Origin of the sequence: Marisediminitalea lipolytica (genome assembly GCF_001758465.1) — a bacterium.
Classification (GTDB): Bacteria; Pseudomonadota; Gammaproteobacteria; order Enterobacterales; family Alteromonadaceae; genus Alteromonas; species Alteromonas lipolytica.
On record NZ_MJIC01000011.1, the window covers coordinates 1 to 114,081 of the forward strand.

Annotated in this window: 103 protein-coding genes, 3 rRNA genes and 2 pseudogenes; 42 read left to right on the plus strand and 66 right to left on the minus strand. The window is 46.8% G+C overall.

Annotated elements, in window-relative coordinates; genetic code table 11:
* Positions 1 to 52 precede the first annotated feature (52 nt).
* Both BFC17_RS09800 and BFC17_RS09805 read right to left on the minus strand, forming a co-directional pair.
* Positions 53 to 1,585: ribosomal RNA gene (locus BFC17_RS09800) — 16S ribosomal RNA — on the minus strand.
* Between the two features lie 75 nt (positions 1,586 to 1,660).
* On the minus strand, positions 1,661 to 2,020 hold the full coding sequence (locus BFC17_RS09805; RefSeq protein WP_070176308.1) for a hypothetical protein: 360 nt from the start codon (positions 2,018 to 2,020) through the stop codon (positions 1,661 to 1,663).
* Between the two features lie 152 nt (positions 2,021 to 2,172).
* Between BFC17_RS09805 and BFC17_RS09810 the strand changes: the two genes are divergently transcribed.
* Complete coding sequence (locus BFC17_RS09810) at positions 2,173 to 2,946, plus strand: hypothetical protein (protein WP_070176309.1); 774 nt, start codon at positions 2,173 to 2,175, stop codon at positions 2,944 to 2,946.
* Between the two features lie 16 nt (positions 2,947 to 2,962).
* Here the strand turns inward: BFC17_RS09810 and BFC17_RS09815 are convergent, their stop codons facing one another.
* The 5 genes from BFC17_RS09815 to rfbA form a co-directional block, all read right to left on the minus strand.
* Positions 2,963 to 4,705, minus strand: coding sequence for a glycosyltransferase family 2 protein (locus BFC17_RS09815; protein WP_229681110.1), 1,743 nt, complete (start codon positions 4,703 to 4,705; stop codon positions 2,963 to 2,965).
* 131 nt (positions 4,706 to 4,836) lie between these two features.
* The gene (rfbB, locus tag BFC17_RS09820; protein WP_070176310.1) at positions 4,837 to 5,922 is read right to left on the minus strand and encodes a dTDP-glucose 4,6-dehydratase; all 1,086 of its coding nucleotides are present in this window, start codon (positions 5,920 to 5,922) and stop codon (positions 4,837 to 4,839) included.
* Positions 5,923 to 5,944: 22 nt separating this feature from the next.
* On the minus strand, positions 5,945 to 6,799 hold the full coding sequence (gene rfbD / locus BFC17_RS09825; protein ID WP_070176311.1) for a dTDP-4-dehydrorhamnose reductase: 855 nt from the start codon (positions 6,797 to 6,799) through the stop codon (positions 5,945 to 5,947).
* A gap of 23 nt (positions 6,800 to 6,822) precedes the next feature.
* Entirely contained in the window at positions 6,823 to 7,368 is a 546-nt protein-coding gene (gene rfbC, locus BFC17_RS09830; protein WP_070176406.1) for a dTDP-4-dehydrorhamnose 3,5-epimerase, read from the minus strand.
* A 376-nt stretch (positions 7,369 to 7,744) separates the two neighbouring features.
* Positions 7,745 to 8,623 (minus strand): glucose-1-phosphate thymidylyltransferase RfbA, encoded by an 879-nt coding sequence (gene rfbA / locus BFC17_RS09835; RefSeq protein WP_070176312.1) that lies wholly within the window; start codon positions 8,621 to 8,623, stop codon positions 7,745 to 7,747.
* 191 nt (positions 8,624 to 8,814) lie between these two features.
* Here rfbA and BFC17_RS09840 point away from each other — a divergent pair, with 191 nt between their 5' ends.
* The 11 genes and pseudogenes from BFC17_RS09840 to BFC17_RS09895 form a co-directional block, all read left to right on the plus strand.
* Positions 8,815 to 11,523 carry a glycoside hydrolase family 99-like domain-containing protein gene (locus BFC17_RS09840; RefSeq protein WP_070176313.1) on the plus strand — a complete coding sequence of 903 codons (2,709 nt, stop codon included), beginning with the start codon at positions 8,815 to 8,817 and terminating at the stop codon, positions 11,521 to 11,523.
* On the plus strand, positions 11,523 to 12,632 hold the full coding sequence (locus tag BFC17_RS09845) for a glycosyltransferase (RefSeq protein ID WP_070176314.1): 1,110 nt from the start codon (positions 11,523 to 11,525) through the stop codon (positions 12,630 to 12,632). The genes BFC17_RS09840 and BFC17_RS09845 overlap by 1 nt, the downstream gene beginning before the upstream one ends.
* Entirely contained in the window at positions 12,629 to 13,612 is a 984-nt protein-coding gene (locus tag BFC17_RS09850; RefSeq protein ID WP_070176315.1) for a hypothetical protein, read from the plus strand. The genes BFC17_RS09845 and BFC17_RS09850 overlap by 4 nt, the downstream gene beginning before the upstream one ends.
* A complete protein-coding gene (locus BFC17_RS09855; protein WP_070176316.1) occupies positions 13,612 to 14,889 on the plus strand; it encodes a methyltransferase domain-containing protein in 1,278 nt (425 codons plus the stop codon). The genes BFC17_RS09850 and BFC17_RS09855 overlap by 1 nt, the downstream gene beginning before the upstream one ends.
* The gene (locus BFC17_RS09860; RefSeq protein WP_070176317.1) at positions 14,886 to 16,166 is read left to right on the plus strand and encodes a hypothetical protein; all 1,281 of its coding nucleotides are present in this window, start codon (positions 14,886 to 14,888) and stop codon (positions 16,164 to 16,166) included. The genes BFC17_RS09855 and BFC17_RS09860 overlap by 4 nt, the downstream gene beginning before the upstream one ends.
* Entirely contained in the window at positions 16,166 to 17,287 is a 1,122-nt protein-coding gene (locus BFC17_RS09865) for a hypothetical protein (protein ID WP_070176318.1), read from the plus strand. The genes BFC17_RS09860 and BFC17_RS09865 overlap by 1 nt, the downstream gene beginning before the upstream one ends.
* Complete coding sequence (locus tag BFC17_RS09870; RefSeq protein WP_070176319.1) at positions 17,280 to 18,161, plus strand: WcbI family polysaccharide biosynthesis putative acetyltransferase; 882 nt, start codon at positions 17,280 to 17,282, stop codon at positions 18,159 to 18,161. Before BFC17_RS09865 ends, BFC17_RS09870 begins: the two co-directional genes overlap by 8 nt.
* Positions 18,162 to 18,190: 29 nt before the next feature.
* Positions 18,191 to 19,786 (plus strand): aldolase catalytic domain-containing protein, encoded by a 1,596-nt coding sequence (locus tag BFC17_RS09875; RefSeq protein WP_070176320.1) that lies wholly within the window; start codon positions 18,191 to 18,193, stop codon positions 19,784 to 19,786.
* Between the two features lies 1 nt (position 19,787).
* Positions 19,788 to 20,537 carry a 3-deoxy-manno-octulosonate cytidylyltransferase gene (locus BFC17_RS09880; RefSeq protein ID WP_070176321.1) on the plus strand — a complete coding sequence of 250 codons (750 nt, stop codon included), beginning with the start codon at positions 19,788 to 19,790 and terminating at the stop codon, positions 20,535 to 20,537.
* Positions 20,534 to 21,190: an HAD family hydrolase gene (locus tag BFC17_RS09885; RefSeq protein WP_070176322.1), complete on the plus strand. Its 657-nt coding sequence runs from the start codon at positions 20,534 to 20,536 to the stop codon at positions 21,188 to 21,190. Before BFC17_RS09880 ends, BFC17_RS09885 begins: the two co-directional genes overlap by 4 nt.
* Before the next feature lie 86 nt (positions 21,191 to 21,276).
* Positions 21,277 to 22,106 (plus strand): annotated as a pseudogene (locus tag BFC17_RS09895) (IS3 family transposase); the annotation flags it as partial.
* A 15-nt stretch (positions 22,107 to 22,121) separates the two neighbouring features.
* Here BFC17_RS09895 and BFC17_RS09900 read toward each other — a convergent pair.
* Positions 22,122 to 23,230 (minus strand): IS3 family transposase gene (locus tag BFC17_RS09900; protein ID WP_139142053.1). Its coding sequence is split into 2 segments (ribosomal slippage): positions 22,122 to 22,978 and positions 22,978 to 23,230, totalling 1,110 coding nucleotides; the frame shifts between segments, so codons are not numbered across the junction.
* Between the two features lie 69 nt (positions 23,231 to 23,299).
* Between BFC17_RS09900 and BFC17_RS09910 the strand changes: the two are divergent.
* Positions 23,300 to 23,557 (plus strand): annotated as a pseudogene (locus BFC17_RS09910) (integrase core domain-containing protein); the annotation flags it as partial.
* A gap of 7 nt (positions 23,558 to 23,564) precedes the next feature.
* Here BFC17_RS09910 and BFC17_RS09915 read toward each other — a convergent pair.
* From BFC17_RS09915 to BFC17_RS10025, 23 genes are all read right to left on the minus strand, one after another.
* Positions 23,565 to 24,515, minus strand: coding sequence for an acyltransferase (locus BFC17_RS09915; RefSeq protein ID WP_070176327.1), 951 nt, complete (start codon positions 24,513 to 24,515; stop codon positions 23,565 to 23,567).
* Between the two features lie 3 nt (positions 24,516 to 24,518).
* Complete coding sequence (locus BFC17_RS09920; RefSeq protein WP_070176328.1) at positions 24,519 to 25,616, minus strand: hypothetical protein; 1,098 nt, start codon at positions 25,614 to 25,616, stop codon at positions 24,519 to 24,521.
* Between the two features lie 15 nt (positions 25,617 to 25,631).
* Positions 25,632 to 26,867 (minus strand): glycosyltransferase family 2 protein, encoded by a 1,236-nt coding sequence (locus tag BFC17_RS09925; RefSeq protein WP_083271678.1) that lies wholly within the window; start codon positions 26,865 to 26,867, stop codon positions 25,632 to 25,634.
* A 17-nt stretch (positions 26,868 to 26,884) separates the two neighbouring features.
* Positions 26,885 to 28,816, minus strand: a complete 1,932-nt coding sequence (locus tag BFC17_RS09930) for a rhamnan synthesis F family protein (protein ID WP_070176330.1) — start codon at positions 28,814 to 28,816, stop codon at positions 26,885 to 26,887.
* 2 nt (positions 28,817 to 28,818) lie between these two features.
* Positions 28,819 to 29,859 carry a hypothetical protein gene (locus BFC17_RS09935; protein ID WP_070176331.1) on the minus strand — a complete coding sequence of 347 codons (1,041 nt, stop codon included), beginning with the start codon at positions 29,857 to 29,859 and terminating at the stop codon, positions 28,819 to 28,821.
* A gap of 245 nt (positions 29,860 to 30,104) precedes the next feature.
* Positions 30,105 to 30,506, minus strand: coding sequence for a 50S ribosomal protein L17 (gene rplQ, locus BFC17_RS09940; RefSeq protein ID WP_070176332.1), 402 nt, complete (start codon positions 30,504 to 30,506; stop codon positions 30,105 to 30,107).
* Between the two features lie 40 nt (positions 30,507 to 30,546).
* Positions 30,547 to 31,536, minus strand: a complete 990-nt coding sequence (locus BFC17_RS09945; RefSeq protein WP_070176333.1) for a DNA-directed RNA polymerase subunit alpha — start codon at positions 31,534 to 31,536, stop codon at positions 30,547 to 30,549.
* Positions 31,537 to 31,555: 19 nt separating this feature from the next.
* On the minus strand, positions 31,556 to 32,176 hold the full coding sequence (rpsD, locus tag BFC17_RS09950; protein ID WP_070176334.1) for a 30S ribosomal protein S4: 621 nt from the start codon (positions 32,174 to 32,176) through the stop codon (positions 31,556 to 31,558).
* Positions 32,177 to 32,200: 24 nt separating this feature from the next.
* Positions 32,201 to 32,593: a 30S ribosomal protein S11 gene (rpsK, locus tag BFC17_RS09955; RefSeq protein ID WP_012519215.1), complete on the minus strand. Its 393-nt coding sequence runs from the start codon at positions 32,591 to 32,593 to the stop codon at positions 32,201 to 32,203.
* Positions 32,594 to 32,609: 16 nt separating this feature from the next.
* Complete coding sequence (gene rpsM / locus BFC17_RS09960; RefSeq protein WP_070176335.1) at positions 32,610 to 32,966, minus strand: 30S ribosomal protein S13; 357 nt, start codon at positions 32,964 to 32,966, stop codon at positions 32,610 to 32,612.
* Positions 32,967 to 33,130: 164 nt separating this feature from the next.
* Positions 33,131 to 33,247: a 50S ribosomal protein L36 gene (rpmJ, locus tag BFC17_RS09965; protein ID WP_070176336.1), complete on the minus strand. Its 117-nt coding sequence runs from the start codon at positions 33,245 to 33,247 to the stop codon at positions 33,131 to 33,133.
* 25 nt (positions 33,248 to 33,272) lie between these two features.
* Entirely contained in the window at positions 33,273 to 34,592 is a 1,320-nt protein-coding gene (gene secY, locus BFC17_RS09970; protein WP_070176337.1) for a preprotein translocase subunit SecY, read from the minus strand.
* Positions 34,593 to 34,597: 5 nt separating this feature from the next.
* Complete coding sequence (gene rplO / locus BFC17_RS09975; RefSeq protein ID WP_070176338.1) at positions 34,598 to 35,032, minus strand: 50S ribosomal protein L15; 435 nt, start codon at positions 35,030 to 35,032, stop codon at positions 34,598 to 34,600.
* A 3-nt stretch (positions 35,033 to 35,035) separates the two neighbouring features.
* A complete protein-coding gene (gene rpmD / locus BFC17_RS09980; RefSeq protein ID WP_014950907.1) occupies positions 35,036 to 35,215 on the minus strand; it encodes a 50S ribosomal protein L30 in 180 nt (59 codons plus the stop codon).
* A gap of 6 nt (positions 35,216 to 35,221) precedes the next feature.
* Positions 35,222 to 35,722, minus strand: a complete 501-nt coding sequence (gene rpsE / locus BFC17_RS09985; RefSeq protein ID WP_070176339.1) for a 30S ribosomal protein S5 — start codon at positions 35,720 to 35,722, stop codon at positions 35,222 to 35,224.
* A gap of 9 nt (positions 35,723 to 35,731) precedes the next feature.
* The gene (gene rplR, locus BFC17_RS09990; RefSeq protein WP_070176407.1) at positions 35,732 to 36,085 is read right to left on the minus strand and encodes a 50S ribosomal protein L18; all 354 of its coding nucleotides are present in this window, start codon (positions 36,083 to 36,085) and stop codon (positions 35,732 to 35,734) included.
* Between the two features lie 12 nt (positions 36,086 to 36,097).
* Positions 36,098 to 36,631, minus strand: coding sequence for a 50S ribosomal protein L6 (gene rplF, locus BFC17_RS09995; RefSeq protein ID WP_070176340.1), 534 nt, complete (start codon positions 36,629 to 36,631; stop codon positions 36,098 to 36,100).
* Between the two features lie 13 nt (positions 36,632 to 36,644).
* Entirely contained in the window at positions 36,645 to 37,037 is a 393-nt protein-coding gene (gene rpsH / locus BFC17_RS10000) for a 30S ribosomal protein S8 (RefSeq protein WP_070176341.1), read from the minus strand.
* Positions 37,038 to 37,049: 12 nt separating this feature from the next.
* Positions 37,050 to 37,355 carry a 30S ribosomal protein S14 gene (rpsN, locus tag BFC17_RS10005; protein ID WP_070176342.1) on the minus strand — a complete coding sequence of 102 codons (306 nt, stop codon included), beginning with the start codon at positions 37,353 to 37,355 and terminating at the stop codon, positions 37,050 to 37,052.
* Positions 37,356 to 37,366: 11 nt separating this feature from the next.
* A complete protein-coding gene (rplE, locus tag BFC17_RS10010) occupies positions 37,367 to 37,906 on the minus strand; it encodes a 50S ribosomal protein L5 (RefSeq protein ID WP_070176343.1) in 540 nt (179 codons plus the stop codon).
* A gap of 16 nt (positions 37,907 to 37,922) precedes the next feature.
* On the minus strand, positions 37,923 to 38,237 hold the full coding sequence (rplX, locus tag BFC17_RS10015) for a 50S ribosomal protein L24 (RefSeq protein ID WP_070176344.1): 315 nt from the start codon (positions 38,235 to 38,237) through the stop codon (positions 37,923 to 37,925).
* Between the two features lie 12 nt (positions 38,238 to 38,249).
* Positions 38,250 to 38,618 (minus strand): 50S ribosomal protein L14, encoded by a 369-nt coding sequence (rplN, locus tag BFC17_RS10020; protein WP_070176345.1) that lies wholly within the window; start codon positions 38,616 to 38,618, stop codon positions 38,250 to 38,252.
* A 615-nt stretch (positions 38,619 to 39,233) separates the two neighbouring features.
* Entirely contained in the window at positions 39,234 to 41,699 is a 2,466-nt protein-coding gene (locus tag BFC17_RS10025) for a TonB-dependent receptor (protein ID WP_070176346.1), read from the minus strand.
* Between the two features lie 333 nt (positions 41,700 to 42,032).
* Between BFC17_RS10025 and BFC17_RS10030 the strand changes: the two genes are divergently transcribed.
* Entirely contained in the window at positions 42,033 to 42,581 is a 549-nt protein-coding gene (locus tag BFC17_RS10030) for a DsrE family protein (RefSeq protein ID WP_229681112.1), read from the plus strand.
* Positions 42,582 to 42,600: 19 nt separating this feature from the next.
* On the opposite strand, the gene epmA is transcribed toward BFC17_RS10030, so the two are convergent.
* Both epmA and efp read right to left on the minus strand, forming a co-directional pair.
* Positions 42,601 to 43,578 (minus strand): elongation factor P--(R)-beta-lysine ligase, encoded by a 978-nt coding sequence (gene epmA / locus BFC17_RS10035; RefSeq protein WP_070176347.1) that lies wholly within the window; start codon positions 43,576 to 43,578, stop codon positions 42,601 to 42,603.
* 50 nt (positions 43,579 to 43,628) lie between these two features.
* Complete coding sequence (gene efp, locus BFC17_RS10040) at positions 43,629 to 44,198, minus strand: elongation factor P (RefSeq protein ID WP_070176348.1); 570 nt, start codon at positions 44,196 to 44,198, stop codon at positions 43,629 to 43,631.
* A 35-nt stretch (positions 44,199 to 44,233) separates the two neighbouring features.
* Between efp and epmB the strand changes: the two genes are divergently transcribed.
* The gene (gene epmB / locus BFC17_RS10045) at positions 44,234 to 45,265 is read left to right on the plus strand and encodes an EF-P beta-lysylation protein EpmB (protein ID WP_070176349.1); all 1,032 of its coding nucleotides are present in this window, start codon (positions 44,234 to 44,236) and stop codon (positions 45,263 to 45,265) included.
* Between the two features lie 33 nt (positions 45,266 to 45,298).
* Here the strand turns inward: epmB and BFC17_RS10050 are convergent, their stop codons facing one another.
* Positions 45,299 to 45,490: a hypothetical protein gene (locus BFC17_RS10050; RefSeq protein ID WP_070176350.1), complete on the minus strand. Its 192-nt coding sequence runs from the start codon at positions 45,488 to 45,490 to the stop codon at positions 45,299 to 45,301.
* Positions 45,491 to 45,611: 121 nt separating this feature from the next.
* Here BFC17_RS10050 and BFC17_RS10055 point away from each other — a divergent pair, with 121 nt between their 5' ends.
* Entirely contained in the window at positions 45,612 to 45,923 is a 312-nt protein-coding gene (locus tag BFC17_RS10055; protein WP_070176351.1) for a hypothetical protein, read from the plus strand.
* Between the two features lie 9 nt (positions 45,924 to 45,932).
* Here the strand turns inward: BFC17_RS10055 and BFC17_RS10060 are convergent, their stop codons facing one another.
* The 7 genes from BFC17_RS10060 to nudF form a co-directional block, all read right to left on the minus strand.
* Positions 45,933 to 47,201: a YfiM family lipoprotein gene (locus BFC17_RS10060; RefSeq protein WP_070176352.1), complete on the minus strand. Its 1,269-nt coding sequence runs from the start codon at positions 47,199 to 47,201 to the stop codon at positions 45,933 to 45,935.
* A 23-nt stretch (positions 47,202 to 47,224) separates the two neighbouring features.
* Complete coding sequence (locus tag BFC17_RS10065; protein ID WP_070176353.1) at positions 47,225 to 47,896, minus strand: HAD family hydrolase; 672 nt, start codon at positions 47,894 to 47,896, stop codon at positions 47,225 to 47,227.
* Complete coding sequence (parE, locus tag BFC17_RS10070; RefSeq protein WP_070176354.1) at positions 47,896 to 49,788, minus strand: DNA topoisomerase IV subunit B; 1,893 nt, start codon at positions 49,786 to 49,788, stop codon at positions 47,896 to 47,898. Before parE ends, BFC17_RS10065 begins: the two co-directional genes overlap by 1 nt.
* A 135-nt stretch (positions 49,789 to 49,923) precedes the next feature.
* Entirely contained in the window at positions 49,924 to 50,508 is a 585-nt protein-coding gene (locus BFC17_RS10075; RefSeq protein ID WP_070176355.1) for a YqiA/YcfP family alpha/beta fold hydrolase, read from the minus strand.
* 13 nt (positions 50,509 to 50,521) lie between these two features.
* Entirely contained in the window at positions 50,522 to 51,262 is a 741-nt protein-coding gene (locus BFC17_RS10080; protein ID WP_070176356.1) for a metallophosphoesterase family protein, read from the minus strand.
* Positions 51,263 to 51,700 carry a DUF1249 domain-containing protein gene (locus BFC17_RS10085; RefSeq protein ID WP_070176357.1) on the minus strand — a complete coding sequence of 146 codons (438 nt, stop codon included), beginning with the start codon at positions 51,698 to 51,700 and terminating at the stop codon, positions 51,263 to 51,265.
* On the minus strand, positions 51,681 to 52,322 hold the full coding sequence (gene nudF, locus BFC17_RS10090) for an ADP-ribose diphosphatase (protein WP_070176358.1): 642 nt from the start codon (positions 52,320 to 52,322) through the stop codon (positions 51,681 to 51,683). Before nudF ends, BFC17_RS10085 begins: the two co-directional genes overlap by 20 nt.
* A gap of 321 nt (positions 52,323 to 52,643) precedes the next feature.
* Here nudF and tolC point away from each other — a divergent pair, with 321 nt between their 5' ends.
* A complete protein-coding gene (gene tolC, locus BFC17_RS10095; protein ID WP_070176359.1) occupies positions 52,644 to 54,020 on the plus strand; it encodes an outer membrane channel protein TolC in 1,377 nt (458 codons plus the stop codon).
* Between the two features lie 59 nt (positions 54,021 to 54,079).
* Here the strand turns inward: tolC and BFC17_RS22540 are convergent, their stop codons facing one another.
* Positions 54,080 to 54,250: a hypothetical protein gene (locus tag BFC17_RS22540; RefSeq protein ID WP_175439560.1), complete on the minus strand. Its 171-nt coding sequence runs from the start codon at positions 54,248 to 54,250 to the stop codon at positions 54,080 to 54,082.
* Between the two features lie 77 nt (positions 54,251 to 54,327).
* Between BFC17_RS22540 and BFC17_RS10100 the strand changes: the two genes are divergently transcribed.
* Positions 54,328 to 55,140, plus strand: a complete 813-nt coding sequence (locus tag BFC17_RS10100) for an ion transporter (RefSeq protein WP_070176360.1) — start codon at positions 54,328 to 54,330, stop codon at positions 55,138 to 55,140.
* 10 nt (positions 55,141 to 55,150) lie between these two features.
* Here the strand turns inward: BFC17_RS10100 and BFC17_RS10105 are convergent, their stop codons facing one another.
* Positions 55,151 to 56,455: a DUF418 domain-containing protein gene (locus BFC17_RS10105; RefSeq protein WP_070176361.1), complete on the minus strand. Its 1,305-nt coding sequence runs from the start codon at positions 56,453 to 56,455 to the stop codon at positions 55,151 to 55,153.
* Positions 56,456 to 56,702: 247 nt separating this feature from the next.
* The gene (prsT, locus tag BFC17_RS10110; protein WP_070176362.1) at positions 56,703 to 59,477 is read right to left on the minus strand and encodes an XrtA/PEP-CTERM system TPR-repeat protein PrsT; all 2,775 of its coding nucleotides are present in this window, start codon (positions 59,475 to 59,477) and stop codon (positions 56,703 to 56,705) included.
* A gap of 162 nt (positions 59,478 to 59,639) precedes the next feature.
* On the opposite strand from prsT, the gene BFC17_RS10115 reads away from it, so the two are divergent.
* The 3 genes from BFC17_RS10115 (at position 59,640) to BFC17_RS10125 (ending at position 63,911) form a co-directional block, all read left to right on the plus strand.
* The gene (locus tag BFC17_RS10115; RefSeq protein WP_070176363.1) at positions 59,640 to 61,394 is read left to right on the plus strand and encodes a DEAD/DEAH box helicase; all 1,755 of its coding nucleotides are present in this window, start codon (positions 59,640 to 59,642) and stop codon (positions 61,392 to 61,394) included.
* A 90-nt stretch (positions 61,395 to 61,484) separates the two neighbouring features.
* Positions 61,485 to 62,882 carry a siroheme synthase CysG gene (cysG, locus tag BFC17_RS10120; RefSeq protein WP_070176364.1) on the plus strand — a complete coding sequence of 466 codons (1,398 nt, stop codon included), beginning with the start codon at positions 61,485 to 61,487 and terminating at the stop codon, positions 62,880 to 62,882.
* A 63-nt stretch (positions 62,883 to 62,945) separates the two neighbouring features.
* Complete coding sequence (locus BFC17_RS10125; RefSeq protein WP_070176365.1) at positions 62,946 to 63,911, plus strand: hypothetical protein; 966 nt, start codon at positions 62,946 to 62,948, stop codon at positions 63,909 to 63,911.
* A 107-nt stretch (positions 63,912 to 64,018) separates the two neighbouring features.
* Here the strand turns inward: BFC17_RS10125 and BFC17_RS10130 are convergent, their stop codons facing one another.
* Complete coding sequence (locus BFC17_RS10130; RefSeq protein WP_070176366.1) at positions 64,019 to 65,416, minus strand: PhoH family protein; 1,398 nt, start codon at positions 65,414 to 65,416, stop codon at positions 64,019 to 64,021.
* Positions 65,417 to 65,710: 294 nt separating this feature from the next.
* On the opposite strand from BFC17_RS10130, the gene rapA reads away from it, so the two are divergent.
* From rapA to BFC17_RS10155, 5 genes are all read left to right on the plus strand, one after another.
* Positions 65,711 to 68,533: an RNA polymerase-associated protein RapA gene (rapA, locus tag BFC17_RS10135; protein WP_070176367.1), complete on the plus strand. Its 2,823-nt coding sequence runs from the start codon at positions 65,711 to 65,713 to the stop codon at positions 68,531 to 68,533.
* A 3-nt stretch (positions 68,534 to 68,536) separates the two neighbouring features.
* A complete protein-coding gene (gene rluA / locus BFC17_RS10140) occupies positions 68,537 to 69,247 on the plus strand; it encodes a bifunctional tRNA pseudouridine(32) synthase/23S rRNA pseudouridine(746) synthase RluA (protein ID WP_070176368.1) in 711 nt (236 codons plus the stop codon).
* 62 nt (positions 69,248 to 69,309) lie between these two features.
* Positions 69,310 to 70,152, plus strand: a complete 843-nt coding sequence (locus BFC17_RS10145; RefSeq protein WP_070176369.1) for a DUF3530 family protein — start codon at positions 69,310 to 69,312, stop codon at positions 70,150 to 70,152.
* Between the two features lie 244 nt (positions 70,153 to 70,396).
* Positions 70,397 to 70,720, plus strand: a complete 324-nt coding sequence (locus tag BFC17_RS10150; protein WP_070176370.1) for a hypothetical protein — start codon at positions 70,397 to 70,399, stop codon at positions 70,718 to 70,720.
* Between the two features lie 105 nt (positions 70,721 to 70,825).
* Entirely contained in the window at positions 70,826 to 72,175 is a 1,350-nt protein-coding gene (locus BFC17_RS10155; RefSeq protein ID WP_070176371.1) for an AmpG family muropeptide MFS transporter, read from the plus strand.
* A 12-nt stretch (positions 72,176 to 72,187) separates the two neighbouring features.
* Here BFC17_RS10155 and BFC17_RS10160 read toward each other — a convergent pair whose 3' ends face one another.
* The 7 genes from BFC17_RS10160 to rppH all read right to left on the minus strand — a co-directional run bounded on the left by BFC17_RS10160 (position 72,188) and on the right by rppH (position 79,599).
* A complete protein-coding gene (locus BFC17_RS10160) occupies positions 72,188 to 73,135 on the minus strand; it encodes a GGDEF domain-containing protein (protein ID WP_070176372.1) in 948 nt (315 codons plus the stop codon).
* A 22-nt stretch (positions 73,136 to 73,157) separates the two neighbouring features.
* Positions 73,158 to 74,171, minus strand: a complete 1,014-nt coding sequence (locus BFC17_RS10165; RefSeq protein ID WP_070176373.1) for a response regulator — start codon at positions 74,169 to 74,171, stop codon at positions 73,158 to 73,160.
* An 8-nt stretch (positions 74,172 to 74,179) separates the two neighbouring features.
* On the minus strand, positions 74,180 to 75,013 hold the full coding sequence (locus BFC17_RS10170) for a thymidylate synthase (RefSeq protein WP_070176374.1): 834 nt from the start codon (positions 75,011 to 75,013) through the stop codon (positions 74,180 to 74,182).
* Positions 75,014 to 75,020: 7 nt separating this feature from the next.
* The gene (gene lgt / locus BFC17_RS10175) at positions 75,021 to 75,845 is read right to left on the minus strand and encodes a prolipoprotein diacylglyceryl transferase (RefSeq protein WP_070176375.1); all 825 of its coding nucleotides are present in this window, start codon (positions 75,843 to 75,845) and stop codon (positions 75,021 to 75,023) included.
* A 3-nt stretch (positions 75,846 to 75,848) separates the two neighbouring features.
* Complete coding sequence (locus BFC17_RS10180; RefSeq protein WP_070176376.1) at positions 75,849 to 76,655, minus strand: sulfite exporter TauE/SafE family protein; 807 nt, start codon at positions 76,653 to 76,655, stop codon at positions 75,849 to 75,851.
* Positions 76,656 to 76,730: 75 nt separating this feature from the next.
* Positions 76,731 to 79,025, minus strand: coding sequence for a phosphoenolpyruvate--protein phosphotransferase (gene ptsP, locus BFC17_RS10185; protein WP_070176409.1), 2,295 nt, complete (start codon positions 79,023 to 79,025; stop codon positions 76,731 to 76,733).
* A 43-nt stretch (positions 79,026 to 79,068) separates the two neighbouring features.
* Complete coding sequence (rppH, locus tag BFC17_RS10190; RefSeq protein ID WP_070176377.1) at positions 79,069 to 79,599, minus strand: RNA pyrophosphohydrolase; 531 nt, start codon at positions 79,597 to 79,599, stop codon at positions 79,069 to 79,071.
* Between the two features lie 114 nt (positions 79,600 to 79,713).
* On the opposite strand from rppH, the gene mutH reads away from it, so the two are divergent.
* Both mutH and BFC17_RS10200 read left to right on the plus strand, forming a co-directional pair.
* Positions 79,714 to 80,391 carry a DNA mismatch repair endonuclease MutH gene (gene mutH, locus BFC17_RS10195; protein WP_070176378.1) on the plus strand — a complete coding sequence of 226 codons (678 nt, stop codon included), beginning with the start codon at positions 79,714 to 79,716 and terminating at the stop codon, positions 80,389 to 80,391.
* Positions 80,392 to 80,509: 118 nt separating this feature from the next.
* Positions 80,510 to 80,755 carry a YfhL family 4Fe-4S dicluster ferredoxin gene (locus BFC17_RS10200; protein WP_070176379.1) on the plus strand — a complete coding sequence of 82 codons (246 nt, stop codon included), beginning with the start codon at positions 80,510 to 80,512 and terminating at the stop codon, positions 80,753 to 80,755.
* A gap of 27 nt (positions 80,756 to 80,782) precedes the next feature.
* On the opposite strand, the gene BFC17_RS10205 is transcribed toward BFC17_RS10200, so the two are convergent.
* Together BFC17_RS10205 and BFC17_RS10210 are read right to left on the minus strand one after the other, a co-directional pair.
* Complete coding sequence (locus BFC17_RS10205; protein ID WP_175439561.1) at positions 80,783 to 81,868, minus strand: hypothetical protein; 1,086 nt, start codon at positions 81,866 to 81,868, stop codon at positions 80,783 to 80,785.
* Between the two features lie 22 nt (positions 81,869 to 81,890).
* Positions 81,891 to 83,396 (minus strand): CYTH domain-containing protein, encoded by a 1,506-nt coding sequence (locus BFC17_RS10210; protein WP_070176381.1) that lies wholly within the window; start codon positions 83,394 to 83,396, stop codon positions 81,891 to 81,893.
* Between the two features lie 188 nt (positions 83,397 to 83,584).
* Between BFC17_RS10210 and BFC17_RS10215 the strand changes: the two genes are divergently transcribed.
* Complete coding sequence (locus BFC17_RS10215; RefSeq protein WP_070176382.1) at positions 83,585 to 84,187, plus strand: TIGR04211 family SH3 domain-containing protein; 603 nt, start codon at positions 83,585 to 83,587, stop codon at positions 84,185 to 84,187.
* A 72-nt stretch (positions 84,188 to 84,259) separates the two neighbouring features.
* On the opposite strand, the gene putA is transcribed toward BFC17_RS10215, so the two are convergent.
* Positions 84,260 to 88,060: a bifunctional proline dehydrogenase/L-glutamate gamma-semialdehyde dehydrogenase PutA gene (gene putA / locus BFC17_RS10220; RefSeq protein WP_070176383.1), complete on the minus strand. Its 3,801-nt coding sequence runs from the start codon at positions 88,058 to 88,060 to the stop codon at positions 84,260 to 84,262.
* 323 nt (positions 88,061 to 88,383) lie between these two features.
* On the opposite strand from putA, the gene BFC17_RS10225 reads away from it, so the two are divergent.
* From BFC17_RS10225 to rpoS, 10 genes are all read left to right on the plus strand, one after another.
* Entirely contained in the window at positions 88,384 to 90,102 is a 1,719-nt protein-coding gene (locus BFC17_RS10225) for a TIGR03545 family protein (RefSeq protein WP_070176384.1), read from the plus strand.
* A gap of 49 nt (positions 90,103 to 90,151) precedes the next feature.
* Positions 90,152 to 90,442 (plus strand): cell division protein FtsB, encoded by a 291-nt coding sequence (gene ftsB, locus BFC17_RS10230; RefSeq protein WP_070176385.1) that lies wholly within the window; start codon positions 90,152 to 90,154, stop codon positions 90,440 to 90,442.
* A gap of 3 nt (positions 90,443 to 90,445) precedes the next feature.
* The gene (ispD, locus tag BFC17_RS10235) at positions 90,446 to 91,144 is read left to right on the plus strand and encodes a 2-C-methyl-D-erythritol 4-phosphate cytidylyltransferase (protein WP_070176386.1); all 699 of its coding nucleotides are present in this window, start codon (positions 90,446 to 90,448) and stop codon (positions 91,142 to 91,144) included.
* A gap of 8 nt (positions 91,145 to 91,152) precedes the next feature.
* Positions 91,153 to 91,623, plus strand: coding sequence for a 2-C-methyl-D-erythritol 2,4-cyclodiphosphate synthase (gene ispF / locus BFC17_RS10240; protein WP_070176387.1), 471 nt, complete (start codon positions 91,153 to 91,155; stop codon positions 91,621 to 91,623).
* A 4-nt stretch (positions 91,624 to 91,627) separates the two neighbouring features.
* Positions 91,628 to 92,686, plus strand: coding sequence for a tRNA pseudouridine(13) synthase TruD (gene truD, locus BFC17_RS10245; protein WP_070176388.1), 1,059 nt, complete (start codon positions 91,628 to 91,630; stop codon positions 92,684 to 92,686).
* 45 nt (positions 92,687 to 92,731) lie between these two features.
* Positions 92,732 to 93,475, plus strand: coding sequence for a 5'/3'-nucleotidase SurE (gene surE / locus BFC17_RS10250; RefSeq protein ID WP_070176389.1), 744 nt, complete (start codon positions 92,732 to 92,734; stop codon positions 93,473 to 93,475).
* 51 nt (positions 93,476 to 93,526) lie between these two features.
* Positions 93,527 to 94,162, plus strand: coding sequence for a protein-L-isoaspartate(D-aspartate) O-methyltransferase (locus tag BFC17_RS10255; RefSeq protein ID WP_070176390.1), 636 nt, complete (start codon positions 93,527 to 93,529; stop codon positions 94,160 to 94,162).
* Positions 94,159 to 94,737, plus strand: a complete 579-nt coding sequence (locus BFC17_RS10260) for a YqaA family protein (protein WP_070176391.1) — start codon at positions 94,159 to 94,161, stop codon at positions 94,735 to 94,737. Before BFC17_RS10255 ends, BFC17_RS10260 begins: the two co-directional genes overlap by 4 nt.
* Before the next feature lie 95 nt (positions 94,738 to 94,832).
* Positions 94,833 to 95,573: a peptidoglycan DD-metalloendopeptidase family protein gene (locus BFC17_RS10265; RefSeq protein WP_229681114.1), complete on the plus strand. Its 741-nt coding sequence runs from the start codon at positions 94,833 to 94,835 to the stop codon at positions 95,571 to 95,573.
* 72 nt (positions 95,574 to 95,645) lie between these two features.
* Complete coding sequence (gene rpoS, locus BFC17_RS10270; RefSeq protein ID WP_070176393.1) at positions 95,646 to 96,641, plus strand: RNA polymerase sigma factor RpoS; 996 nt, start codon at positions 95,646 to 95,648, stop codon at positions 96,639 to 96,641.
* A 78-nt stretch (positions 96,642 to 96,719) separates the two neighbouring features.
* On the opposite strand, the gene folA is transcribed toward rpoS, so the two are convergent.
* The 4 genes from folA to rplU all read right to left on the minus strand — a co-directional run bounded on the left by folA (position 96,720) and on the right by rplU (position 99,204).
* Positions 96,720 to 97,214: a type 3 dihydrofolate reductase gene (gene folA, locus BFC17_RS10275; protein ID WP_070176394.1), complete on the minus strand. Its 495-nt coding sequence runs from the start codon at positions 97,212 to 97,214 to the stop codon at positions 96,720 to 96,722.
* A gap of 35 nt (positions 97,215 to 97,249) precedes the next feature.
* Positions 97,250 to 98,413, minus strand: a complete 1,164-nt coding sequence (gene cgtA, locus BFC17_RS10280) for an Obg family GTPase CgtA (protein WP_070176395.1) — start codon at positions 98,411 to 98,413, stop codon at positions 97,250 to 97,252.
* A 206-nt stretch (positions 98,414 to 98,619) separates the two neighbouring features.
* On the minus strand, positions 98,620 to 98,877 hold the full coding sequence (rpmA, locus tag BFC17_RS10285) for a 50S ribosomal protein L27 (protein ID WP_070176396.1): 258 nt from the start codon (positions 98,875 to 98,877) through the stop codon (positions 98,620 to 98,622).
* 15 nt (positions 98,878 to 98,892) lie between these two features.
* Complete coding sequence (rplU, locus tag BFC17_RS10290) at positions 98,893 to 99,204, minus strand: 50S ribosomal protein L21 (RefSeq protein ID WP_070176397.1); 312 nt, start codon at positions 99,202 to 99,204, stop codon at positions 98,893 to 98,895.
* A 424-nt stretch (positions 99,205 to 99,628) separates the two neighbouring features.
* Between rplU and ispB the strand changes: the two genes are divergently transcribed.
* The gene (gene ispB, locus BFC17_RS10295; protein WP_070176398.1) at positions 99,629 to 100,600 is read left to right on the plus strand and encodes an octaprenyl diphosphate synthase; all 972 of its coding nucleotides are present in this window, start codon (positions 99,629 to 99,631) and stop codon (positions 100,598 to 100,600) included.
* Here the strand turns inward: ispB and BFC17_RS10300 are convergent.
* The 3 genes from BFC17_RS10300 to BFC17_RS10310 are packed head-to-tail and all read right to left on the minus strand — an operon-like array spanning position 100,597 to position 104,669.
* Positions 100,597 to 101,307 carry a ZIP family metal transporter gene (locus BFC17_RS10300; RefSeq protein WP_070176399.1) on the minus strand — a complete coding sequence of 237 codons (711 nt, stop codon included), beginning with the start codon at positions 101,305 to 101,307 and terminating at the stop codon, positions 100,597 to 100,599. The two genes, ispB and BFC17_RS10300, sit on opposite strands and share 4 nt — an antisense overlap.
* Before the next feature lie 28 nt (positions 101,308 to 101,335).
* On the minus strand, positions 101,336 to 102,658 hold the full coding sequence (gene pepQ, locus BFC17_RS10305; protein ID WP_070176400.1) for a Xaa-Pro dipeptidase: 1,323 nt from the start codon (positions 102,656 to 102,658) through the stop codon (positions 101,336 to 101,338).
* A 58-nt stretch (positions 102,659 to 102,716) separates the two neighbouring features.
* Positions 102,717 to 104,669, minus strand: a complete 1,953-nt coding sequence (locus BFC17_RS10310) for a transglycosylase SLT domain-containing protein (protein ID WP_083271679.1) — start codon at positions 104,667 to 104,669, stop codon at positions 102,717 to 102,719.
* Positions 104,670 to 105,073: 404 nt separating this feature from the next.
* Between BFC17_RS10310 and fadB the strand changes: the two genes are divergently transcribed.
* Both fadB and fadA read left to right on the plus strand, forming a co-directional pair.
* On the plus strand, positions 105,074 to 107,224 hold the full coding sequence (gene fadB, locus BFC17_RS10315; RefSeq protein ID WP_070176401.1) for a fatty acid oxidation complex subunit alpha FadB: 2,151 nt from the start codon (positions 105,074 to 105,076) through the stop codon (positions 107,222 to 107,224).
* Positions 107,225 to 107,244: 20 nt separating this feature from the next.
* Positions 107,245 to 108,408 carry an acetyl-CoA C-acyltransferase FadA gene (fadA, locus tag BFC17_RS10320; protein WP_070176402.1) on the plus strand — a complete coding sequence of 388 codons (1,164 nt, stop codon included), beginning with the start codon at positions 107,245 to 107,247 and terminating at the stop codon, positions 108,406 to 108,408.
* Positions 108,409 to 108,457: 49 nt separating this feature from the next.
* Here the strand turns inward: fadA and BFC17_RS10325 are convergent, their stop codons facing one another.
* The 4 genes from BFC17_RS10325 to BFC17_RS10340 form a co-directional block, all read right to left on the minus strand.
* On the minus strand, positions 108,458 to 109,012 hold the full coding sequence (locus tag BFC17_RS10325) for a D-glycero-alpha-D-manno-heptose-1,7-bisphosphate 7-phosphatase (RefSeq protein ID WP_070176403.1): 555 nt from the start codon (positions 109,010 to 109,012) through the stop codon (positions 108,458 to 108,460).
* 99 nt (positions 109,013 to 109,111) lie between these two features.
* Positions 109,112 to 109,675: a chorismate--pyruvate lyase family protein gene (locus BFC17_RS10330; RefSeq protein ID WP_070176404.1), complete on the minus strand. Its 564-nt coding sequence runs from the start codon at positions 109,673 to 109,675 to the stop codon at positions 109,112 to 109,114.
* 854 nt (positions 109,676 to 110,529) lie between these two features.
* Positions 110,530 to 110,645, minus strand: a 5S ribosomal RNA gene (gene rrf, locus BFC17_RS10335).
* 227 nt (positions 110,646 to 110,872) lie between these two features.
* Positions 110,873 to 113,741 (minus strand): 23S ribosomal RNA (locus BFC17_RS10340).
* Between the last annotated feature and the right edge of the window lie 340 nt (positions 113,742 to 114,081).

Genomic DNA, 114,081 nt, shown 5'->3' on the forward strand with positions numbered 1-114,081 from the left:
ATAACAAAACAATCTGTGTAGGCACTACATCAAGTCGTCCAACGACTTTACGTAAGGAGGTGATCCAACCCCAGGTTCCCCTAGGGTTACCTTGTTACGACTTCACCCCAGTCATGAAACACAAAGTGGTAATCGTCCTCCCGAAGGTTAGACTAACTACTTCTTTTGCATCCCACTCCCATGGTGTGACGGGCGGTGTGTACAAGGCCCGGGAACGTATTCACCGCAGTATGCTGACCTGCGATTACTAGCGATTCCGACTTCATGGAGTCGAGTTGCAGACTCCAATCCGGACTACGACAAGCTTTAAGGGGTCCGCTCCACATCACTGTCTCGCTTCCCTCTGTACTTGCCATTGTAGCACGTGTGTAGCCCTACACGTAAGGGCCATGATGACTTGACGTCGTCCCCACCTTCCTCCGGTTTGTCACCGGCAGTCTCCTTAGAGTGCCCAACTAAATGATGGCAACTAAGGACAAGGGTTGCGCTCGTTGCGGGACTTAACCCAACATCTCACGACACGAGCTGACGACAGCCATGCAGCACCTGTGTCAGAGTTCCCGAAGGCACCAATCCATCTCTGGAAAGTTCTCTGCATGTCAAGTGTAGGTAAGGTTCTTCGCGTTGCATCGAATTAAACCACATGCTCCACCGCTTGTGCGGGCCCCCGTCAATTCATTTGAGTTTTAACCTTGCGGCCGTACTCCCCAGGCGGTCTACTTAGCGCGTTAGCTTCGCTACGCACGAATTAAATTCACACACAGCTAGTAGACAGCGTTTACGGTGTGGACTACCAGGGTATCTAATCCTGTTCGCTACCCACACTTTCGCACATGAGCGTCAGTCTTTGGCCAGGGAGCCGCCTTCGCCACTGATGTTCCTCCAGATATCTACGCATTTCACCGCTACACCTGGAATTCCACTCCCCTCTCCAAGACTCTAGTCTGCCAGTTCTAAATGACCATCCCAGGTTGAGCCCGGGGCTTTCACATCTAGCTTAACAAACCGCCTGCGTGCGCTTTACGCCCAGTAATTCCGATTAACGCTCGCACCCTCCGTATTACCGCGGCTGCTGGCACGGAGTTAGCCGGTGCTTCTTCTGTTGTTAACGTCACAGCTGGCAGGTATTAACTACCAACCTTTCCTCACAACTGAAAGTGCTTTACAACCCGAAGGCCTTCTTCACACACGCGGCATGGCTGCATCAGGGTTTCCCCCATTGTGCAATATTCCCCACTGCTGCCTCCCGTAGGAGTCTGGGCCGTGTCTCAGTCCCAGTGTGGCTGATCTTCCTCTCAGAACAGCTAGAGATCGTCGCCTTGGTAAGCCTTTACCTTACCAACTAGCTAATCTCACTTGGGCCTCTCTTTGCGCGGGAGCCGAAGCCCCCTTTGGTCCGAAGACATCATGCGGTATTAGCAGTCGTTTCCAACTGTTATCCCCCTCGCAAAGGCAAGTTCCCAAGCATTACTCACCCGTCCGCCACTCGTCAGCGATGTGCAAGCACATCCTGCTACCGTTCGACTTGCATGTGTTAGGCCTGCCGCCAGCGTTCAATCTGAGCCATGATCAAACTCTTCAATTAAATATATCGAAATTTTGAATTGTCGTTGTTGACACTCTTAATGAGTGCCCACACAGATTGTCTTGTTATAAATTGTTAAAGAACAGTGCAAAGCGTTGATTTAACTAAGCTTTGCAGCTTCAGGCTTTTGTATTTAGCCCCGAAGCGGGATGCGCATATTACGCTTTTCATTTTCAGTGTCAACCACTTTTTGAAACTTAATTTCGAAGGGTTGAAACTTAAAACCACATCAACGTTGTCGTTCAGACCTCGTTGAAGTGAGGCGCGCATTTTACGCTGTTGGCTTTCAGTGTCAATGCTTTTTTTGAAGTTTTTCAAACGTAGCATCTGGCTGGAAGCAGCTTCACATAAGGCTTTCGCGTTATGCCGGTTGAGCCCGTTGGGCGCTCCCCGTTGAAGTGGGGCGCATTTTAGAGATTTATAATTAAAGGTCAATACCCATACCTAACATTTATTGTGTTTTTAGGTTTAAACGGATACTTTGTAATCAATATGACAATTTTGTTAGCTAAAATTGAACTAAATCACGTTCTGCTGTTCAAAAATTGGCTATATATAAATGTGCTACTCAATTAAAAGGTTTTAACATGAAGCGTAGTTGTAGTTATATCCTTAGTACGTTATTGCTGATTTCCAGTCATGCCGCACTAGCTATTACTGACAGTGAAATGCAGGAAAGCGAAAACAAAGTGCTCCAGGCATTTATTAAACGGCAGGTTAACCAAACGATGTCAGTGGGTCGTGCGGTTGGTTCGATTACCAGTAATTATCCTAACGAAGTAGAAACCATAGTGGCTACCGCTTTGGATATGTATCCGGAGCAGTATGAAGAAATTATTCATGCCGCCATTTCTTCCAAACCCAGCGCAACCTCTCAAATCGTAAAGATTGCAATTAATAAGGAAGTGACAACCTGCCCTAACATTGTTGAGCTCGCCATTGAGGCCGATCCCAGTTACGTTGACTTTGTTGTGGGTGCGGCGGCGCATACCAGTCCTGAACAGTTAAAAGATATCGTAAGAGTAGCCGTGCTTACCGAACCCGATTCTGCCGATACCATAGTGCAGACGCTAACCGCAGAACACCCTAATGAATTAGCGGATATTCTAACAAGTGCTATCCGTGCGGTACCACTGGTAGGAGAATATGTTGTTGATGCCTTATTAGCGCTTTTCCCAAGCGAAGCGGAAACTGTTGTGACCACCGCAGTCAGAGAGTCCGCTACACAGCGCGATCAGGTACTTAAAATTATTGAAACTGCTCACCAGGCCGGTGTTGAAGATGAAGCGTTAAAACGTTACGCCATTAATGGTGGGGCAAGTGAAGAAGAATACAGTGCGGCAATGAAGCAAAACGATTAATCGTTTTGCTTGCTCTTTACTGCGAATTCCACTCTTTTTGATCTTTGATTGAAAAGTTCTCTCTGCGCAAGGTCAGGTTTGGGTTATAAGCCGGATCATGCGCGATAACATCCGCCCAGTTTGTCTGCAGATAATCCAGTTCAGCATTAAACCGGGCCATTTTCTCTTTGCTGACATCCAATCCCCGGGATACTGATTCATGATGATATAGTTCTGCTTCAGCGCAATAGAGATTTCTTACGCCTGATTCTCTTACCCGCAGACAAAAATCCACATCATTAAAAGCAACAGTCAGATCTGTTTCGTTTAGCCCACCCACTAAGTCAAACAACGACTTCTTAATCAACAAGCAAGCTGCCGTTACCGCACTGTAGTTTTGTGTAGCTATCAGGCGGTTCATATATCCCGGATGATAACGCGGGAAGTACTTGTGCGCATGTCCTGCTCCGCCCCCGTACCCCAGCACCACTCCGGCATGCTGAATACGGTCGTCGCCATACATGAGTTTTGCCCCCACACAACCAATATCTTCACGCAGTGCATGCCCTACCATATACTCCAGCCAATCTGACGTAATCACTTCAATATCGTTGTTAACGAGGCCAATGACTTCGCCTTTAGCATGCTTTACTGCAAAGTTGTTTATTGCTGAGTAATTAAAAGGGTGTGGATATTTTAAAACTCGAATTTTGGGGTGCTTATCCAGTTCATCGAAATAGGCCAGTGATTCAGGCTCATCGGAATTATTGTCCACCAGCAAAATTTCGTAATTTTGGTATGTGCTTTTTTTAAGAATGGACTCAATACAGTCCTTAACTAACCCTTTAGCATTTTTGGTCGGAATGATAAGTGAAACCAGCGGCTGGCTATAAACTGGCCATTGCATAACATTGATCTGCTTATCGGCAATGGTGGTCGCTGCAGCTTGCTCCGTTTTAATAAACTCTGCAATTTCTTTCAACTGCTGACGCCTACGCTGCTTACTGTCCGGGTAATGAAGTAATGACAACGCAACGTGGCTGATATTGATCGTCCTGTTATTCATCCATATCTGCACTAAAGCACCGGCTATGGTTTTCGCTGATATCTGCGTGAGTGATTTTTTTGCTAACGCAGAAAACACTACGCCACTTTCTATATAAGCGGCGCTAAACTGATAATCCGGATTCCAGTCTGGCAACAACCGGGCATTTTCGAGCATGCCTGCCGCGGTTTTCTCATCAGAATCTACATATAAGATATCGTCGAATTTCTGCCGACAAATGCAAGCTAAAGCCTGAGGGTGAAGTTCGTCGCCGGCGTTTATCAACAGTAAAGGAGAATCATCTTGCTGTATTACGGGATCACTACTCCCATTTACGCCATGCAGTTTAGAAGAGAGTTCTGTCCAGGGCGATTGCAAGTCCTGGATTTCAGTGTAAACCCTGTCAATCAGGTCTACCTGACGCTGCAATGAATTGAGCGTTAGCTTAATAGCCTCCGCTCCCTGACCAATTATCACCACCGACACGGCTGAATGAATACGGCCATCTGCTTTTATCGTTTCATCAATGCTGGTTTGCTGAAGGGATAGGGTTTGGTAATACAGCGCCTGCAACTTTCTCTTGCTGGGGAAACCATAAAACAAGCCAGACTTTTGCAATGACCGACTATAAAAAGAGGTGAGCGCTGGATTTTTTTTGGCAAATTCTCGCAAAGGTTTAGGAAAAAGCCCGACTCCGGCTTTAATGGCTAACATTGAGTATTTTTTTAACGACATGCGCGAAGAATCTACATTCCATTATCAACTAACTTGCCGCAACAAATACCGGCAACAACTGCGGGGCAGTATCGCTTAAAAAGCAAAAAGGGGCAAATTGCCCCTTCCTGTTTATTATGAATTTTTACTGCTTATACTGTACCTAACCGCTCCCCCTGATAACTGCCATCTAACACGGCTTGCCACCAGGCGGTGTTGTTCAGGTACCATTCAACGGTTTTCTTAATACCACTCTCAAAGGTTTCCTGAGGGCTCCAGCCCAGCTCTTTTTTGATTTTGCTGGCATCAATGGCATAACGCATGTCATGGCCGGGGCGGTCTGCCACGCTGGTGATTAAATCACGGTAGCTGCCATCGGCTTTGGGTTTCACTTCATCGAGGATGTCACAGATGGTGTGTACTACTTCGATGTTTTGTTTTTCGTTATGGCCACCGATGTTATAGGTTTCCCCAATCTCACCCTGAGTGGCAACTACAACCAGTGCTCTGGCATGGTCTTCCACAAACAGCCAGTCACGAATTTGATTACCCTTACCGTACACTGGTAATGGCTTGCCCGCTAAAGCGTTGAGTATCATTAGCGGAATGAGTTTTTCCGGGAAGTGATACGGGCCATAGTTGTTAGAGCAGTTAGTCACTACCGTTGGCAGTTTAAAGGTACGTAACCAGGCGCGCACCAGGTGGTCTGACGCAGCCTTAGAGGCCGAATAGGGTGAGCTTGGCTCGTAGGAAGTCTCTTCAGTAAACAGCGGTAGTTCGCTACCGGCTTCTACTTCATCCGGGTGCGGTAAATCGCCGTACACTTCATCGGTTGAGATGTGGTGGAATTTAAAACCAGCCTTTTTCTCTTCGTCCAGCGCGGCGTAATAGGCGCGAGCCTGCTCCAGCAGCACATAGGTACCTACCACGTTAGTTTGAATAAATTCACCCGGGCCATCAATAGAGCGGTCGACGTGGCTCTCGGCCGCAAGGTGCATAATGATATCAGGCTGATAAGTGTCCAGAACCCGTTTTACTTCGGGTCCATCGCAGATATCCACTTGTTCAAAATGATATCGCTCACTTGAATCCACTTCTTTAAGCGACTCCAGGTTACCCGCATATGTGAGTTTATCCAGATTTACAACGGTATGCGCTGTATCGTTAATCAGGTGGCGAACCACGGCTGAGCCAATAAAGCCAGCTCCGCCGGTAACAATAATCGTTTTTGCTGTCATGTTCTTTTATTCTCTATTGCTATTACACCAGCTCATCCATCATGGCGCTGAGTTGTTCGCGCCAGTGATTGAGCGGAGAAGTAAAGGTCTCGCGCGTCAGGGTTTTATCCAGCACGCTATAATGGGGTCGCTTGGCCGGTGTGGGATACGCACTGCTGGGGATAGGATTAATTGGCACCGCTTGTGTTAGCAGTCTTTTTTCTAACCCTAACTGCTGAATGGCTACAGCAAAATCATACCAGCTGCATACGCCTTCATCTGACCAATGGTAAATACCGGCATGGTGTTGGGTGGCTGCTTCCACACAAGCACGTGCCAGCCCTTTTGCCCAGGTTGGGCTACCAATCTGGTCATCTATCACGCCCAGTTGTGGCTTTTCGGCCATCAGGCGAAGCATGGTTTTCACAAAGTTGTTGCCGTGACTGGCATAAACCCACGAGGTACGCAAAATCGCACTGGCTTCCGGGAGGATAGCCGTGACTTCCGCTTCGCCTGCGGCTTTGGTTTTACCGTACATGCCTTGCGGTTCGATGGCATCATCTACCGTATACGGCGAGCCCTTCTCGCCATTGAACACGTAATCGGTAGACACATGAACGAAGAAAGCATTGTTCGCTTTACAGTAGGTAGCCAGATTAGCCACGGCGGTTTGGTTAATTAAATATGCGTTGGCTTCATCGGATTCTGCTTTATCTACCGCAGTGTAGGCCGAGGCGTTAATTACGGCATCGGGTTTAAGTGTATCCAGCTTGGCGGCAATATCCTCTGCCAACGTAATGTCGATATCGTCACGGCCTAAACATACCGCGTCCGGTAACAGCCGGGCAATCTCCCACGCCAGCTGACCGCTTTTACCAATAACCACTAATTTAGTCATCTCTAATCCTTTAAAAACGCGTTTTAAAAGGTGGGCGCATCAACAAAGGCCGTACCCGCTTCATCTTTACCCGATAAAGATGGCGCTTCGCCATTTACCAACGGCCAGTCTATACCAATGGTCGGGTCATCATATTTCACAGAAATTTCGGATTCAGGATGATAGTAGTCGGTGCACTTGTACACAAACTCAGCCGATTCTGACGTAACGTAAAAACCGTGAGCGAAACCGGCTGGTACCCATAACTGACGTTTGTTCTCGGCAGAAAGATACACGCCGACCCACTTGCCAAATGTTTCAGAGTCTTTGCGCATATCAACCGCAACATCAAACACTTCGCCAGAAACAACACGGACTAATTTGCCCTGGGTTTGCTCAAGCTGATAATGCAAGCCACGTAAAATGCCCTGCTTGGATTTAGAGTGATTGTCTTGTACAAAATCTACGTTTGCACATTCTGCTTTAAACCAATCAGTACGAAAGGTTTCCATAAAAAAACCACGCTCATCACCAAAGACGCGTGGTTCGATAATTTTGACATCCGGGATGTCTGTTTTAACTACTTGCATTGTAAATTCTTTTCCTATCTTCATTCTGTCATTTCAGAAAGGGCATCGGCTTATCCTGGACTTTCTGACTATGCTTCGTCATCACAGAAAGTGCACACTATCCTGTCATCCCGGAAAAGACACAGCATTTATCCGGGATCTCCTAAATCATTCGTTGCCACTTCACCATGCTTTTATGGAGATCCCGGCTCAAGGCCGGGATGACAATAAAATCGGCTGGGATGAAAAAATATTGGTCTTCATGCCTTATTCACTCTTCCGTCATCCCGGAGAGTGCGCAGCGCTTATCCGGGATCTCACAGTCAATGCGCTGATGCTAATTAACCAAACCACTAAGGAAATTCAGGCTGAAGACCAGGATAACCCGCGAAGCGAGTTACTTAACTCTGTCACCAATTACTTTCAGCAGATAACTACCGTAACCACTTTTCACCAAAGGCGCTGCTAGTTTTTCTAACTGTTCTGCGTCTATATAGCCCATGCGGTAAGCCACTTCTTCAGGACAGCAAATTTTAAGACCCTGGCGCTTTTCTATAGCTGCAACGAAGTTTGCTGCATCGAGCAGGCTATCAAGTGTACCTGTATCTAACCAGGCAGATCCACGGCCCATCAATTCAACTTTTAAAGAGCCGTCTTGCAGATACATATTGTTCAGATCAGTAATTTCCAGTTCGCCACGATGGGACGGCTTGACTTCCTTGGCGAAATCAACGACCCGGTTATCGTAGTAATACAGTCCGGTTACAGCATAATTAGACTTGGCAACTTCCGGTTTTTCTTCGATAGACAACGCATTCCAATCATCGTCGAAATCAACCACACCATAACGTTCTGGATCATTTACATGATACCCGAATACTGTTGCGCCTTCAGTTTGTCCATAAGCATTTTTGAGAGACTGACGTAAATCATGGCCGTAGTAGATGTTATCCCCCAAGACTAGAGAACAGCTATTGTTACCAATGAAGTCTTCTCCAATCAAAAATGCCTGTGCCAAACCATCAGGTGAGGGCTGCACCGCGTATTGAAGATTTAATCCCCAAGCTGAACCATCACCAAGTAATTCGATAAAACGCGATTGCTCTTCAGGCGTGGTGATGATGAGGATATCTCTAATCCCTGACATCATAAGCGTTGACAATGGGTAATAAATCATCGGTTTGTCGTAAACCGGCATCAACTGTTTGCTTACGACCTTAGTAAGCGGATGTAGGCGAGTTCCAGAGCCCCCCGCCAGAATTATTCCTTTTCTCATAAAACCATTTAGTGAAGTTGCTAGCAATTAGAGGTTGATAATAACGTAAAAAAAAGAAAAAATGTAGCCGAATTATAGGGTGACAAAAGCCGCTATGAATTTGAAAGCTTGCGAAGAGCATAGCAAAAGCTCAATCAACTGAAATCTACCTAAGTAGCAGTAATTTTTAACAGCAAAATATTGGTAACGTAATGTCCTTAAAAACAATTATCGAAACGGCTCCAAGTTTTTTTCATTCTGAATTTTCACTCTACAACTTAGGTTGTGATTTGGACAATGATTGTATCGAAGATAAATATATTAGTTATTTTGCTGAGAACAGTATTAGTCCGCGAATTTCAGCTTATTTTGATCCGAATTATTATCAACAAAATAACCCCGATGTTCACGATGCTGGAATGGAGGCTCTCGAGCATTTTTTTCACTACGGGATTAAAGAAAAAAGGTCTCCGCACCCATTGATAGACTTATATTTCATATCAGATCAAATGCAGGCCGATATTTTAGATTTATCACAACTTAGTGATTACATTAACTCCAACTGTAGAACGTCACCGTACTTTGATAGTCAATTTTACCTTGACGCATACAGAGATATTGCAGCAACAGATATGACCGCTTTGTACCATTTTATTATTGCTGGCGGAGCAGAACAACGATTACCAAATTCCTATTTTAATTATGAAATATACAGACACGAAGCCAAACTAAATAATATAGATGGATTCTCTACATTTATAGATCATGTAGTTAGAGGCGACCACGAAAGAATAGAGTTCTCTAAGAATTTTGATTATGAATATTATTATGAAAACTACAGCAATCATCTTAATGGGGAATCGAGATTTTACAGACACTATGTCATTGCAGGTAAAAGCCTTAACTTCACCACAAAGCCAAAAGTAATTCTTACTGGTAAACAGTTAATAAGTTCTGAATCACTTTATTACGAGTTTAAAGAACGTCTGAATAAACGTAAATTAAGTCAAAGCTCTTCTTCAACTGCAAATACTATATTCGAATTTTCTAGTGAAAATGAAATGGAAGAATTTGTTGGTACATTAAAAGCTCTTCCTCCCGTCGAAAAACCAGACATTTCGATACTCATACCCGTTTATAAGGCTAAAAAAGAACTTATTGAATGTTTACACTCTATTTATCAGTCTACTCTCGATGAATTGACATTCGAAATTATTATTGCAGATGATTGTCCTCAAGACGACGAGATTCAGAATTTATTGGTAGAAATCCCTAGTATTAAATATATAAAAAACAATGAAAATTTAGGATTTCTTAGAAACGTTAATAACGCAATAGATTTTGTAGTAGCGGATGTAACTTTGCTCTTAAATAGCGATATTCAAGTTGAAGAGTTCTGTATAAAAAATCTCTATAACGAACTTTTATCTGACAAGAGCATTGGTGTTACTGGTCCCAAAATTCTATACCCAAGCGGACTACTCCAAGAAGCAGGAGGCGCTGTAAAATCAAATTTAGAAACTGAAATGTGTGGACATGGAGAGAATTCAGATGATCCACGCTTCAATTTCTCTAGAGATGTTGATTATATCTCTGGCGCTTGCTTAGCTTTCACTACTGAGGACTTTATTAGTACAGGAAAATTCGATGAAGGCTTGCAGCCAGCTTATTGCGAGGATCTTGACTATTGTTTAAGAGTAACGCAATCCGGTAAAAAAGTGCGGTATGTCAATACTGCCGTTGCATTCCATCATTTAAGCGTCAGTATGAATAGTAAATCGCCAATTTTTAAGATTATTCAAACAGCTAAGAATAAAAACTATTTACTGCACAAACACTATAAATATTTGCAATCAAAGAGGAAGAAAGTAATTGCTCTCTATTTGCCTCAATTTCATGAAACCAAAAGAAACAATTTGTGGTGGGGTAAAGGATTTACTGAGTGGACAGGAGCTAATAATGCCAAACCAAATTTTGCAGACCACTATCAACCACATGTCTCATCAGAACTTGGATTTTATAATTTAACCAGTCCTGATTCCCATCTGAAACAAGAAAAGATAGCTAAAGAAAATAATATAGCTGCTTTTTGCTTCTACTATTATAATTTTGGGAAAGGTAACGAAATATTACAAAGAGCATTAGAGACTTATTTATCATCTGGTTCCAAAATGCCGTTCATGCTTTGCTGGGCAAATGAAAATTGGACTAGAACCTGGGACGGAGAGGAAAAAAATGTACTTTTAAAACAGGAAGCAAACTCAGATTCAGAATTTCTCCAAGTATTGAAAGACATGGAAAGGTTTGTAAGTTCACCAAATAATTACACTATAAACGGTAAAAAAGCGATTTGTATATATCGTGCATCACAATTTGAAAACTTTGAACATAAAATCAAGCTATGGAGAGATTATTGGAAAGAAAAATATGATCAGGAATTACATATTATTCTTTTCGATAGCATGGAGAGAGTATCAAACGCTACGCCTCCGGAGAAGTTAGGTGCTGATGCAGCAGTCGAATTCCCTCCTCACGGTGTTACGAGTAGGACTACAAAACCATCTGAGGAAATTACTAATAAAGAGTTCAAAGGAACCTTAGTTGATTATCAAGATGCAGTAGAAGAATTATTGCTAAGAAAACATCCTGGTTACAAACGATACCCATCTACATTCCCATCTTGGGATAATACTCCGAGAAGACAAGACACTGCTACAATATTTACAGATTCGCACCCATCTGTATTCCAGGTCTACTTTGAGGAAAAAATGAAAGAGTCAGACCTCTATTCTGATGATGAAAAATTGATTTTTGTGAATGCTTGGAACGAATGGGGTGAAGGCACACATTTGGAGCCAGACATAAGATTTGGCAGAACATATTTACAAATAATAAATTCTTTAGTTGGGAGAAATAACTAATGAAAGTAGTACTAGTAGGTCATCCGTTTTCACCTATAGGAATGGGTGAACAATTAGTAAGCCTATCCTCAGCCTTATCAGCTTGTTATTTCCCTCACAAGATATTTGATGTTTTTCCATCATTACAAAACATGAATGAATCAGAGCGGGAATGGATTAAACCAATTTTAACAACAGACATAAATGACGCAGATATAAGAATATTCAATATCAATGGTGACGAAGTTGATGATGTAATAAATCAATTAAATAAAACTGGACTGAATTGGGAAAGCGCAACAAATGTAATAATGCCGGCATGGGAACTTTCAAATTACCCAATTGAATGGCAAGAAAAACTAAATATGTTCGATGAAATCTGGGCCATATCCAATTTTGTGAAAAAATGTATGAGTAAGTTTTTTGATGGGCCCGTTCGTCATATTGGTCAAGCTTGCGAAAGGAGAAAGGGTGCTATTTATAGCCGAAAATATTTTGGTTTAACTGATAGTGCACATATAATATTGGGATTTTTTGATGAATCATCTTATTTCACACGAAAAAACCCAAGAGCACTTGTACAAATACTCGATCGCCTAGAGGACGAGATACCTGAGGAAGATTATCAAATAGTAATAAAAACAAAAAACTTCAATAAAGAGAGTAGCTTTTCAGCTAAGTCGCATCCCAAATTGAAACAAATTTCTGGCAACCTCACCTACGATGAAATAACGTCTTTAATTACAGCCAGTGATACTTTTGTTAGTTTGCACCGTTCCGAAGGGCTTGGCAGGGGTGGAGCAGAGGCTGCACTTCTAGGCAAATCTTCAGTAATCACAGGTTATTCTGGGGTCGAAGACTATATAAACCACCCATCAGTTTTTCCAGTGAACTATAAACTTGTTGAATGCCAAGAAGGTGACTATCCTCACTGTATCGGCCAGTCTTGGGCTGAACCAGACATAGAACATGCAGTTAGAATTTTAATAGACCTTATTAAAAACTCACGTGAAATAGAATCAGACACGTATAATGGATCTGAAAACATAACAAACCTAGGTGTCGGCTTTAAAGCGATTTCCGCAATAACTAAAATTGCTGAAACTAGGAGTAGCGGGGAAATACTTTGAATTTGTATCTGCATATCGGTAATCACAAAACTGGCTCGACAGCAATTCAGTCTATATTAGAAAGCAATCTAGAAGTTCTAAGAGAAGCAGATTGTCTCTACCCAGAAACAGGTAGAGTAAAGGGAGCGCATCATGGTATTGTTAGGCATTTGAAAAAAGAAACCGAAAGTCATTTTAGTGATTTTATCGGTCACAAAGCTGATGAAGATGGATTTAATTCTTTAGTAAATAATTTGAAAGAAGAATGTGATGGATATAACAATATAATTATTTCAAGCGAAGAGTTTTTCAATTATAACAGCCTCGATATCGAACGGGTAAAGAAGTTTTTAAGTCTATTTAACAATACTACTGTAATTACATACCTTAGAAATCAACTAGCCCACATTGAAAGTTCGTACAAATTCTCTATCTCATGGATGCATGACAAAGAGTGTCGAAGTTTTAACGAGTATTATAAATACCAGACTAAAAGTAGTTATCATAGATATCTCCCAACAATAGAATTTTGGGAATTACTTGTAGACAAAGTGGAGTGTGTTTGCTTTGAAGAAAATACGAGTTTTCTGGTAGGGCCAATCTGCAAAAAATTAGGTATTGCGAATCCCAAAGAGGCTCTAAACCTTAATTCAGTAAGTCGGAACAAGTCGCCGAGCGTTCTTGAAGTAGTAATCCTACAAAAGTTAAAAGCTGCAAATACAGCTAGTGAAGAAATTTCAAACATAATGAAAAAAGTCAGAAGTCTGATATTTAGGGATTTAGACGCTCCTCTCATGAATGCGACATTTTTCACATTCGACCAATACATCTACTCTCGTGATCTATACAAGGAAAGTAATGAGATTATACAAAAAATGTATGGAATTAATCTAAACCGACACGTTCCTGATCCTAAAAAGCTGAGGTTTTACGATAGAATTAAAGAAGGTAAAGTCAATGACATTGAAGAGCTAATCTTATATTTAATGGAATTAAAATAGTGCATTGGCAAGCTTATACATTTGTAACAGCTGTAAAAGACGCTTTTCCGAATTATTTTTCATTTAGTAATGTCGTAGAGTTTGGTTCAGCAATAGTTAATTATTCCGTAAGAAATATTTTCGATAATAGCGAGCGATATTATGGTCTAGATCTGGCAGAACATCATGGTGTAGACATTATATACAATGGAGCTGATATATTTTTAGGCAAAGAATATGACGTTGCCATATCTTGTGAATGCTTTGAGCACAATCCTTTTTACGAAAAGACATTCGATAACATGCTCGCACATGTTAAGCCTGGCGGCCTCGTAATTTTTACATGTGCCTCAACCGGAAGGCCAGAGCATGGTATTTCTTTGCATAATCCAGAACAATCACCTGGGACTAGTACTATTGGGATGGAATACTATAAGAATCTAACTGAAAATGACTTTGACAAACGATTATTGGATAGTAGTTTTCGCGAATATCGTTTTTTCTACAATGATGACTCTCACGATCTATATTTTATCGGCTTAAGTAAATGCACTAATACCAGTGAAGATTATTTAAAAAATTTTCAGAAGATTAGTGACACAGTGGATATAGTACGCAGTTTAGGTATTGATATTTCTAGAATTTGGGAAAGAAAACCCGACAAAGAAACTACCGATAGAATAACTAGTGCTATAGCGTCACTTCCATCAGTGTGTATAACTGAGATTCTGCTGGAAAACTTGATACAACGTTTACTTAAAAATCTAGACGATACTCAACTACAATTTTATATAAATATATTTAGAAAGTTTATCGAAATAGATAGAACTAAAAATGTAAAAACATTCGAATCTTTATACTTATTGTATAAAACTAAACGACTATATTCAGACGCTCATGATGTGATCTCGTTGAGTTTTAGACTAAATAGGGACCAAATATCATTTTACTATACTTTTGAAAGTCTCACTAACCTCGATTTTGTATCTTCTGCAGAAAAGTTTCTTAATCAAAATATTTTACACCTATTTAAAAAATGTCCTGACTGGATGAAAAGTTCTATCATCCTACGTATTTGTAATAAAAGCCTTAATATTACGTTACCACCGCTTTATCTAAGTAAGCTTTTAGAAAATAATGAAAATGACATTTACACCATAGGAGTCGTAGCAAGATACTTCAATTATCTAAACCGAGTTGATGAGGCAAAATTGTTATATAGCAAATTAGACATTAGTTCTATCGATAAATCACTATCCTGGGTCCAGTCAGACATGAAAAAATTAGGTTTAATATGAGCGAGTTTGAGGTAATAGATTCAAATAATATTAGGCATTGCGAACTAAATTTAAATGATAATTTTGTAGGAACACTACTAGAGTTCAAGTCCAGGCTTAGCGCAACGAAAAACCTAAAGAAGATATATACTCGAATATTGAACGGAGTTTTTAATGGTGAAGGATTCAGATTGCCTGCACCTTGGGGGGGCGGTTATATTTGTTCTTATGACAGCTTCAAGTTTAAATGGTCGCGAAACGTAATTCTATTCCAAGTTGATGGTGACTATATCGCGATAGTTCAGAAATACTATTTTATAGACCAAATTTTCTTTTTTAATAAAAGAACACTATTAAAGTTAAACGAAACATTTGAAGATGATCAAAACTTCTGCAGTTCTCTATATGATGATATAGCTGACTTTATCGATAATAATGAAAGTTTGGGAAAAATTAAAAAGCCACTTCTCAGCCTTGAAACAAACAGGCCTTTTCACACTTATTATCCAATTTTAGGGTCTCTTTGTTTCATCAATAATTTTGTAAGTGATAAAGAAGTATTCTATTCTAAACAAGCTACTAGCTTTTTAGATTTTGAAAGTTTTTTTAGTTGGCTTAATCGTAGCGAAACTTTAGATGAAGTTCATTCAACATATCAAATCCGGACGGAATGCTGGTCATTTTCAAGTATGACTGATAAGGACTCTGAAATTGTAGAATACGCAAAAAACTACAAAATTAGGGACGAAACTATCGAGTCCACGTTAGATCAGTGCGATATACTGATATGGCTCGATCTTAATAGCGAAAAAAGAAGCTTACAAAATAGACTTTCATTATTCGAAAGGATATTAGAACATATTCGAGAAAGACAAAGCCAGTATCCAATAACCCTTTATTTAGATGGGCTCACTCAACCATTAGAGAGTAGGACTCCTAAAGTTTTTGATTCTGACAAAACTGAATTGGAAAAAGCTCTGACATATTTTAGTGAATTAGGAATTACAAATTTTATTGTTGGTTCCGGGCTGAACCCTTATGAAAAATTAAAAGTAGCAAGTAAAGCTAGTTTTTTTGCTTCAGATGCGGGTACTGCAAGTATTTACCCAGACAGGTTTTGTAAGATAGAAGGAATAATTTATAAACCAAACGGTTGGGCCGCTCCGGGTCACTTACATTTTAATTCTACAATAGTCCCAGAAAAATATATCAGAAATCTAGATAACACTCCCCCAGTTAATTGTAATTATCTAATTAACATCAATTTTTCAATAAATTTTTTCGAACGGGGTCAGTGATGAATATATGTATAGTCGGCGCGTCTAATTCCTTTCCAACAATGGCATTCCCTAAATATATTAGAGAAAATGACAATGTTAAATCGTACGGAAACTTTTCTGTCGGAGGCTCCAGTTCATTACTTGGGATAAGAGCCATTGAAAAAATCCCCAGCAATAAATATGATTTTGCTTTACTGGACTTTACTGTAAATGAAAATGTTTTTTATCGAAAAGGCAGTCTAAATAGAAATCATTTAAAAAGTACTTTGGATTCGCTTGTAATCGCTTTGAATGAAAAGTTTATAACTCCTGTTTTCTTGATATTTCCGACCACTACGGATAGTACAAGTGTAATAACAAACTTTTATCGAGAATATTGTATAGATAGAGGTCTTCTCTTTTTTGATATTTATAGGATTATTGACAGGTGGAAGCAAGTAACGGAGATAGAAGATGACTTTTTCTTCGAAAATGCTAATCATATTTCCCCAGAATTTAGCAAAGTTTCAGCTCAATTACTTATTGAGTCACTAGACTTAATTGATAATACCTCTAGTACTTACCATGATAGATTAGACATTAGTACTCATAAGGTTTCACTCTATAAAATTACAGAGTGTGTAGCTCATGATGCCCCGGTAGTTATAAATCAAATTTGTAATTCGGTCATTGAAGAGGACCTAATTAGCTGGGATGTAAGCTCAGAAATCGAATTAACAGTAAACAAAAATGATTGTATTATCGGTTATTCTTTTGACGCTGCAAAAAGCTCATGTTATTTGTCAATATCTGGAGATAACGAGTGCCTTATTGATCTCGGTACAGCCGTATACAAAGGAAATCGTGAAAATGTTTTTTTCATATTACCTGTTCCAGAATCCGTAAGATCGACGACAGGAAAATTTAAGCTCTCTTCAAGCTGTAACACTAATTCAAATATTAGCCCCATATACTCTCAGTGGAAGTTTGAGTACGATTCATTTCCGCCATTAAGCGGAGATATAAGTCTTGGGGATATTTACTGTGTATCTACAGACAAATGCATCCATACTAGTATAAGTCGTTACTTGAATAATGATTTGGCAGCTCAAGCTATTAACCATTTATCCACTATTAATAAAGATGGCTCCTATGAGTAAGATTAAAATTTCAATAATTGGCAATTGCCAGAATTTTGATATAGCAAACATTTTAAGCATATGTACGCAAAACAGAAATACAATTCATAACTTCAACCATAACTCTCTTTCTAAAAACTCAAAAGAAGTAGAAGATACACTTTCTTCAAGCGATTATATAATTACACAACACCTATCTGAAAGTTTTGGCGATTTTTCAACACAATCTTTGAAGAGCCGTTTCCATAGTAAATGTGTTGTAATACCCAACCTATTTTTCAGAGGTTACCACCCAGAACTAACTTATGCCGGCCAAGAGGGCCAAAGAGCTCAGTCCCCATTGGGTGATTATCATCACATTGGAATAGTCGCAGGTCATCAGTTAAATATAGCACCTAGCAATTTGATAAGATTATTAAAATCGAATGATTTTTATACTAAAACCGGCTTAGAATCAGTATATTTCCAAAGCTTAAATGAGTTACGGTCAAGAGAGTTAAATTGTGATGTAACTATTTCTGACTATATTGAAAAAAACTTTAGAAGTAGTGCATTGTTTTATACAGTCAACCACCCAACCATTTTGCTGCTGGCTGAGCTTGTCACACGAATATTGGTGTATATTGGTTTACCATTCGTTACCTTGCCACAACATGTAGTTAGGTCTCCAATGCTTCAAGGTCCTATATTCGCAATAAGTAAAGAGTATTCTTTGTTGAACAACATTACAGTCTCTCAGCCTTTCTTCATCAAAGCTGCAAATGCTGGTGGCGACTTTATGTCTCTTGAGAACTATATAGCTGCTAGTTACAATCTTTACAGTGGTTTGGCTTTAACACCAAGATTTAGAGAAGACTTCGACAAAGTTATTAGCTACTTTAGCGATAAAATCTAACACTTTTTACTAGGAACTAAAATTTTTTCATGCTTATTTTAGATTGTACACTTCGAGACGGTGGCTATTATAATAGCTGGAACTTCCCGGCTAATGTAGTAGCTGATTACTTGAATGCAATGTCTGCTGCAAAAGTTGACATTGTTGAACTAGGCCTTCGCTCCCTTAAAAACTCAGAGTTTAAAGGCGCATCAGCCTATACTACTGACGAATACATTTCTTCCTTGAATGTTCCAGAATCTCTCGATGTAGCGGTAATGGTTAACGCATCAGAACTAGTCGGAAAAACGCCATTAGATGAAACTCTGTCTATCCTGTTTCCAAATGACTCTAATTCCTCTCCTGTCAAAGTAGTAAGAATTGCATGTCACGTACATGAATTTGAATCAGCGCTCCCCGCCGCTACATTGTTAAAGGACAAAGGATTTAAAGTCGGCTTTAATTTAATGCAAGTTGCCGACCGTTCTCAGCATGAAGTTGAAAATTTGGCCAAAGCTGCGTCTGAATATGACATTGATGCACTTTATTTTGCAGATTCTATGGGAAGTATGGACCCAGCCCAATGTAAAACTATTATCACATGGCTACAGAAATATTGGGACGGCGCTATAGGTATTCACACTCATGACAATATGGGCAAAGCGCTACAAAACACCTTAACAGCTATAGATGCAGGTGTTACTTGGTTAGATGCGACTGTAACAGGTATGGGGCGAGGACCTGGAAACGCAAGAACAGAAGAGCTAGCAATTGAAGTATCCAGCCTAAAGGGCGAGCAAGTAAATCTGGTTCCTTTGTTGTCTCTTATAAAAAGCTACTTTCAGCCGCTTAAAAATGAGTGTGGATGGGGCTCAAACCCGTATTATTATCTTTCTGGAAAATATGGAATTCATCCCACTTTTGTCCAAGAAATGTTATCGGATCCACGTTTCGATGAAGAAGATATACTGGCGACTCTCGAACACTTAAGAATCGAAGGTGGCTCTAAATTTAGTCATGATACTTTGGACGCTACCCGTAACTTTTATGCAAACCCTCCCAAAGGCAGTTGGGAGCCAAAGACAGCCTTATCTGGAAAAGATGTGCTTATCTTGGGTGCAGGGCAAGGACTAACTGAACATAGCGCTGCCGTTCAGAGTTATATCGATAAATATAAGCCAGTAGTGATAGCAATGAACACTCAATCAGTTTTAACAGAAGATAAAATTGACCTAAGAATTGCTAGCCACCCAGTAAGATTATTAGCTGATTGTGAAAAGCATGCTAAGCTTCCTCAACCACTAATAGTGCCGCGTGATGCTTTACCAGCGGATGTTTTGGAATCTCTGGGTGACAAGCATTGTCTAAACTTCGGTTTACAGGTAAGCGGAAATGAATTTATAGTGAATCCCGCAGATGCAGTCTTACCTAATTCTTTAGTTATCAGTTATGCGCTGGCTGTAGCAGCTTCGGGGAACTGTAATCAAATTTACTTAGCTGGCTTTGATGGATTTGGCGCTTCTGACAATCGCACCCAAGAAATGCAGAAGGTGTTTAATTTATTTACAGAAAAAACTGGTCTGTCATTGATATCTATCACCAACAGTACTTATGACATCCCTTCGCTCTCGGTTTATGGGTTATAAGATGCAAAAGAATAATACTGCAGCCGTAGTCATTCCAGCAAGATACGAATCAACACGTTACCCTGGTAAACCGTTAGTGAAGTTACTAGGAAAACCTATGATCATCTGGGTAGCTGAATTATCAGCTAAAGCTGTAGGTCAGGAAAGCGTTTATATAGCTACTGATGACGATCGAATAAAAGAAGCTGTCGAATCCGAAGGCTATAATGTTGTTATGACTGGCCCCGCTCTAACTGGTACAGATCGCCTTGCAGAAGCTGCGGAAAGTATAGACGCAGACATTATTATTAATGTACAGGGAGATGAGCCTTTAGTTAACCCTGAGGATATTAAGAAGGTCATCAACGCCAAGCTACAGTCCCCTGATACAATCATAAATGGCTTCAGTTACCTCAATGAGAGTGAAGACCCGCATAATGTCAATATTCCCAAGGTTATAACTACCGAAGATAATAATTTGGTATATATGTCGCGCTTAGCAGTTCCCGGCTTTAAAGAATCAAAAAATGCTCCAAGTTCATATAAAAAGCAGGTTTGCATTTACGCTTTTAGTAAACCTGAACTTGAACAATATAGAAATTTCGGCAGGAAAAGTGCGCTTGAAAGTTGTGAAGATATCGAAATACTGCGCTTTCTCGAGTTTGGAACGCAAATTAAGATGGTTGAAACCAGACCCGGTAGCTATGCTGTAGATGCACCAGAGGATGTTGCGATTGTTGAAAATGAATTATCAAAACTGTTAGGCCAATGAAAGTAGATATCACTAAATATGACACCATCGCATTCGACTGCGATGGTGTTATCCTCGATTCAAATAAGGTGAAAACTGATGCCTTTTATCATGCGATGGAGCCTCTCAGCAAAGAGGCTGCCATTGCAATACGGGATTATCATGTCAAAAATGGCGGTATATCACGCTTCAAAAAGTTTGAATGGGCAATCAAACAATATTTGAATGATCTGGAATACCAACCCACCTATGAGAGGCTACTCGATAGTTATGCTAAAGAAGTTGAGAGCGGACTTTTAAATTGTCAAATTAATCCTGCTTTAGATGCTCTCAAAGAGTCGACTCAGCACGCCAACTGGCTCGTAGTTTCGGGAGGAGCACAAGTTGAATTAAGAGATGTTTTTGAGCGGAGAAATCTAACTCAGTTTTTCTCAGAGGGAATATATGGTAGCCCAGACAGTAAAGATGTAATATTTTCCCGAGAGCTGTCATTAGGCACAATCTCTGGAAAATCTCTATTTATTGGAGACAGTAAGTATGATTATATTTCGTCTAATCGAGCTGGATTAGATTTTGTATTTGTAAGTGAGTGGACTGAAGTGCAAGATTGGAGAGAGTTCTGCTGTGAAAATAACATTCCATCTGTAGATTCTTTATCTGAATTAATAATATAAGATTAACTTTACTTTGTAATCCCCCCGGAAAATCGGAGCAGTTATAAGTAGAAAATTCCATTACACTAAACCAAAGGAGTTTTCTAATGCGAAAATCACGATACAGCGACAGTCAGATCTTAGCGATCCTGAAACAGAACGAGAACGGTGTCAGCGTTCCTGACTTATGTCGAGAGCATGGCATGAGTTCAGCCCAGTTTTACAAATGGCGAGCTAAGTTTGGCGGTATGGATGCTTCGTTGATGAAGCGGCTGAAGGAGCTTGAAGAAGAGAACAAGCGTCTCAAAAAGATGTATGCGGAAGAGCGATTGGTCGCTGAGATCCGCAAGGAAGCCCTTGAGGGAAAGTTGTAAAGCCATCTCAGCGCAAAGAGATGGCCGTTAACGCGGTGGTTCAACACAGTGTCAGCATTCGTTTGGCTTGCCGCAGTCTGGGTATCAGCGAAAGCTGTTACCACTATTGCGCCAGATTGAGCGGTGAGAACGCACTTGTCGCTGATTGGTTATTGCGACTGACCTACGCCAACAAGCAGTGGGGATTTGGGTTGTGCTTCCTGTATTTGCGCAATGTGAAAGGGTTCCGTTGGAACCACAAGCGTGTTTACCGGATTTACCGTGAGCTGGAGCTTAACCTACGAATTAAGCCTAAACGCCGTATTAAGCGGGATAAACCTGAAGCGTTGAGTGTGCCTGTCGCTATTAACCAAGTGTGGTCGATGGACTTTATGTCCGATAGCCTGATTGATGGGCGGACGCTGCGTACATTTAACGTCATTGACGATTATAATCGCGAAGGCTTAGCGATAGATGTCGATTTATCGATGCCTAGCTTGAGAGTTATCCGTTCATTAGAACAAGTGATTGAGTGGCGTGGCAAGCCCGCTGCTATTCGCTGTGACAATGGTCCTGAATACCTATTGTCCACTTCCCCTTTAATGGGACAGTTCTAAATTAGAGTTTTCCAGTTTTGCTTGGTAAGCTGCCGGAGGCAGGTTACCCAGACTTTCATGTGTTCTTTCTTCGTTATAATCCAAGCGCCAGAACCAGGCCATTTCTCTTACCTGATTGAGATTTTCAAACAAGTAGGCATCCAGAAACTCTCTGCGGAATGAACCGTTAAAGCGTTCAACAAAACCATTTTGCTGAGGTTTATCTGGCTGGATATATACCAGTTCAATATTATGGGTCTCACACCAATCTGTCAGTGTCGCCGAAATTAGCTCAGGGCCATTATCCATGCGCAGTTGAATTGGTAATCCTCGCTCAGCTTTAAGCTGTTCTAACACGCGTACGACACGGCCAGCGGGCAAAGACGTATCGACTTCGATGGCAAGACACTCTCGCGTTCCTTCATCCACGACATTCAGCGTTCGGAACCGTTTACCGCAGTACAAGGTGTCATGCATAAAATCCAACGCCCATTGGTGGTTTGCCTGATCCAGCACTTCTAAAGGCTGTGCAACCCGTTTGGGTAGTACCCGTTTAGTTCTGCGTTTCAGGTTTAATCCCATCTGGCAATACACGCGGTACACGCGCTTATGGTTGAACGGGAATCCTTTAAAACGCATCCGACCAAAACACTTCCAGAATCCTGCCCTTGGCGATTTCTTTAGTTCTGCATTGATAGCATCAATGACAGCAGCATCGGCTTTGCGCCAGTCTCGCTCAGGACAATAGAAAGTAGAGCGGCTAATGCCTACAAACAGACAAGCTTTAGCGATACTCAGTCCAGCCCTGGCCAATATGCTGACGCAATCTCGTTTTTCTGCTGTCACCAACCCTTTTTTGCGACCAATTCCTTAATCGCATTATTTTCCAAACTGACGTCAGCGAACATCTTTTTAAGCTTGGCATTTTCTTCTTCAAGCTCTTTCAATCGTTTGACGTCAGACGCTTCCATGCCGCCGTACTTCGACTTCCAATTATAGTAGGTTGCACTGCTGATACCGTGTTGACGGCACACTTCCTCAACTTTTCTACCAGCATCAACTTCTTTTAATATTGCGATGATCTGAGATTCTGTATAGCGTGATTTTTTCATAGTCGTCTCCTGCATTAATCATTGCAGAAAACTCCAATTAAGTCTGTCTCAGTTTAGGGGAAGTGGACACTATCAGGTGAATTGGTCACTTGGGCAAATAAGCACAAGATCACAATAATCTATATTCAGCCTGGCAAGCCTACTCAAAATGCCTATGTTGAGCGGTTTAATCGGACGGTCAGGCATGAATGGTTAAACATGTATGTCTTTGACAGTGTTGAACAGGCACAGATGTTAGCGACAGAATGGCTATGGAAATACAACAACGAACGACCTAATATGGCTATCGGTGGTATTCCACCCAAACAACTATTGAAAGCAGCTTAAGGAATTTCTACGAATAACTGCTGTTTAAAATGGGGGGATTACAAAACCTCACAAGTGTCATCTCGCTACGCGTGGTGGATAAATGTAGAGCCATTCCCACTTGCACATCATTAACAGTGAAGCCTATGATTGATGCACGCTGAGCTAAAGTTGGATTTTCCGCGCTAAGGTAATTTTTTACATCAGGCCGTTCATGAAAATCCAAAATCTTTGTCTTGACATTATCAACGACTTTAAACAAACCTGTAACTTCGTAGACACTGGCTATCCAACCATTGATTACACGTTTATTTTCATCTAGTAACCCGGTTCGCGGGAGGTCAATGCAATAATCTAATTGGCTAGATTTTTTTGCGATATTTGTTACTTCAAGCTTCAAATCACCAGCTTTGATTCGTGATCGAATCAGCCGTGCCGGTGTACCGCCGATAATCGAAAAATCAGGAAATGACTTGGTAACCACAGCACCAGCGGCAACTACACTATTAGCCCCTACAGAAACGCCGTCTACAATTGAAACACCGGCCCCTATCCATGTACCTTCGCCAATATCAATTCCTTTTGAAGTGATAGGTTGGTCTTTTATAAATTTATCAACACGTTCAAATCCGTGGTTAAAGCCAAATATTTGTACAGAGCTCGCAATTCGAACAGCATTTCCAATTTTTACGTTACCAATAATATTGGTTAATGGATTCACAGAAACATCGTTACCCATTGTGATATTGCCACGTAGAGTTACCTGAGATGCTATGCGAACATTCCTCCCCAAACGTGCGCTGTCGGTAAAAAAATTGCAGTCTGGAGCAATGTAACAATTAGGTCCGAAAGTAGCATTGGCATTGCGTGCAAGCACCTCTTTGATAATTTTTTGTTGTGGGAGTTCGGCAACGTTGGCTTCCCATGTTGCTACCGACAGCTTTTTGGCTTTCCACTCTTCATCTGTAAGGTTATGCAATGGCTACTTCCCCATTTTCCTCATTAGCTTGCTCAGCCACGATTTTTTTTGCTCTGGCATTTTATTGGTTACTAGAAGCTGCTGAAGTAAATCAAAATACTCTACATCTGAATTCGCGAGCTTCTTACTACCAATATGGTTTACTAGTTCACTTAGTAGTGATTTGTCGGTAGCGAGCAAATACTCGCCAACTTTAACAAGATGTTCCGGGTAAAGCTCTTGGTGTATATAACTAGCTCTGCTTTTTGCTTTCACATAATTGATAAGACTTTCATAGTTCTCGATAGGCGCTAATGTCTGTAATGCCTTTATTTTTTTAAGGCTTTGCTCTTGGTAACACTGATATGTATTAGCCGGGAGCAAGCTGTAAGCCCGGGTGTTACTTTTAAACCCCTGTAAACATTGATCAATGCGATGATCGAGGTCGCCAAGGCAAAATTTGTTAACCCAACGCTTGAATTCGAGACATTCGAAACTGTAAGACGAGTTAATTTTTTCACTTTGAGGGCCATAGCCTGTTGGTGGCTCTAAGTCGAGACATGATAATAAATCAGTAATGATATCGGTATTGAAAACCGTTGAATCACCGTAGGCCCGAAGACTAAACGTACGGTCTGAATAAATAGATACAAAATCAATCAATTCGTCCAAGTAACTTTTGGGTAATTGATTACGATGCGGCAACGGCATAGTCTGGCCATTACGTTTTACCGACTGATTATATAAAGATTCAATTAGCTCAAGATCAGCGCGAACATAGGCAATTAATTGAATGTCATATTGGTCTTTGTACTTTAAAAATTCTGGTATCTGATAAAAGAAAAACTCTGAACTAAGTAAGAGGCTGCTGCAATCAGTTTCATTGAACTCAGTTAACAGCTGTTGGAATTTAGCATGATTAAATCGAGTTCTTGTTGTTTGTGATAAACGCTCTAAAAACAAAGCTCTGTGGCCAGAGCTTACACTATTAGAGTCAAGTTCATGTTGAGGGTAATACACACCTTGATTCTTCAACCATTGCGAATGTGTATTTAACCAAAACTGGATTACTGACGTGCCGGTTTTCGGCGGCCCAACATGAATAAATAATTTTTTGTTCATTTAAATGTGACGAAGCTATTTGCTGGCAACTAAAGCGTAGTTGAAAACCTGTAAATGTCTACGCATATCAAACTCAAAGAACTCACCATCAAAATCAACGAAAGTACACAATTTCCCGAGCACTTCTTCACTATCATGAGACGAGATATTGGATATTTGAACCCTTGCAACGAACCCTAATGGTTCTCCCCTTACATTCAGCATTTCATTCACATCTTCTCTTACCTGCCGAGAAACAATTTCAAACCGGCCCCTGGTTTTATTATCTAACATTAAATAAATGTTGCTCACCGGTTTTGCATGACGGATTATTCCCCAGCCTGAAATGATGAGCTGATCTTGCTCAGTCTTAATATTATCGATTGACCCATTAAACGTTTTCAATTGCTTTTTAAATCCGTCGCCTGCGTCGCTAAACCCAAGGTTAGATGCCGTAGCCGATACGTCCTCTGCATAAGGCCAACCTTGCCCTAACTCTTTTAATTTCGTGATGAGAGAGGCGGAGTATATATGATTTAAACAAATTTGATTTGCAATAAAACGCTCTTCATCCTCGGTAAAGTAACGAACCAAATGAAACCCTTTACCACGATAGCTGGCCAGTGTTTCCAACGAAAAGTCTGGCACCCTGCCACGCAGTTTTTCTTCGGCATGCAAACGGGCTATTCGATAAGGCTTATTATGAAAATGAATATGTACTAATCCGGTACGCTTCTCAGCATCTGATTCTTTCACCTTACCCCAATGAAATCCCTGGTCAAGTGACTTAATCGTACCGTGTCTGAAAAAACACTTACGATAGGGTTGCTTGTTGTACCAGTAAGGGCTCACCGAAGAGTTATAAAACTGACTATCTATTAACAAGGTACCTTGTGTATTTTCATACTTAAGTAACTCTAACTGCAATGCGCTTTTATCGCAGCTAACAACACCTTCGTTATCAAGTGTTGCTAAAAATTCATCACAATCGATAAGCATGTAGTAATCGAAATTTGATTCTTGATCTAATCTTTTAATGAAATCACAAAAAATATCACCGCGATTTTCATAATCGTCTTTAGTAGTGTACTTCACTATGATATTACAACCTTTGGCTTTTGCTTTAGAAAGTTGTTCTTTTGTAATCGAACTCTCACTACCATTGTCAAAGATAAAAAGATTTTCATGCCCAACGAGGTAACTGTGATAAGCAATCCATTTGCTTAAAAGCTCTTCCTCATTTTTCTGCATCATTAAAATTGCTATTTTCATATACGCTTAATCTAACGTTACTCACCAAAGAACGGATAACGTCCTAAATTGCTTATTTGCGGTCCCCACTTCAGAATATCGCTTTCTGATGGAGTATCCATATCCAGTGATGCAAGACAACCAAAGCCGGCTAACTTCCATTTATCTATAGGATGTAAAATGTGTATATTCTGAAGTCCAAAGTCGCCACATATTTGGGCGTCGGAGCGCACATTGTCCCCCACGTGAATGTAGTTTTTAGAGGTCCCGCTGATTAACTCTTTAACATAAGTCCACATCGTACCGGCATCTTTACGTTTACCTAAATCAGAACTAACAAATAACCGGTAAGGCACAGCTATACCTATTTTACGGAGCATTGTCTCTACCTGTCGCTTTGTATAGTAGATATCAGTGATAAACCAGATTTCCTTTTTATTTAACGAAAGCTGCTTAACCATTTCGACCATCTCATCTTTTGGTAGCGCCATTTCCAAATCGTAATAAAACTCTTTATTCATCCAATCTAAGGCACATTCTTCTGAAATCTGACATTCTTTCGCTAGTTGCTGGTATACCTCGGTTATCGACACATCGCCTTCAAACGACTTTGTTTGCCGACAAGTTAACTCAGCTTTATTACGCGCTTCAACAAACGCTTCTGGCGAACTGAATACACCAATATGAGATAGCTCTTTACCTAGCAGATACTTAGCGTAATCTGGCTCACAGTATTTTCTTCGTAATACAGTGTCGAACACATCAAACGAAATAATATCAAAGTTGGATAAATCCCCCAGTAAAGAGGACGCAGGCTTGTAATAGCTGGTAGAGATTGAGGTTTTATCCTGAGTAAACCTTCCAAGCGGCGCGTAATAATAAAACTGCTCATACCCTTGTTTTTCAACCAGGGGGCCCAAAATGCGCTCCAGCGCATGAAGTTTGGAACCGTCATTCGGTAATGGTTCAGCGGGGAAATCTTCATACTGATAAGTTTTGTTTAGCAGAGGCTCAAGCGCTGCAGGCCTTGCCCAAAACATTCCACCAACGGGATATGTTAAGAAATTATCGCTGATATCCAGTCCCCACTCCGCGATAAATTCCTTTGCAAACGGTTTATTACAGGTCCAGTGATTGACCCATGCTGGCATCATCCAAAATGACGTTGGGTAATATAATCCCAACTCTTTGTGTTCATCAAATAAGCGTAATACGGATGAAGTAACATGTTTATCTTTTAGTAAAAACTGATTTTGGTAATCAAACCATTGTGTTTGCTCTCGACCACTGTAAAGGGACTTTTTGGAATGCAAGTGGCACATTAAATCGTACGCTAGCAACTCTTTACTGAAGTGTACTAAAAATGGCCCAAAGTTACGCCCACGATTCTCGCAAACGGTTACTTTGACGTTGTTGACTTTATTAATTTTTTTGAAGGTAGCTGAGGCATCATTAGCAATATCCTGTGTTGCCGCAGTAACAAACACATCCACCTCAGTAGGGAATTTTTCCAGACAACTGGCAAACTTAGCTACAAAGTCTGCATAAAAGATATGCAGGACAATAGCTATTTTTTGCTGTCGCCAGGTCGCACTCTCTTTTGGAATTAAATTATCTCGTGGCGTCCATCTTGGCAACGCCCTAGACCAGGCTCGGCCTTCATTACGCCCATGATACATATAATGCAGTAACGGTGAGAGCCCTGCATGATAAACGTCTACGTTACACCGTAGATAGGTTTCCGTATCAAATTCTGGTGATGGATTCACATTAGCGTAAGGGGATTTTTTTATATAATCCTTAAACGCTAACCAGTTGCTGGGGAACGAGCCATAGTGTTCCTGGTACCACTCTGGGTTAAACAGGCCAGACTTGATAGCAAGCTTATACGCCTTTGCTAAAGATGGGTAAGCTAGCCCTTCTATTTTAGTTTGGAGTCCTCTAGCGAGATTTTTAAAATTTCTTTTCATAGTTATAAACCAAAAAACTGCATTGAGTTGACGTTACCAAAACCAGAAATCGCATCATCAAATTCGAATAGTGGCCAACTAGCGCTTGGCAGCAGGTTTCTTTTGGAGACGTATTGCTCATAGAGAAATTCAATCTCTTCTACTTTAAAGGTCACATTACTTTTATGAAAATGTGTAACAGCTTCCAGTGCCCCGTCAAAAACGAGTGATAATTTTTCAAAATGATGCTGCGTGAAGTTGCGCTTACCAAAAGAAAAAATGAAATCACCTTCTTTAAATGGCGACTCTAAAATGTCAATGAATTGGCCATCGGGCGATGTAAACAACGACTCCATAAACATCGAGCGATCCAGCATTGTATAACCACCGCCCATCTTCACTTTGTCTTTGAATGCAAAATTCATATTTGCCTTAAAGTGCCCAGCTGTAGTTTTACTACTATCCGTTGTAATGAAATAGAATCCATTGGTGTCGCTATTTAGCAGCAAACTAAGTAATTTCTGGATTGTTCCTGAATAGCCAACATCTAACAAAACGGCTTTATTGGCGGTTTCTTTTGTCAAATTGACTGATGCTAAATAGTCTAAATAAGCCTTTTTAGTCGGCTCCACTAAACTCTTAATTATCTCTAAGTTAGCTTTAATTAACTTTTCGAGCTTTGGCATGTCATCTGGTACAACGATTTCATTATCCAGCTCATCTTCAGGAATTATCTGATTTACTTGTTCCAGTGTAAATCCGAACCTAGCTATAAAAAAATCGCGAGTTGAGCCTTCATAACCGTGTCCGAGTGACAGTGGCCATGAAGCTTTATCTGAAAGCAAAATTCTGAATAGAAACGTACGGGATGCGTATAGATAGTGCGTTTCTAACTGAGGGGAGATAATTTCCAGCCCTTTCTGAAGGATATATCCTTCTCTTGCCAGACAATAGATTTTTTTAGTGTCTTCATCGAGTGAGGCGACCACTTTCGATAAATAACTATGCAGTAGCGGGCCACAAAAGTTATACCCGAATTCCTTTAAAGATACTGACTCTACCATGCCTTGTGGATTTACTCTTTTAGTTGCTTTTAGCGGAAACAGTGGTTTCTGCGGTAAACACGAATCCTAACATTTAGTATAGAGTTTGTCTTGAAACTCATGCCAATTTTTATCTCTCCTCTGCATGAAAAATTTCAAGAATGTAAGCCAGTGCATAACGAAGTTCGGAAACAAAAAACCCGCCATAAGGCGGGTTTTTTAGCGAACTACACTAGCGCAAGGCTAATCTAGCATCGAGTAATTGCTTACTCTTCAGTTGCTTCTACTGCTTCTTCTTCAGCTTCTACAACCGGGCGGTCAACTAACTCAACGTATGCCATAGGCGCGTTGTCGCCAGCACGGAAACCGCATTTTAAAATGCGAAGATAACCGCCTGGGCGAGTTTCGTAACGAGGACCAAGCTCGTTGAACAGTTTACCTACTACTTCTTTATCACCAGTGCGAGCCATAGCTAAACGGCGGTTTGCAACGCTGTCTTGCTTAGCCAGAGTGATAAGAGGCTCAATTACGCGACGTAATTCTTTCGCTTTTGGTAACGTCGTTTTGATCACTTCGTGCTTGACCAAAGAACCGGCCATGTTTTTGAACATAGCTTGACGATGGCTGCTGTTGCGATTCAACTGACGACCACTCTTACGATGGCGCATAGTTTTATCCTTCTAAAAAATCAGTTTCTTTTAAACCTGATTAATCTTTTTCAGCGATGCTCTCAGGTGGCCAGTTTTCCAGGCGCATGCCCAGAGAAAGTCCACGTGAAGCGAGAACATCTTTGATCTCAGTTAGCGATTTCTTACCTAAGTTAGGAGTTTTAAGTAACTCAACTTCGGTACGCTGAACCAGGTCACCAATATACTGGATAGCTTCTGCTTTCAGACAGTTAGCAGAACGTACTGTTAATTCCAGGTCATCAACCGGACGCAGCAGAATAGGATCGAACTCAGGTTTCTCTTCTTTCTGCACTGGCTCAGAGATATCACGCAGTTCAACAAACGCATCCAGCTGTTCAGCCAGGATGGTTGCGCTACGACGGATGGCTTCTTCAGGATCTAAAGTACCATTCGTTTCCATATCAATGATCAGTTTGTCCAGGTCGGTACGCTGTTCTACACGCGCAGATTCTACGGTGTAAGCAATACGCTCAACTGGGCTGTATGATGCATCTACTAATAAACGACCAATTGGACGATCATCTTCTTCAGAGGAACGACGAGTTGACGCTGGTACGTAACCACGACCCATTTCTACTTTAATGCGCATGCTGATTTCAGCTTCGCCGGTTAAAGTACAAATGACGTGCTCAGGGTTAACGATTTCTACGTCACCATCATGCTGGATATCACCAGCTACAACAGGGCCAGCGCCAGATTTCACCAGAGTCAGAGTCGCTTCGTTTTTGCCTTCTAAGCGAACCGCTAAACCTTTAAGGTTCAACAAGATTTCGATTACATCTTCTTGAACACCTTCTTTGGTGCTGTACTCGTGAAGGACGCCATCGATCTCAACTTCTGTTACTGCACATCCAGGCATGGACGACAGTAAGATGCGACGTAAGGCGTTACCTAAAGTGTGGCCAAAACCACGCTCCAGGGGTTCCAAAGTTACTTTGGCACGAGTAGGAGAAACGTTTTCGATCTCAACTAATCTCGGTTTAAGGAATTCAGTCACAGAACCCACAATGCTTCCTCTTTAGTTAGCTTTACTTAGAGTAAAGTTCGACGATCAACTGTTCGTTAATTTCGGCAGACAAGTCAGTTCTTTCAGGAACACGCTTGAACGTACCTTCCATTTTGTTGCTGTCTACTTCAATCCAGGTTGGCTTCTCACGCTGTTCAGCCAGTTCCAAAGCAGCCGCGATACGCGCTTGCTTTTTAGCTTTTTCACGAACAGAAACCACGTCTTCGGCAGTAACGTTAAACGATGGAATGTTTACCACTTTGCCATTAACTAAAATAGCTTTGTGGCTAACCAGCTGACGCGCTTCTGCACGAGTGCTGGCGAATCCCATACGATAAACTACGTTATCAAGACGCTGCTCAAGAAGTTGCAACAGGTTTTCACCAGTGTTGCCTTTCAGACGAGCCGCTTCTTTATAGTAGTTACGGAATTGCTTTTCTAAAATGCCGTACATACGACGGACTTTTTGCTTTTCACGCAGCTGCACACCGTAGTCAGACAGACGACCACGACGGGCACCGTGTTGACCAGGCGCAGTTTCGATTTTACATTTAGAATCGATTGCGCGAACGCCGCTCTTAAGGAACAGATCAGTTCCTTCACGACGGCTAAGCTTGAGTTTTGGACCCAAATATCTTGCCATGTTCTTTCTCCAACTGTCCGTCGATTAAACGCGACGTTTTTTCGGTGGACGACAACCGTTGTGAGGGATAGGCGTCACATCGGTAATGTTTGTGATCTTGTAACCTGTAGCGTTCAGGGCACGGATCGCAGACTCACGGCCTGGACCTGGACCTTTAACGAAAACTTCAAGGTTTTTCAGACCGTATTCTTGCGCGGCTACGCCGGCACGCTCAGCAGCTACCTGTGCAGCAAATGGGGTAGATTTACGTGAACCACGGAAACCTGAACCACCAGAAGTTGCCCATGCAAGTGCGTTGCCTGAACGATCTGTGATAGTCACAATTGTGTTATTGAAAGACGCATGGATATGAGCCATACCGTCTGCAACCTGACGTTTAGCGCGCTTACGCGTGCTACGAGCTGGTGCTTTTGCCATAACTTATACTCCCCGTTTACTTCTTAATTGGCTTACGAGGACCTTTACGGGTACGCGCATTAGTTTTAGTGCGCTGACCACGTAGAGGCAAGCTACGACGGTGGCGAATACCACGGAAGCAACCCAGGTCCATCAAACGTTTGATGCTCATAGAAACTTCACGACGTAAGTCACCTTCTACAGTGAATAACGCCACTTGTTCACGAAGCTTCTCGATTGTAGCTTCATCAAGCTCTTTGATTTTTGTATCTTCTGCAACACCAGCGCCTGCACAAATGCTTTTCGCACGTGTAGGACCAACGCCGAAGATTGCCTGAAGGGCGATCACAGCGTGCTTGTGCTCAGGAATGTTAATGCCAGCGATACGGGCCATTAACAGCACTCCTCTTAATTATAGTCGACGGCCTAAAAAGCCCGATAGGATACTTACCCGTCGAACAAATTGCAAATAAAAGGTGATTAATTCATCTGCGCCGAAAGCAGAACCTGATGTCAGGTTCTGCTTACAGTTATTAACAAATCATTCACCGCGTTAGATTAGCCTTGACGCTGCTTATGCTTAGGGTCAGAGCTGCAAATCACACGCACAACACCGTTGCGCTTAATGATTTTACAGTTACGGCAAATCGTTTTTACTGATGCACGAACTTTCATTACATCACTCCGTAGTAGGCTTATCTTAGCGGCCGTAGCCTTTAAGATTCGCTTTCTTCAGAACAGACTCATACTGACTTGACATCAAATGTGTCTGCACCTGTGCCATAAAGTCCATGATAACAACCACGATAATTAACAGTGACGTTCCACCGAAGTAGAAAGGCACGTTCCACGCGATCAACATGAACTCGGGCACTAAACAAATAAAGGTTATGTATAGAGCGCCAGCAAGTGTCAGGCGAGTCATTACCTTATCGATATAACGTGACGTTTGCTCACCCGGGCGGATGCCTGGGATGAATGCGCCGGATTTCTTCAGGTTGTCTGCTGTATCACGCGGGTTAAATACCAGCGCGGTATAGAAGAAGCAGAAGAAGATAATCGCAACTGCATATAACATCACGTACAACGGCTGACCAGGCGACAGTAGCAGTGCTACGTCCTGTAACCAGGCCATTGATTCATTTTGTCCGAACCAGCCCGCAATGGTACCAGGGAACAGAATGATACTGGAAGCAAAGATTGGTGGGATAACCCCGGCCATATTAACTTTCAGCGGTAAATGGGTGCTTTGTGCAGCATAAACCTTACGGCCTTGCTGACGTTTTGCATAGTTTACCACGATACGACGCTGGGCGCGTTCTACAAACACAACCAGGTACGTTAAGCCAACTACAATGGCGCCAATCAACAGCAGTAACAACATATTGATGTCACCCTGTCTTGCTTGTTCCGCAGTCTGACCTATCGCTGTTGGCAGACCGGCAACAATACCAGCAAATATCAAAATAGAGATACCGTTACCGATACCTCGTTCGGTAATTTGTTCACCTAACCACATCAGGAACATTGTCCCGGTGACTAAGCTTACTACCGCAGTAAAGTAAAATCCGAAGCCAGGATTAATCACCAAACCATTAATCAGGTTAGGCAGGCCGGTAGCAATACCGATAGACTGGAAGGTGGCCAGTACCAGCGTTAAATAACGCGTATACTGACTAATCTTACGTCTGCCTGCTTCACCTTCTTTTTTCAGCTCAACCATTGGCGGATGCACAACAGAGAGCAACTGCATAATAATTGATGCAGTAATGTAAGGCATAATCCCCAAAGCCAGAACTGATGCACGCTCAAGCGCACCACCGGAGAACATGTTGAACATTTCTACGATGGTACCTTTTTGTTGCTCGAACAACTGCGACAGCACTGCGGCATCGATACCAGGAATAGGCACGTATGACCCTAACCGGAATACTACAATTGCTCCGAGTACGAACAACAATCTTGCTTTAAGCTCACTCAAGCCGCTTTTCGCGCCCGAATCCAATCCTGGTTTCGCCATTTAGCTTATTCCTCTACTTTACCGCCAGCAGCTTCGATCGCTTCCTTGGCACCTTTAGTAACCTTCAACCCGCTAACAGTAACAGCGCGTGATACTTCACCGCTCTTCATTACTTTAACAAACAGAACGTCTTTCTTAATCAGACCAGCTGCTTTTAAAGTTTCTAAAGTTACTGTTTCACCTTCAACCTTAGCGATTTCAGTCAGTGTTACCTGATCGGTAACAAAGCTCTTACGAGACGTGAAACCAAACTTAGGCAGACGGCGCTGAATAGGCATCTGACCACCTTCGAAGCCTGGCTTGATAGAACCACCTGAACGGCTGGTTTGGCCTTTATGACCACGACCACCGGTTTTACCAAGACCAGAACCGATACCACGACCTACGCGCTTAGCGCTTGGCTTTGATCCTTCGGCAGGAGAAATTGTGTTTAAACGCATATCTTACTCCTCCACGATCTCAACCATGTAATATACACGGTTGATCATGCCACGAACGGCTGGGGTATCTTCGAGTTCACGAACATGGTTGATTTTACGCAGGCCTAAACCTTTAAGCGTCGCTTTGTGCTTTGGCAGACGGCCAATTGCACTTTTAGTTTGCTTTACTTTAATCGTTGCCATGTCTGATTACCCCAAAATTTCTTCTACAGACAATCCACGTTTAGCAGCGATACCGGCTGGCGAGTTCATCTCGGTCAGCGCGTTAACGGTTGCACGAACAACGTTGATTGGGTTAGTAGAGCCGTAACATTTTGAAAGTACGTTCTGCACACCAGCTACTTCAAGTACTGCACGCATTGCACCACCGGCGATGATACCGGTACCTTCTGATGCAGGCTGCATGTAAACTTTAGAGCCAGAGTGGCGACCTTTAATAGGGTGCTGCAGCGTGTGACCGTTCAGGTCTACACTAACCATGTTGCGACGGGCTTTTTCCATCGCTTTTTGGATAGCGGCTGGCACTTCACGTGCTTTACCGTAACCAAAACCAACACGGCCATTGCCGTCACCAACTACTGTCAATGCAGTGAAGCTGAAAATACGACCACCTTTAACCACTTTAGAAACGCGGTTAACAGCGATCAATTTTTCAAGCATTTCACCTGTTTGAACTTCTTGTTTAGCCATTATTAACTCCTAGAACTGAAGGCCAGCTTCGCGAGCTGCATCAGCTAATGCTTTAACGCGACCGTGGTATTGGAAACCGCTACGATCGAAAGCAACACTTTTGATGCCTTTTTCGATAGCGCGTTCTGCGATTACTTTACCTACTAGAGCCGCTGCTTCAGCGTTGCCAGTTGATTTCAGATCTTTAGCCAGATCTTTTTCAACCGTAGAAGCCGCCGCCAATACTTCAGCACCGCTAGGAGCGATTAACTGAGCATAGATGTGGCGAGGTGTACGGTTAATCACCAGGCGATGCGCGGCCAGTTCACGAATTTTAGCGCGTGCGCGAGTTGCGCGACGCAAGCGTGCTGCTTTCTTATCCATCGTATCACCCACCTACTTTTTCTTAGCTTCTTTACGACGTACATGCTCGTCTGCATAGCGAACACCTTTACCTTTGTAAGGCTCTGGTGGACGGTACGCGCGAATGTTCGCCGCAACCTGACCAACTACCTGCTTATCCGCGCCTTTAACGAGGATTTCAGTTTGGGTCGGAGTTTCAACTGTAATGCCGGCAGGCATTTCGTATGCTACAGGGTGTGAGAAACCCAGAGTCAGGTTCAGTTTGTTACCTTGTGCTTGTGCACGGTAACCAACACCTAACAGCTGCAGTTTTTTCTCAAAACCTTGAGATACACCGATAACCATGCTGTTTAACAGCGCGCGAGCGGTACCAGCCTGAGCCCATGCATCAGGGAAACCTTCACGAGGTAACGCCTTAACCTGGTTCTCTTCCTGTACTACTTCAACAGCGTCGTTAAATACGCGGTTCAATGTACCGTTTTTACCTTTGATTGTGACTTCTTGACCTGAGATTGAGATCTCTACGCCAGAGGCGAGGTCAACAGGGGCCTTTGCTACACGTGACATTTCAACTCCTCCGTTACGCTACATAACCGATGATCTCACCGCCCATGCCTGCTTTACGCGCAGCACGGTCAGTCATCACACCTTTAGAAGTTGACACGATAGCAACACCTAAACCACCCATTACTTTAGGCAGCTCATCTTTTTTCTTATAGATGCGCAGACCAGGACGGCTTACACGTTCAATAGTGTCGATTACTTGCTTGCCCTGGAAGTACTTAAGAGTCACTTCTAAAACAGGCTTAACGTCACCAGATACAGCGTACTCTGTTACATAACCTTCAGCTTTTAATACTTCAGCGATAGCAACGCGAAGCTTAGAAGAAGGCATAGCTACAGATACTTTCTGTGCCATCTGGCCGTTACGGATGCGGGTAAACATATCCGCGATAGGATCTTGCATGCTCATATCAGCTACTCCTTACCAGCTGGCTTTTTTCAAGCCAGGGACTTCACCGCGCATCGCTGCTTCACGCAACTTGATACGGCTCAGACCGAACTTACGTAGGAAACCATGTGGACGACCTGTTACACGGCAGCGGTTTTGCTGACGAGTCTTGGCGCTATCACGTGGCAGTTGTTGTAGCTTCAATACAGCATCCCAACGCTCTTCTTCAGAGGCGTTAACATCGCTGATAATCGCTTTAAGCGCAGCACGTTTTTCAGCATACTTAGCAACAAGCTTTGCACGCTTTACTTCACGAGCCTTCATTGATTCTTTTGCCATAACCCTACACCTTATTTTCTGAATGGGAAGTTGAACGCACTTAGTAATGCGCGCGCTTCTTCGTCAGTGCCAGCACTGGTAGTGATGGTGATATCCATACCACGAACTTTATCTACCTTATCGAAATCGATTTCAGGGAAGATGATTTGTTCGCGCACACCCATGCTGTAGTTACCACGTCCGTCGAACGACTTAGCGTTCAGACCACGGAAGTCACGGATACGTGGAATTGCAATCGAAATTAAGCGCTCTAAGAATTCCCACATGCGCTCGCCGCGCAGGGTTACTTTACAGCCAATCGGATAACCTTCACGGATTTTGAAACCCGCTACTGATTTACGTGCAACTGTAACAATCGGCTTTTGACCAGCGATTGCAGCCATATCGGCTGTCGCGTGCTCAAGAACTTTCTTGTCAGCAACTGCTTCACCTAAACCCATGTTCAGAGTGATTTTTTCAATCCGAGGGACTTGCATGACGCTTTTGTATCCGAACTGCTTCGCAAGTTCAGCTACTACTGTTTCTTTATAGAAATCATGCAGTTTCGCCATCGTACTCTCCAATAAATTAAACGAGTTCGCCGTTAGACTTAAAGAAACGAACTTTCTTACCGTCTTCCGTACGGAAACCAACGCGATCAGCTTTGCCCGTTGCCGGGTTAACTACCGCAACATTAGAAACGTCAATAGATGCTTCTTTCTCAACAATACCGCCAGCTTCGCCCAGTTGTGGGTTAGGCTTCTGGTGTTTCTTGACCAGATTTACACCTTCAACGACTACACGGCCTTCAGATGTCAGAACACGCACGACTTTGCCTTGCTTGCCTTTATCTTTACCCGCTAATACGACTACTTCATCATCACGACGAATTTTATTAGCCATTATCGTGACTCCTTATAGTACCTCTGGGGCCAGTGAGATGATCTTCATGAAGTTGTCACTTCTCAGCTCACGGGTTACCGGTCCAAAGATACGCGTACCAATTGGTTGCTTGTTTGCATTAAGCAAAACAGCTGCATTGCTATCGAAACGGATAGTAGAACCATCTGCACGACGAATGCCTTTTCTAGTACGCACCACCACTGCGTTCAGTACATCACCTTTTTTTACTTTACCGCGAGGAATTGCTTCCTTCACTGCAACTTTGATGATGTCACCGATACCTGCATAACGGCGATGCGAGCCACCAAGAACCTTAATACACTGAACCCTGCGAGCGCCGCTGTTGTCGGCAACGTCCAGGTTAGTTTGCATTTGGATCATGATTAATGCTCCGCTGTTAATTATGACTCTTATGAGTCTCCGATTGCGTTAAAAACGGCCTTTTTGGCCATTTTTAAACCATACCCCGCTAAAAAGGGCGCGAAATAATAACAGAAAAGAATCGTATAGTGTACCCGCAATTTGAATTATTTTTAGCTTACGGGAGATTAATTGCGGCAGGCTGTGAATTTATGTTGCCACTGGTGTGAAAGTCTTGTGAATACTGGCCGGGAGCGTCTTTGTTGTCCCAGCCAGGCAGGTAAATATTACCGTTATTCCGGTTAATTGACGATATTTATTTGGTATCCGGCGGCATTTTCGGCCGGTTCTACCGTAATAAAATAATTTTTGGCCTCGGTAAAGGCATATAAAGGATGGCGATGTTGCTATCGTCAGCGCCACTGCCAGGCGTAAGAGTGTTGGTAGTGAAATATTCATTAAAGTTGGCATCCTCAAATTGATAAAATCAGCTTAAGAGACGCCTGCTCAGGGGTTTGGTTCTTTGTCCTCGCTTAGCTTTGCACTCCTTAACAATTCTTTACACACCGTCGCTGGCGCACAGGCAAAAAAAAGCGGCCCGGGGGCCGCAAAGATGGGAATGAAGTGAAAAGCACACTAGAAACTCAAACGCGTTCCCAGTGTAAAATTACGACCGGGTAATGGCGCCTGATCTTTCAAAAAAGAGGTATGTACCCGGGCTTCTTCGTCAAACAGGTTGTTTGCACGCACATATACGGTCCAGTCCTGCGTATCAGACAGGCGGTAATCTACCGAGGCATTTACCAGGGTGTAGCCATCTGTAGCCGTTTCGTACTGTGTGGTTTTCGTCTGATCGTCATACCACACTACCGATAGCTCTGAGCTTAACGCTTCACCTTCATAACTGATGGTAGAGCCTAAGCGTAAAGGCGGAATACGTGGCAGGTTGTCTGAGTCAATCTTGGCGCGGATGTAATCACCAAACACACTCACGCGCCAGTTGACGTTAAGGTCTACGAACCCTTCCGCTTCTACACCGTAGATGGTGGCATCGTCCTGGTTGAAGTAGTAAACCGGCGTGCCCTCTTCTGCATGTTCCTCATGCTCTTCTGCCTCTTCATGCTCGTCATGAACTTCTTCCTCTTCTTCCTCGTGGCCGTGAGCCAGTGCAGTCAAATCGGTAGCACTCTGATAAATATAATCATCCGCCTGATTGTAGAAGAACGAAAGGGTATAACCGCTGTCGCCGCTGAACTTGCGGAAGGTAAGGTCGATATTGTTACTCACCTCTTCCTTTACGCTGCGCAGATTTTCAGAGACTTCGCCGTCTTCATCCATATCGAAAACCAGGCCAACCTCAAAGGTTTGCGTAGCCAGATGCTGGCCGGCCGAGAATAACTCCTGCATACTTGGTGCACGCTCGTTGCGCGATAAAGTCAGGGCCACAGAGTAACCTGGCGTATATTCCCAGTTTACCCCGGCCGACAAAGAGCTGCTGGTAAATGCATACTCATCAAAATTGAATGCCAGCTCGTGCTCTTCATGTTCGTCTTCATGGTGCTCGTCTTCATGACCTTCTTCTTCGTCATGATGCTCTTCTTCATGTTCAGCCACCTCAAGTTCAAAATCGATGCTATCGGCATTGTAGGTTGTTCTCTCCAGGCGTCCACCTAACTCAAGGATCACTGAGCCAAACTTCTTCTGCTCTACGAGGAACAACGCCATGCTTTCGGTTTCAGTTGGTGGTGTATAGGCTTCTTCACCTTCAGCGGCGTAGTCGCTGTTGTGATATTGCAAACCAAACACGCCGTGCCAGGCATCAATGTCTGCATGGGTAGCTGCCAACCGAATATCGCTGCCTTGATTGGTAAAGCGGGTTCCAACCTGGCCGTCTTCAATCTCAACGTGTTCGTAATCGGTGTAGGCAGCGCCAAATTTCAGTGAGCTGATGCCTTTAAAAGGCGAATACCACTCACCGGCTGCCTGATACCGGGTCATGTCTACATCCAGGTTGGTTCCTTCTTCACCTGCGTGTTCGGCATGCTCTTCTTCGGTTTCGCCCTCGTGTTCTTCTTCGTGATGATGGCTATGACCGGGCACGCCGTAAAGGTTATCCAGTTTCTCTACTGAGAATCCAAAATAGCCCTGATCATCCGCCAACGACAAGCCCGCCGTTATATTGGTAGTATCCATGGCACTGCTTTCCAGCGTGCCCGGTTGCTCATCTTCATCAGGGTTAACAGACGCATAGCCGGGAATATCGACGTTGTCGGTTTTTCGTTTAAACCCATCCACGTGAAAAGCAATATTGTTTTGTCCGCCGGTAAGATTAAAACGACCAAACTTGCCATCATTCACGGTGGCGTAGTTAGCTTCTACATCCCCTTCCAGACCAGCCGGCACTTCGCGAGGGATGCGCTTATCCACCACATTTACAACACCGCCAATAGCGCCGCTGCCATACTGCAGGGTGGCCGGACCGCGTAACACCTCGACCTGGGTTGCACTGGTACTGTTAGCCGCCACATTGTGATCGGGACCGATGCGGGATACATCAGAGACATCCAGACCATTCTGAACAATCTTCACCCGCGGGCCATCGTTGCCCCGGATAACCGGGCTACTGGCTACCGGGCCAAAGTAAGTGCTGTGAACCCCCGGCGTATTTTTTAAGGTCTCGCCCAGTGTCTCGGCCTGAATTTTACGGAGCTGATATTCATCAATAACTGAAACCGGCGTAACCGACTCCAGTACAGAAGAACCCAGCACACTAGCGGTTACCACGATATTTTCTACCGACACCGGTGTCAGCACAAAATCGGCGACCTGGTCACCTGAAATATCGCCCAGATCGTTATCACCATGAATATAATCGGGTGAATAAACATGAAGGTGAACGTGGGGTGCTTTCACATCACTGAATTTATAGTAGCCACTGGCATCTGTGAAAGTGACCTGTTTAGAGCCCTCGATACGGACTTCTGCGCCTTCCACAGCCGTACCAGCCTGATTGGTAATTTTACCTTCGATGGTTGCGGCGACGGTGGCTTGAGCCCCTAGCGCCATTACTACAGCAGCACCAATTACAGATTTTCTTAACATTACTTGCCTTGCCCTTGCGTTATCTTTCAACGTGCATTTCGTTATAATATAACATTACTAGTTAAAGCTATTGATCGTCAAGCACCACTTAGCGTTTAAATTAGGTCAGTCATCGTCTGTGAAAGAGCAGTAAAAGCTTGAGGCAAGCCAAATAAAAGTAAATACACACTTACATAAAGCGCTAAGTAAATGGTGGGGATACTGCTGAAGCCTTTTGGTACGCGCTGTTTTTTTAACCCTGTACAGGAGGTGTCATTAAACAAAAGAATTCGCTATGGTATGAGACTAACACTAATTCTGAATCTAATTAAAACCTTCTCGAGGGATGCCATTGTGAACAAAAATTGTGCTTTAAAATTCAGGGCCATACTGTTATTTGCCAGCCTTCTGTCAGGCGGTACTGCCACTGCTGCTGAATTCACTGCGGGCCCGGTGTTTACTGACTTCGGCAAAAAAACTACTGTCGAGGGCGTACAATTTGATGCATCAGCCCACTTTAAAGTCGCCTTTGATGTGGCCAAAGGGGCCGATGCCGGAAGTTTAAACCGTCAGTTTGATAGTCTGGCAAGGTTTATAAATATGCATGTGGCCAGCGGCGTACCAGCACAAAATATCACACTGGCTTTGGTGGTTCATGGTGGTGCAACCCTGGATTTGCTTAACGCTGTTGCCTATCAACAAAAGCAGCAGGCTGCTAACCCTAACATAAGGCTGATAGATGCTTTGCTGAGGCACAATGTCCGGGTTATTGTTTGTGGTCAGTCAGCGGCGGCCCACGGCTATGAAAAAGCAGATTTTATCTCTGGTGTGGAAGTGGCGCTGTCGGCAATGAGCGCCCACGCGCTGCTGCAACAACAAGGTTACACGCTTAACCCTTTTTAGTGCTGCGCGTACAACTCTGCTAAGCTCGTTCCACCGGAAAGGCAATCACCTGCTCAATATGGGTATAGCCATGCCTTAGCATCAGAATACGGTCGATGCCCATAGCAACGCCGGCACAGGCCGGTAAACCCGCTTGCAATGCCGCCAGAAAACGCTCGTCTACCGGTTTTTCGGTAAAACGGAAAGTTCGGCGCAGGCGGTTATCGTGTTCAAAGCGTTTACGTTGCTCGTCTGCATTTTGCAGCTCGTTAAAGCCATTGGCCAGTTCTGCGCCTTTGTAGTACAGCTCAAACCGGTCCGCTACGCGGGGGTCATTGGCGTTCAGTTTAGCCAGCGAAGACTGAGATGCCGGATAATCGTAAATAAAGCAAGGCCAATGCTGACCTATTTTAGGCTCAATTTGATAGCTAAACAGCAGTTGCAGCATGCCATCATGATCGATGGGATATTCGTCGCTTAAATTTATCTCACACTGATTAAACACTTCTGCGATACGTTGTGTGGTATCAGCCAGCGGATCAATGTCCAGATACTGGATAAAGGCTTGCTGGTAGGTCATTCGCTCGGTCTTTTCTACCTCAAGCACTACTGCCAGAAGTTCACTGATTTCGTCCATAAGACCGTGATGATCAAGGCCCACCCGATACCATTCCAGCATAGTAAATTCCGGGTTGTGCCAACGGCCGAAGCCTTCATGCCGAAAGGCTTTCGACATTTGAAACACCGATGTCTGGTAACAGGCCAACAGTCTCTTCAGGGCAAATTCCGGTGACGTTTGCAGATACAGCGTTTCGTTGTGGCCCCGGTCGCCGTGTTCAAAGGTCGTAGAAAACCCTTCTATGAATACGTCGGTAACGGTGCTGTGGGAAAGCGACGGTGTATCAACTTCCAGTACATCACGAGCCGCAAAAAACTGGCGAATTTCGTTATAAAGTTGAGCGCGTTGGCGCAATGCCTGAAGTGAAGCGGTAGGTTGCCAGTCTGTTTGAGTTGTCATAGGTAAGAGATTCTAACCGCGCACCGTTTCCCTGGCGCGCGGCATGTAGGTTATTTTTGTACGCGGGAAACGTAATCACCTGTGCGGGTATCTACTCGGATAACTTCACCGGTTTGTACAAACAGTGGCACACGAACAACAGCGCCGGTTGATAACGTGGCTGGCTTACCGCCCGTACCCGCTGTATCACCTTTCAGGCCTGGGTCGGTTTCGGTGATTTCCAGCTCTACAAAGTTAGGCGGCGTCACGGTAATGGGGTTACCATTCCATAAAGTGATGGTACAAACATCGTTTTCTACCAGCCACTTAACATTTTCACCTACGGCTTTTTCATCTGCACCGATTTGTTCGAATGTTTCGTTATTCATAAAGTGATAGAATTCGCCGTCGGTGTACAGGTAGGCCAGTTCGGTATCCATAACGTCTGCGCCTTCCACTGATTCACCAGAGCGAAAGGTTTTTTCCAGCACTTTGCCAGAAATCAGTTTACGAATCTTAACCCGGTTGAAAGCCTGGCCTTTACCTGGTTTAACATATTCGTTTTCAAGAATGTTGCAAGGTTCACCGTCGAGCATGATTTTCAGGCCCGCTTTGAACTCGTTAGTGCTGAAATTAGCCATAATTCCTCAATAAAAAACGGTAGGTTTTAGTTTTAGTGGCGCAAATAATACAAAAAAATAGCATATCTGTAGAGCAAAACTGGCAAAAAGAGTTAGCCAGCGGTTTTACCGATCCTTTTTCATTGCTGAAATACCTTAATTTAGACCCATCAGACTTTGGTACACACGCGGAAGCGCGCCGCTTGTTCCCTATGCGGGTACCCCGTCACTTCGCCTCATTAATGGAAAAAGGCAACTGGCAGGATCCGCTGTTATTGCAGGTTTTACCCAGCAATCAGGAGTTTTTAACCGCGCCTGGTTACAGTGCCGACCCGCTGGAAGAGCACGATACTGCCAATCCCGGCTTACTGCATAAATATCAAAGCCGGGTGTTGTTAATTGTTAAAGGTGGCTGTGCGGTTAATTGCCGTTATTGTTTTCGCCGCCATTTCCCGTATGCCGAAAACTCACTGAGCCAGCAGCAACTGGAGGCTAATATCGCCTACATTGCAGAGCACCCGGAAATCAACGAAGTGATTCTTTCAGGTGGCGATCCGTTAATGGCCAGGGACGATAAGCTGGCAGCACTGGCTGAAAAACTGGCCGCCCTGCCTCATATAAAGCGGTTAAGAATTCACACTCGCCTACCCGTAGTAATGCCTGAACGACTCGATAACGCTTTTTACCAGTGGCTTATCAATCTCCCTTTGCAAAAGGTGCTGGTATTACACATTAACCATGCTAAGGAAGTTTCCCCACAACTCATCGACAGGTTAGCACCATTACGACAGGCTGGCGTTACACTGCTTAATCAGGCGGTATTGCTTAAAGGGGTAAATGCTTCGGCCGAGACACAAGCAGAGTTAAACGAAGCGGTGTTTGACGCCGGAATTATGCCCTATTACCTGCATTTACTGGATAAGGTACAAGGGGCCGCGCATTTCGATATTGATATGGCGCAAGCCAGAGCCATAATGGCTGAAGTGATAAAGCGATTGCCAGGCTTTATGGTTCCCAAACTCGTTACCGAAATTGGTGGCCAGCCTGGCAAAACGCCAATTGACTTACGTCTGCATCCACAGGATTAACCCTGAGGGGGTACCCTTAGGGTTAATCACTAATCAGGCGTACGTATCGATGTTGGCGCCGATAGCCGGATTTGCGGATGAAGGTTTTGGTACGTCAGCGGCTGCTTCCAGCAGCTGAAGCGTCGCTTTACCTTCTTGCTCTTGCTGACCTTTGGCCAGCTTGAGTGAAGCCAACTCAAGCGATGCACCGGACGTTCCAGAGGCACCTGAGCCTTGAATATCCATACCAGTTTCCTTATTTGCTTGTAGCAATGTTAAAAAGTGGGCAGAATTGCCCACCTCACTGCTATATCGGCAGTACTTGATTATTCTTTAGACTTTTTTCTGTTTTAAAAAGGAGCGCTCTTTGGATTCTGTTCACCAGCAATTACAGGAAACGCTACAAACACTTTATCGCAAAGCGGTCGACGCTGATCAGATGCTGGATCAGTTGCAACATCAACAACAAGGTAAGTTTGCTGCCATTTTCGCTGAAGACAGCGGCTTTACCACCCGCTCTAAGCGATTTGGCCCTTACGTAGAAGAAATCGCCACTGACTGGCAGGCCCTTAAGCAGCTCGACAATGATGCGGCAAAACAGGCGCTGGTACCCTTAGTAAAAAAAATCGAGCTGGCGCTGAGCACGCTGCATCAATTTGCCAGCAGCATTAAAAAATAACCCGCCCGATTAGCGGTAAATTGGCAGATTATCAATGCGTTGCTGAATCTCAGCAACCTGCTTGCGGTACGCCGGGCTGTCTACCTCACTGTAGCGATAGCTGAATTCAGCTTTACTCAGTCCTTCTGGCAGCCCACCGATAAACGGCAGGATATCCCGTTCCTTCAAACCTTTTACCGCCAATTTTTGCAGCTTTAATGCAGAGTCAGACTCGCTCGCCGCTTTGGCAAACTCAATGCCAGACATATCTGCCGCCAAATCCACAAAACTATAACCACTGCCGCCCCGGGCTCTGTCCATAAGCTCCTTAAATTCGCCTATGGCCATAGTCATATTCTGCTGAGACAAAATTTGTAACGCCGCAGATATAGTAAAATGTCGGGCCAGATCGTTACGTTGCGCCAGTACTGCGGGAGCCTTAGACTCGCTCGCCACTCCTGCCGGATGACTTGCTCCGGCCAGCCCCGCAATGCGGTGATCACCTAAGAAGATGGCTAGCGAAAGTAATGCCGCCTGATTGTGCATCACCCGGGTATCATCAGCGCTGAGTTCGTTAGCACGGCTGAATACCAGGTTAATATAACTGGCCACCGATTGCGGCGTAGGAGAACTGCCCAGCGGCGAACTATTCACATAAGCCAGGTAATCTGTAGTCAAAGTACCCAACTCATCCACGCCACTGCTGACATTTTCACGCGCGACATCAATTTGCTGTAACAGTTCGTCAAGGGGACGCATGTCCAGCACCAACCGCTCGTCTGTCATGGTAATCTGCGTGATTTGGTTAGCGGCGGTACTGGCCACGTCGCTCTTGGTAAACTTGTCCACCAGCCATACCGCAGCAGCCAGGGTTTTATCGCCGGGTAACATTAAATTGCCAATCTGCACATGCTCAATATCCACGCCCTGCCCCGGCAATATCAACGCAGACAAATTAATAAAATAGCCATCGGCGGGGGCCGGTAATGCCACACTGGCGGAAATTTCGGTTTGCCCGGCACTAACATCCACGGCGCCATTAAAGCCTGGCAGGGCGCGCTGGGCAAATCCCATCAGACTTTCAAACTGGGCCTGAGACACAGCAACGGTTTGCTGAGAATGACGATCCGACAAACTGGTTTTTATCTGGCGCAGTAACTCATGCACCGTATCGGCATTATCTACCTGCTGTGAAGACACGCGGCTAACAGCAGGCGCGGTATCTACCACCAGCACCGCGACCAGAGCGATGGCTGACACCAGCAGTAAAAAAATAAACAACACAATACGGCCAAACATTGAAGATATCCTTTCCTGAGTAATTAGCGGTTAAGCTCGTTCGCTGTCCATTCAGACAAACTCGTATACACTGCACTGGCAGCAGAAAAATCGTGACCGGCTGATTGTTGAGTTGGTATGGTCACGCATCGAATACCTGCGGCAACCGCCGAGGCCAGTCCATGTTCGGTGTCTTCTACTGCCACCACTTGTGAAGCTGTCAGTTGCATCTGCTCCAGCGCCATTAAATAACAATCCGGGGCGGGTTTACTGTTTACAACATCATCAACGGCAACCACACATTCGACAATGTCTGCAAACCCATAGCTTTCCAGTGTCCGTTCTACCGAAAAGCGGCTGCCACCTGTTACGATAGCGGTACGAAGCCCCAGCTTGCGGCACAGGGCGAAGGTTTCTTCAGCGCCAGGCATCAATGGAAAAGGTTGCTTGCGCAGATGCGCTTCGGTCAGGCTCGCTTTGGTGGAAGCCAGTTCAGCCGGGTCTATGGTCAGGCCGAAATCATTTACTACATCAATGCCATTTTGTGTAGTGGGTACACCAGCCATGGTTTGGTTGTAATAGGCATCTGTCAGCTCCACGTTGTGGGGCCGCAGTGTTTCCTGCCACAGCGCAAAATGAACAGCCTCGGAGTTAATCAGGGTACCATCGTGATCAAATAATACCGCCTGAACATCTAGCGCTTGCTTGTGTTGCATCAGATAACCTCGGCCAGATTACCCTTGCTCTCCAGCCAGGTTTTGCGATCGCCAGAACGCTTTTTGGCCAGCAGCATATCCATTATTTCCAGCATATCCTCAGCATCGTCGGCCGTAAGCTGAACCAATCTGCGGGTATTGGGATCCATGGTGGTTTCGCGCAGTTGAATCGGGTTCATTTCGCCCAGACCTTTAAACCGCTGCACATTTACCTTACCGCGCTTTTTGTCGGCTTCGATGCGGTCCAGTATGCCTTGCTTTTCTGACTCATCCAGGGCGTAAAATACTTCTTTGCCCACATCAATACGAAATAGCGGCGGCATGGCTACGTAAACGTGTCCCGCATTAACCAGTGCGCGGAAATGACGAACAAACAGCGCGCATAATAAGGTAGCAATGTGCAGTCCATCGGAGTCTGCATCGGCCAGAATACAAATCTTGCCATAGCGCAGCCCGCTTAAATCATCGGAGTCCGGGTCGATGCCCAGCGCTACCGAAATATCATGAATTTCCTGGGAGGCCAGGATCTGACTGGAATCCACTTCCCAGCTGTTGAGGATTTTACCGCGTAGCGGCATGATCGCCTGAAATTCACGATCACGGGCCTGCTTAGCTGAACCACCCGCCGAGTCACCTTCTACCAGGAACAATTCTGACTGAGTAATATCCTGCGAGCCACAATCGGTAAGCTTACCCGGCAACGCAGGACCCTGAGTTACTTTTTTGCGCGCCACTTTTTTGTTCTGACGCAAGCGACGCTGAGCATTGTTAATACACATCTCTGCCAGTGCTTCGGCGATATCAGTGTGTTGGTTTAACCACAGACTAAATGCATCCTTAACCACACCGGATACAAATGCCGACGCCTGACGTGACGACAAGCGTTCTTTAGTCTGGCCGGCAAACTGCGGATCGTGCATTTTAGTAGACAGGATATAGGCACAGCGGTCCCAGATATCATCGGGGGTTAGCTTAACGCCGCGTGGCAATAAACTGCGGAATTCACAAAACTCCCGCATGGACTCCAGCAATCCCTGACGCAGCCCGTTAACATGGGTTCCGCCCTGAGCGGTGGGAATAAGGTTTACGTAACTTTCGGTAGTGAGCTCGCCGCCTTCAGGCAGCCACATAACCGCCCAGTCAGCGGCTTCGCCGTTGCCGCTAAAACTGCCGGTAAAAGGAATATCTTCCGGCAGCGTAATGTAATCTTTTACCGCGCTTAACAGGTAATCCTGAAGGCCATCCTCGTAGTGCCACTCGTGGGTTTCTTTATTAACTTTGTCTTCAAACTTAATGCGCAGCCCGGGGCACAAGACGGCTTTAGCGCGCAGGTTGTGACAAAGTTTTGAGACCGAGAATTTAGCCGAATCAAAATACTGAGCATCGGGCCAGAAGCGCACGCTGGTGCCGGTATTGCGACGACCGCAGCTATCGATAACGTGCAAATCTTCAACCCGATCGCCGTTAGCAAAGGCAATAAGATAAACCTGACTATCACGGCGAATGGTGACTTCTACCCGGGTAGACAGCGCATTTACCACGGAGATACCTACCCCGTGCAAACCACCGGAATATTCGTAGTTTTTATTCGAGAACTTACCACCGGCATGCAGCTTGGTCATAATGAGTTCGACACCGGATATTTTTTCTTCCGGGTGAATATCCACCGGCATACCGCGACCGTCATCAACCACTTCCAGAGACTGGTCCTCATGTAGCACCACTTTTATATTAGTGGCATGGCCGGCCAGCGCTTCGTCAACACTGTTATCTATAACTTCCTGCCCCAGATGGTTTGGGCGGGTGGTATCGGTATACATCCCCGGACGCCGTTTAACCGGCTCCAGTCCATTTAAAACCTCAATAGCATCAGAGTTATATTGATTCGACATTGTTGTGATTATTCTTCTTTTTTAGCTACACCGGTGCTGCAATACCAAAGCGATAATAAAGCATGAATATTGCAACCTTTTAACTGATGTTATCAGGGGTCTGTAAGAAGCGCAATTTGCCTGTTCAGGCTGGCTTTACTGCAAATAAAGGAACCTCATTATTGACGGTAAATGTTGCTCATAGCCGACAAAACTATGGTCACCGCCCTCCTCGATGCAAAGCTCTGCCCCCTGATAATGGGCTACTGCCTGTTGGTAATCGAGGGTTTCATCACCGCTTTGCAGCAAAACTCTATAATTGGCGGGCCGGGCCAGCGTGGGTTGATAAAACGCCTGTATATGGCCAATGTCATCCTGATTAAGCGCAAAGTGTTTATTGGTGTAAGGATTAATATGCTCACCAAGGTAACCCGCCAGCAGCTCAAAAGGTCTCACCGCCGGATTCACCAACACTGCTTTTCCGCCGTATTGCTCAACCAGCCAGGTTGCCAGATAGCCTCCCATCGAACTACCAATCACCCGAAGGTCGCCACCAGAAAGCTCCGCATGACCGGCCATTAATTCAAGCAACTGCGGTTTAAGTCTGGCCGGGCTATTTTCCAGCTCGGGGCAAATAACAGCTACGCCCGGAGCATGTTGTTGTAAGTAGTCCCGGGTTTGCGTTGCTTTTACTGACGCAGGGGAACTTAAGAAACCATGTAAGTAGAGTAACGACGACATTAACACTCCTGTTTTATTGCGCGGCTATCCTGATAATTCGGCTGGATAAACGGTGGTTTTCATCACTTTCTATCAGACGTAAACCGGCTTGGGATGGCGCCAGGCCAAACTCAGCGCTGAGCTGCCACTGCCAGGAAGAAGATGGCACACCAAGAATGGGAGTGGCACTTAGCTCAGCCTGAGTATCGGCATGGATATGACCATGTAACACCAGACTGACGGGTTGCTCTGTTAACCACCTGGCCAGTGCATCCACGCCATGCAAAGCGTGATTATCCATCCAGCTGTTGGTTGCCACCGGGTGATGATGAATAGCCAGCACATGGTTAATTTCTGGCTCAGACACTATCGCTTTTGTAATGGCATCCAGCTGGTGCGGGACAATAATGCCCTGCGTGCCGGTATAACGGGTATCCAGTCCATGCACCATTACCCCATCCAATCGCCATGGCTGACCAGCCTGTAACCAGTTAGCCCCAAGCGCCTGATCAAAATACGGGTTGTTATCATGATTACCGGGGATCACCCGCCAAGGCACCCCAGGACAACAACGGGTTAAAATATCTGAAAAAAGCTGGTAACTCTGCGCGCTGTCATCGCCCGAGATATCGCCGGTAAATAACAGTCCATCTGGCTGTTGTTGTAATGCCAGCGCGAGCACGCTTTGCAACGATAGTGCGGGATTAATGTTGCCATAGCCCAGAGTGTGCGCAGAAGCAAACAGGTGGCAGTCTGAAATCTGAACTAACTTCATTCAGGTTGAGGCGATGGGTTGCGCATCGTGGTTTAAGCAGAAATGCAGCCATTCGGTGAGAAACAGATTAACCATGTGCTTTTCGTTGCGCAGGCGCATTTTTGCATTGGGGTATTCGTAGGAAGGTGCCAGTGCACCGGCATTCTGACTTGAGATAACCTCAGCCATACGGGCATCGTGATACAGTCTTACCGTCATTGAAGGCTTAAGATAACCCGGCGTTGCCACATTGACCTGCTCCACCAGAATAGTACTGGTGTAACGCGCTGACTCAATTATTTGCACACTGTAGGAGAGCCCCTTACCCGCCGTAAAACGATAAGTGAGATCTTCGGTGTCACAGTCGGGCAGCATGGATAGCAGGTGCACGTAATTACGCTCACAGATTGCCTGTAAGGTTGGTAAATCAGGTACGTATTTACGCTTGTTTACGGTCACCGGACTGCCACTGCTCTAGCAAAGTTTGCTTGTTCATAAAGAACCATTGTAACGCAATTATGCTCGCTGCGTTGTCTATTTTACCGTTTGCCAGCCATTCCTTTGCTGTTTGCTCTGCAACCCGGTGGACTAAAATATCCTCTGACTCGTATTCCAGCCCATGCACTCCGGCGGCTTTACTGGCATCGGTACAGGCGACGTAAACGTGCAAACGCTCCGTGGTACCACCGGGACTTGCCAGATAACTGAGCGCCTTGGTCAGATGGGTCAGGCCGATACCGGCTTCTTCCTGCGCCTCGCGATGACACACCGACTCCTGACTTTCGCCTTCGTCAATAATGCCGGCGATAATTTCTATCAGCCAGGGGGAGTCCGTGGTGGGCAATGCGCCAATGCGAACCTGCTCTATTAATACGAACTCTTCCAGCACCGGATCGTAAGGCAAAACCGCCACGGCGTGCCCTCGCTCAAAAATCTCGCGGCTAACCGTATTACTCCAGCTACCGTCGTATTTTTTGTGCGTAAAATCGTATCGAACCATTGTAAAAAAACCTTCGTATAAAGGCTTAATTGCGGCGACTTTGACGTCATCTGAGTTGAAACGTTGAATTTTCGCTGTCATTGCATTCTCATTTATTGCTTAAACCAGTTAATATACGCCATTGAATATTTACGTTCATGAGTGTATTTATAATTTTGCATTAGACTCTCAGGCGGTAAAGACACATATTCTGTTACACTTACGCCACTTCTGTTACGAGTTTTAAGTGTCTTTTGCATTACGATTTTCTTAAAGTACACCATAGTAACAGACAACAATTAGTATTTTGGGTGACGGAACAGGGCAAACACAGGCCCGGACGACAGGGCAGTGCGAAAATCTATCGTCAAATACACCCAACCACAATAGTTAGTAAACACAGTTGAGATTGAAGGCACACACATGAAAAAAACACTTTTATCGCTGATGCTTGGTCTGGGCATGACCACACCGGTATTAGCAGATAGCTTATTGGACGTTTATCAACAAGCCATGGCCAACGATCCGGTTGTTAAAAGCGCAAAAGCGCAACGTGATGCTGCTTATCAGGGCATTCCTCTTAGCCGCGCGGCATTGCTTCCACAACTTTCTGGCTCGCTGGGCTACAGTACTTCGAGTCGCGAAACGGTGCAAAACCTTCAGGAAACCGTTAATGGTGAACGTATATTAACACCCGTTGAAACTGAAATAGACACAGATAGCACCAGTTGGTCATTAGATTTAAACATGTCACTGTACGACCATTCACGTTGGTTAGGGCTGGATCAGGCTGAACTCAGCGCGGAACAAAGCGATGCCACCTACGCTGCTGCTGCGCAGCAATTAATTGTTCGCACCGTTACCGCTTACCTGGATGTCCTCCGCGCTCAGGATAATCTGGATTTTGTGCGAGCAGAAAAACGCGCTATCGAACGCCAGCTGGAACAAACCAAACAACGTTTTGAAGTGGGCTTAACTGCTATCACCGACGTACACGAAGCCCAGGCTAATTACGATAATACCGTGGCACGAGAGATTGTGGCTGAAAACCAGATTGAACTGGCGCGTGAAGCGCTACGTGTAATTACCGGTAAATATCACGACCACCTGGATGTGCTGGATACCTCAAGGTTTGCGGCTTCATCCCCGTCACCTCAGGCGGTAACGGAGTGGCTGAACATTGCAGAAAGCTCAAACCTGACGTTGCTGTCCCAACGCCTGGCGATGGATGTGGCTAAAATGCAAATTGATATCGCCACGGCTGGTCACTACCCAACGTTAGGGCTGACCGCTTCTTACGGTCAAAGCAAGACGAAACAAAGCTCGCCACTGTTTAACAATGATACTCCCTTCTACGATAGTCAAAGTATAGGCATCAACGTCTCTGTGCCAATCTACCAGGGAGGGCAGGTTGTTGCGACAACCGACCAGGCCCGCGCACGATTTGTTAGCGCTGGTCAGGACTTAGAGCTGGCCCATCGCCAGACAGTTCAGTCTGTTCGTAGTTCGTATAATGATGTTAAAGCGGCTATTTCAACAATCCGCGCTCTTGAGCAAGCGGTGCTGTCGGCTGAAAGTGCGTTAAAAGCCACTGAAGCAGGGTTTGATGTGGGTACGCGTACCATCGTGGACGTACTAAACAGTACACAAAATCTGTTTAATGCCCGGGCTAACTTATCCGGCGCACGCTATGACTTTATTCAGGCCATGGTGACGCTAAAACAAGCCGCGGGTAATCTTACCGCTCAGGACATTGAGCTGATCAGTCAGGGCATGAAAGAAGCGTCTGCCAACGGTTAATTAAGACGCCATAATGAAAAACGCGCCTCAGTGGCGCGTTTTTTTGTGACTGGCTGTTATTAGTCTGCTGAAGAAGAATTAAAAGGGCTTTTTAGCGCTTCCAGGCGGGCCAGAATATCTTCCATGGCCATTTTTATCCGGTGCGCTTCTTCAACACTGGGAGACAAGTTGTTGAGCTGGTCAGAAAGTTGAGAGAGTTTTGCTTGCAAACTTTCGCTGCTGTCGTCCATGATATGGTCTGTAATAATTCTATGTGTCAGATATTATAATCTTTTTTTATTAAATTTCTCAACGAAACTAAACCACTATGAAGGCATCCCAACTCCAGCTGAAGTTTGAACAGGTTCGGTCAAACAAGATCTTCGAGCTTTTTGTTATTGGTGTAATCTTGTTTTCGGCGTTATTGGTCGGCGCAAAAACCTATGACATGCCGAGCACGGTCAATCATATTACCAACGTACTGGACTGGTTAATCAGTGCCTTCTTTCTGGTCGAAATCACCATCCGTTTTTTGGCTGAAAAACGTAAATTGGACTTTTTTAAAAGCTTCTGGAACTGGTTTGACACCCTGATCGTGCTGGTAAGTTTATTGCCAATGGAAAACAGCGACACCGCGCTGATTGCCCGTTTGGTTCGGGTATTCCGGGTATTACGGATGATTTCGATTATTCCCGAGCTGCGTATACTGTTAGTGTCGTTGATGAAAGCCTTGCCGCAGCTGGGTTATGTAATGCTGCTGATGTTTATTATTTTTTACATCTACGCCGCCATTGGCAGCACCCTGTTTGAAGACATTAATCCGGTATTATGGGGCGATATCACCATTTCATTGCTTACGCTATTCAGGGTGATGACCTTTGAAGACTGGACCGACGTAATGTACGAAACCATGGAGGTGTATCCGCTAAGCTGGTTCTACTATCTCAGTTTTATCTTCTTTACGGCGTTTGCCTTCCTCAACATGGTGATTGGTATCGTGGTAAATGTGATGGAAGAGGAGAATGCCAAGGCCTACCGTGAAGCCCATCAGGATGAACCCACGGTAGCCGATATCAGCCAACAACTAAAACAGCTGGAACAGAAGATCGACCGCTTAGCCGAACATCCGCCTGAAAGGTAGCAACCGGCCGTTACGGCTCAACGGAGGCGACATTCAATTGTACGGAACGTCTTTTGAAAGGCTGCGATTGCCCATAGGTCAGGCTGCGCCACAGCCATTCGAATGGTCCGAATCGAAAATATTGTAACCATATGCTGGACACGGTTAATTGGAAAAACCACACCGCAAACACAACCAGCATAATCTCTGCACCATTCAACACACCATATAAGCCAAAGCCATAAAACAGCACCGCACCAACAATGGATTGTGAGAGATAATTTGTCAGTGCCATTTGTCCAACAGCAACTAACGCTTTGGCAATAAAAAGACGATACGTATAGCGGTAAGCCGCGATAAAAAGGAAGGTATAACCCAGAGTTAACATGGCTCTGACGAGCGGGCCAAGAGGCGCGATGTACGCTGAAAGCACCCGATCAAAAACCATGGTGCCATAATAGGCATCAAAATATCGCCATATCCAGGCACTCGCCACCAGCAAAATCCCCGGATAAACTAACTTAGTCAGTGGGAAATCCGCTTTAAATATTCCCCATCGGTACAATACAATACCCAGAAAAAACATCGGAATAATATCGAAAAGCGAACCGTAATAAACATAGCTTAATACCATGCTTAGTTCTGCAAAACTGTTTTTCCAGGCTCCACCGATTCCGGATGTTGCGGCTTTGACGGTTTTATCAATAGCCTCCATATCGGGCTTCTTTTCCCACGTATCAATGGCTTTCTGCTGCTCCTCGGTTAACTCCCCGCCATTATCTGAAATCGTTTGCGCCGCCTGATAGGCTTTATGCTCTTCCAGAGTAGACAGTGAACCAGCAACGACTATCAGCGATAAAATCACGATCAATACTGAAGCCATTGTGATAAGTGTTTTCTGCGAGCTGTTTCTAAAAGCAAATGCAATAAAGGTGTAGAACGCATAAGGTGCTAATATATCTCCGCCCCACAAAAACAAGTATGCATTCATTAATCCAAACAAAAACAAGAAGGCAATTCGCCGGAAATAAAGGTCTGCGGCAGGGCCTGGGCCTATTTTACTGCTGTTGCGTTCCAGAAAGATGAGCATCCCTATGCCAAATAACAGTGAGAAGATCCCACGCTGGGTGCCATCAAAAAACATTCCCCAGACGAACACAAAATTCTGTAAAAATGGAATGGATTCGCGATAGCTGAATGACATCAGTCCTTCAAAGGGCACTGCCATAAAAGCAATATTGCAAAGAAATATACCGAGCACCGCAATACCGCGACAAAAATCCAGGGTTTTGACCCTTTCGTCATTACGGGTCGGCTGTGACAATACTTGTGACATACTAACCGTCCCTGTTTAATCATTGTGGATTGAACTAACAGGCTAGTTCATTTTTTATACAATTACGAGCTTTAACGTTGACGAAGGAGTAATTATTTGACGAGTTTTCTCAGGGACTGTCCCAATGTAAAGAGAGCCGTGGAACTGAGTAGGAAAGTAAAGCTTTAGAGGACGGGATAAAAATGGCGATACAGGGTGTTCCCCGCATCGCCACTTTAGTTTAAAAGTCAGAGTTTAAAAGCCAGGTTTAAAGGCTGTACTGCTGTTTGAGTTCGGCAACACGAGCTTTGGACTCTGCTGACTCAAAGGTGCGGGACGCCAGGCGGCGTTCTGCCAGGGGTTTAAAATCCATTTTTAGCAACAGTTCAACATAGTTTAGGAAAACCTCATCACTATTAACCGGGCCTGTCATGGCCTGCTCATAGATGGCTTTGGCTTCTTCGAGATCGTCCTTATCAATCAGAATCTGCGCCAGCGTATCGGCAACTTCAGGCGAGTTAGACACGATTTCAAAAGCACTGCGCGCATGTTCTTCGGCAGCATCCAGTAATCCCTCTTCCTGTTCCAGGAACGCCAGATTGTTGAGCGCTATCGCATTATCAGGCTGCAACTTCACCAAATCACGATACACATCAATCGCCGCGGCACGATCCCGGGAGATAAGGCGCTCTGCCTGAAGTAACAGCGCCTGAGTGTTAGTTGGATTTTTCTCAAGAAAATCTGTCACCACCGCTAGAGCAGCATCGGCCTTTCCGGTCATTTCGTAAGCCGCCATAACCAGCAGCAGATTACGAATATTGGGGATTGCCTGGTAAGCAGCTTCAGCGTTAGGAAGCGCCTGTTCTGGCTGATTACGATAAAGCTGCAGACGCGCGGTGATACCTTTAACATAAGGGATCTCACGCTGCTCTTTGCTCAACGTATTCAGAATAGCTTCGGTTTCGGGGATTTGTCGTAACATCGACAGAAAATACGCTCTCACGATGCTAACCTGGCGGTCGGGACGTTTTTCTAAAAACTCTCCCAGCAGTGTTGCACCGGTATCAAACTTACCTTCCAGATCCAGGATCATGGCCATACCCATTACCGCGGGCTTGCTGTTAGGCTGTTTGTCCAGCCAGCTCTGGTAATGTGCTTTAGCTTCATCAACCTTAATGGCTGCCAGTAACAAACGCCCTTTGGTATCCCAGAAGATATCCGGGGTCGAGTCGTTAACCGCTACCTGTTCAATTAATGCTACCCCTTCATCGATTTTTCGCTCGCCGAGATAAACCCGTGACAGCACGATTTTGGGCACATTGTTGTTAGGATTACGACTGACCACGCCTTTCATGTAATCGATGGCTGCACCGGGATTACCCAGCTGACTTTGTACAATGTAGAGTAAAGCCAGCGCAGTCTGATCCGTTGCATCAATTTTTAATGCATCATTAACTGCGGCCAGCGCCTGTTCTGGCTGCTGGTTAATCATGGCTAATGATACACGCTGCAGTTTTGCCGGAATATTTTTGCTATCCAGAGCTTCCGCCGCGCTGATTGCCTTAGCAGCAGCATCATAGTCTTTCTGCGCAATATACACCTGCCCCCTTACCAGCCAGGGACCGACATTATCAGGCTCGTTCTGTTGCCAGTTGTCTGCCACTTCCAGGGCTTTGTCATACTGACCGGTAGCCGTGTAAGCATTAGCCAGGGTTTGTTGGCCAATACTTAATTCCGGTGAACGCTCTACCGCCGCTTCCAGATTTACCAGACCCTCGGCGTCATTGATAGAAAGTTGCAGCACCCCAAGACGGGTTAAATCTTCGGAGGTTGTGGCAATAGGCACGGATTTATCAATCATCGCCCTGGCATCTACCACGTTGCCTTCTTTTAGTAACTGATAGCCTGCTTTGGAAAACAACAGAGCATCGTTTTCGACTTCGCCATCCACTTTTGCCAGCACATCGGTGGCTTCTTCGTTTTTACCCAGATGCAGCAGACTGTCTGCCAACATTCTCAAACCAGGATGAGAAGGCGGTAAATCCGTGGCAATCATCGACAGATGACGGGTGGTAACTTCGTAGTTATGTAACTGATAGGCGCTAAACCCAGCCAGCAAACGTACCAGCGGATCGTTCTGGCCGCTCTGGATTGCTGTTTCCAGGTATTTAAGCGACTCGGCAAATTTACCATCGCGGGCTTTAATTACCCCTTTGTATCGGTTCAGCAACCCGTTATCAGCACTCAGCTTAAGCAGTTCATCGACTATCGGCTCTGCCTCGTCAAAGCGCTTGGTATCCATCAGGATAGAACTCAACAGAAACTTGGTTTCAATATCGTCTGGTTCGACTTCCAGATAAGCCTGATATGCCTCAATGGCCTCGTCGACGTTACGCATAAACATGTTAAGACGGGCTTGCTGAATCAGCACCTCTTTGTTTAAAGGTGCCTGTTCGTGGAGTTTATTTACTTCAGCAAGGGCAGTTTCGATATCTTCTTCCAGCACGTAGCCCAGCGCCAGCGACAAACCTTTATACACACTGCTACTGTCAATCTGCGCGATTTCATCAAGCAAAATGCGAGCTTCGCCTTTTTTCTCCAGTCGTAGCAGCGCTTCAAGCTTGTAATAGGTCACTTCAGCACGCTCTACTGACGTTAAACCATCAACGTTATGGTCAATTTCTGACAGTGCGACTTCTGAATTAGTTTCTTTGTAGGCCAGGCTGATAAGCGGAACAACCTGGCTAACGTTATAGCCAAGGTCCAGTGCCCGGTTCAGTTCTTTTTCGGCAGCGGCATAATTGCCCTGATCGATATACAGCTTACCCAGTTCAAAACGAGCCGTGGCATCACGGGGATCTTTTTGAATAGCGCTCTTGTATTCGATAATGGCTGACTTGTTATCGTTAGCTTCAACAAACTGACGCGCGGCAAGCACATGCTCTTCGCTGGTTTTCTGTCCACAGCCTGTTAGCGAAAGGCTGGTCATACCCAATAACAGTGCGCCCAGAATAGCATTACGGTTAAACGACTTTTTGTTCATAAAGCGTACCTTGCAAATGTTTTTTTAACTTTCCATATTGTTCCAGCGACTAATAACAATACAAGCGTGGTAACAACCCTACTATTGGCCTATAATAGCGTTTTAATAATCAGCTGGCTTTTCTGCTATGCCCCGTCCGAGTTATCCAGGATCCATAATTTAATGACCACAAATGTCGAACTGACCTTCACAGACCTTAATCTTCCACAGCCTATCTTACAAGCCTTAGAGAAAGTTGGCTACGAGAAACCTTCACCAATTCAAGCGGAAAGCATCCCGCTGTTGCTGGAAGGACACGATCTGTTAGGTCAGGCACAAACCGGTACCGGTAAAACCGCTGCCTTCGCTTTACCTATGCTGGCAAATCTGGACGTTGAGGGCAATTATCCTCAACTGCTGGTACTGGCACCAACCCGTGAGCTGGCGATTCAGGTTGCAGAAGCTTTCCAGGCTTATGCCAGCTTCTCGAAAAAAATTCGCGTACTGCCTGTTTACGGTGGTCAGTCATATGATAATCAAATTCGTCAGCTGAAACGCGGCGTACAAGTGGTTGTAGGTACACCAGGACGGGTAATTGACCATATTAAGCGTGGCACGCTAAAACTGGACCAACTGAAATTTCTGGTGCTGGACGAAGCAGATGAAATGTTGCGCATGGGCTTTATCGATGACGTAGAGCTTATTCTTAGCCACGCGCCAGAAGAGCGTCAAACGGCTTTATTCTCGGCCACTATGCCTGCGCCGATTAAGAAAATAACCGAACGTTACCTTAACCAGCCCAAGCATGTAAAAATTGAGTCAAAGGTAAGCACCGCCAGTACCATTCGCCAGCGTTACTGTCAGGTCGCCGGCCATCACAAGCTGGAAGCGCTGACCCGGATCATGGAAGTTGAGCCGTTTGATGGCATGATCATTTTTGTGCGTACTAAAACGGCAACCCTGGAATTATCAGAAAAACTGGCTGCCCGTGGGTACGACGTAGAACCACTTAACGGTGATATTCCTCAGTCAGCCCGTGAACGTACGGTTGATCGCCTTAAGCAGGGCAAAATTGATATTCTGGTTGCTACCGACGTAGTTGCCCGGGGTCTGGACGTTGAGCGCGTAAGTCACGTGATTAACTTTGATGTACCTTACGATACCGAAAGTTACGTTCACCGTATCGGTCGTACAGGCCGTGCGGGTAGAACCGGTGATGCAATTTTGTTTATTTCGCACCGCGAAAAACGCATGCTGCAGTCGATCGAACGTGCCACCCGCCAATCAATCGAAGCAATGCCGATCCCATCGATCTCTGAGCTGAATGAAACGCGACTGACAAACTTTAAGCAAAGCGTGTCTGAGGCCACTAAAGATGACAATCTTGAAAACCTGATGCCGATTGTGGATATGCTACGCGAAGAAATCGAAGCGAGTCCGGAAGTATTACTGGCTGCACTGGTTAAAATCGCCCAGGGCGATGAACCACTGTTATTGAAAGAATCTGACCGCCCTGATTTACACACCAAACCATCGCGCGAGCGTAGCTTTGAGAATAACGGACGCCGCGAACGCGACGGTGGCAAAGGCCGCGATGCGCGCCGTAAATCGCCTCGTGAAAGTCGTCGTCCCGATGAAGGTAAACAACGTTTCCGTATTGAAGTGGGTCATGTGCACGGCGTTAAACCGGGTAATATCGTAGGCGCCATTGCCAACGAAGCCGGAATCGACAGCAAGCATATCGGCGCTATCGAAATTTATGACAATTTCAGTACCGTAGACTTACCTGAAGGTATGCCGGCTGAGACCCGACAAACCCTGCAAGGCACTCGTGTAGCGGGTCAACGCCTGTCAATTCGTGAATGGTCTGATAAGCCACCAGCGAAGAGCAAAGGTAAAGGCCCGGGTTATGGTAAAGGTAAGCCTCGCAGTAAATAACATAAGCGTCTAAAAAATTCTTTTTTATTCGTTTGAACAATATGAATAACGAGGCACACTAGCAGCTATCAACACTATTGAGAGTTTACTATGCGCTATTTTCCGTTATTTATTGATACTCAAAACCTGCCCTGTCTTATTGTTGGGGCCGGTGAAGTGGCCGCGCGTAAGCTCGAACTTTTGTTAAAGAGTGAGGCACAGGTCACTGTTGTTGCCCCGGATGTTTGCGGTACCGTACAACATCTGGCGGCTTCCCCACAGGTAACCCTGCACCAGCGCCCCTTTGAATCAGCAGATTTAAATAACGTCAGAGTGGTTTTTGTTGCCACCAGCGACGAAGCCCTGAATGCCACCATTCACGCCGAAGCGACCAAACGACAGTTGTTAGTGAATGTGGTGGACAACACACCACTATGTGGCTTTATCACTCCTTCTATTATTGATCGTTCGCCCATCGTTGTGGCCATGAGCAGTGGAGGTCATGCGCCAGTTTTATTGCGCTATATGCGGCAGAAGCTGGAGTCATTAATTCCGGCGAACGTGAGTAAATTAGGCGCGTTTTCAGAACGCTTCCGTAACAAAGTTAAATCCAGTCTGGCTTCGGTAACGGCCCGTCGTTACTTTTGGGAATCGGTACTGGATGGCGATATCGCTGAAGAAGTCACTCAGGGTAATGAACAACGCGCCATCGAGAAATTTGATGCGGCATTGTCAGCCGCGATTGAAAATAAACAAACTGAAGGTCAGGTTTATCTGGTGGGCGCGGGACCGGGTGATCCGGACTTACTTACCTTCAGAGCCTTACGCTTAATGCAAAAAGCGGATGTAGTGGTGTACGACAGATTAGTGTCCCCGCAAATTCTGGAGCTGGTTCGTCGCGATGCCGAAAAAGTCTATGTTGGTAAGGCAAAGAGTGTTCACACTGTGCCCCAGGACGATATTAATCAGCTGTTGGTTAAATACGCCAAAGAAGGTAATCGTGTGGTACGCCTTAAGGGCGGCGATCCGTTTATTTTTGGCCGGGGCGGTGAAGAAATTCAGCGTCTTATTGAAGAAGGGATTTCCTTTCAGGTGGTGCCTGGCATTACCGCAGCAGCGGGTGCCGGCAGTTACGCCGGAATCCCCCTTACTCATCGGGACCATGCCCAGTCGGTCGTTTTTGCTACCGGACACTTAAAAGACAACAGTATTGATCTTAACTGGCCGTCGCTGGCTCAGCCTAACCAAACCGCGGTATTTTATATGGGCCTGACCGGCTTACCGATTATTTGCGAGCAGTTGGTGAAACACGGTTTAGCGCCAACCACTCCGATTGCCCTGGTACAGTCGGCAACTACCCATCAACAAAAAGTGATTACCGGTACATTAGCTGACATGCCCTCTCACCCTCAGTTAGGCGAAATAGCGCCACCAGCACTGATTATTGTGGGCGGCGTAGTTAGCTTGCACAAACAGTTAAACTGGTTCGAACCAGGGACTACGGCATAACTTCTGCTATGGCGGTAAATTTACGCTACACTTAACCTGATTGTGACAGCAAGTGTATGCGTAATGAGAAGCCTTTTATATTGTTTCTGCCTGTGTTTGTTTTGTAGCAGTGTAGCTGCAGAACAAACGCTGTACCGCCGCACATCCCAAGCAGATGGAGCTCGCTATGAATATGCCTGGCTCGACCACGACAATAACCCACGCAAAATTGCTTTTGTACTGCCCAAAGAAAATACCCAGTCGCTGCCCGTACAACAAATTAACTATAATTCGGCACTGGCACTCAGAGCAGTGGAAATAGAGCTGCTTAAGGCAGCCCGCGAAATAGACCCCCGAGTTGCCAGATTTAAGCTGATCAATCGTCATGATTCACTGGAATTTGTGCTAACAGGAAAAGACAAAGCACTGTTAGAACAGCTTACCGATGAGTTAAAAAACACCCAGGGAGAAGCCCTCGACAGCTATCTTGCAGCGCGTTATTTTCAGCATTACAAAACGCCGATGCTGGAAAAAGCGATAAAGCCTAATCATGTGCGCTACATCCAGGAAAGTACGCTTCCGCTGATACCTTTGGCCCAGGCGCTGTACGAAATTGTCGACGAACAATCCAACGCCCGCTCGTACTTAAATCTGTTACTAAGTTGGGCCCAAAGCATTCCTTACGATGAACTAACCAACCGGGTGTCCAGCAATGGCTCGGGTTTTTCACCGCCTTTGGCGATACTTAATCAGAATGTCGGTGACTGCGATAGTAAGTCAGTACTTACTGCCGCACTTATCCGCGCATTTTTGCCCGGTAATGCCATGCGACTGGTGCTACTTAACAAGCACGCGTTACTGGCCATTGCCATGACACCACTGACCAAAGACACCACGTTAATGATTGAAGGCGTGCCCTATATTTTGCTGGACCCCACCGGACCAGCCCAAATGAAACTTGGGGAAATAAGCGACAGCACCAGACTTGGCCTCGCTTCTAAACAATATACTCTGGAAGTGATCCCGCCAGCCATGGCACAACAGCAGTAAACCCAAAGATGAGTGAAAGCTGTTTGCCTGGCGAAGCTCAGCAGACTGATAGTATCTTAAAGGTAGCCCCGCAACCCCGGGAAAGGATTGCGAGGACAGGCTTTTGCTTACAGATGATGTTCGGCAAAATCTGCCAGACGGGAGCGCACCACACCATCCAGGTTAATCGTAGAACTGCCGGAGAAGTCTTTAAATTTCTCAACCAGATAGGTTAAGCCCGAGGTAACAGCACTCAGGTAGTTACTGTCAATCTGCGCCAGGTTACCACTACAAATCAGCTTAGTGCCTTCACCACAGCGGGTAATAATGGTTTTAAGCTGAGATGCCGTGAGGTTTTGTGACTCATCCAGAATAACAATGGAATTCTGAATGCTCCGGCCACGCATAAAGTTAACCGACTTAAACTGAATATTGGCTTTTTCCATAATGTAGCTCATGGAGCCTTTCGTGTTCTCGTCGTGTTTATGCAGCACTTCCAGTGAATCGGTAATCGCGGCCAGCCACGGGGCCATTTTCTCTTCTTCCGTCCCCGGCAGGAAACCGATGGATTCGGCAATTTCCGGGGTATTACGGGTAACGATAATCTTATCGTACATGTTACGTTCAACGACCATTTCCAGCGCAGCGGCCAGCGCTAACAAGGTTTTCCCGCTACCAGCCGGGCCGGTCAGGATAACCAAATCAATGTGCGGGTCGAGCAGCGAATGCAAGGCCATGGCCTGGCCGATATTTTTCGGATTTATACCCCAGGCATGACGCGACATCAGGCGGTCATAGCCCAAATCGAGGATCTCCATGTGGTCGCTGTCCATGGACTCAACCAAACCAGCAAATTGCTTACTGTCATCAAGCAGGAATTCGTTTACGTAGGCCTCGGGTAATAAAGATCGCGGTACGGTGTGAATGGTATCGCGCCCTTCAGAACGACTGTCGACGGATTTAACCCGTTCCCAAAAATCCCCTTCAAACTGATGGTAACCTTTAGACAGGTACTTAATATCAGAAATCAGCTGGTCAGTACGGTAATCCTCAACATGAGCGAGTCCGGCACCTTTTGCCTTTAGCCGCATGTTGATATCTTTGGTTACCAGTACCACTTCCTGTGAAGCAAACATGGTTTGCAAATGCAATGCAACATTGATGATGCGGTTATCGTTTTCGTCACTGGCAAATATCTGCTGTGACTCATTCATATTCAAATCAGCGTAAATTGACAACGAACCAGTGGGGCGGTTTTCACCGGCACCAAACCCACTCAGGGGTACACCGGCCAGCATTTCTTCCGGCGTCGCATCGCGCAGTAAATCTTCCATGGCGCGGATACATACCCGGGCATCACGGGCGACATCTTTTTTGCTGTCTTTAATGTAATCAAGCTCTTCCAGTACCGTCATGGGTACTACGACATCATTTTCTTTGAAAGAGAGGAAAGCGAGGGGTTCGTGTAGCAGGATATTGGTGTCGAGGACGTATATTCTGGTGTCTGCATTGCTTTTTCTTGGCATCCGTTACTCCAATGAACATGACCAAGCTCGTCTGATTGTCGACGTGCTATAACGAGCCGATGTATACGGAGTTACCAGCCGACTGACACTCCGCATCACATCGACCATTAACTCCACCATAATCCAGTTTTCCCAACTATTCACTTTTTTTTGCGTCATTTAGACAAATTAATTTGGTTGCACTGAATTTAAGCGCGCAATTACGACAAGATCTGCTCTGATTGCTATATTGAGCAAGACAGCTATGGTGGGGATCAGTACAATACGCCCCCCGGTTATCGCGGAGTAGTTAAAATGAGTACCGACACACAATTTGCCATCGGCCAGCGCTGGCTGAGCAACACCGAAACAGATCTTGGATTAGGCGCAATTATTCGCGTGGATTTCCGCTCAATAGAAGTCTTGTATCCGGCCACCGAAGAAAGCCGGATCTATACTAAAACAGACGCCCCATTAACCCGCCTGACCTTTGCCGAAGGCGACATGGTTAAGTCGCAGGAAGGCTGGAGCTTATGTGTCGAGTCGATAACCGAACAACAGGGCGTGCTGATTTATCATGGTGTGCGCGAAGACACCAAGCAGGCAACTACGCTGGCCGAACCCCATCTTGACCATCATATTCGTCTGAATCAGCCCGAAAAGCGCTTATTTAACTACCAGTTTGATCATCCCAAGTGGTTTGATCTGCGTTACGCCTCTTTTGCCAGTGAACACGCTCACGCCCGCTCAGACACCATAGGTCTGGTTGGGGCTCGTATTGAGCTAATTCCGCATCAGCTGCATATCGCTTCAGAAGTGGGCCGTCGTTATGCGCCACGGGTACTATTAGCCGACGAAGTAGGCTTAGGAAAAACCATTGAAGCAGCGCTGATCATCCACCAGCAAATTCTTACCGGCAGAGCCTCGCGCGTGTTAATCGTAGTGCCAGACACACTTCTGCATCAATGGCTGGTAGAAATGCTGCGCCGGGTTAACCTGGCCTTTGCGATTTATGACGAAAGCCGCTGCGTCGCCCTTGAGGATGAAAGCGATAACCCCTTTGATAACGACCAACTTATTTTGTGTGGCCTTAACTGGCTGACCAGCCACCCTAAGCGCCAGCAACAAATTCAGGAAACCTCCTGGGATTTACTGGTGGTGGATGAAGCTCATCACCTGGCCTGGTCGGCAGATGCGCCTTCGCAGGAATATCAGACCATCGAAAAACTGGCAGAAGCAACGCCGGGGGTACTGCTGCTTACCGCTACGCCGGACCAGTTGGGTCACGAAAGCCACTTTGCGCGACTACGTCTGCTCGACCCGGCCCGTTTTTACGACTATACCGCTTTTCTGGAAGAGGAATCACAGTACTCAGCTCTGGCTGAAGCCGTTGAGCCTTTGATTGATGGTGGTGAATTAAGTACAGAGCAAATCAGTCAGCTGAATAATCTGGCACCAGAAATCTTGGCCCAGTTTGATGACTTAAGCTCCGATGAAAATCGCAATGCTATTTTGCATCAGCTTATCGACTGTCACGGCACCGGCCGCCTGCTTTTCCGTAACCGCCGCGCCGCCATTGAAGGTTTCCCGTCGCGCCATTTACATGCGTATCCGTTGCCCAAACCTGAGCTTTACGACAATGACGACGTTACCTCATTGAATGAAGCCCTGTATCCGGAGCGCCAGCCCGCCCTGGAAAAACTGTGGCTTGATGCCGATCCGCGGGTAGCCTGGTTGCTTAATTTACTCCCGGAAATTAAGCCAGACAAAGTGTTGCTGATTTGTGCCAGCGCTGCAACCGCACAACAGCTGGCAGAAGTGATCCGGGTGCGTACCGGCATTCGCCAGGCGGTATTCCACGAGGGCATGAGTATTGTTGAGCGGGATAAAGCCGCCCACTACTTTGCCGATCCGGAAGATGGCGCGCAAATTTTGCTGTGTAGCGAGATAGGCAGTGAAGGCCGTAACTTCCAGTTTGCGCACCACCTGGTATTGTTCGACTTACCACTGACACCGGATTTACTGGAGCAACGGATAGGCCGTCTGGACCGGATTGGTCAAACGCAGAATATTCAGATCCATGTTCCGGTAATAGAAGAGTCCGCTCAGGCCGTATTACTCAAGTGGTACCACGAAGGGCTCAACGCCTTCGAACAAACCTGCCCGACTGGCGGTAAAGTATTTGAATCGGTGCAGGAAACACTGGTGATGAACTGCCTGACGCCGTTTGACAACGAACTCCAGCAGGAGCTCATCACCCAAAGTCACCAACTTAACACTGAGTTAAAAGCGCGCCTGGATGCCGGCCGGGATAAATTACTCGAGCTTAATGCGGCGGGCGTGGGTCGCATAGACACGTTGCTTGAGCAAATTGTCGCTCAGGACAGTGCTTCGGATCTGCCAAAGTTTGCCGGCCGCTTATTTGATGCCATTGGTATCCAGCAGGAAGAAAAAGGCCAGGACTGCTTTATTCTGCGCCCCACCGAATCCATGATTGGCCACCTGCCGGGCCTTGATCCGGAAGGTATGACGGTAACCTATCGCCGCCGCACTGCAACCACGCTGGAAAACGTACACTTCCTGACCTGGGATCACCCATTAATTCATCACGCCATGGAAATGGTGCTGACCGATATTTACGGTAAAAGTAGTGTGGGCTTTGTGGCAGATACCACTCAGCCGAAAGGGGCCTATTACCTGGAAACCTTGTTTGTTTTATCCGCCAAGGCACCCGCTGCTTTGCAACTGGAGCGATTCCTGCCGCCAACGCCGGTTAGATTGTGTCTGGATGCGAAAAGTCAGTCTTCCGATATCGATACCTCTGCGCACCGGCCACTGGGCAGAAAAATTGCCACCCAACTGGTGCAGGCGCTGACGCCGCAGTTGCAGCAGCATTTACAACATGCCCGCGATCTTGCTCACCAGCAGGCGAACCGGATATTAAGTGAAGCCATGAACGCTATGCAAACCACCTTAGGGGCTGAGGTACAGCGACTCAAAGACCTGCAAAAGCAGAATCCGGCCATTCGTGACAGCGAAATTGAGTTTATCGAAATTCAGATGGCCGCACTGACCAAGGTGATACAGCAGAGTGATGTACAACTTGATGCCGTGCGAGTGCTGGTTAACAATCCCTGACCTATGAGTGCTAATCCAGAGTTTGTTTATCAGCCACCGCTGTCGCCCTACCTGAGTTTGTTGTACTACGATGATGATGTCATTGTGATCAACAAGCCCAGTGGTTTATTGAGTGTGCCGGGGAAAGCCCCGGAACACCGGGATTCGCTGATCGCCAGATTACAGCGGGTTTTCCCGCAGGCTCGTATTGTTCATCGACTGGATATGGCCACTTCCGGTGTGATGGTGGTAGCACAGCATAAAGACAGCCACCGCCAGCTATCCCGCCAGTTCGAACTGCGCCAGACCGCCAAGCGCTATTATGCCCGGGTTGCAGGAACCCCGGAAAAGACCGCCGGTTCGATAGATTTACCACTGATTTGCGACTGGCCAAACCGTCCCAAACAAAAAGTCGATTTTGACGCCGGTAAACCCGCCCTGACCCATTATCAGGTAGTTCAACAACTGCCAACCGAAGCCCTAATTGCCCTCACGCCGGTTACCGGACGCTCGCATCAGCTAAGGGTGCATATGCTGGCGCTTGGTCATCCCATTCTGGGTGATCGCCTGTACGGTTCGCCAACGGTTATTGCCAGCGCACCGCGCCTGCAGTTGCATGCGCAATCCTTATGTTTTACCCATCCCGTCAGTGGAGACAGGCTGAATTTTAGCGCACCGTTACCCTTCTCAGACTTTTGTCCGCCTCCCTTTACCGAAGATACCACCGGCGCTTAATTTTTTATCGCGCCGGCCGATAAACTACTATTAGTGTACTTACAGATTTGCTTAGCTTTCCTATGCGCCAGAGCTTATACATTGCCAGAAATGTCGTATTTACCTGCCTGCTGCTGGGACAGGCGTATTGCGCACAGGCATTAACGCTGGATGATTTTTCGTATTATTTTCACGATGAAGATTTACTCAGTCTGACCGTGGCTGACCAGCAAATTCCCGCACTTGAAATTCAGCCTCAGCTCCCGCTGGCGCGGGGCACAGCAATTATTCTGGTATCGCTGCAATCGCAGTCTGTTAACCTCGATACCGGCTTGGTATTGGGCGACTCGCTAGCTGAAAAGGGCTGGCGGACATTGCTTATTCCCACCGACTTTACTCAGGCACAAGCAACCCAAACACCGCCCCCTGCCAGCGATAAACCTATCGCGAATTTACTTACTGCCCCGGTAGACTATGATGCCTACCGTTTACAGATTATCGGTTTGATCAATGCCGCCTATAGCCATGCCAATCAGTATAAGGGATATACTTTTGTGGTCGCCGAAGGGATGACCGCAGCAGTGCTGCTTGATGCCCTGCATAATAGCTTGCTCAATCCGCCGGATACCCTGGTCAGCGTCGGTGCCTTCTGGCCCGCTCGCACGCAAAACAATGCCCTGGCTGATATGCTCGCTCAAAGTGGTTATCCGGTGCTGGATATCAGCCTGCCCACTTTAAGTCAGTGGCAATCCGCCACGGTTGATAAACGCAGAAAAGCCGTAGCAGTGAGTTTAAAACAACTTTATCGTCAACGTTCGTTTACAGCTCAGCAAAGTTATGGCGGTGCTGGTGACCGTTTACCCCGCCCCGGCAGCGCCTGGCTGGGCACCGAAATATACAGCTGGCTGCGCTATCTGGGCTGGTAACAATTCAGGGGGCAACGCCCATTTCTCGCAAAACTCTTTGTTGGTTCAGTATTTTTTCTGACGACGCCGGTGACCGGCTACAGGGCCTTAAAATAAGACTGCCAATTCTCCTTCAGCCAAGTATTCATAAGGTATAACGAGCCATACAGGCGTGTGATGTTACTTATCGAATTTTGTGCAATCAGACAGTGACATCCTGAATTTCGACTATACTTTGTCTATGTTTATTTTATGAGCTGCCAGCGTGAGTATCAGTGAGTTTGTGGAGGAAAAGTCCCGTCAGTTATGCTTTTATCTGCGGGCGTTTTGGCAGGGTAGCCTGGACTATCAGGAGCTCAATTATTTTTTCTGGGATACACTGGAGGAGTGGTCAGTTTACCGCTGTGGTGACTTAGAGCCTGGCTCGCACAAAGAAAGGGTCTTCTGGCACCTTTTACACCAAATACACTATTGGCGCGAAGAGCAGCTAATCAATGACGAAATCCTACGCGAAGAGCTCGACCACTGTGTTGCGTTTTTAAAAGGCGAGTCGCTTTATCCTATGGACTGTATAGGTATTCGTCCTTAATTCCTAACGCAATACAGTAGCGGGCTTTAAACTGACTTTTACTTGCAGGTCAGGGCTTTCCATGATCCAATAAGACTATCATTCTGTGTGTCATAGAGCGTTTGAGTGCTTACCTCCCTTACCAGTTTCCGCGATAAGCGATTGTTCAGTATCTTTGTGTTTGGCATAGCCAGTGGTTTTCCATGGGTCATGATTGGCTCTGTGCTGTCAGCCTGGTTAAAAGACGAATCACTGTCTCGTTCTGCTATTGGTTTATTTGGCGCTATTTTCGCGGTGTATTCGATTAACTTTTTATGGGCTCCGCTGCTCGACAGAGTAAGGCCTTTGCTGTTGGGGCAACGCCGTGGCTGGATAGCCCAGATGCAAATATTAATCGTCGGCTGCTGCATCTGGATGTCTACGCTGGATGCCCAGACATCCCTTTATCAGATAGCGCTGTGCGGGCTGTTTATTGCTATAAGCTCTGCCACACAGGATATTGCCATTGATGCCTTTCGCATCGACACCATTGCCCAGCATGAAACCGACACCATGTCAGCAGCCTCATCCCTGGCTACCGCAGGCTGGTGGACAGGCTACGGCGGACTGGGCGCGATTCCGTTTTTAATTGCCGATTTACCCGGCTGGGACTGGCAGCAAATCTACCTGCTACTGGGCGGCATCATGTCTCTGTGCTTACTGGTTACCCTGGTGGTTGCCAAAGAGCCGGTAGTTAATCGTGAAGCATTACTTGCCCAGGCTTCAGCACACTACCAATCGCTCGCCGTTAGCGGCAACAGCGTGGTTAATAAGCTAACCCGCTGGTTACTGGTCAGTCTGGTAGAGCCTTTTCGGGAATTTTTCAGCCGTAACGGCGCCCGGCTGGCACTGCAAATTTTATTGTTTATTTTCTTATTTAAAATTGGAGAAGCCTTCCTTGGACGTATGAGTATCGTTTTCTACAAGGAGCTGGGATTCAGCAACAGCGAAATTGGCACTTACTCCAAATTACTCAACTGGTGGGTCACCATTGTCTTTTCGGTGATTGGCGGATTGGTAAATATTCGCTACGGCATTTTTCGCGGCTTACTTATTGCCGGTACAGCGATGGCTGCAAGCAACCTGATGTTTGCCTGGATGGCCGAAATCGGGCCCCACAAAGGTTGGTTTGTCGTCACAATCATTCTGGATGGTTTTACCTCGGCCTGGAGTACCGTGGCGATGGTGGCCTTTATATCGTTGCTGTGTAACCGGGCATTTTCGGCCACCCAATATGCCCTGATGGCATCACTCAGCGTCGCCAGCCGCACCTTGCTGGCATCCTCAAGTGGCATTTTAGTAGACTATCTGGGGGGCAACTGGGCGCTGTTTTTCATTATTACTGCGGTGATGGTTATACCCAGTCTTTACATATTGTATCGGCTTCGACACCAGATCACAGCCATTGAAAAAGGCCAAACGCTCACCCGGGATTAAACAGCGTGAGCCTTAAAGCTCACGCAGCACTGCCTGGTTACGACCGTTTTGTTTGGCTTCATAAAGCGCCTGGTCGGCAATGTCCAGCCACTGCATTTCGTTTTGATAACGACCGGAGAATTCAGCCAGGCCGAGGCTAACGGTAAAGCGGATAGTTTGCCCCTCGTGAGTGACTTCGGTTGCTTCTGCCACCTTGCGGATCCGTTCAGCCACTTTGAGCGCGCCTTCTGCCGGAGCATCGCTAAGTATTACCGCAAACTCTTCGCCGCCATAACGACCAGCTAAATCGGTTTCCCGTACCTGTTGTTTAATGATCTGCGCCAGAGCCTGGATGACTTTATCGCCAGCCTGATGACCATAGGTATCATTGACCGACTTAAAGTGGTCAATATCCAGCATCATTGCGGTATTGGATGAGTCACGACGTTTGGCCAGCCGGTACAGGCTCTGAAAACGCTCCTGCCAGTAACGCCGGTTAAACAATTGGGTGAGACCGTCAATACGACTCATTGCGGTAAGCTGGTTATTGAGTTTCTCGATATTAAGCTGGCTGCTAGCCTGATCGGTCACATCATAAACCAGCATACATAACCGCTCGATATTGCCGGTTAGTGATGATAGTGGAAACAGGGTGACGTTCTGGTACATAAAATCCAGCTCAGACGTCACCGGGCGGTTGCAGCCGAATTTAAACAGGTAAGGTCGCTGTTCCCAGATTAGAAAAACCGGGGTCTTTAGATTAAACACTGGCTGGGCTTTCAGCGCTAACCAGTCAGCGTCAATTTCCGGGAAGTGATCAAGCAGTGACTGGCCAATAATCTGGCTGGGACGCAGGTTACTGTGGTTTTCCATAAACTGGTTCCACACTTCCACCTTAAAGTGGCGGTCAAGCACCACGATCCCCACTTCCAGAGAGCTTAATAAGTCATGTAACCAATGCTGGCGGCTTAGTTCTTCCATTACGTCAGTAGTATTCACAGCCTCATTCCTCACTCTCTACCAGACGGGAGTATATACGCTCCATGGACGTGTCCGGAAATAACAGCAACAACTCAAACTGAATGCCGCGCTCTTTAATGCCGTAGCCAATTTCCACCGCCATAATTTTATCCCAGCGTTGTTTGGTGTTCGACAGCAAACTCTCCAGCGCACGATTGCGCCCAAGAATAATCGGAGATGAGTGGCTAAAGCTCACGTTCAGCTGCTCGGAAAGGGCATTAAGGCAAGCCCCGATCAGCAGGTTAGAGATATCCATTAAAGCTTCGAGCTGGGCTGGTGCAGTAGACAACTGATCGTAATTCAGCAAGGTGATAATTTTATCAAAATCCGTGTCATTAAAAATAACCAGCGCTTCACCGTTTATGCCGGCACTAACAAACCCCTTGGATACGGCAGAGACGCTTTCGTTGCGGTTCACCTCTGCAAAGGCCATATGTAATTCGTTGTTTTCTATTACATTTACATTAGGAATAGGCAAGTCGATAAATTCGCCTAACTGGCGCGCCAGGTTTTCGCCAGCCCGTCCCATAGCAACATTCACCAGCTCCCGGTAAGCATCCAGTTTGTCGCTCTCACTGGCGCCTGTAATAAGGTTTTGTTGCCTGCGCTGCACAGCTTTGGCATCGCCGGTATAAATCCCGTATTGTTTTAACAGGGTGATTAGCTTCTGGTTATCAATGGGTTTACGAATAAAGTCCAATGCGCCCATGGCCAGCATGCGGTTGCGGGCCTCAGGCTGTACATCGCCGGAAACCGTAATCACCAGACAAGGTAAATCGTCGCGACGGATCACTTCCATGGTGGCGTAACCATCCATTACCGGCATGTTGAGGTCGAGAAACATCACATCGCCTTTGCCGGCGTTAATCATGTCGATAGCTTCACGACCATCCTTGGCAAAATGCAGCTCGACATCCCAGCCATCCGGAATGGATCTGGCCATTTGCTTTCTGGCAAATGCCGAGTCATCACAAATTAACACATTGGTTTTACTCATAGCCTGCCTTAAATAGCCACCGGCGCTTTAATATGAGGATGAGACTGATAGTTCTCCAGCGTGAAGTCTTCGTAACGGAAACCAAAGATGTCTTTCACCTCGGGGTTAATGCGCATGGTTGGCCTTGCAAATGGCTCACGGCTTAATTGTAGTTCGGTTTGTTCCAGATGATTAACATAAAGATGAGCATCGCCCAGAGTATGAATAAATTCCCCCGGAGCGAGGTCACAAACCTGGGCAACCATCAGGGTCAGTAAAGCATAGCTGGCAATATTAAATGGAACACCAAGGAAGACATCACCACTACGCTGGTACAACTGACAGGATAATTTACCGTCCAGTACATAAAACTGGAATAGGGTATGGCACGGTGGCAACGCTTGCTTACCGTGGGCCGCATTCTCTTTGGGTGACATGGTCGGATCGGGTAACACCGAAGGGTTCCAGGCACTAACAATCAGGCGTCGCGAGTCAGGATTCTTTTTGATCTCAGCAATCAGCGCACTGATTTGATCTACTGTCTCACCATCGGCACCAGTCCAGCTGCGCCATTGATGACCATAAACCGGCCCAAGCTCGCCATCTTCTGTTGCCCACTCGTCCCAAATCGACACACCATTTTCTTTAAGATAGGCAATGTTGGTTTCGCCTTTAAGAAACCACAGTAGCTCGTGAATAATTGAGCGCAAATGACACTTTTTAGTGGTAACCAGCGGAAACCCTTCACTCAGGTCAAACCGCATCTGATAGCCAAATACGCTTATTGTACCTGTACCAGTGCGGTCTTCTTTTTTCACGCCATTATCACGAATGTGGCGCATTAACGCTAAATACTCTTTCATACTGAGTTTAACTCTTTACCGTGTTGTTCTGTGAAGTCGTGTTAACTGTGTTTTTCTTGTAGGCGTAGACCATAAGACCCAGGCCACCCAGGATCATTGGGATACACAATAGCTGCCCCTGACTCAGGCCAACCTGGTATAAACCGATATGTGCGTCTGGCTCTCGGAAAAACTCTACAATAAACCGGAACACGCCATAACCGGCCAGGAATAACCCGCCTACCGCACCGGTTGGGCGTGGACGGGCAGAATACAGCCACAGGATAATAAACAGCACTACCCCTTCAAGGGCAAATTCATAAAGCTGAGACGGATGGCGGGGATCCGGGCCTGCGCCGGGAAAGATAATCGCCCAGGGCACATCGGTTGTCCGGCCCCACAGTTCGGCATTCAGGAAGTTGCCGATTCGCCCCGCTCCCAGGCCAATTGGCACCAGTGGCGCAATAAAGTCTGCCACCTGTAAAAAACTGGCATTTAAGCGCTTTGCCTGCCAGGCCATAGCGCCAATCACACCTAATAAACCGCCGTGGAAAGACATCCCGCCGGTCCATATTTTAAATAAATAGGTTGGGTCGTCGACAAACATGCTCCACTGATAAAAGAACACATAACCCAGACGGCCACCAATGATCACACCGACAAAGCCCCAAAACAATAAGTCACTGAGTTGGTCGCGGTTCCATGGGGTGCTTGGCAAACGCTTTTTAGCCAGCAGATAAGCTGCCATAAAACCTAGCAGATACATCATGCCATACCAACGCACACTCAACGGGCCGAGGCTGACAATCACAGGGTCGATATTGGGAAATACCAGGTAGTCTGTTTCACCCATGAATTAATTCATTCCTATTATCATGCGGATACTGACCAGGACCAGCAAAGCCGCTAAAATCTTCTTAAGTAATTCGGTTGGCATATTTTGCCCTAACCGGGCACCAAAGCCAGCAGTAAATATGGAGGTTGCCATAATGCCAAATCCTGCTGGTAAGTAAACATACCCTATTGACCAGGGCGGTAACTCTGACAAGTGCCAGCCGGCATGAATAAAACTGCCTGTGCCAAACAACGCAATAACCAGTCCGCTAACCGCGGCGCAGCCAATGGCCTGACGAATCGGCACCTGAAACCACACCAGTGCAGGCACTAGCAGTGCTCCGCCGCCTATCCCCATCAACGCAGAAATCGCGCCCACTACTGCCCCCACCACAACCAGAATAGCCGGGGTGTGATGATGCTTTGAGGCAGCCCGTTTGCCAAACACCATTTGCGCGGCAATCAGTATGACCAGGCCTGCAAACACCTGGGTCAGAATATCGGCCGGCAGCATACTGGCCAGCTGAGCACCGGTAACCGCGCCAACGGCTATGCCCATTCCGCTCCACAGAATCACTTTGGGTACAATATTCCCCAAGGAGTAATGCGCCTTAGCAGAGAAAAATCCGGTAACGATAATAGTAAACAGCGAAGTAGCGATAGCCATTGGCATGGCGAGTTCATGGCTGATACCCGCCACTGAAGTCAGTAAAGCTGACAATACCGGTACGATGATCAGACCGCCACCAATACCCAGCATGCCTGCGAGCGTGCCGGTCAGCATACCAAGCGCCATACAGCACAAGAAAATGAGAAGCAGAGGATCCAATCTTGTTCTCCCTGAAAATACAGACCGCAAGCATACCATAAGTCGCGGTTCGAGTGAGGTAAGGATACGGTGAAATTAAGAACCGGCGCGGACTAATCCGCCAAGTCCCTTGCTTTCCAGATAGAGATTAATGTGATTAAAGACTTCTTCGTAACTGTCTGAGGTTAATGCACAGGAAAGTAACGACTGCGCCTCAGTGAGTTTTACGTTGCGCACTACCCAGTTAATTTTACGCAGGTTAAACGCATTCATACTGAGTTTGCGATACCCCATGCCCATCAATAAAATCGCGCCGCCGGGCTCTCCGGCAATTTCGCCACAAACCGACACCGGTACGTTATATTGATCCGCTTGCCGGGCGATATCATACAGTGCCGATAATACCGCAGGGTGATAACTGTTATACAAGCTGGCGACCCGGGTGTTGTTGCGATCCACGGCAAGCAAATACTGGGTTAAATCGTTACTGCCCACCGAAAAGAAATCGACTTTTTTAGCCAGCTGAGGCAACTGATACAATACCGATGGCACCTCCAGCATAATGCCTAAACGCGGGCGATGCAGTTGTTCTCCTTTAGCCCGGGCTTCCTCGTCGACCTCAAAATAGGCCTGTTCCACCAGCCGCCGTGCTTCATTTACTTCCCCAACACTGGAGATCATGGGTAACATAATACTGAGGTTTTTAAGCCCGATACTGGCTCGAAGCATGGCACGAATTTGCACCAGAAAGATTTCCGGATGGTCCAGCGTCAGACGAATACCGCGCCAGCCCAAAAACGGGTTTTCCTCGGTAATAGGGAAATAAGGCAACGGCTTATCGCCGCCCACATCCAGTGTACGCATAGCGATGTCACGATCGGGAGAACTGAGTAAAACATTACGATACAGCTCAACCTGTTCGCTCTCAGAGGGAAAACGCTCACGCATCATAAATGGAATTTCGGTGCGGTAAAGGCCAATTCCGACTTTACCCGACTGCACTGCGGTTTCTACTTCAGCGGACAAACCGGCATTCACCAGCAGACTGATAGTGCAGCCATCTTCACTTTCACAGGGCTTATCGGCTTCTTTATCGATACGCTCCGATAACAGTTTTTCTTCTTCAATAAGCTGGCTGAATTCAGCTTTGATGACCTTCTCCGGAGAAACGATGACTTCACCGGCATAGCCGTCGAGCAGGATTTCTTTTTTCTCCAGCAGCGTAGGCGACACATTCTGACAGCCCATTACCGCCGGTACGCCCATGGCTCGAGCCAGAATAGCGGCGTGAGAATTATTAGAGCCTCGAATGGAAATGATACCGGCCAGGTGTTCCTTCGGGAATTCGGCCAGCATGGGGGCGGAGACTTCCTCGGCAACCAGAATACTGGCTTGATTAGGCAGAGCACTTACCGACTCATCTTTACCGCTAATGACCTGCAGAATATTCACCAGAATACGGTTGGACAGGTCTACAATGTCGATTGCCCGCTCCTGCATATAGGGGTCATCCATGGCTTCAAAGCGGGCAGCATAGGCTTCGACCACCAGCTTGAGGGACGAAGCTGCGTCCCAGCCTTCACGAATTTTAGTTTCGACTTCGCGACCAAGACTGTTGGCATCGAGTAGCTGATGATAGAGCTGAAAAATCGCTCTGACGTCGTCGGGCACCTGCCCTTCCAGTCGCTGCGATAAAACCTCTACCTGGGTGCGGGTAATCTCTACGCCTTTGCGGTAATACTCGATTTCCTGCTGGGTCTTGTCGGACTGTTTGACAATCCAGGTAGCCAGCGTGTAGGCAGCATGGGGAGAATAACCAACGCCCATTGCCAGACCGGGAGAGCCGGGCACACCCCTGACGTTTTTCTGAATATTAACTGCATACATACCCGCGATTGGGTTAAGTGCCCCGCGAGTTTCAGCATGTGATATTTCCAGCGCAATTTGCGCAGCCAGGGTCACCAGAAACGCTTCTTCGTCTTCGCTGAATTTACGCTGGGCGCTTTGCTGCATGGTGATAACACCAAGCACTTTACGCTGATGAATAATGGGCGTGCCCAAAAACGCGTGATAGCGCTCTTCTTTTACTTCCGGGTAGTGCTTAAATCGGGGGTGATTAGGTGCATCTTCAATATTGAGCGGTTCTTCGCGCTGGCCCACCAGCCCGATAAGCCCTTCGGAAAAGCCAATCTTAACGATTTCCACCGCATCAGGGGCCAGACCATCGGTTGCTTTTAAAACAAAGGCGCGGCTGGTGTAATCGGCCAGGTAAATAGAACATGAGTCAACACCCATGGTCTGTTTAACCCGTTCAGCAAGACGAAACAAAGCATCGGTTAACCGTGGTATCTGGTTAACCTCCTGCACAATGCTTTTCAGCACCGAAAGAATACTGCTTTTGGGACCGTTACTTGCCGACAAGACCTTTCCTACCCTATCCGCGTCGTTTGCGACGATGCTGCTTAGAATGATGATGCTGATGCTTAGTCGGCGTGGTAATTACCGTGCCGGCAAACTCTTTCATCACCCGACGATAAACGTCACGTTTAAACGACACCACGTTTCGTACCGGGTACCAGTAGCTTACCCAACGCCAGTCATCAAATTCGGGATGACCGGATTTAAGTACATCCACATCTTTGTCATGGCAATCCAGTTGCAACAAAAACCATTTCTGTTTTTGTCCGATACAAACCGGATTACTGCCTTGCCTTATTAACCGTTTGGGCAGTTTGTATCGCACCCAGTTACGGGTCACACTCAGAATACTGACATCTTTCGGCGTCAGTCCTACTTCTTCGTGCAATTCACGGTACATTGCCTGCTCTACAGTTTCCCCTTCATCTATTCCGCCTTGGGGAAACTGCCATGAATGTTGGCCATAACGTCTTGCCCAAAATACTTGTCCGATTTTGTTGCAAATCACTATGCCCACATTCGCACGGAATCCATCGGTATCTATCACTCAGACTCCCGGGCACTTTATATTATTCTGTGCTAGCATTCTTTCACAAACCTTTGTGCATGCAAAGTATTTATCACATATGTTTAACCTAATTGCAGTTAAGGGATTTAAGGTTTGCAAGTACCAACCTCAGCACCTCAGGATTTAGCCGAACTGGAAAGCCGCGCTCAGGCTATTGCAGGCTTTAGTCTGGGCGAGCTGGCCGCGTTGGCTAGTATTGCTATTCCTGCCGATTTTAAGCGGCACAAAGGCTGGACCGGTCAACTGATTGAAACCTGGCTTGGCGCAACCGCGGGTTCCAAACCCCAACAGGACTTTCCGGAACTGGGGGTCGAACTGAAAACCCTGCCCATCAATCAGTACGGCCAGCCACTGGAAACTACCTATGTGTGTTATGCGCCGTTAAAACTGCCGCCTCTCAGTAGCTGGGAAACCAGTAACGTGAAAAACAAATTACAATGCGTGCTTTGGGTTCCGGTAGAAGGTGAGCGACAAATTCCGGTGGCAGAACGTCGCATAGCCACGCCGTTTTTGTGGCAACCAAGTCCGGCCCAGGAAGCCATGCTTAAGCAGGACTGGGAGGAACTCACCGAACTGATTGCACTGGGTCAGGTAGAGTCTGTTACTGCACGCCATGGTGAAGTAATGCAGCTTCGCCCCAAGGCTGCCAGCGGTCAGGTGTTAACCGATGCGCTGGACGCACAGGGCAACCGGATTCAAACCCGCCCCCGCGGCTTTTACCTGCGGAAACAGTTTACTGGTTTCATCCTTGAGTCACATTTCGCCCGGTAGTAGCCCGGCTGAAAAATTCGCTTTGACCTAAATCAAGCGATGGCTGTTGTGGCTTTGCATATAAAGAAAGACTTATATACATTTAGCCTACGCAATCAGGCTGGCCCGGAGAGAAACCATGGCATTATTAATTACCGAAGAATGTATCAACTGCGACCTGTGCCCCGCAGAGTGTCCGAACGAAGCAATTAGCATGGGCGACGACGTCTATCAGATTAATGCGGCTCGCTGTACCGAATGTGTTGGCCACTATGATGAGCCAAATTGCATGGCGGTGTGCCCGGTAGAATGTATCGAAAAAGACCCGGCCCATAATGAAACACTGGATCAGCTGGCCGAAAAGTACGCCGCAATGTATGCCTGATTAACCGTTTGCTGGTCGCCGGAAATCTTAACGGCGACTTTCCAGATAACGCAGGAAAGTCTGACTGGCAGTACCGTTAGCCCCCAACTTAAGCCGCTTGGTCACACTATCAAGTTTGGCGTCTGATCCTAGCAATACCTGCTTCGCGTATTTCATCCGAAACTGATAAATAAACCCTCTGAAATGGGTCTTCTTAATGGCCAGTAAGGCCAGGCAGATATCACTGGCCGATAAATCAGCCCGCTCGGCAAATGTCTGCAATTTTAGCCCCAGCTCTTTATAGGCTTTTTGACTGATTACCGCGGCTTCCGCCCGCTTCAGAATAGCCTGAGCCCGGGCTTCAGACATTTTTGGCGCGTTGCTAAGCGCGTGGTGGTCGAAGGGTGATGGCGACACCTTTTGAGCACGGCTGAACTGGCTGAGTAAAATCAATAAGGTCAGGGCAATGCCCAGATGAAACCAGGCCAGCCATTGGTAAAAAGGTAACAGGCCAAACGCCACGCCAGCCACCAGCACAACCATAAAAAACGCCATGGCCACCATAAAGCCTGCGCTGCCAGCAATACCCTTAAGCTGATACATTTCGGTGTCGACGACCTGCATGGGTAATTCGTAGTGATACTGCTGGACCTGCTCAATCAGGACAATACCAATGTACAGCAACAAAAAAGAAGTGAGTAAGCCACCAGCATAAACTGACCAGTTACGGATAGGATCGCCGGTAGGTGCGAACCCGGCCCATTGCTGCCAGTCGTCTTGTAATAAAAAGAACTGGGCAACCAATAAACCTGTAAGCGTGATTAATCCGGCCCAGAATGGCCAACGCAAAAGCGCAGGCCTGCGCCATATCATCGCCATCAGATTGCGATATGCGCCCCACAGCACCAAAGGAATCCCCAGTACTGACAGCGCAGATAGCAGCACGGAAGCGCCGCCGCCCAACTGCCACAGTTCCCCCATAACCACAACAGGCCAGCACAACATCGCCAGCAAAAAGCCGGGAAAGCGCCTTGTAGCAGAAGTATTACGGTTAATTCTGAATAACAAAGTAAACCACAACAGGGTTAATATACCGGCGCTCCATATAGGTATCATCTGCTGTGTACTCATCATTTATTCCTGCCGCAAAGTACTGTTACCAGTAAACTTCTCCTGTCATGGCAACCTCACGACTTCGTTCCATAACGTGTAATAAGCTATGGGTTTTCTCGTGTACCCACTCAAGCAGTTCCTGCTGTTCTGCCAGTTCCGCATCAAAAATTGACTTTTTCAGTAATAACAGCGCATTTAATTCATCTATGCCGACCAGAATATCCAGCCAGGGCGCTCTGAATTTACCGCGACTGCCTTCAAATCGGTCAGCCAGTAAAAACCCGTTAAATAGGGTTTGGCGCAGCAGCATTTCTACCGAGGTATAGTTAGACGCATACATTCTGCGTTGCATCGGCATGGTTTGCTGAATGGTCTGCCACCCCTGTGATAACCACCCTTTGGCGTGTTCCATGAGCGGCATATCATAGCCTTTGGCTGCTTCTCGCCAGGGCTTGGAGTGTAAGATTTCAGCCAGGGCTAACTTGAGTTTAGAGGGCTCAGCCTGGAACAGCTTATTTTGTGGGTTGTGGGCCTGAATGAGACCCGCCTGACGTCCCTGCAAATAACTCAGTAACGCCGGATAACGGGATAACTTCTTGTTAAACAGGCTTTTCTTTGACAGCAGCAGGCGCAAGCTCTGAAGGTCATCCTGCCACAACCAGCTGTCTGCATAGGCCATTAACTGCTTGTGTAAGGTTAGCAATGCAGGACACTGTAAAACCGGTAAGTACAGCGATACCGTTTGCAGCAACATGCGTACTGCCCGGGTTATCTCGGTAAGCATTTTGGTTGCACCGGTTTCAAAATACAGATGTTCGTGTCGTTGCCAGTGCCGCAGGCCGCATTCCAGTGCCCGGCAAAATGCTTCTTCGGTCGAAATATTGTCCTGTAAGGGTAAAAAGTCAGGCAATGCCTGGATCTTATGTGGCACCCCATGGAGCAACTGATAGCCCTGTGCCGCTTTAGAAGTATCACTCAGGCGTGCAGGTACGGTCTCGGTTAACCGGTTAGCTAATTCGAACATACGGCTAAGTTCACCGTCCTTTAATTCCAGTTCAATTTCGCAAATGGGGGATTCGAGTTGCTGCGCTTCGACCTTGCCATTATCGAATACCAGTTCAATTTTGGCATCCGGATAATGGATATCGAAAATAGTCCGGTTAAAATGCGTACCAAACTGTTTTTCCAACTGATTATTCAGTTTCTCGGCGCTGTACCCTTGTGGCCACTCAACGCCGTTAAATAAGGTTAAGTCCGGCTCCGGCCCGTTTATATCAACGTTGAACTCCAGCCGTTGATGCAGCCCGCCGCGGATCTGCCCGCTGGTTTTTACCGTCTGCTCAAACTGACCATTAGCACCACGAACGCGCATACCAATCTTGTGCTGCTGGAACAGATGTTCTGTGGTGTCATAATAATCATTTATAAGGTCGATATGGCCGTTTTCGTGAACGGCGACCTGTTGCGACGATAAAGCAGTAAACAGGGTATTTTTGAGTGCTGGCAAGGGATCCTCGCGCAACACAAATTTAATTTCCGTTTCCGACATGGAAAGTCGTACTCTTCAGCAATAGCGGGATATTGCGGCTACATTACCTGTCGGACGTAAAATTAGCAATAGCAGCACCCGGTTAACCTTTTCCAACCGTGAAAACACCTTAGCCTGCCGCGAAGCGCTTGCCTTTAGTGATGCCAGCCCCTAACATCAGAGCATAATTTTACGTTGTAGAGACATTCATGCGTTTGCTTACTTTTCTGGTTGGTCTGATGGTGGTCGGCCTGCCTGTTTTCGCTCAGGAAACTTCTGATAGTTCAGCTGCCACTGCTGATCACTATATTGCAGATAACCTGTTCATCTATATGCACTCAGGGCCTGGGCGCAATTACCGTATTCTGGGCTCGGTTGAAGCCGGACTGCCGGTTGCAGTACTGGAGACGAACACTGAGAAAGGCTTTACCGAAATCAGGGACCCGGACGGTCGTGAAGGCTGGGTCGAGAGCCAGTATCTGATAGACACGATTTCCCGTCGCACACAGCTCCCCCTATTGAGTCAGCGTCTGGCTGACAGCGAGCAACAGCTAAACCGCGCGCAAAGCCGCACTGCTGCGCTGAATAAAGAGCTGGCTCAGGTAAAACAGCAGAATACTCAGTTGCAAGCGGAGCTGAATCAGGCTCAGCAAAGCGTTACCGCCTTGCAGCAACAGGTGGGCGATCAGGATGCGCAGGAGCGTTACCGCATGTTTAGCTATGGCGGTATCGTGGCGGGTGCCGGTGTAATTCTGGGTATTATCGTTACCTTTATCCCCAAACGCCGGCGCCGCAACGACAACTGGATGTAACCCCTTCAGCTCACCGCTGACACGCACGCAAAAAAAAGGGCCTGTTTAAGGGCCCTTTTGCTCGATTACCGTTTATTCATCATCATCGACCATTGTCATCAGCGATGTATTTCCGCCGGAAGCGGTAGTATCAATACTGATGGTTTTCTCGGTGACCAGACGCTGGATCAATTTATCATTATACTCTGCCGTAATGACTGGCAGGATAGCGCCCTGACGATCGGCCAGCATCGCGGTGATATGCGCGGTACGGTCAGTGTTACTGTCTACCACGACACCAGCAAGTTGTTCATCCATCAGTAATCCGTCAAGATGACCGAGCTTGGCAACCTGGAACACACCGTCCGGCGCACCAACAGCCTTGAATTTCTCTTCTACTGCCAGCGCTTCTTCGTAGAACAAATCAGAAACCACTGACACCACACAGTTACCGGTGGCCAGCGCGGTTACCACCGACAACATCCAGTATTCAAAGGCCACTTCTTTGTCGGCAAAACAAACCAGCACGCCCCGGGGTTCCAGATACAGTTTATTGGATTCGCCCGTTGGTCCTGGTAGCACGGTGGGTTTGGCCAGCTTTTTATCAATACTGATCAACTGCGACCGAGCCGACGCCAGCGTACGGTTAAGGTCATCAGCCAATTCTTCAACAATATCCACATTTGCCAGCTTCGCCAGCAGTTGACGAACTTTAGAGATACGCTCATGCAGTGGCGTGTGACGCCATACTTCTTCTGTTTGCGTGGCCTTGCGCATAATTGCGTCGGCTTCGGCATGCTGTGCCTCACTGCCCGACAGCGCATTATCGATACTGTCCTGCTCGGCCAGAATCGTCGGTTTCGGCGTGGCTTTCTCCATCATCAGGCGCGGCAGATAATTTGGTCCGCCCGCTTTAGGGCCGGTACCAGATAAGCCACGACCACCAAAGGGCTGAACGCCAACAATGGCCCCAATCATGTTGCGGTTAATGTAAACGTTGCCGACCTTACAGCGAGCAGCCAGCTCATAAGCCCGCTCTTCGATACGGGTGTGGATGCCCATAGTCAGGCCAAAGCCGGTGTCGTTGATTTGTTTTAACACGTTTTCCAGGTTTTTACCTTTAAAGCGAACGACATGCACCACCGGACCAAATACCTCACGTTTCAGCACACTCAGGTCGCTGATTTCGTAAAGCGTTGGCGGGAAGAAAGTGCCATTTTGCGCGCTCGATGGCAGCTCCAGCTGATACAGTAATTTGCCGTTTTCTTTCATATACTCGGCATGCTCCTGCAACGAAGACAGCGCTTTTTGGTCAATCACCGGGCCAACATCGGTACTTAACCACGCCGGATCATCAATGGTGAGTTCCTGTATGGCGCCGCTTAGCATTTTGATCAGATCGTCGGCAATATCTTCCTGTACAAACAGTACTCTTAATGCTGAACAACGCTGACCTGCGCTTTGGAAACCAGAGTGAATCACATCGTCGACCACCTGTTCAGGCAATGCCGTCGAGTCAACAATCATACAGTTCTGCCCGCCGGTTTCGGCGATAAGCGGAACCTGTTCACCGCCTCGTTGGGCGAGAGTTTTCGAAATGAGCGAGCCGGTTTGGGTCGAGCCGGTAAACATCACCGCTTTAATCCGCTCGTCGGGCAGCAATACGTTACCCACATCAGCGCCTTTGGCTACCACCAGCTGCAATGCGTTTTCCGGCAGACCTACCGAGCGCATCATCTGTACCGCTCGCTGAGCTATCAGACTGGTTTGCTCTGCAGGCTTGGCCACCACGGTATTGCCGGTTACGAGCGCCGCCACAACCTGGCCCAGGAAGATGGCCAGCGGGAAGTTCCAGGGACTGATACACAGCACTACGCCGCGAGGAACCAGACGTTCATCCTGACCAAGCTCTACCCCTCTGGCAGCATAGTAGCGACAAAAATCGACCGCTTCGCGCACCTCATCAATGGAATCCTGAGCCACCTTACCGGCCTCTCTGATACAGATAGCAATAAGCTCATCCATATGGCGTTCCAGCGCGTCAGCAAACTGGTTTAGCAACATTGAGCGCTCACTCATAGAGCGTTCAGACCATTCCTTAAAGCCAGCGTCTGCATTGTCAAGCGCCTGTTTGATGGCCGCTTCATCGGCATAGTGATGGTAACCCACTATGTCATCCTGATTTGCCGGGTTGCGCACGGCAACCGCGCCCTCAGGTAAATCACCGGCATTAAGCACATATTCCCGGGCCCAGCGACCCAGGTTGTACTTAAGTGTGTTAACCGTGTTCAGATCTGACAGGTCCAGGCCTTTTGAGTTAACGCGCTCAGGCGCGTAAAGCTCAGAAGCCTTGCTAATTTGTTTGTTGTAGCGATAAGTCAGCCGCTGGGTCAGTTCGACCGGGTCTTCCAGCAACGCCTCTACCGGCTTACTGTCATCCACAATGGCGTTAACAAACGAAGAGTTAGCGCCATTTTCCAACAGTCGACGAACCAGGTAGGCCAGCAGGTCTTCATGAACGCCAACCGGCGCGTACACACGGCACTGAATTTGTTCTTCGGTTACCACCTGATCGTACAGGGTATCGCCCATACCGTGCAGACACTGGAATTCGAAACCTTGTTTGTCATCACCGGCAAGTTCAACAATAACCGAAGCCGTGTAAGCATTATGCGTAGCGAACTGCGGATAAATGGTGTCCCGGTAGGCCAGCAGACGGTTGGCACAGGCGTGATAACTTACGTCGGTCGATGATTTACGGGTAAACACCGGATAGGCATCAATCCCCGCGGTTTGGGTCAGCTTGATCTCGGTATCCCAGTAGGCACCTTTTACCAGACGCACCATCATTTTGCGCCCCACATCTGTGGTGAGCTCACGTAACCATTCGATGACATGGATAGCGCGTTTTTGGTAAGCCTGTATCGCCAGGCCAAATCCTTCCCAGCCATCCAGCTCCGGATCACGAAACACCGCTTCAATAATATCCAGCGAGGTTTCCAAACGATCAGCCTCTTCGGCATCAACGGTCAGACCGATATCGTATTCCTTGGCCATCAGACACAGGGCTTTGAGTCTGGCTGGTAGTTCATTCATCACCCTTTCGTAATGGGAAAATTCGTAGCGTGAGTGAATGGCAGACAGCTTGACCGAAATACCAGGCGATTTACGCGGCCCTTTACCTGCTGCGGCCTTACCAATGACCTTTATTGCCTTTACGTAAGAGTCGTAGTAACGGTCAGCATCTGCCGCAGTACGTGCCCCTTCGCCGAGCATGTCATAGGAGTAAACGTAACCCTTTTTCTCTTTTTCCTGGGCACGCTCAACGGCATCTTCAATGCTTTCGCCCATAACAAACTGGCGTCCCATCACCCGCATGGCAATATTCATAGCCCGGCGGATAACCGGTTCACCAAGGCGGCCGATGGTTTTCTTTAACAGGCCAAACTGCTCGCTTTTACGCTTATCGGCGTAGTTCACCATGTTACCGGTGAACAACAGGCCCCAGGACGAGGCGTTAACAAACAGGGATTCACTGTTACCTAAATGCGGCGTCCACTGCCCTTTGGATAATTTGTCCCGAATAAGTTCATCCTGGGTCGCTTTATCCGGCACCCTCAGCAATGCTTCTGCCAGACACATCAGCACCACACCTTCTGATGTAGACAGCGAATATTCGTTTAACAGGGCGTCGACACCACCATGACCTTCCTGTTCGCGACGAATTTTCAGCACCATGCGTCGCGCTCTCTCCCATGCCCGGCTGCGGGCGAGCGGGTTAACTTCGGCAATTGGCAGAATCTGGTCGACCGCGTCCGTTTCCGGAATACGATAGTAATCTCGAATTAACTGGCGGATCGGGCTGGTAGTAGTAAACGTGGTCTTAGTTAACATTGAACCCCTTTTGTACTTTCTGTCGTATAAAATTGAAAATTATTACCGTTTTCTAACGCGGTGATGCGAATACAGATCATTGTTTTTATTATGTGTACGTTTATAAACGCTTTAGACTTTGACGCCGTATTCTAAACAAGACGACTGCATTGGGACATTTTCCCCACCTACCCGTGAAAAGAAAGTCGGTGAACAAACGTAAGTATTTGTTGCCACAGTAAACAGGCTTTATTAACACGTCAAGGCCGAGCAGGTGCGCTGCGTTACTGTGCGATATCTAACAGCCAGGCGCACGTAGTGACATTGATTCAAAGGAGTAAGTCATGCAAAGTCGAGCCGCTAAAATATCCCTGTGGATTGCCGGCATTGTTTTAACACCAATCTGCCTGTACTGGCTATTTGCTGATATGGTGATCAAGCCCGTGCTGGAGGCTCAGTTAACCCAGGCTCACGGTGCGGAGGTTAATATTGGTCAGTTTGAACATCATCTGTTTCCGCCACAGATAGACATTACCGACGTCAGTTTTACCGACCCGGCACACCCCGAGAGTAATCAACTGGTGGTAGGCAAGCTCAGTGGCGATGTCGAGCTGTTGCCGTTACTGTCCAATCAGTTAATTATGGACCAGTTGGAGCTGCTTAATGTGGCGTTTAACCAGCCCCGGGCTACCCCCGGCAAAGTGCTACGCCAGCCCGAAGGTCAGAGCTTTAATGACCTGCTGACCGAAGCTAAAGAATCGCTGCCATCGGTTGACGATTTGCTGGCCCGCTCTCCGCTGAAAACCACGGCTGCGGTTGAAGATGCCAGACAAGCCTACGACACCTATGCGGTCGACCTGAAGCAGCAATACGCTACCCTGCCTGACAAAGCCCGGCTTGAACATTACAAAAGCGAAATCAATAAACTTAAAGCCACGGATTTTAAAAATCCCGCGGAATTATTGAAAGCCAAAGAGACTTTCGACTCCCTTAAACAGGAGATCCGCGCGGATAAACAAAAGATCACCGATTTTAAAGACAAAGCCAGTGAAGCCAGACAAGCCCTGAGTTCCTCTTTAAGCGCCCTGCGCGAAGCACCCAAACAGGATTATGCGTTACTTAAAGGCGTGTATGCGGGCGATCATGCGGCACTGTCACAACTAACCGAGGCAGTGTTTGGCGAAAAAGCGGCACAATACAATCGTTATTTATTCAGCGCTTTCGACCTCGTTATCCCGTTGCTTCATGGCACCGCAGAGGCAGCGCCAGAAGAGAATGAACCCGCCGGCCCACCACTGGAAGTGCTGGTTAAGAAGGCCAACATTTCGATTAACTGGCAGGACACCCTGCTAACGGGTGACTGGAAAAACATCACCAATATGCACTCTGTCTTTGGTAACCCAACGACGTTTTTGCTTAACGCGGCAGCTAACGGCGCACAAACCTTTACCACTCAGGGCGAGTTTTTTATTGATGAAGCCGGACTGGACGCCAGCCAAACCTGGCAGATCGCCGGGTTACTTCTCGATAGCATTAACCTGAGTAATAACGAACGCCTGGATGCCTCCATAAAGTCGGCGTTACTGGCCACCACCGGCGCATTGAAGATTACCGATAACCACCTGGATGGCACCGGCAAAATAGATTTGACTGAGCTGGCCATGAGCGCCTCTGGTAACGACCACATCACCCGTATTATTGCCAACCTGCTTGATAGCCTGCAGCAACTGGATATTATTATGAATGTCGGCGGCACCCTTAGTGCACCAGACTTTGGTTTTTCTTCTGATTTGGACAGTCAGCTGGCCAGTGCCGCACTGACCACCCTGAGCGAATCTCAGCAGGATAAACTGACTGAGCTAAACAGTAAGCTGCAAGGACTGGTTGGAGAACAGGATGACACCATGGCCAGTGAACTGGGTAACCTTGCTGCACTGTTAAAGGCGAGCCAGGAAGATGAAGCGGCATTACAGGAACTTCTGCAGGCTAAGCTCAAAAGTGTTGTGGAACAGCAAAAGGATAAATTATTAGACAAACTGTTTAATAAACGCGATGGACGTTAGCCGGAGGGCGCGGCATAATGGAGCCGAATAGTTAACTCGGATTTTCATTGTGTGGCGCGATAGGGTGATATTGCTGGTTCTGCTAACTTTGCTGGGCGCATTGCAGTATCGCTTGTGGCTGGGCAAAAACAGTGTCCCGGACTATCTTGCCAAACAACAGGAAGTACAGAAGCAACATCAGCAAAATGCGAATCTGGTGCAACGTAACGCACTGTTAAAAGCCGATATCAGCGACCTGACCATCGGCCTTGAAGCCGTAGAAGAAAGAGCCAGAAACGAGCTTGGCCTGATCAAACGCGGTGAAACCTTTTATCGCATTTTGCCCTCAGAAGAAGAATAAAGCATGACTGATACAGCAATTGTTGCCGTAGTGCCTGCGGCAGGTATTGGTTCGCGTATGCAGGCTGACCGACCCAAACAGTATCTGACTATTGGTTCACTCACTATCCTCGAGCACACGTTATTAAAACTGGCAGCGCATCCGGCTATCAGCCGCGTGGTGGTGGCGCTCAGCCCGGACGACGAATACTTTGAGCAACTGGCCCTGCACAATGCCGACTGGCTGACCAAAGTGTACGGTGGTGAAACCCGGGCCGACTCGGTTAGTAATGCCCTGGCTCAGTTAGCTGACCATGAATGGGCGCTGGTTCATGATGCCGCCAGGCCTTGTGTTAGTAACGAAGACATCGCTAATCTTGTGAGCCAAATCGACAACCCGCTTTTTAGTGGCGGTATACTTGCCACTCCGGTAAAAGACACCATGAAACGCGCCCGGCCCGGAGAGCCTGCCCTGGTTCTAAAAACAGAAAGCCGCGACAATCTGTGGCACGCACTAACCCCGCAATTATTTAAGGCAGGCCAGCTTCGCGAAGCACTGGCCGATGCGCTGGCAAATGGAATAGAGGTGACAGACGAAGCTTCAGCCATGGAATATGCCGGTGTTCCGGTAGCGCTTATCGACAGTAATCCCGCCAATATCAAAATTACCCGCCCGGCTGACTTGCCGGTGGCGCAGTTTTATTTACAACACAATTTAAGGTAACAGACTTCATGCGTATCGGACATGGCTATGACGTTCATAAATTTGGTGGCGAAGGCCCTATAACCATAGGCGGTGTTAAAATTGACTATGAACTTGGACTGCTTGCCCACTCAGACGGCGATGTGCTGATCCATGCTTTATGCGATGCTCTGCTTGGTGCGGCAGCCTTAGGCGACATAGGAAAACATTTTCCCGATACCGACAGCGCGTATGCAGGCGCTGATAGCCGGGGGCTGTTAAGAGACGTAATGGCACGGCTGCACAAACTGGGTTACCGTTTGGTAAACGCTGATTTGACCATTGTGGCCCAGGCCCCGAAAATGGCTCCTCACATTGATACCATGCGCCAATTACTGGCCGGCGATTGTGGCGTCACCGTGGATGAAATCAATGTTAAGGCGACCACGACCGAGAAGCTTGGCTTTGCGGGTCGCAAAGAGGGCATTGCTGCCCATGCTGTTGTCCTGATAACGAAGTAAGCCGATGCAATTAACTACAGATCACTGGCAATACCTGCACAATCCCCCTGTTGCTACCGGCATTCTTAAACAGCACGCGGCTGACTTTCGTGTTACCGAAGAGCTCGGTTATACCCTGACAGGCGAAGGCGAACATATCTTTGTTGAAATTGAAAAAACCAATCTCAATACGGCTTTCGTAGCCGAGGCACTGGCCCGTTTTTGCCAGCTCCCTTTACGCCAGGTGACCTATGCCGGGCGTAAAGACAAGTACGCGGTAACACGTCAGTGGTTTGGCATCCACGTACCGGGCAAAAGTGATTACCCATGGCAGGAATTCGCCCTGGAAGGTGCTGCAGTATTGCAAACCAAGCGGCACAACAAAAAATTACGGACCGGTCAGCTCAAGGGCAATTTGTTTGAAATTACCCTGCGTGAGGTCAGCAACCCCGACGCGGTAATCAGCAAATTAGAGCAAGCTGCCATCACCGGCGTTCCTAATTATTATGGCAGCCAGCGTTTTGGCATTCAGCGCATCCAGGAGAACGGCGAAATTAACCGGGGGGGTAACCTGGTAATGGCCGAGCGTATGCTCAATGGCGAAGTGATCAAGAACCGTAACAAGCGTTCGATGGCACTTTCTGCGTTGCGCAGCTGGTTGTTTAACGAAATGCTGTCTGAGCGCATTGAACAAAAACGGCTGTTTACTATTCTGCCAGGCGATGTCATTAATCTTACCGGATCTAACAGTATCTTTGTTGCCGATGACGATGTGGCAGCATTGTCGTCGCGATTGGCAAGACAGGATCTCTCTACCACCATTCCACTGTGGGGTAAGGGTGAAACAGGCTCTACTGGTCAGGCTAACCAGCTGGAAATGGCACTCGCGGCCGACTATGCCCCGGTAAAAACGTTTTTAGCCGGGCAAAAGCTTACAATGGAGCGCCGTGCGGCGATTATTTGGCCGCAACAGCTTGAATGCCACCAGCAAGGTGATACATTAATCGTACGGTTTTTCCTGCCATCCGGCTGCTTTGCGACGACGGTGCTCAGAGAGTGCCTGAACACCACAGAGCTGGCCTGACGGATTATAACCCCCAGGCTTAAAACAGGTATTAAAACTTCGCCTATGAAAATTTTACTTAGTAATGACGACAGTGTGTTTGCTAAGGGCATAGCCGTAATGCACGGCGCTTTAGCCAAACAACACGAGGTAACTGTTATTGCCCCGGACCGTAACTGCAGTGGCGCCAGTAATGCGCTTTCATTGCATCAGCCGTTGCGCATTCAGCAAATGGAAAACGGTTTTTACGCGGTAAATGGCACCCCTTCTGATTGTGTACATCTGGGCGTAAACAGTTTTATGCAGGAAGATCCAGAGCTGGTGGTTTCGGGCATAAATCATGGCGCCAATCTGGGCGATGACGTGATTTATTCCGGTACTGTTGCGGCAGCCACAGAAGGTCGCTATATGGGGCTTCCTGCCATAGCAGTATCACTGTGTAATTACGACGGCGGCTATTTTGAAACCGCAGCCAGAGTGGTTGTGGAAGTCATTGAAAAGCTCATGACGCATCCATTACCTGCTAACCAGATCCTGAATATCAATGTGCCCAATGTTCCTTATGAACAGCTGGCAGGCGTTAAGGTTACCCGTCAGGGACGTCGCCATCGCGCCGAATCAATGGTCGAGGCCAGGGATGCTTTTGGCCGGCCAATTTACTGGTATGGCCCGGCCGGAGCCGAACAGGACGCCGGTCCTGGCACCGATTTTCACGCAGTAGCGAACGGCTATTGCTCTGTAACACCGCTAAGTGTGGATATGACAGCACGGGAAAGTATTGAAGAAATGGAAAAGTGGCTTGAGATGTAAGCCCTGTTCTTTAGCAAACCATAAATAATTAGTCATAAGAATTGATAACACATGAGAACAACAAGAAAAGGCGATGCGTTAGCACAACTATTGTGTAATGAAGGGATCTCTAATCAAAAGGTATTGAATGCTGTCGCAAGTGTTCCGCGCGAACGTTTTCTTCCCGATGCATTACAGCACAAAGCTTATCAGAATACCGCGCTGCCTATTGGGCAGGGACAAACCATTTCGCAACCCTACATTGTTGCCAAGATGAGCGAGCTTTTACTCGCGGCCCCCAATCCTGCCAGTTCGGTGTTAGAAATAGGCACCGGCTCAGGCTACCAAACCGCTATTTTAGCTTTACTGTTTCCTCAGGTATTTTCTGTGGAACGAATTAAAGCGTTGCAGTTTCAGGCTAAGCGCCGGATGAACCAACTGGATTTGCACAACATTAAGATGAAACACGGGGATGGCTGGCAAGGTTGGGCCAGTAAGGGGCCATATGACTGCATTATCGTAACCGCAGCGGCCAGTCGCGTGCCAGAGGCATTAACCGACCAGCTTAACGAAGGGGGCCGTTTAGTGATCCCTGTAGGTGATGATCAGCAGGAACTCCTGTGCATTGATAAGGTAGATGGCGAATTGCAAAGCAAAACTATCGAAGCGGTCAGGTTTGTGCCACTGGTTGCCGGAGATTTACTGTGAAGCTATTCCAACCTTGCTACGATTTGGCATTACGCTGGTCTAAACACCCCTCTGCCAGTCGCTTTCTGGCCCTGCTCAGTTTTGCCGAATCGGTGATCTTCCCGATCCCACCGGATGTCATGCTGGCCCCCATGTCATTATCGCAGCCTGCTAAAGCCTGGCATTTTGCCTTTATCACGACCATTGCCTCTATTATTGGTGGTATCGCGGGTTATGCCCTGGGTTATTTTGCTTTTGATGGCTTTTTACAGCCGCTGATTGAATCGGCTGGGTACAACCATAAATTGGAAACTGCTATGGGCTGGTTTGAAACCTATGGCGTTTGGGTGGTTTTCCTGGCCGGTTTCTCGCCTATTCCCTATAAAGTCTTCACGATCAGCGCCGGTTTTCTGCAAATGGCCTTTTTACCCTTTCTTATTGCTTCGGCTGTAGGTCGCGGTGCGAGATTTTTTCTGGTCGCTTCACTTATGAAGTGGGGCGGCGCAAAAATGGAAGAACAACTCAGAAAGTACGTCGAAATTTTAGGTTGGGCTGTGGTAGTACTTGCTGTGGTTGCGTATCTAATGCTCCGATGAGTTGTTACATTAGAAAAGTTCAGTTTATAAGCAGTACATTAGCGGTTATCATGATCGCCGGGTGTGCTGGACCAGGTCGTCCGGCACCAGTGTCTGTGCTAAACAGTCAGCATGAGGCTGCAATTGCGGATAAACCAATCAGTTACACCGTAAAAGCCGGTGACACCCTTTACGCGATTGCGTGGTTTAGCGGGAATGACTACACGGACATTGCGCGATGGAATTCGTTGTCTAAACCGTATGTAATTCATCCCGGCCAGACACTCAGATTACAAGCGCCGCCTAGAGTGTCAAAAAAACAGCAAAGTGTCAATAATATGACTGGTCCAACCAGATTGAAAAAGCAGGAAAAGTCTATTGACCAAGGAGATAGCAAGGCGTATTGTGATTGTAAACCAGATGTTAACAAAAGCAGTAAACCCAAAAAAGTTACGCAAAAAATAATCAAAGGGTTTCCAAAGCGTGTTGATAAATGGATCTGGCCAGCGAAAGGTAAAGCGGAATTAGCCAACAAAACTAATCAGGCAACCCAAGCGGGTATCGACATTTACGCAAATCACGGCAGCTCCATTGTTGCTGCGGCAGCAGGCAAAGTGGTTTACGCAGGTAATGCACTACGCGGATACGGTAATCTAATAATAATAAAACACACCGATTCATTATTAAGTGCGTACGCCCACAACGACCGCATTTTAGTTAGCGAGCGTGATTGGGTAAAAGCGGGGCAAGAGATTGGAAAAATGGGTAACACGGGAACTACCTCAGTGAAACTCCATTTTGAAATACGGTATCGGGGAAAATCTGTAGATCCGATAAAGTACTTACCAAAAAAATAATAACAATAAATAATAATAACATATAGATATCAGGAGAACGTCGTAAGGTAAAACAACGCAGGAGATACAGTTGTGGGTCAACAAAATATCGCTGTCATCGACGCAACACCCCAAGACGAAGTAGACAACATCGACGTTAATGAAGACATCAAAGACGAAGATTTGTTTGAAGAAGAAAACGAAAAAACCAAAGCAGAAACCTGGCTAAACCAGGATGAAGTTTCTAAAACACTTGATGCTACACAGCTGTATCTGAGTGAAATTGGTTTCTCACCTTTGTTAACCGCAGAGGAAGAAGTTCATTTTGCCCGCAGAGCCTTAAAAGGCTGCGAAGCATCAAGAAAACGCATGATTGTTAGCAACCTGAGACTGGTTGTTAAGATTGCCAGACGTTACAACAATCGCGGGCTAGCATTGCTGGACCTGATTGAAGAAGGCAATCTTGGCTTAATCCGGGCGGTTGAGAAATTTGATCCCGAACGCGGATTCAGATTTTCGACCTATGCAACATGGTGGATCCGTCAGACTATTGAACGGGCCATTATGAACCAGACCCGGACGATCAGACTGCCGATTCATGTAGTAAAAGAACTGAATGTTTATTTGCGCGCTGCCCGTGAACTGGCTCAGGAGCTGGATCATGAGCCAACAGCAGAAGACATCGCTGTTCATCTCGATAAACCTATCGATGAAGTCAGCAAAATGTTGCGCCTTAATGAACGAATCAGCTCTGTTGACACCCCGATAGGCGGTGACAACGATAAAGCATTGCTTGATATTCTTGCTGACGACAATGAATCAAGCCCGGAAGACCAGCTACAGGATAGCAATATCAAACATAATATTGTTTCCTGGTTACAAGAGCTGAATGCCAAGCAACGTGAAGTTCTGGCCAGACGCTTTGGTTTGATGGGTTATGAGCCGTCAACGCTGGAAGATGTCGGTGCAGAAATTGGCCTGACTCGTGAGAGAGTTCGCCAGATTCAGGTTGAAGGTTTACGCCGCTTAAAAGACATGCTCAGTAGTCAGGGCCTGGACTTAGAAAGTGTATTCAGCCGCTTGAGCTAGCTTGAAAATAGAACGCCCCTTAATGGGGCGTTGTTGTTTGTGTACGTGGTATAAATCAGGTCTGGTGCATTACCGGTTTTATTGGCGTTCTAACGTTAAAAAGCGGTATGCGTGGGGATTTTTATCATCCGACGCAAAACGTTGTTCATCTGTAACCTGCCAATTTCCCTGCGCGTTATAGTCCGGGAAATAAGTATCGCCGCTGGTGTGTAAATCGATAAGGGTAAGATATAAACGATGCGCCCTGGGTAACAGGTTAGCGTAAATAGTGCCGCCACCAATTATCATTACCTCATCGGTGGTAGTGTTTTGTGCCATTTCCAGCGCAGCGTCAATACTATTTACCACCTCAGCATCTGCCAGTGTATAGCTTTGATCAGTCGTAATAACAATATTCAAACGACCAGGTAACGCACGGCCTATAGACTCGTAAGTTTTTCGCCCCATTATCACTGGCTTGCCTAACGTAGTGCGTTTAAAATGCGCCAAATCAGCAGGCATATGCCAGGGCATTTGGTTATCTTTACCAATCACTCTATCGTGCGCCATGGCGGCAATCATTGCTATTTTCATCGACATTGCTACCTTAAACTCTGAATGTGACTGGATTACTTGCGATAGATAACTTCGACGTCGTAGTCATCGTCATCTTCATCCCAATCGTCATCATCATCATAGCCATCCAAATCAGGCTGAGTATTCTGATGGTAGGTATCCCATTTAAATTCAACGCCTTCTTTACTGCGGTCTTCTTCGAGCTCGTCAGGCAAACTCTCGATAAAGTTCATGATTTCGTGACAAAGCGGCTCCAGGCCAATGCGCTGGAATGCTGAGATATAGAAAACCGGACCATCCCATTGCAGTTTTTCAACGATTTGCTGGCACAGCTCTTCGGCTTCTTCTTCTAATAACAAATCAATTTTGTTGAACACCAACCAACGCGGCTTACTGGCCAGTTTCGGGCTGTACTTTTCTAACTCGTTGATAATCGTAATGGCATTTTCAGCCGGATCAGACTGATCCGCTGGCATCAGATCCACCAGGTGCAACAGAACACGACAACGCTCGAGGTGTTTAAGAAAACGAATGCCGAGGCCCGCACCTTCAGCCGCGCCTTCTATGAGTCCGGGAATGTCGGCAATCACAAAACTGCGCTGGGAATCCTGTCTTACCACCCCCAGGTTAGGCACCAGTGTAGTAAAAGGGTAATCAGCCACTTTTGGCTTGGCCGCAGATACAGAGCGAATGAAGGTAGATTTACCGGCATTAGGCAAACCCAACATACCCACATCAGCCAACAGCATCAGCTCCAGCTTAAGATTACGAATTTCACCCGGTGAACCGTTTGTTTTCTGGCGCGGAGCACGATTGGTACTGCTTTTAAAGCGCGCATTGCCCAGTCCATGAAAACCACCCTGTGCGACTTTTAAGCGCTGGCCGTGGCGGGTTAAATCACCCAGTACTTCCTGAGTATCGGCATCGGTAGCGCGAGTTCCTACCGGTACCAGCACCGTGAGGTCTTCACCCGCTTTACCGGTACAATTACCGCCCATACCATTCTGACCGCGTTCAGCGCGGTGGAACCGTTCAAAACGGTAATCAATCAGCGTGTTGAGGTTTTCATCAGCTTGCAGAAACACACTGCCGCCGTCACCACCGTCACCGCCATCCGGTCCGCCTTTAGGCACATATTTTTCGCGACGAAAGCCAATGGTGCCATTGCCACCATCGCCTGCTTCAACTCGAATTTCAGCTTCATCTACAAATTTCATGTTTACCCCGGACCGAATCCTAAACTCTTAAAACTTACATTGGTGAAAGGATGACGCTATAAACGCAATCCCACTCGCCTATTATAACCCGTAAGTCTTGCAACCCAAACATGGGCAACTCAGGGCCTTTGCCCCAAAGGGCATATAACGCTCTAACAAAAAACCCCGCAAGCGCGGGGTTTTTAAAATCAATTCACGATTGCGCTTTATTCAGCAACAATGCTCACGAACTTACGGTTGTTAGGTCCTTTAACTTCGAACTTAACTTTACCGTCAGCTAATGCGAACAGGGTGTGGTCTTTACCGATACCCATGTTGTTGCCAGCGTGGAATTTAGTGCCGCGCTGTCTAACAATGATGTTACCAGCTAACACAGACTCGCCACCAAAACGCTTAACACCTAAGCGTTTACTTTCTGAGTCGCGACCGTTTTTGGTACTACCACCAGCTTTTTTGTGTGCCATGTGTCTAAGCTCCTATTATGCGTTGATACCAGTGATTTTCACTTCAGTGAACCACTGACGGTGACCCGCTTGTTTACGATGGTGCTTACGACGACGGAACTTAACGATTTTTACTTTATCGCCACGACCGTGTGTAACCACTTCAGCAGTCACTTTACCACCAGCAACATACGGTGTGCCGATTTTAACGTCGTCACCATTGCTAACCATTAATACGTTGTCAAATTCTACAGTTTCACCTGCAGCAACTTCGATCTTCTCGAGACGAACGGTTTGACCTTCGGCCACACGGTGTTGTTTACCACCACTTTGGAAAACCGCGTACATAACTTTCTCCGCTCTGCGCCTAAATTTATTGCGCTTTCAATTCTAAAACAGGGCGCGAATTGTACGTGAATCGAATTTCGATCTCAACCCCAGAATGCGAAAAAAGTTTATTTTTCGACCTGAATCACAGCAACCCGCGCAGAAACGCTATTTTAACACCTTTACTGAATGACTAAAAAGCGAGTTTTTATAAAAAATTACCAGCCAATTCAGTATGCTGCGAATCCTGTGCCATAATTAGCAGCAGTAACTATTTAGATCACCCGGATCGACGCCATATACCCCTTTAGCTGCTCCCGTCGGGCGATCGTCGCAATAGCTTGCCTAAATATGGCGAAATTAACCTAATTCACTGGATAGACGACAATATTTATGTACAATCTGCTGCCAGTTAGCCTCTACGTTCCAGACACAACGAAACACTATGAATATTGATCAAATAAAAGCATTGGCTGAGACCGACATGCAGGCAGTAAATCAACTGATCCAGCAACAGGTGGATTCGGATGTCGCCCTGATCAATCAGCTGGGTTTCTATATTGTTAACAGCGGTGGTAAACGCTTGCGCCCATTACTGACGGTGCTGGCAGCCAGAGCCCTGGCAATTGAATCAACCCAGCACCACACGCTGGCGGCGATTATTGAGTTTATCCACACGGCAACACTGCTACACGATGATGTGGTGGACGAGTCAACTATGCGCCGGGGTCGTGAAACCGCGAATGCGTTGTTTGGTAATCAGGCCAGCGTACTGGTTGGCGACTTCCTGTATACCCGTTCCTTCCAGATGATGGTTGAGTTGCAGAGTATGCGGGTAATGGAAATCCTTTCTGACTCTACCAACCGTATTGCTCAGGGTGAAGTACAGCAATTAATGAACTGTAACGATCCGGATACCACAGAAGAGAGCTATTTCGACGTAATTTATGGAAAAACCGCCCGTCTTTTTGAGGCGGCCACACAACTAGCCGCGGTGATTACCGGGCAGTCAGACGAAACAGAACAGGCCATGCTAGCCTACGGCCGTCATCTTGGCACTGCGTTCCAGCTCGCCGATGACATTCTGGATTATGAGTCGGACAGCGATGCAATGGGTAAAAATGCGGGTGATGATCTGGCAGAAGGTAAGCCTACATTACCCCTGCTATATGCCATGTGGCATGCAAAGGATGACGACGCCAGCTTAATTCGCGAGGCGATTGAGCAGGCAAACGGGCTGCCTCATTTGCAGCGGATCCTGGGCGTAATGAACGAGACTGGTGCTCTGGCTTATACTCGCCAGAAAGCGTTTGAAGAGGCAGATATGGCTATTTCTGCACTTAGCGTAGTACCTGACAGTGATTACAAACAGGCACTGATCGCCCTGGCGCACATTGCCGTTGATCGCAACAGCTAAAGACTAAAGCCCAACATTCCTATCATAAAGCCGAGGATGCCGCCTAAGGGTGGCACCCAGCTGTTTTCCATGCGCACCTGCGGGGCAATATCCTGTAACACAGAATACAAAATGCCGCCGGCAGCAAACAACATAATGCCCGATACCACTACCGTGTACTGCGCCAGTAAGAAGTAGCCAATCAGAGCCATACCAGGGCCCAGCAACGCCATCAGGGTAAATATCAGCACAATCTTACGGGAGCTGTAAGTGCCGGAGGCTTTAAGCTCTCTGAATGCATTAAACCCTTCAGGAAAATTCTGCACAGCGACCAGTAAACCAAGCAACACACTACCACCACCCAACGCTGCTGTTGTGCCCAGAGCAATGGATTCGGGTATGAAATCAGACAGCATGGACGCCAACTGGCTGGCGGGCACCTTATTGCGAGCCAGCCAGATATCCAGCACCATAAAACCCAATGCGCCGAGTAAAAAACTGATGCAGGAAGCCGTGGTGCTCAGATCTTTCATCCCGTCTGGCACCAGTACCAATGCAACAGCCGACAACAGCGCACCGGCGCCCATAGCGAGAATGCCATGGCGTAACTCTTCGTCCAGCCAGTCTGGAAACACGCCTTCCACACAAGCCAGCAAGCCACCGGCGGGCATTGCCAGCCCGGCGATCAAAGCAATGATCACAACATAGACAACCGCCGGATCCGCCATAGTTATCCTTAACGTCGATGATACTGGATCAGGCCTTTTGTTCGGCCAGACGGGTCATGTTTTCGTTACCTTCGCGGTACACAATGATATTGTCTTCAACCCGAATGCCACCATAAGGACGCAGGGTATCAACCACATCCCAGTTAATATATTTTGACGATTCGCTGGATTTAAGTTCTGCCAGCAAGGATTCAATAAAATAAAGACCGGGCTCAATGGTAAAAACCTGACGAGCTTCGACAGTGCGGGTACAACGCAAAAACGGATGTTCCGCCGGCGCAGGATTAGGGGTACCGCGGTCATCCAGCACCAATCCGCCCACGTCATGAACCTGCAGACCAAGAAAATGGCCGATGCCATGGGGAAAGAAAGTACGCGTAATGCCTTCAGCCAGACAATCTGCCGCGTTCATATTCACCAGGCCTGCCTTAACCAACACATCGGCAATCCCCTCGTGAGCCGCAAAGTGAATGTCAGCATAATCTACGCCGGGCTTTAACCTGTCTGCCAGAGACAGCGTCAGGCTATCCAACTCAGTAATTAAATCGGCAAAGGGGTTCTGCCCGATAGTATACGTGCGGGTAATATCTGCTGCATAACCATTAAAACTGGCTCCTGCATCAATCAGAAAAGAACGATGCTCAGCCGGCTTTACCGTGTCGTAATGCATATAATGCAGAATTGAACAATGCTCGTTTAACGCCACGATACCAGTGTAAGGAACATCGTTGTCGCCTTGCTGCGTGGCAAGGTTGTAGGCCTGATTGATATTAAACTCACTTTCACCGGCAAAAAACGCCGCCGCTGCTGCTTTGTGCCCGGATACGGCAATGCGGTTGGCTTCGCGCATGCAGGCCAGTTCATAGTCGGTTTTGTAAGCGCGCTGATAATGCAAATAATGCAGTGCACGATCAGGATTTACATTGGCAAAACCCAAAGCACTGGCCACTTCAATGTACTCACCGATATAGGCGAAACCCCGTTTGTCGAACGGCAGGTGTTTTTCAACCAGATCAGCTTGCTTCAGCATTACCACGTCAAAGCAATCGGTCCAGTATTCATTTGGTTCTGGCGGCACTTTATGCCAGAAGTCGGTGGGCCGGTAGAAGATAAGCTTTGGTTTATCCACCCCGTTTACTACCAGCCAGCAGTTAGGATTATCAACCACCGGCAGCCACGCCTTAAACTGCGGATTTACCTTAAACGGATAATGATTGTCGTCCAAAAACAGGCGCTTGCTCTGACCTGAGTGGATCACTAACCCTTCTATTCCCTCACGTTCCAGTGCTTCGCGGGTCCGTTGCTGAAGGATGTCGATATGCGCCGCATACAGGTCATGATGCTCTGTCATAATACCTCTGTCGTTATTGATTTATTGGTTATATTTTGGCTGTAACACTACCACGAGCCTAAGGTAAAGTCAGGCTGTCTGCCGAGAGTTTCATGCGACTCAAAGTATCAAAGAGATGGGAGGACTGTCCCAGCTGGACTTGATAAATATAGCGGTAAGCCATAACAGCTTTAACGTAATGACGGGTTTCGCGATAAGGGATATTTTCTATCCATACATCGAGATCCTGCTCACCATGATTTGGCAACCATTCCATGACCTTGCGCCACCCGGCATTATAAGACGCCGATACCAGCACCGGATTATGGTTGAGCTTATCGTTAAGGTACTTTAAATACTGAATGCCAAACTCAAGATTCTGTTCCGGCTCCAGCAAAGTACCATAACCCACCCGGCGGTTACTGATATAATTTGCCGTACCCGGCATCAATTGCATTAACCCCCTGGCTCCGGCCGGGCTCACTGCATCGACCATAAAAGAGCTTTCTCTTCTGGCGATGGCCATGGCCATCGCAGGATCGACCTGATGCTGACTGGCCTGCTGTTGAAATTTTTCGGCAAACGCCAGCGGGAATCGGCGCCGCACATCATTAAAATACCCGGTTTGAGCAAAACCAATAATGGCCTGATCGTGCCAGCCCCAATCACTGGCCAACATGGTAGCGGCTTGTTTTTCTTCGTCCGTTAAACGTCTGTTAAGGTAATACCACTCTCGTCGTGCCTCAACAAAACGCCCCAGCCTGAACCATTCATACGCCCGTTGAACCGCGGGCACTGTGCTTAATCTTGCTAACGAGTAATCACTTACTTCGAGTGGATGATCGGCCAGTTCCGGGGCTTGTTGAAGTCGGGCGCTGGCCAGAAAGCCATAGTAATGCCGCTCTTTGGCTAGTTCCTTAAACAATTGCTGCTGTGCATCACTCGCGTTGAGCTCGCCTAAGCCGCGGGCTCGCCAGTAACGAAATGCATCCTGGCGCTGTTCGTCTGAAGGCGCCCCCTGAATTACCTCAAGGGCTTGTTGCCAGTCACTCTGACGTAACATATACGCCAGATGCCAGTGCCTGACATCCTGCTCGGCATCCGGGACATTCGCTTTGGCCAGCCATTCTGCTGCGTTGTCAGCCCCTTCTATCACCAGACTGATGGCGATCGCGCGATTAATCTGGCGCAGTTGTGCCTCGCTGAACGCAATTTTTGGTTGCCAGTATAAAAAACCTTTAATGGCCTTTTGCGGTGTTTGCCAGGCCAGTCGGATTAAACCGTAGTATAAAATCGATTTCTCTTGCTCCGGATACTTACGCGGGAACAAATTGTAATTAAGCACCGTTGAGGCTGAGCGGTGAGTTTTACGCCACAGGTCTACCAGATAATGATGGCCAGGGGGTAAGCGGCGCTGTAAGTAGCTCAGTAAATTTCTGTTGCCACCGCGAATGACCTTTTCGATTCGCCCCAGCACCATACCGGTGGTCATCTGTCCGGCCTGTTGCCAGCGCCGGAATACCGGGTCACATTCATCCGGTCGCGATTCACCAGATAGCCACAGTGTATCGACCTGTTCAAACCAGTAATCAGGGTGTTCTGATAACTGCATCTGATAATCCAGATACTGGCAGGTATAGCGTACTCCCAAACCGGGCTGATAGGCGTTGATAAAAGCGTTTTTTTGTTTTCGTTTGCTGAGAAGCTCGAGCCAGCGTTTGCGCAACCGGGTAGCCAGGGGCGTACCTGCGTAGCGGGCCAGAAATGCCTCTACTGTTTCATCTGACAGGCTATCAAGAGTACGTTCGGCAAGGCGTAATTTAAGATAGGGTACCAGCGGGTAGTTACCCAGATCCTCAATATCCTTATGAATAGCAGGTAATTTTGACAGCGGCAGGGTGTTGAGTTGCTTTTCGAGGCTAAGAAATTGCTCACGCAACTCCTCTCGCCGCTCACCGTCCTCAGCAAAAGACGGTAGCGAGGTAACTACGCTAAGTAGCGCGACGAGCAAAAAGCTTCGCAATTCCTGCACAACATCTCCTGTGTGATTCAGATCTGTCTAACCGAAGCCAGTGTAAAATTTCTTAGCTTAGCTTAACAGTGATTTTCGACGACTTCCTTTTCATCGTGTTTCAGCGCAAAAATCAAGCAACAGTGCTAACATCATAGCGGTGATACTGATGCCTGCCTTTAATTTAGCAAAGTTGCCGAAAAAAAGGCAGTAACATACACGTCTATACACAACTATAAATAAATTAAATATGCGTTAAAGGGCTTGAAAACGTTACCTTAGGCACCATCTTCCTAGCATAATTGAAACACTTGTTTGAATTTTTGTTGCTATTTATGCCGGTATTGGAAAGAATCAGGGTTTTAAACGAACGCGCCTCCCTACAATTTAATTAATTTCACGCGTAATGCTGAAAGGAGACAACAATGATCTACGAAGGCCAAAATCTAACGGTATCACTGTTGGATAACGGTTTTGCTGAGCTGGTATTTGATGCCAAGGGTTCGGTAAATAAATTCGACCGCCAGACCATCAGTGAATTGGATGAAGCAACCCAGGCAATTGCTGGCAACAGCGACATTACCGGTGTTGTTGTGCGCAGTGCTAAATCTGCCTTTATCGTGGGAGCGGATATCACTGAATTTACCGATATGTTTTCACTTTCTGACGAAGAAGTTCTGAGCTGGGCAAGTAAAACATCTTCCGTATTTAACCGCTTTGAAGATCTCCCCGTACCAACGATTGCCGCTGTAAATGGTTTTGCTCTTGGTGGCGGTTGTGAAATGACTCTGGCTTGTGATCTTCGTGTAGTTGATACGACAGCATCCATTGGTCTCCCGGAAGTGAACCTCGGTATTATGCCAGGCTTTGGTGGCACTGTTCGTTTACCGCGTATTATTGGTTCAGACAACGCCCTTGAGTGGATGACCACCGGCAAACCACGTAAAGGACAACAAGCACTGGATGAAGGTGCCGTTGACGCAGTTGTAGCTCCAGAAAAATTAGTTGATGCAGCACTTAGCATGCTGGCCGATGCGGTTGCCGGAAAACTGGACTGGCAAGCCCGCCGGGCAAACAAAAAAGCACCTTTGAAGCTAAACAGTAATGAAGCAATAATGAGCTTCTCTACCGCTCAGGCGTTCGTAGCGGCTAAAGCCGGTAAGCACTACCCGGCACCACACATGATGGTAGAAACCGTTAAGAATGCAGCAAACCTTGACCGCGATGGCGCGTTAGCGTTGGAAAATGAAGGCTTTGTGAAGCTGGCTAAAACCGATGCGGCGAAAGCACAGATTGGCATTTTTATGGCTGATCAGCTGGTTAAGAGTAAAGGTAAAAAGCTGGCCAAATCTGCCAGCAAAGAGGTCGCGACGAACGCGGTACTGGGCGCGGGTATTATGGGTGGCGGTATTGCCTACCAAAGCGCTGTTAAAGGTATGCCGGTAATTATGAAAGATATCAATCAGCCAGCGCTTGATTTAGGTCTTTCTGAAGCCGCCAACATTCTTAATAAAGGTATTCAGCTCGGCAAAGTAAAACCTGAACAGATGGCAAAAACATTAAACGCCATCACGCCATCACTGGAATACTCTGCAATTAAGGATGTTGACCTGGTTATCGAAGCGGTTGTAGAGAATCCTAAAGTAAAAAGTATCGTGCTGAAGGAAACTGAGCAGAACGTGAGTGACGACACCATCCTTTGCTCTAACACGTCAACCATTTCCATTAACCATCTGGCTGAAAGTCTGGAAAAACCAGAGCGTTTCTGCGGTATGCACTTCTTTAATCCGGTACACCGTATGCCACTGGTTGAGATCATTCGTGGCGAGAAAACCTCTGACGATACCATTGCAGCCGTTGTCGCTACTACACTGAAAATGGGCAAGACCCCGATCGTGGTGAATGACTGCCCGGGATTCCTGGTTAACCGCGTATTATTTCCTTACTTTGCCGGTTTCTCCAAGCTGGTACTGGACGGTGCTGATTTTGTTGCCGTTGATAAGGTAATGGAAAAACAGTTTGGCTGGCCGATGGGTCCTGCTTACCTGCTGGACGTTGTTGGCATGGATACCGGTGATCACGCGGCTTCTGTTATGGCAGAAGGTATACCGGAACGCATGCAAAAGGTAGAAAATGACCCGATTACGCTGCTGTTTAACAATGAGCGTCTTGGTCAGAAAAACGGTAAAGGCTTCTATAACTTCAGCAAAGACAAGCGTGGTAAGCCGAAGAAAGATGCTGCCCCTGAAGCTTACGAGTTATTTAAGCCTTATCAGGCTGAGGCTAAAGAGTTTAGCAATGAAGAAACCATTGCTCGTCTGATGATTCCTATGGCTAACGAAGCGATTCGTTGTCTGGAAGAAGGCATTGTGGCGAGTGCTGCAGAAGCCGATATGGCGCTGATTTATGGCCTTGGCTTCCCGCCATTCCGAGGTGGTATTTTCCGTTACATCGAAACTATGGGATTAGCGAATTTTGTCGAACTTGCTGACAAATACGCCCATTTAGGTCCGATTTACCAAATTACAGACGGTGTTCGCCAAATGGCAGCCGAAGGTAAATCTTACTTCGCTTAATCACCTTAGGAGACATAATCATGAAAGATGTAGTAGTTATTGACTGTATTCGTACCCCCATGGGCCGCTCCAAGGGTGGTGTATTCAGAAACGTTCGTGCTGAAGGCTTGTCAGCTCACCTCATGAGCGCACTGGTAGCGCGAAACCCGCAGGTAGATCCGGCTGAAATTGAAGATATTATCTGGGGCTGCGTACAGCAAACCAAAGAACAGGGTTTTAATATTGCCCGAAATGCACAGCTGCTAACCGAAATTCCCCGCAGCACTTCTGCTGTCACCGTGAACCGGTTGTGTGGCTCATCAATGCAAGCGCTGCATGATGCTACCATGGGCATTATGACCGGTCAGGGTGAAGTATACATGATTGGTGGTGTAGAGCACATGGGTCATGTGCCAATGACCTATAACCTGGATTTCCACCCTGCCCTGGCAAAATATACCGCCAAAGCGTCTGGCAATATGGGCATGACCGCGGAACTGCTGGGTCGCCAGAACGGTATTACCCGCGAAATGCAGGACGCTTTTGCTGCCCGCTCTCACCAAAAAGCCCATCAGGCTCACCTTGAAGGGCGCTGGGCCAGTGAGATCGTGGCAACTGAAGGCCACGATGCCGACGGCGTGTTAAAGATGGTTGATTTTGACGAAGTTATCCGCCCGGATAGCACGGTTGAGTCGATGGCTGCGCTACGCCCAGTGTTCGACCCGGTTAACGGTACAGTTACCGCAGGTAGTGCTTCAGCGATTTCAGACGGCGCATCAGCCATGCTGTTGATGTCTGCCGATCGAGCAAAAGAGCTTGGATTAACGCCTCGTGCAAAAATCCGCTCGATGGGCGTGGCTGGTTGTGATGCTGCTATTATGGGCTATGGTCCGGTCCCAGCAACTCAGAAAGCACTTAAACGTGCTGGCCTGACCATGGAAGATATTGAGATTGCGGAGTTCAACGAAGCCTTTGCGGCTCAGGCATTAAGCTGTATTAAACAACTCGGCTGGTTAGATAAGTACGACGATCGTGTAAACCTGAATGGTGGAGCAATTGCTCTTGGTCATCCGCTGGGGTGCTCTGGTTCACGTATCAGTACAACTCTGATTAACCTGATGGAAGCAAATAATAAAACGCTGGGTCTGGCAACAATGTGTATCGGCCTGGGTCAGGGTATTGCCACCATCTTTGAACGCGTTTAACTAACAACGCTGAATAATTCAGGGCACCAACACGGTGCCCTTTTTTATATTAAGCGAAGTAGAGCCTGACAGCCTCAAGTAAACTCCCGCAACGTTGATAACCGCTAGCTACGCCATCTGCATCATAATGAGAATCAACCAGAAACAGAGCAGGAATACCGGCAGACTGACCGGCCTGAATATCTGACATCTTGTCACCGACCAACACTGACTCAGCGACATTGATGCCATGTTCTCTGGCCGCTGCTACGATCATGCCGGGATTAGGTTTACGAAAAGCACAGTCTTTTAAATATTCACCCTGACCATGAGTAGCGTGGTGAGGACAGTACCTGACATCGGTAATGTGGATGTCCCTTTCTTTAAACTGTTCGCGCATCCAGACAGTTAGCCCGGCAAACTGTTCTTCGCTATAGTAACCGCGTCCTATACCGGCCTGATTGGTGACAATGATAATGTCATAGCCGTGATTAACGATAATCTTACAGGCCTCAAAGACACCAGCAACAAACTCAAAGCTGTCAGGGGAGCTTACATAGCCGTGATCAACGTTAATCACACCATCGCGGTCTAAGAAAAACGCTTTACGATTTAACTTTGTCATTTTACTTCCAGGTATATTAAAACCAACGTACTACGTGCGCTGAGTACAACAGAATAGTTATCAATAGTGTATGAAAAAAACGGTATGCTTTAAACGTTATCAACGATAACAATCAATCGGAAAGTACTCGGTGATCTCGATTGCATTATCACCATTTATATTTATTACATAAGTGCGGTAAGCAACCTTTTCCTTTAGACCATTCGCGCTAAGGGCTATCTCAGTAAGGCCGAAATCGAATATTTCTCGGTATGATTCCAGTCCCTCATCTCTTAGTAGTTCACCGATACCAATTTGATTGGCCACAATACGGCTGGCCGTAGACGATGGAAGTTTATTAAGGCAAAGATAAGAATCCGCTGTGGCGTAGATCTGACTGGAATGCTGACCAACAAGCTGTATCTCTCGATGCAAGAACTGTTGGTTATCTGAGGTATCAAAGACCGTTTCTCTTAGTGGCGCGTCTACCAGTTCCTGGGTAATGCTTACAACACTGATGGGTTCCCAGTAATAGGCTTCCAGACTTTTAGTGACCGTACCGTCGGTGACTAAAAGTGTGCGTAAAAATGGCGGAAGTACAGATAGATCAACACTCTCACCACGACTGTTTAAAACAGTTCCGCCATGAATAAATCCCTTTGTTTTAAAATGCTTTCTGATCACTTAGATACTTACTTGTACTATTTGAATGGATTTTAGCATTTTACCTTTATAAGTTCTCCGTACAGTGCCTTTTTTGATTCTACAATTACACCATGGAGATCCCCGATAAGCACTGCGTGCTTTCGGGGATGACGGTTTTTTCTTTTATTAGTGCTGGGTATAGGCTCTTTTGAACTCTACGGTTGCACGAGGGGGATCCCCGATAAGCACTGCGTGCTTTCGGGGATGACATTCTTTCTTTTCTTAGTGCTGGGTATAGGCTCTTTTAAACTCTACGGTTGCACGAGGGGGATCCCCGATAAGCACTGTGTGCTTTCGGGGATGACGGAGATGTATTAGCGATAGCGTCGGTGCGCTTTTTGACTCTACGGTTGCACGAGGGGGATCCCCGATAAGCACGGTGTGCTTTCGGGGATGACGGTTCTTTTTCTTTTCTTAGTGCTGGGTATAGTGCTCTTTTGAACTCTAAGGTTGTGCGACGGAGGTCCCGGATAAGTACTGCGTGCATTCCTGGATGACATTCTTTCTTTTATTTAATTATTGTCTCACATGGGGGTGAAGAACGGTGCTTCGTAGAAGCATGTCGAATGCCGGTGGCATTCGGCAAGTGATGAACGCGAGCCATGGATGGCGAGCTGGACGCCCGCTACAGGGATGTATCACTAAAGGACGCTGTTCGCAGAGGGTTTATGGATATGACCCTCGATGGTTAGGCTCTCATGGGAGTGGCACGCAGTGCCTTTCTAAGGTAAAGGGCTATCCTGATGTTGCTGATAGTAGGGACGACGTCGTATTCATCGCCAGATGCAAAAAAGGGCTACCCTTTCGGATAGCCCTTTTTCTTAGAATTGGGAGCCTGGCGGTGTTCTACTCTCACATGGGGAGACCCCACACTACCATCGACGCTAACGTGTTTCACTTCTGAGTTCGGAATGGATTCAGGTGGGACCACGTCGCTATTGCCGCCAGGCATTAACTTGTATTAACAATTTCGGAAAGCTTTGATATTCGTATCAATCAGAGTAACTAAACTACTCTCACTTAATAATTAGACAGTCTACTCAAACAACACTCTAAATGCTTATAAACGTTACACTTTAGCGAGCTAATAAAATCTCAGCAAAATCGCATTTTGCGGTTAAAGATTTTATCGCGACTGCGCTTTAGCGCGTTTATATAAAGCTACTTAGGCGTTGTATGGTTAAGCCTCTCGGGCAATTAGTACAGGTTAGCTTAACGCCTTGCAACGCTTCCACATCCTGCCTATCAACGTCATAGTCTATAACAACCCTTCCAGGACTTAAGTCCAGGGATGACTCATCTTGGGGCTCGCTTCCCGCTTAGATGCTTTCAGCGGTTATCGATTCCGAACTTGGCTACCGGGCAATGCCTTTGGCAAAACAACCCGAACACCAGCGGTTCGTCCACTCCGGTCCTCTCGTACTAGGAGCAGCTCCCCTCAATCATCCAACGCCCACACCAGATAGGGACCGAACTGTCTCACGACGTTCTAAACCCAGCTCGCGTACCACTTTAAATGGCGAACAGCCATACCCTTGGGACCGACTTCAGCCCCAGGATGTGATGAGCCGACATCGAGGTGCCAAACACCGCCGTCGATATGAACTCTTGGGCGGTATCAGCCTGTTATCCCCGGAGTACCTTTTATCCGTTGAGCGATGGCCCTTCCATACAGAACCACCGGATCACTATGACCTACTTTCGTACCTGCTCGACGTGTCTGTCTCGCAGTTAAGCTAGCTTATGCCATTGCACTAACCTCACGATGTCCGACCGTGATTAGCTAACCTTCGTGCTCCTCCGTTACTATTTGGGAGGAGACCGCCCCAGTCAAACTACCCACCAGACACTGTCCACAATCCCGATTAGGGACCTATGTTAGAACATCAAACATACCAGGGTGGTATTTCAAGGACGGCTCCACAGAAACTAGCGTCTCTGCTTCAAAGCCTCCCACCTATCCTACACAAGTAGGTTCAATGTTCAGTGCCAAGCTGTAGTAAAGGTTCACGGGGTCTTTCCGTCTAGGTGCGGGTACACAGCATCTTCACTGCGATTTCAATTTCACTGAGTCTCGGGTAGAGACAGCGTGGCCATGGTTACACCATTCGTGCAGGTCGGAACTTACCCGACAAGGAATTTCGCTACCTTAGGACCGTTATAGTTACGGCCGCCGTTTACCGGGGCTTCGATCAAGAGCTTCGCTTACGCTAACCCCATCAATTAACCTTCCGGCACCGGGCAGGTGTCACACCCTATACGTCCTCTTTCGAGTTTGCAGAGTGCTGTGTTTTTAATAAACAGTCCCAGCCACCTGGTCACTGCGACCCCCGACTGCTTAAGGAGCAAGTCCTATCACAATCAGGGGCGTACCTTCTCCCGAAGTTACGGTACAATTTTGCCGAGTTCCTTTACCCGAGTTCTCTCAAGCGCCTTAGTATTCTCTACCTGACCACCTGTGTCGGTTTGGGGTACGGTTCACATAATCATAAGTTTAGAAGCTTTTCCTGGAAGCAGGGCATCAACAACTTCACCACCTTGGTGGCTCGTCTCGTGTCTCAGCCTTAAGAAACCGGATTTACCTAATTTCTCAGCCTACGCACTTTCACTTGGACAACCAACGCCAAGCTTGCCTAGCCTTCTCCGTCCCTCCATCACTGATTATATAAGTACGGGAATATTAACCCGTTTCCCATCGACTACGCATTTCTGCCTCGCCTTAGGGGCCGACTTACCCTGCCCTGATTAGCATGGGACAGGAAACCTTGGTCTTCCGGCGTGCGGGTTTTTCACCCGCATTATCGTTACTCATGTCAGCATTCGCACTTCTGATACCTCCAGCAAACTTCACAGTTCACCTTCAGCGGCTTACAGAACGCTCCCCTACCCAGCATGTAAACATGCTGCCGCAGCTTCGGTATATTGCTTAGCCCCGTTACATCTTCCGCGCAGGCCGACTCGACTAGTGAGCTATTACGCTTTCTTTAAAGGGTGGCTGCTTCTAAGCCAACCTCCTAGCTGTCTGGGCCTTCCCACATCGTTTCCCACTTAGCAATATTTTGGGACCTTAGCTGGCGGTCTGGGTTGTTTCCCTCTTCACGACGGACGTTAGCACCCGCCGTGTGTCTCCCGGATAGTTCTCTTTGGTATTCGGAGTTTGCAAAGGGTTGGTAAGTCGGGATGACCCCCTAGCCTTAACAGTGCTCTACCCCCAAAGGAATTCGTCCGAGGCTCTACCTAAATAGATTTCGGGGAGAACCAGCTATCTCCCGGTTTGATTGGCCTTTCACCCCCAGCCACAAGTCATCCCCTAACTTTTCAACGTTAGTGGGTTCGGTCCTCCAGTTGATGTTACTCAACCTTCAACCTGCCCATGGCTAGATCACCGGGTTTCGGGTCTATACCTAGCAACTAGACGCGCAGTTAACACTCGCTTTCGCTACGGCTCCCCTAAACGGTTAACCTTGCTACTAAATATAAGTCGCTGACCCATTATACAAAAGGTACGCAGTCACCCCGAAGGGCTCCCACTGCTTGTACGTATACGGTTTCAGGTTCTATTTCACTCCCCTCACAGGGGTTCTTTTCGCCTTTCCCTCACGGTACTGGTTCACTATCGGTCAAATAGGAGTATTTAGCCTTGGAGGATGGTCCCCCCATCTTCAGTCAAGATAACACGTGTCCCGACCTACTTAATATGTAAACAAAGCATCTTCATGTACGGGGCTATCACCCTGTATCGCTCAACTTTCCAGAAGATTCCACTAACACTTTGTTTATCGGCTGCTCCCCTTTCGCTCGCCGCTACTAAGGGAATCTCGGTTGATTTCTTTTCCTAAGGGTACTTAGATGTTTCAGTTCCCCTCGTTTGCCTCTACAACCTATGTATTCAGTTGCAGATACTGCCGAAGCAGTGGGTTCCCCCATTCGGACATCTGTGGCTCAAATGCGTTTTGTCAACTCACCACAGCTTTTCGCAGACTTACACGTCCTTCATCGCCTCTATTTGCCAAGGCATCCACCGTATACGCTTAGTCACTTAACCATACAACCCTAAATAGCTTCCCAGGTTACCCTGTTCGTCGTAGCCACTGTCTTATTCACATGAGTAAGGAATAAGGTTTGCTACCGTACAATACTATCCAAAGGATGCGACATCCTAAAAGGATGGATAACGTTGCGCCTAACCTCCGCCTTTTTATCCGGAGCCAGGTGTGCATTAAAGCACTGTTGTATGCATGACTGTCTAATCAAATTTACGTTTGCAACTTTCGTTGCGCCGTATGTCAAGTAGAGAGTAGTCTTGAAAGAACATCTTTCGATATTCTCAGTTACTCAATATTGATTGATTACTAAATATCAGCTTTCCAAATTGTTAAAGAACG

Bases quoted from the DNA above. Each gene is read 5' to 3' on its own strand.
- BFC17_RS09810 (WP_070176309.1), top strand. From the start codon at position 2,173: ATGAAGCGTAGTTGTAGTTATATCCTTAGTACGTTATTGCTGATTTCC.
- BFC17_RS09815 (WP_229681110.1), bottom strand. From the start codon at position 4,705: ATGTCGTTAAAAAAATACTCAATGTTAGCCATTAAAGCCGGAGTCGGG.
- rfbB (WP_070176310.1), bottom strand. From the start codon at position 5,922: ATGACAGCAAAAACGATTATTGTTACCGGCGGAGCTGGCTTTATTGGC.
- rfbD (WP_070176311.1), bottom strand. From the start codon at position 6,799: ATGACTAAATTAGTGGTTATTGGTAAAAGCGGTCAGCTGGCGTGGGAG.
- rfbC (WP_070176406.1), bottom strand. From the start codon at position 7,368: ATGCAAGTAGTTAAAACAGACATCCCGGATGTCAAAATTATCGAACCA.
- rfbA (WP_070176312.1), bottom strand. From the start codon at position 8,623: ATGAGAAAAGGAATAATTCTGGCGGGGGGCTCTGGAACTCGCCTACAT.
- BFC17_RS09840 (WP_070176313.1), top strand. From the start codon at position 8,815: ATGTCCTTAAAAACAATTATCGAAACGGCTCCAAGTTTTTTTCATTCT.
- BFC17_RS09845 (WP_070176314.1), top strand. From the start codon at position 11,523: ATGAAAGTAGTACTAGTAGGTCATCCGTTTTCACCTATAGGAATGGGT.
- BFC17_RS09860 (WP_070176317.1), top strand. From the start codon at position 14,886: ATGAGCGAGTTTGAGGTAATAGATTCAAATAATATTAGGCATTGCGAA.
- BFC17_RS09865 (WP_070176318.1), top strand. From the start codon at position 16,166: ATGAATATATGTATAGTCGGCGCGTCTAATTCCTTTCCAACAATGGCA.
- BFC17_RS09870 (WP_070176319.1), top strand. From the start codon at position 17,280: ATGAGTAAGATTAAAATTTCAATAATTGGCAATTGCCAGAATTTTGAT.
- BFC17_RS09875 (WP_070176320.1), top strand. From the start codon at position 18,191: ATGCTTATTTTAGATTGTACACTTCGAGACGGTGGCTATTATAATAGC.
- BFC17_RS09880 (WP_070176321.1), top strand. From the start codon at position 19,788: ATGCAAAAGAATAATACTGCAGCCGTAGTCATTCCAGCAAGATACGAA.
- BFC17_RS09885 (WP_070176322.1), top strand. From the start codon at position 20,534: ATGAAAGTAGATATCACTAAATATGACACCATCGCATTCGACTGCGAT.
- BFC17_RS09920 (WP_070176328.1), bottom strand. From the start codon at position 25,616: ATGAACAAAAAATTATTTATTCATGTTGGGCCGCCGAAAACCGGCACG.
- BFC17_RS09925 (WP_083271678.1), bottom strand. From the start codon at position 26,867: ATGAAAATAGCAATTTTAATGATGCAGAAAAATGAGGAAGAGCTTTTA.
- BFC17_RS09930 (WP_070176330.1), bottom strand. From the start codon at position 28,816: ATGAAAAGAAATTTTAAAAATCTCGCTAGAGGACTCCAAACTAAAATA.
- BFC17_RS09935 (WP_070176331.1), bottom strand. From the start codon at position 29,859: ATGGTAGAGTCAGTATCTTTAAAGGAATTCGGGTATAACTTTTGTGGC.
- rplQ (WP_070176332.1), bottom strand. From the start codon at position 30,506: ATGCGCCATCGTAAGAGTGGTCGTCAGTTGAATCGCAACAGCAGCCAT.
- rpsD (WP_070176334.1), bottom strand. From the start codon at position 32,176: ATGGCAAGATATTTGGGTCCAAAACTCAAGCTTAGCCGTCGTGAAGGA.
- rpsK (WP_012519215.1), bottom strand. From the start codon at position 32,593: ATGGCAAAAGCACCAGCTCGTAGCACGCGTAAGCGCGCTAAACGTCAG.
- rpsM (WP_070176335.1), bottom strand. From the start codon at position 32,966: ATGGCCCGTATCGCTGGCATTAACATTCCTGAGCACAAGCACGCTGTG.
- rpmJ (WP_070176336.1), bottom strand. From the start codon at position 33,247: ATGAAAGTTCGTGCATCAGTAAAAACGATTTGCCGTAACTGTAAAATC.
- secY (WP_070176337.1), bottom strand. From the start codon at position 34,592: ATGGCGAAACCAGGATTGGATTCGGGCGCGAAAAGCGGCTTGAGTGAG.
- rplO (WP_070176338.1), bottom strand. From the start codon at position 35,032: ATGCGTTTAAACACAATTTCTCCTGCCGAAGGATCAAAGCCAAGCGCT.
- rpmD (WP_014950907.1), bottom strand. From the start codon at position 35,215: ATGGCAACGATTAAAGTAAAGCAAACTAAAAGTGCAATTGGCCGTCTG.
- rpsE (WP_070176339.1), bottom strand. From the start codon at position 35,722: ATGGCTAAACAAGAAGTTCAAACAGGTGAAATGCTTGAAAAATTGATC.
- rplR (WP_070176407.1), bottom strand. From the start codon at position 36,085: ATGGATAAGAAAGCAGCACGCTTGCGTCGCGCAACTCGCGCACGCGCT.
- rplF (WP_070176340.1), bottom strand. From the start codon at position 36,631: ATGTCACGTGTAGCAAAGGCCCCTGTTGACCTCGCCTCTGGCGTAGAG.
- rpsH (WP_070176341.1), bottom strand. From the start codon at position 37,037: ATGAGCATGCAAGATCCTATCGCGGATATGTTTACCCGCATCCGTAAC.
- rpsN (WP_070176342.1), bottom strand. From the start codon at position 37,355: ATGGCAAAAGAATCAATGAAGGCTCGTGAAGTAAAGCGTGCAAAGCTT.
- rplE (WP_070176343.1), bottom strand. From the start codon at position 37,906: ATGGCGAAACTGCATGATTTCTATAAAGAAACAGTAGTAGCTGAACTT.
- rplX (WP_070176344.1), bottom strand. From the start codon at position 38,237: ATGGCTAATAAAATTCGTCGTGATGATGAAGTAGTCGTATTAGCGGGT.
- rplN (WP_070176345.1), bottom strand. From the start codon at position 38,618: ATGATCCAAATGCAAACTAACCTGGACGTTGCCGACAACAGCGGCGCT.
- BFC17_RS10025 (WP_070176346.1), bottom strand. From the start codon at position 41,699: ATGTTAAGAAAATCTGTAATTGGTGCTGCTGTAGTAATGGCGCTAGGG.
- epmA (WP_070176347.1), bottom strand. From the start codon at position 43,578: ATGACAACTCAAACAGACTGGCAACCTACCGCTTCACTTCAGGCATTG.
- efp (WP_070176348.1), bottom strand. From the start codon at position 44,198: ATGGCTAATTTCAGCACTAACGAGTTCAAAGCGGGCCTGAAAATCATG.
- BFC17_RS10050 (WP_070176350.1), bottom strand. From the start codon at position 45,490: ATGGATATTCAAGGCTCAGGTGCCTCTGGAACGTCCGGTGCATCGCTT.
- BFC17_RS10060 (WP_070176352.1), bottom strand. From the start codon at position 47,201: ATGTTTGGCCGTATTGTGTTGTTTATTTTTTTACTGCTGGTGTCAGCC.
- BFC17_RS10065 (WP_070176353.1), bottom strand. From the start codon at position 47,896: ATGCAACACAAGCAAGCGCTAGATGTTCAGGCGGTATTATTTGATCAC.
- parE (WP_070176354.1), bottom strand. From the start codon at position 49,788: ATGTCGAATCAATATAACTCTGATGCTATTGAGGTTTTAAATGGACTG.
- BFC17_RS10075 (WP_070176355.1), bottom strand. From the start codon at position 50,508: ATGTCGTCGTTACTCTACTTACATGGTTTCTTAAGTTCCCCTGCGTCA.
- BFC17_RS10080 (WP_070176356.1), bottom strand. From the start codon at position 51,262: ATGAAGTTAGTTCAGATTTCAGACTGCCACCTGTTTGCTTCTGCGCAC.
- nudF (WP_070176358.1), bottom strand. From the start codon at position 52,322: ATGACAGCGAAAATTCAACGTTTCAACTCAGATGACGTCAAAGTCGCC.
- tolC (WP_070176359.1), top strand. From the start codon at position 52,644: ATGAAAAAAACACTTTTATCGCTGATGCTTGGTCTGGGCATGACCACA.
- BFC17_RS22540 (WP_175439560.1), bottom strand. From the start codon at position 54,250: ATGGACGACAGCAGCGAAAGTTTGCAAGCAAAACTCTCTCAACTTTCT.
- BFC17_RS10100 (WP_070176360.1), top strand. From the start codon at position 54,328: ATGAAGGCATCCCAACTCCAGCTGAAGTTTGAACAGGTTCGGTCAAAC.
- BFC17_RS10105 (WP_070176361.1), bottom strand. From the start codon at position 56,455: ATGTCACAAGTATTGTCACAGCCGACCCGTAATGACGAAAGGGTCAAA.
- prsT (WP_070176362.1), bottom strand. From the start codon at position 59,477: ATGAACAAAAAGTCGTTTAACCGTAATGCTATTCTGGGCGCACTGTTA.
- BFC17_RS10115 (WP_070176363.1), top strand. From the start codon at position 59,640: ATGACCACAAATGTCGAACTGACCTTCACAGACCTTAATCTTCCACAG.
- cysG (WP_070176364.1), top strand. From the start codon at position 61,485: ATGCGCTATTTTCCGTTATTTATTGATACTCAAAACCTGCCCTGTCTT.
- BFC17_RS10125 (WP_070176365.1), top strand. From the start codon at position 62,946: ATGAGAAGCCTTTTATATTGTTTCTGCCTGTGTTTGTTTTGTAGCAGT.
- BFC17_RS10130 (WP_070176366.1), bottom strand. From the start codon at position 65,416: ATGCCAAGAAAAAGCAATGCAGACACCAGAATATACGTCCTCGACACC.
- rapA (WP_070176367.1), top strand. From the start codon at position 65,711: ATGAGTACCGACACACAATTTGCCATCGGCCAGCGCTGGCTGAGCAAC.
- rluA (WP_070176368.1), top strand. From the start codon at position 68,537: ATGAGTGCTAATCCAGAGTTTGTTTATCAGCCACCGCTGTCGCCCTAC.
- BFC17_RS10145 (WP_070176369.1), top strand. From the start codon at position 69,310: ATGCGCCAGAGCTTATACATTGCCAGAAATGTCGTATTTACCTGCCTG.
- BFC17_RS10160 (WP_070176372.1), bottom strand. From the start codon at position 73,135: ATGGAAGAACTAAGCCGCCAGCATTGGTTACATGACTTATTAAGCTCT.
- BFC17_RS10165 (WP_070176373.1), bottom strand. From the start codon at position 74,171: ATGAGTAAAACCAATGTGTTAATTTGTGATGACTCGGCATTTGCCAGA.
- BFC17_RS10170 (WP_070176374.1), bottom strand. From the start codon at position 75,013: ATGAAAGAGTATTTAGCGTTAATGCGCCACATTCGTGATAATGGCGTG.
- lgt (WP_070176375.1), bottom strand. From the start codon at position 75,845: ATGGGTGAAACAGACTACCTGGTATTTCCCAATATCGACCCTGTGATT.
- BFC17_RS10200 (WP_070176379.1), top strand. From the start codon at position 80,510: ATGGCATTATTAATTACCGAAGAATGTATCAACTGCGACCTGTGCCCC.
- BFC17_RS10205 (WP_175439561.1), bottom strand. From the start codon at position 81,868: ATGATGAGTACACAGCAGATGATACCTATATGGAGCGCCGGTATATTA.
- BFC17_RS10210 (WP_070176381.1), bottom strand. From the start codon at position 83,396: ATGTCGGAAACGGAAATTAAATTTGTGTTGCGCGAGGATCCCTTGCCA.
- BFC17_RS10215 (WP_070176382.1), top strand. From the start codon at position 83,585: ATGCGTTTGCTTACTTTTCTGGTTGGTCTGATGGTGGTCGGCCTGCCT.
- putA (WP_070176383.1), bottom strand. From the start codon at position 88,060: ATGTTAACTAAGACCACGTTTACTACTACCAGCCCGATCCGCCAGTTA.
- BFC17_RS10225 (WP_070176384.1), top strand. From the start codon at position 88,384: ATGCAAAGTCGAGCCGCTAAAATATCCCTGTGGATTGCCGGCATTGTT.
- ispD (WP_070176386.1), top strand. From the start codon at position 90,446: ATGACTGATACAGCAATTGTTGCCGTAGTGCCTGCGGCAGGTATTGGT.
- ispF (WP_070176387.1), top strand. From the start codon at position 91,153: ATGCGTATCGGACATGGCTATGACGTTCATAAATTTGGTGGCGAAGGC.
- truD (WP_070176388.1), top strand. From the start codon at position 91,628: ATGCAATTAACTACAGATCACTGGCAATACCTGCACAATCCCCCTGTT.
- surE (WP_070176389.1), top strand. From the start codon at position 92,732: ATGAAAATTTTACTTAGTAATGACGACAGTGTGTTTGCTAAGGGCATA.
- BFC17_RS10255 (WP_070176390.1), top strand. From the start codon at position 93,527: ATGAGAACAACAAGAAAAGGCGATGCGTTAGCACAACTATTGTGTAAT.
- folA (WP_070176394.1), bottom strand. From the start codon at position 97,214: ATGAAAATAGCAATGATTGCCGCCATGGCGCACGATAGAGTGATTGGT.
- cgtA (WP_070176395.1), bottom strand. From the start codon at position 98,413: ATGAAATTTGTAGATGAAGCTGAAATTCGAGTTGAAGCAGGCGATGGT.
- rpmA (WP_070176396.1), bottom strand. From the start codon at position 98,877: ATGGCACACAAAAAAGCTGGTGGTAGTACCAAAAACGGTCGCGACTCA.
- rplU (WP_070176397.1), bottom strand. From the start codon at position 99,204: ATGTACGCGGTTTTCCAAAGTGGTGGTAAACAACACCGTGTGGCCGAA.
- ispB (WP_070176398.1), top strand. From the start codon at position 99,629: ATGAATATTGATCAAATAAAAGCATTGGCTGAGACCGACATGCAGGCA.
- BFC17_RS10300 (WP_070176399.1), bottom strand. From the start codon at position 101,307: ATGGCGGATCCGGCGGTTGTCTATGTTGTGATCATTGCTTTGATCGCC.
- pepQ (WP_070176400.1), bottom strand. From the start codon at position 102,658: ATGACAGAGCATCATGACCTGTATGCGGCGCATATCGACATCCTTCAG.
- fadB (WP_070176401.1), top strand. From the start codon at position 105,074: ATGATCTACGAAGGCCAAAATCTAACGGTATCACTGTTGGATAACGGT.
- fadA (WP_070176402.1), top strand. From the start codon at position 107,245: ATGAAAGATGTAGTAGTTATTGACTGTATTCGTACCCCCATGGGCCGC.
- BFC17_RS10325 (WP_070176403.1), bottom strand. From the start codon at position 109,012: ATGACAAAGTTAAATCGTAAAGCGTTTTTCTTAGACCGCGATGGTGTG.